We start from the raw sequence: 115343 nt of genomic DNA, 5'->3' as shown, positions 1-115343 counted from the left end.
TCTCCCTCGGCCATACGGCCAAGCAGAATCGCGGTTACGGGACGCAGGTCCTCGGGCACCGTAACCTTAAGGTTGTCGCGCGGACTCTGGACGCAGCGGACGCGTCCACCCATGCGCTCAACCAGCGATGAATCGTCGGTACCGATAAAGCCCTCGGCGATGGCTGCGGCGTGAGCGCGCTTCATGGCGTCGACGCTAAAGATCTGCGGCGTCTGCGCGGCCCAATAGAGCTCACGCGGCGGCGTCTCGACGATATTATCGCCGTCGACGATCTTGAGCGTGTCGATCGCGGGCTGACCGCACACGACACCGTCGAGGGCGCGGTCGCCCACAAGCACGTCGATCGCATGATCGATGGCCTCGGTCGTGATGAGCGGACGGGCGCCGTCGTGGATGGCGACGTACTCAAAGCCCGCCGGCACCGCGTGCACGCCGGCGCGGGTGGAATCCTGACGAGTATCGCCGGCATCGGCAAAACTGATGGGCGTGTCATAGTCAAACGGATCGATGGCCAGGCGGCGCATCTCGGCACGGCGCTCGGCAGGACACACCACCACGATGTGGCCGACCTTGTCGCTCCGATCGAACGCGCGGATAGACCAGCTCATGAGCGGACGGCCCGCCACGTTAACGAGCTGCTTGCCGCCGGGATTTCCAAAGCGCTGGCCGCTGCCGCCGGCAACGACCACGGCGCATACGGGCGCCATTATGCGTTCCCCTGTTTGGTGCCCTTCATGCGGTACAGCGAGTCCGCAAGAATGGCAGGGTTGTTGACGCCAAAGTCGCCCAGGCGCTCCGGATCCTCGCTGATGTCGTCCATGAGCTCCTGCAACGAGCCGTACTCGTCGACGATCTTCTCGGCCACGCCGTCGCGCACGACGGACACGCGCGAAAGCGTGCGCAGGCCCAGCGGCGTCATGACGGAGTCCTCGTCCAGGTCGTCGTAACCCAGAACCGCCGCCACATGCTGTGGGTCGGACAGGTCCTTAGGTGTCATACGGCTCAGGTTGGCGCGAATCTTCTCGGCATTAGCCTCGGAAGAATCACTTGCGTAGTCGCGGATCATCAGGTCGTATTCGGTATCCATGCTGGAGCCCGCGAGCTGCTCGAGCTGCATCTGCACGAGCTTGCCCTGGTTGCCCAACTTGACGATGCAATCCTTAAGCTCGGTCTTTGCCTGCTGCATGATCTCGAAGCTCGAGAAAATACCGGTAATGTCGGCGAGCGTAACGTAGTCGTCGAGCTCGAGGGCCGTCAGGCGCAGCAGGGAGCGGTCGAGCGACTGACGGGTAGTCTGGAGCGTGGCGACGAGCTGGTTGACCGAGCTCATGATGGTGGTGACGGGCTGGATCTCGTAGCTCTTGCCGTGAACGTACACGTTGACGACGGCACGACGGGCCGAGACCGAGATCACGATGGCATCGGTGAGCACCGACATGCGAGCGGCAGTGCGGTGACGCATGCCCGTCTCGCTCGTGGCAAGCGAGGGATCGGGATTGAGGTGGAAGTTGGCGCGCAGGATCTGGGTGAGGTCGCCGTCGATGACGATGGCACCGTCCATCTTGGAGAGCTCGAACAGGCGGTTCGAGGTGAACGAAATGTTGAGCGGGAAGCCGTCGTTACCGGCAGCGAGCACGTTTTCGGTGTCGCCAACGCAGATAAGGGCGCCCAGGTGACCGGCGATGATCATGTCGAGGGCAGTGCGGATCGGCTGACCAGGTGCCGTCAGGCGGATGGCCTGTTCCATACGCTTTTGCAGCTCGTTCTTATCCAAGGCATCGCTCCCATCGTATACGCTCCATAAACGCTAAATAGTTTCTCACGGTTTGCCCCCGCGGCGCTCGCGAAATCCGATGCTTACAGAATGAGCGAACACCGCTAAGATAGCTAATTTGGGACGGGCTCTTTTGACTACCCAATCAACCATGTGCCAAGGTTAGTCTTTTTGTTGCTCCCCCAAGAGGTACACGCGGGCCTGCCCGCAGAGAGGGAGCCAGACTATGGGACTCGCAGAGCTCGTGTTGCTCGCTGTTGGCCTTTCGATGGACGCCTTTGCCGTATCCATCTGCAAGGGCCTTGGCATGAAGAAGATCAACCTTAAGGTCGCCGTGGTACTCGGCCTGTTCTTTGGCGGCTTCCAGGCCGGCATGCCCGTGATCGGATGGGCGCTTGGCAGCCAGTTTATGGGCATCATCGGCCCCATCGACCACTGGATCGCCTTTATCCTTTTGGCCTTTATCGGCGGCAAAATGCTGTGGGAGGCCTTTACCGAGGACGAGGATGAAGGCGACGGCAAGGATGCCGAAAAGATTGACCTGGGCGAGTACCTGATCCTCGCCATCGCCACCTCAATCGACGCCCTAGCCGTGGGCATCTCATTTGCCGCGCTCTCGGTCGACATCATGCCCGCCGTGTCGCTCATCGGCATCACAACCTTTATCTTCTCCGTCGCCGGCGTAGCGATCGGCCACACCTTTGGCGCGCGCTACGAAAAGCCTGCCACCATCGTGGGTGGCGTCGTGCTCATCCTCATCGGGCTTAAGATCTTGCTTGAGCATCTAGGGATTCTCGCGATATAAAAAACGCCTCTCATAAGCTCAACGTCAATGTAGAGGTCTCATGCAGAGTTTTGCATAATGCCTTTTCGTGCAGACTTTTGCATGTCATACTGATATGCAAAAGTCTGCACGTTAGGAGATCGCCATGGATACCCTTCCCATCACCACACCGCGTCAAGCTGGCATCTATGTGCGCCAGGCACGCGAGGCTCAGGGTCTCACCCGTGCCGCCCTCGCCAAAACGGCCAGTGTTTCAGAGCGCCTGCTCGCGTCGCTCGAGCTAGGAGACGCCACCGGCATTCGACTCGACAAGTTGCTGTCCGTCTTTAACGCACTCGGCATAGGTCTCTTTGCGCAAAGCGATAACGACTCCATCGCATCGCCCTCCGAACATCCGACGACGAAAGCGGACCTCCCTATCGCGAACTCGAATGCCCTGCCAAAGCCAAGCGTAGGCAGACGACCCGCTCGACAGGGAACGCCATCTTCCTATGGTGCCTTGCTGGCCCAAATCGCAGCCGAGCAAGGCCTTTCCGACACTTCAGACCTCTCCTTTGACTGTAAGGTTGTGAAATAAATGGCAGAGATGGAGCTTGCGACCCTCATTTGTGGCGAAATCGCAGGCACTCTCCGGCAAGACGAGCATGGACTCTGCAGCTTTGTATACGCCCCAACCTATCGCGGAGCACCACTATCGCTTACAATGCCGCTTTCCAATCGCACGTATGGCCATAACATCGTCCGCCCGTTCCTATTTGGCCTTTTGCCCGACAGCCAAGAGCAGCGTCGCGCTATTGCCGCCGAGCATGACGTTGCATCCAACAACCCCGTCGCCCTCTTGTGCCATATCGGTCTTGACTGCGCAGGGGCCGTTCAGTTTTGTCGAACCGATCAATTAGGCGCCGCCCGCGGCAGGGTCTCGGCATACCGCCCGCTTACCAATTCTCAAATCGCTCACAAGCTCAAAGCAATTCGCGATGACGAAAGAGAGACATGGATGGGCTCCAACGAAAGCTGGTCCCTGGGCGGCAACCAAGGCAAATTTGCACTAGCTTGGCATGATGGCCAATGGTGCGAATGTCTAGGGTCATCCCCCACTACCCATATCTTCAAAAATGGTGTCGTTGGGTTCAAACATCAGGCCTTAAACGAATTCGTCTGCATGAAAACGGCTCGGCGTGTTGGCATTCCAACTGCCAACGTCTCCTATTGCACATTTGAAGACGAAGCCGCGCTCGTCGTTGAACGGTACGACAGAATGGTCAATAGCAGCGGAAATATCGAAAGGCTGCATCAGGAGGACTTTTGCCAGGCGCTCGGTGTATTGCCAAGCCAGAAATACACCGCCGACGGAGGACCAACCACACGAGACATCCAAGAACGACTGATTAACACAGTCCCCCACCACATGAATCTTGTGCTTTTTACCTATATGTTGTTCTATAACGCCATTATCGGAGCGCCTGACGCACACGCTAAAAACTACTCGCTCATCCTAGGTAAAGGCACAAACGCAGCGCTCGCACCCATGTACGATGTCGCATCGGGCTTGGCGTACGAGCGTATGCGCCGCCGGGCGCGCCTTGCCATGAGCGTTGGCGGCGAAAATCGAGTGGGGCGCATCGGTCCAGGCGCTATCCGCCGATACCACGGTATGGGCGACCCCGCGCTGGAGGCGGCGCTCACCGATGCCGGGCTATCCGAGAAGTTTTGCTTTGCGACCATGATGGACCTCGCCTACGAGGTGCCCATTTGCATGGAAGAGATCATGGACGAATACGCCGACCTGCCCGGCATGGCGGACCTGCGCGAGCACATGCTCGGCCCCGTCCGCGAAAACTGCCAGCGCACCCTCGACCTCATCAAGGCGGATATGGGCTAGGCGCCAATCAATCCACATTTCTTAAAAGAAGAGGGGGGCACCCGTCGCAAAAGTTCGGATGCCCCCTCTCGTAATGTCATTTGCAATCCGCTAGCACGTGGCTCGGACTGCTGCTAGCGCGACCCTTACGCGGCAAGGCGCTTGAGGACGTCGATGAGCAGCTCGTAGAAGCGCTCGGCAGAAGCGAGCTCCATGCTCTCGTCCGGGGTGTGGACATCGGAGAGCGTCGGGCCCACGGCGATGGCGTCCAGGCCGTGCAGGGCCTCGGCAAACAGGCCGCACTCAAGGCCGGCGTGAATGGACTCGATGCGCAACTCGGAGCCAAAGAGCTCGCGATAGCTCTCGACAAAGACGTCGCGGACCGGCGAATGCTCGGCATAGCTCCAACCGGGATACTCGAACTCAAACTTGGCGTCGAAGCCCAGGACATCGGCAAGCGTCTGCAAACGATCCTTGAACTCGTTCTGCAGCGAGGTGATCGAGGAGCGCGGGGACAGCATAATCTTGACCTCGTCGTCAGAGGTGGCAACCACACCGATGTTGGAGGAAACCTCGACGGAGCCGTCGGTGGCGACGTTGCGGCGAATCACGCCGTTAGGGGCAAGACGCAGGGCGCGGATGAGGGCAAGCGCGGACTTCTGGTCCATGGCCTCGACCTCGACGTCGTCGGCAATCTCGACGGTGCAGGTAAAGCCGGGGTCGAAGACCTCGAGCTCGGCAGTGACGTCGGCGATGATGTCCTTTGCGATCTGGGCCGCGGCCTCGGCGGCAGCGTGGTCGGCATAGACCAGAACAGCCTTGCACTCACGGTTGATGGCGTTGTCCTTGGTGCCGCCGTTAAAGCTCACGATGGCGGGCTCGCCGGCAACCATCAGGCGGTCGATGATGCGGGCCATGATGAGGTTGCCGTTGCCGCGCTCCAGGTGGATATCGCTGCCGGAGTGGCCGCCCAGCAGGCCGGAGATGTCGAGCGTGAGGGTGCTACCGGTCTTGTGCTCGCGCGCGATGGGGCAGGTGTAGGTAACGACGACGCCGCCGGCGCAGCTGACGGTGGCAACGCCCTCTTCCTCGGAGTCAAGGTTAATCATGGTGCGGGCGCTAATCTGGGACTTGTCGAGCGTCTCGGCGCCGACCAGGCCAGTCTCCTCGTCGGTGGTGAATACGCACTCGAGGGCCGGATGGGCAATCGAATCGTCGTTGAGCACGGTAAGCATAAGCGCGACGGCGATACCGTTGTCGGCGCCCAGGGTGGTGCCGTTAGCGGTGAGGACGCCGTCCTTGACGACCAGGTCGATACCATCGGTCGTAAAGTCGTGCTCAACGGAGCCCAACTTGTCGCACACCATATCGATGTGGCCCTGCAGCATCACGGTCGGAGCATTCTCGGCGCCGGCAGAAGCGGGCTTGCGAATGATGACGTTGTAGACCTCGTCCTGGTACACATCGAGGCCGCGCTCCTTAGCAAACGCAACCAGGAAATCGCTGATGCCCTTCTCGTTGCCAGACCCACGGGGGATCGCGCTGACCTCCTCAAAGAAATGGAACAGCTGGGCGGGCTCGTAGCCGGTGATCTTGTAATCCATGGTGCCTCCTTGGCGCAACTGGTTAGACAGTAAGACATGCGACTTGTATATTCCCAGACTTTGCGTGCATAAACCAGTCGAAAACGCCGAGCGCCCTTGCATCATCGGCTAACGGCGGGGAAACGCCACTTTATTAAGATAAAGCAGGTCAGATGTATCATGCCGAGGATCCTTTGCCCTCTCCGACCAATTTCAGAGCTTGGTAAACGTCAATGCATACGCCATTGGTATGTTTAATGAGATTTACTTTGAACGAAGGGGCCTTTTCAACAGAAAAAGGGCGCTCCTTTGGAACGCCCTCGTGGACACAAGGTTTTGTTACGCCCTACAGCGCGCCAGAGCCGGCTTGCATCATGCCGCCGGGGCCCGAGGTCACGCCGCCGCTCACGGGCGCGGCGTTGCCAGTGTGCGGTGCCGCCGGGGCGGTATCGCCACCGAGCGTACCTGCCGGACGCGGTGCCGGGATCTCGCCCGTGCCGTGGCTAAAGACAAACTTGCCATCGGCCACGTCGCACAGGACGGTATCGCCCTCACCCCACTCGCCGGCCAGAAGCTCCTCGGACAGCGGGTCCTCGATGAGCTTTTGAATGGCACGGCGCAGCGGACGCGCGCCGTTGGTAAGGTCGGTACCCTCCGCCACGATCTTGTCATAGGCCGCATCGGTGAGCTTGATGTTCATGCCGTTGGCGATCAGGCGCTGACGCAGGTCGTCCACCAGCAGGTGCGCGATCTTGGTGAGATTTTCGCCCGAGAGCTTCTGGAACACCACGATGTCGTCGATGCGGTTGAGCAGCTCGGGGCGGAACAGGCGCTTGAGCTCGCCCATCGCGCGGCCGCGGATCTCACTCGACGTGAGACCCTGCTCGCCGGTGGTGCCAAAGCCCACGCTCGCATCCTGCGCAATCTCGCGGGCGCCCACGTTGGACGTCATGATGATCACGGTATTGCGGAAGTCGACCGTCTTGCCCTGGCTATCAGTCAGGCGGCCCTCCTCCAGCACCTGCAGCAGGATGTTAAAGATGTCGGGGTGCGCCTTCTCGATCTCGTCGAACAGCACGACCGAATACGGGTGACGACGAACGGCCTTGGTAAGCTGACCTCCCTCGTCGTGACCCACGTAACCCGGAGGGCTACCGATAAGCTTGGAGACCTCGAACTCGCTGCCGAACTCCGACATGTCGAAGCTGATGAGCGCGTCCTTGCTGCCAAAGAGGTACTCGGCGAGCGTCTTGGCGAGCTCGGTCTTGCCTGTGCCGGTGGGACCCAGGAAGATAAAGCTGCCGCCGGGGCGACGCGGGTCCTTGAGCGGCGAACGGCTGCGGCGCACGGCCTTGGCGACGGCCTCGACGGCCTCGTCCTGGCCGATAATGCGGGTCTTGAGCACGCTTTCGGTCTGCAGCAGGCGACGGCTCTCGCTCTCGGTGAGCGAGGAAACCGGCACGCCAGAGGTCACGGACACGATGTCGGCAATCTGACTCACGTCGATGGTGAGCGGGCTGGCGTCGAGCTCGGCGGTCCAGGCGGCCTTGGCTTCGGCGAGTTCAATCTCGGCGGCCTTCTGCTGCTCGGTGATCTCGGCGGCCTTGTTCATGTCGTCGCTCTCGGTAGCCTCCTGTGCGGCAGCCTTGAGTTCCTCGATGCGATGCTCGGCCTCGCGCACCGGCTCGGGTGCGCGATTCGCGGCGATGCGAGCGCGGGCACCGGCCTCGTCAATGAGGTCGATGGCCTTATCGGGCAGGAAGCGATCCTGAATGTAGCGGTTGGAGAGGTTCGCAGCGGCCTCGATGGCACCCTGCGTGTAACGCACGTGGTGGTGCTCCTCGTAGCGCGGCTTGAGCGCAGTCAGGATCTTGACCGTGTCCTCGACGCTCGGCTCCTCGACATCGATGGTCTGGAAGCGACGCTCGAAGGCTGGGTCCTTGGTGAGGTACTTGCGGAATTCCTCGGCCGTGGTGGCGCCGATAATCTGGAAGGCACCACGCGCGAGCACGGGCTTGAGCATGGAGCTTGCATCGATGGATCCCTCGGCAGAACCGGCACCGATGATGGTGTGCATCTCGTCGATAAACAGAATGACGTCGTCGGCCTCGGTCGCCTCCTGGATCACGTTCTTGAGGCGCTCCTCAAACTCACCGCGATACTTGGCGCCCGCGACAAGACCCGGCAGGTCAAGCGTCCAGATGTTCTGGTTCATAAGGTTCTCGGGCACATTGCCGGCAGCGATCTGCCGTGCCAGGCCCTCGACGATGGCCGTCTTGCCCACGCCGGGGTCGCCCAGGATAAGCGGGTTGTTCTTGGTGCGGCGCGAAAGAATTTCCATCATACGCTGGACTTCCTTTTCGCGACCAATTACAGGGTCGAGCTCGCCGTCGCGCGCCTTCTGCGTGAGGTTGGTCGCGAACTGCTTAAGCGTATCGGTGCCACTCCCCTTTTGCTGAGAGGCATCCGAGCCGCTAAAGAACGGCAGGCCCGCACCGGGACGACCAGCACCGGCGCCGGCGAGCGGACGCTTCTTGTCCTGGTCCTTGGCGGTGAGTTTCTCGATAGCCTTTTTGATGGAGGCGGACGACACACCCAAGCGCATGAGGATGTCCATGGCCATGCCGTTGCCCTCTTCGACGATGCCGATCAGCAAGTGCTCGGTCGACACGTAGGTCTGGTTGTTCTCACGCGCCACGCGGAATGAACGCTCCATCACGCTAATGACGAGCGGCGTAAAGGCGAGCTTAGCGGCCTCGGTCTCCTCACTGGGCTCGGGAACCGTGGTCTGGACCTCTTTGAGAGTATCCATGATGTCATCGTAGGAGATGTCGAGCGAACGCAGTGCCTCGGCGGCAATGCCCTCGTCCTCCTTGGCAAGCGCGAGCAGCAGGTGCTCGGTACCCACCTTATTTGAATGAAGATCGAGCGCCTCTTGCTTGGCCATGGACATGACCTTGCGCGCGCGATCGGTAAAACGGTCTAACATGCTAGTTCCTCTTAGACGAGCTAGTTTTTTCAAACGCAAAGCGCCGCCCCGCGGCAGCGCTTTGGTCTCTTTACCCATATGGAGTATATGTTAACCGTTGGGACCTTTCCTGCCCGTAGCCGCGCGACAACGTCTACAAAAAAGGAATCGCCAGGTGCGTCTGCATCGGCCCAACGAGCGTGGATTTTCGGACACCCATTCCATGAACGTGGATAATCTCCCGTTTTGAGCCCGTAAACAGGCCAAAAACGGGAGATTATCCACGTTCATGTTATGCGGATCAGTTTCATTTGCACCAATTAGCTGGTGTGGCGCCAGCGAGAGTCGGTGAGGGTTCTCGCCACGCCCAGGCCAACGGGCAGAAACGCCACAATGAGCACTGCACGCACAAACCAGCCGAGCATATTGACCGTGTCGAAGGTGCACATGTAATACATCGAGCGATACAGATACAAGCCCGGCACCATAATGACAATCGATGGCACCGTGAGGGCGATACGTGGGTAGGTGAGCTTGATTTCGGCTAAGCTCGCGAGCAGGCCCGATACCAGCGCACCGATAAACGCTGCCGCCTCGGGAGGCATACCTACGCTCAGGCCCAGAAAGGGAAACAGCGTCGGCGCATCGACGAGCGTAAGGCGCAAGGTATTGGACACGGCGCCGATCAGCCCAGCTGCCGCGGCCATCTTTACCGGGCTGTTGAACATCACCGAGAAGCCGAATACGCCAACGAAGCTCATCACCACGCGCAGGAGCGTAAGGGCAAGCGGCGAAAGGCCGAGCGGGGCAAAATCATCCGGTGCCAGCCCCACACACTCGGCAACCATCCAGCCCACAAGGGTCGCCATCACAATAATCGACACGGCATACGAAAGACGCTCAATGCCGCTTCGCATATCGAGCTTAGCGATGTCGAGGCCTGCCGTAATGAGGGGAAAGCCGGGAATCACAAAGAGCATGGCGCCGATATAGCCTTCTTGGTGCGACATTGCCCCCGGTACGACCTGGCCAAGGCCGAGCAATGCCAGCAGATACGAAACGCAAGCGAGCGCAACGCCCGTCGTCAGCGCGCTAAACTGGCCAAGACCCTGCTTGAGAATATGGGAGCGAGCGAAGTTGCCGACACCAGCGCCTACGAATGCACAGGCCATCTCGATAGGACCGCCGCCGAGCAAAAAGACGAAGGCGCCGCAAGCACAGGCTGCCGCAAGGCCCTGTTGCCAGGGAGAGTAATCGGGTTTTGAACTCTCAACGGTCTTGAGCATCTCGTGGTATTCGTGCACGGTAAACCGGCGCCCATACGTCTCGATTTCCTTTAGGAAGCTCTCCATCATCCAAATGCGATGGGTATTGACTCCCGTTGTGGGCAGGCTGACAACCTCGTTAAAGCAGTGGCCATCTTCGATGCAGGTGCACTCAAACGACAGAAGACTTAAGTCAACGTGGACGGTGACACCGAGTACGGCGGCGACGCGATTCATGGTATCGCGTACACGCCAGGCACCCGTTCCACTCGCGAGCATAAGCATACCGGTGCGGCAGATGATGGATGACTTATCGGTGAGCGGCGCATCGACGGCAAGCTCATCGCCTGCCGTCACGATCTGGTGCCAGTCAGTTTTCATATGGAGTGCGCCGGCACGAACACCGTGGTGCATGGGGGCTCTCGAAAGCAGCGAGTCAAGGCGCGAAGACTGTGGGGACTCCGTTGATTCGTCCTCAACCTCATCAGTCTCTTCATCGACCAGATCAAATGAGTCAAGCGATGCCGGCTCGCGACGATCGATTAGCTCCTCATCCTCATCGTCAAAGTAATTGAACTGATCGAGCATGTCCTCTTCGATTGCACGCTCGCTCGCGTCGTCCATATAGACGCTCCCTTCCTACCGACTAACCCCCATCCTAGGCAGCAACGGCTAAAGGAAACATAAAAGAGACGGCTGCCATGCGAGCCATGTGCTCAATAGCCGTTGGGTAGTCGTTTAAGAACGTCCCCAATGACTATTGACGGCCAAGGCAACGCCGATGTATTGGCGACGTCAGCGAGCGGGTCGCATTTGAGACAAGGTGACGTGAAACGAAAGGGCGCTGACCTTCTGGTCGCGCCCTTGAAGTTGAACGTCAGATTGTCCAAATGCGGCCCGCGCAGCGTCGAGCCGTTACGCGGTTCGTAGAACCGCGTAACTAGTTAGTACATCTTCGCGCCGGCAGGGATGGAAGCGTCGAGCTGAATCAGGTTGAGGCGCTCCTCGCCCTCCTCCTCGTGGATAGCGCTGATGAGCATGCCGCAGCTGGGAATGCCCATCATCTTGCGCGGAGGCAGGTTGGTGATGGCGAGCAAGGTCTTGCCGACCAGGTCCTCGGGCTCATAATAACCGTGAATGCCGGAGAGGATGGTACGGTCGGTGCCGGTGCCGTCGTCGAGCGTAAAGTTCAGCAGCTTCTTGGACTTCTTGACGGCCTCGCACGCCTTGACCTTCACAGCGCGGAAATCGCTCTTGGAGAAGGTATCAAAGTCGACGAACTCCTCAAACAGCGGCTCGACGGCGATCTTGGAGTAATCAACCGTGGGCTTGAGCGGCTTGACGAAGGGGCTCGCGGTGTTGCCGGCCTCGGCAGCCTTGGCGGCAGCGGCACCGGACTGGAAACCCTTCTCGGGCTTCATGTGCGGGAACAGCAGCACGTCGCGGATGGAAGCCTGGTTGGTGAGCAGCATGACCACGCGATCGATACCGATGCCGATGCCGCCCGCAGGAGGCATACCGTACTCGAGGGCGCGCACGTAATCCTCGTCGTACTCCATGGCCTCGTCGTCGCCGCCAGCCTTCTCGGCCATCTGGGCGGCAAAGCGCTCGGCCTGGTCGACCGGGTCGTTGAGCTCGGAGAACGCGTTGGCGTACTCGTGACCGGCGATAACCAGCTCAAAGCGGTGCGTCAGGCGCGGGTCGTCCTCAAAGCGCTTGGCAAGCGGGCTGACCTCGATGGGGTAATCGCACACGAACGTGGGGTTGACGATGGTGTCCTCGCCCAGCTCATCGTAGATCTCGGCGATAATCTTGCCGGCGGTCCACTCGGGCTTAATCTCCAGGCCCTTCTCGCGCGCGGCAGCAGCAAGCTCCTCGACCGGCGTATCGATGGTGACCTGTTTGCCGAGCACGTCGGAGACGATGTCGGTCATGGGACGGCTGGCCCACTCACCAGAAAGGTCGATGGTCTGGCCCTGGTACTCGATGACCTCGGGGTTGCCGATGGCCTTGTTAGCCGCCTTAATGACACCCTGGGCGAGCGCCTTCATGCCCTCGAGGTCGGAGAAGGCACGATAGGCCTCCATCGTGGTGAACTCGGGGTTGTGGGTAAGGTCCATGCCCTCGTTACGGAAGATACGGCCGATCTCGAACACGCGCTCAAAACCGCCGACGATGCAGCGCTTGAGGTGCAGCTCGGTAGCAATGCGCAGGTAGCACTCCTGATCGAGCGCGTTGAAGTGCGTGATGAACGGCTTGGCAGTAGCGCCGCCCTGGATGGTCTGCAGGATGGGGGTCTCGACCTCCATGTAGCCGTCGGACTCCATAAAGCGACGGAAGGTGGAGAGAATCTGCGAACGCTTACGGAACGTCTCGCGAACGTCGTCGTTGGCGATCAGGTCAACATAGCGCTGGCGATAGCGGGTCTCCTTGTCGGAAAGACCGTGGAACTTCTCGGGCAGCGGACGAACGGCCTTGGCAAGCAGGGTCGCGCTCTTAGGGGCAACGGAAAGCTGGCCGCGCTGGGTGCGCACAACCACGCCGGTCACGCCCAGGATGTCGCCCAGGTCGAGGGACTTGAGCGTATTCCAGGCAGCCTCGTCCATGTCGTTGATGCGGCAGAACAGCTGAATCTCGGCAGTCGCATCGCGTACGACGATGAACATGATCTTGCCCTGACCGCGCTTGGCGACCACACGGCCGCCGATCTTCACGACGTCCTCGGTGTCCTCGCCATCGGCAAGCTCGGCGTACTTAGCCTCGATATCGGCAACGTAGTCCTCAAGCTCAGAGTGCTCGGGATAGGGGTTCTGGCCCGCCTCGAACAGGGCGGCGCGCTTGGCCAGGCGGGTGGCGCGCTCGTCGTTGAGCGTCGATGCCTGATCTGCGGCGTTCTGGTTCTCTGCCATAAGTTAGCTCCTCAAACTAAAACGCTCCCCAGGATTCGGTCCCAGGGAGCGAAAACATACCTTTACGCGGGACCGTGGTCTAGCGTGCAATCTTGGCGATGGTGTAGACGCGAGTCTTGCCGGAAGGCGTAACGACCTCGACGGAGTCGCCCTCGCCGTGACCGATGATGGCGTGGCCGACCGGAGACTCGTTGGAAATCTTGTGCTCGAGCGAGTTGGTCTCGGTGGTACCGACGAGCGTGACTTCCATGACCTCACCGTTGGGATCAATCAGAGAAACGGTGGAACCGATGGAGACGGTCAGATCACCTGTGGTGGCAGCAACCTGAGCGTTGGCAAGGATGGCCTGGATCTCGGCAATACGAGCGGCGTTCTGGGCCTGCTTGTCCTTAGCGGCGTCGTACTCGGAGTTCTCCGAAAGGTCGCCGAACGCGCGGGCTTCCTTGATGTCCTCGACGATCTCCTTGGCGTAATCGCCCTCACGCCAAGCGAGCTCCTCGACGAGCTTCTGGCGGCCCTCAGCGGTCAGTACGATCTGGCTTGCGTCCATACGGATATCTCCCCAACTCTGATCAAACAATCAACTGTCAACAAAACGAAAAAGACCGGCTAGCCTGCGGGCAAGCCGGTCAGGTGCTCACCCCAAAGGGATGGGACTACTCTGCGTCCGCGTCGCTGTCCTCTGCCTGCTTCTTCTTGGCAGCAGCGAGCTTGGCCTCGAGCTCAGCGATCTCCTTGTCCTCCTCGGACTGCTCGACCACGACCTCCTCGGCCTGCTTGGTCTCGGCCTTATCGTCGCCCTCCATACCCTCGCGGATATTCTTGACGGTAGAGCCGAGGGACTTGCCGAGCTTCGGCAGGTTCTTGGGCCCGAAGATAATCAGGACAACGACGAGAATAATGATGAGCTCAGGAGCCCTCAGTCCAAACATGTAGACCTCCACAATACAGCGAGACAAGCTCGAATGAGTATACCGCGGGTATCGCGGTATCACAACAATAGCTAAAAAAAGGGACCGCAAGAAGCGGTCCCTCCTCATGCTCTGGTCGGGTTGACTGGATTTGAACCAGCGACCCCTGCGTCCCGAACGCAGTGCTCTACCAAACTGAGCCACAACCCGTTAGCTCGACTATAGTAACAAAGATTTTCGCCGCGTGCTAGAGAAATTTTTATTTCTTTGGCGCGTCGATTTGAACCGTGTTGGGAATAAGCTCAGTCGCGCAGGCCCACCAGCCATTTTGCTGGGCAGCGTCAGCAAGCCTTTCGGCCGTGGCGGCGGTGTCGCAAATGGCAAACGAGCAGGCGCCCGATCCGCACACATCTACAGCAACGGTGCCGTCCTGTTTACGCAGCCAATCGAGAACCGTTTGTATCTGCGGCTCCATCTGTGCGGAAATGACACCCAGGTTGTTATGGATGAGCGCATATGCCGTCTCGGCATCACCAGCACGCAAGGCAGAAGCTATCGCGCCGGGCTTGTCTGCAGGCACCGGGGCCTCGTCAAAGCGCCGATACGCTTCAACCGTTGAAACGCTCGCCTCGCGCGGTTTGACCAATACGACGGGTGTCGCCGGAAGCGCAGGATACTCAGTGGCCAGTACGTCTCCCCCGCCCACGTAGAATGCGGGACTCGCGTGCAGAAAGAACGGCACGTCGGCGCCAATGCCGCGGGCGATGTCATCGAGCGCGGGGTCAGTGCGATCGATGCCCCAGAGCTCCGCCAAGGCGACAATGACCGCGGCCGCATCCGTCGAGGGGCCGCCCAGGCCGGCGCATAGCGGAATGCGCTTTTCGATCGTAACGCATACGTTGGCGTCGCGACCATAATGCTCGGCCATAGCAACCGCAGCCCGATACGCCGTATTCTTTTGCATGGGAAAATCTGATGCCGGAACCGTCTGGACGGTCAGCGCCGACGCAGGCGCGACCGTCACGGTATCGGCAAGACCGACGGCTGCCATCAGGGAATCAACCTTATGGTAGCCGCGGGCGTCGCGCTCGGTATGAACCCCCAGATAGAGGTTGATCTTTGCCGGCGCGGAAAGGGTCAGGGACCAATCGGTCACCGCTAGTGCTCCTCGAGCTGATTGCCGAGCGGGGTAAAAATGTGCTCGCCGCTCTCGGGGTCGAACAGCTCGACCTGCCCGGTGAGGACATCGATATACTGGTAGGACTGGCGCGACTTGCGGCCGCGGCGCTCGTCAACCTCGACGATAAAGACAGCGGGGTGGACGCTCTTGATGGTGCCCATGCGCTCGACGACGCGGGTGCGGCCCATGTTGGCCTTCACCTTGACGCGATCGCCCACCATATCGGTCAGCTTCTCGTGGATGTCGTCGACGTGATTGACTTCCATCTCTTCCATGAACAGGGCCTCCAGAAGGTGCAATTCAAAAAGGGGATAATACCCCTAAGATAGACAAAACTCTAATACTATAGCACCCTGTTGCGACCACGCGCAAGTAGCTAATTTGGCTACTTACAGATTGTCGGTATCGAGGACGATGGTGAATGGGCCGTCGTTGACCAAGTCGACTTTCATATCGGCGCCAAAGATGCCGTGCGCCACGTGTTCGACATCTTGGCGAACGAGCGTCAGGAAGTACTCGTAGAGCTCGTTGGCGACATCGGGGGCGCCGGCATCCGTAAACGATGGGCGGCGGCCGTGACGGCAATCGGCGAACAGCGTGAACTGCGACACCACGAGAACCTCGCCGTCGACATCGGCAAGTGCCAGGTTGGTCTTGCCGTTCTCGTCCTCGTTAATGCGCAAGCCCCGGAGCTTGCCCCACAGCTTATCGGCCTCGGCGCGCGTATCGCCGTGGCCCACGCCCAGCAGCACCAGGTAGCCACGTCCAATACGGCCCACGCACTCGCCGTCGACTGTCACGCCGGCATTGAGCACGCGCTGCACTACCGCACGCACGACTACTCCTCGCCCGTCAGTTTGGCGGATAGGTGCTCGAGCGCATGGAATCGATGACTGATGGCGTTCTTCTCGTCCGCCGTCAGCTCGGCCATGGTCTTGCCCGGCGTGTCGACCGGCAGGAACAGCGGGTCGTAGCCAAAGCCGTGATCGCCGCGGCCCTCGTGCGCGATAACGCCCTCGCAGGCGCCCTCGCCATAGGTGACCAAACCGTCCGTGTCGATGAGCGCGACGACGCTCATAAAGCGCGCAGTGCGGTCCTCGTCGGCCACGCCCTCCAGATTCACGAGCAGCTTGGCGTTGTTGGCGGCATCGTCGCCGTGAACGCCCGCGTAGCGCGCGCTATACACACCCGGCTCGCCGTCCAGCGCGTCGACGACCAGGCCCGAATCATCGGCAATGGCCATGAGCCCCGTCTCTTCGACGGCAGCCTGCGCCTTGATGATGGCGTTCTCCAAAAACGTCGTGCCGTTTTCCTCGGGATCCTCAAAATCACCTAGCTGGCCGAGCGCCACAAAGCGCACCTCGGGCATGACCTTGCCCAAAATGGCCTCGATCTCGGTGAGCTTATGGGCGTTGCCCGTTGCCACGACAATGGTCGCCGCCGGGTCGAGGGTGTCGATGTCGATCTTCTCAAGTGCCATGAGTGGTCTCCTTGTCTCTATAGCAATGCCGCGCCGAGGGCGACGAGGGCCCCTGCCTCTCCCCTCTCAATCAACGGCAGTCTTATACTTCGACGTTTTCCCAGATAAAACCTACCAAAATAAACCTGTCCCTTTTTGGCAGGTTAGGCGAGGGCTTGGCACTGGAGCTCGATGAGCTCGGCGATACCCTTGTCGCCCAGGTCGAGTAGGGCGTTGAGGCGCTTGCGGTCGAAGGGCGCCTGCTCGCCAGTACCCTGGAGCTCGATCATCTCACCGGTGTCGGTGGCGACGAGGTTCATGTCGACCTCGGCGTGGCTGTCCTCGGAATAATCGAGGTCAAGCAGTGTATTGCCGTCGACAACGCCCATGGAGATGGCAGCCACCTGGCCGGTAAGCGGGATGCGCTCGATCTTGCCCGCCTCGACCCACATGGCAAGGGCGTCGTGCAGCGCCACCCAGGCGCCGGTGATGCTCGCTGTACGCGTGCCGCCATCGGCCTGAATCACATCGCAGTCGACGGTGACGGTGTACTCGCCGAGCGCCTTCATGTTGACGACGGTACGCAGGCTGCGGCCAATGAGGCGCTCGATCTCCATGGAGCGACCCTTGCGGTTGGCATGCTCGCGCTTGCAGCGCTTGCCGGTCGACGTCGGCAGCATGGCGTATTCCGCGGTCACCCAGCCGGCCTTAGCTCCCTTTCGCCAGCCCGGCACGCCCTCCTCGATAGTGGCGGCGCACAGCACGCGCGTGTCGCCGAACTCGGCCAAACACGAGCCGTGGGCGTGCTTCATGACGCCACGGGTGAGCTTAACGGGGCGCAACTCGTTGGCAGCGCGACCGTTGGCGCGGTTGACCTGCATGTACTCCATAGAAATATCCTTTCGGCAAAAGATGTGGCGAAGGCTTTGGCGGCTGCCTTACATCTATTTCAGCTCATCGATATCGATATGTTCGATGCTCTTGAGCGGCTGACCAAAGATAAAGCTGCCCGCCACCGCAAACTCGGCAATGTTATCGGCCGTCGTGGCAAAACGATGCTGCGGCTCGGCGGCGTCGCCCGCCAGCTGCTCGCGGCGCGTGAGGATATCGGTCAGCTCGCGCGTGGTCTCCTCGGCGGAACTCACGACGCGCACCCCAGGCCCCAGCGCATGCCGGATAGGTCCCACCAACAGCGGAAAATGCGTACAGCCGAGTACCACGGTATCGATACCGTGGTCGCGCAGCGGCTCAACCGTGGCACCCACCAGCGCACGCACGGCAGGCGTATCGAAGATGTCCTCGTTCTCAAGCCACTGTTCCTGCAGATGTGCACCCGAGGCGAGTTCGTGTTCGACAACCTCGACAAAGCTCGAGGCAGGACAGCCGTACACATCGACGCCGGCATCCAGATCCTGAATGGCGCGCGTGTAGGCGCCCGAGCGAATAGTGAGGTTGGTGGCGAGCACGCCCACCCGGCGCGTGCGGGTGCTGTTGATTGCCGCACGGGCACCCGGCGCGATCACGCCGATCACAGGAACGTCGAGCACCTGCTGGGCCAGACGCAAGGCCGCAGCAGTCGCCGTATTGCAGGCGATGACCATAATCTTGACGTCGTGCTTCGACAGCCAACGGCCCGCCTGCAACGCAAACGAGCGCACCTCATCCTCGGTGCGCGTGCCGTAGGGGCAGCGTTTGGTGTCGCCGAAGTAGTAGACGGACTCATGCGGCAGCGCCGTCGCAATCGCGCGTGCAACCGTCAGACCGCCCAAACCAGAATCGAACACGCCAATCGGGCGCGTGTCGCCTGCCGGATTCTCGATATCGGACATTACCTCACCAGTCTCTCTCGAAAAGACATGTCCAAGTGCAGCGACGCCGCGCTACGAACGCGCCGCGACCAGCAGCTCTGCCGTCGCCGCCCAACCGTCGACAATTTTGCCGCGCGTAACGAAAGCGTTCTCGCAAGCAGCCAAGAACTCGGGCGCGCCGGCGCTGGTCAAACCGTTCTCGACCAGGCAGAACGTGCCCACGTGGTCAGCCATGTAGAAGTCAGACTCGGAATCGCCGAGTGCCAGCGTCTCCTCGCGCTCGATACCCAGGTGCTCGCAGAAACGTGCGATGGCAACGCCCTTGTTGAGGCCGGAGGGATTGATGTTAAACGCGCGGCCATCCTCGACGCGTTCGAGCTCGAGCGTCGTCGGCTTGGACAGATGCGTCAGGTGACCGTTACAGGCCCAGACCAGGCCGCAGCCGGCCTCGTCCAGGATGGCCTGGACCTCGTCGTCGGGCACATCGCCGCGCATGCCGACGGTGACCTCGCGGTACTTGTAGCCAGTCGACATGTCATTGTGGTACTCGATCTTATGCGGCCAGCGGGCGAGAATCTTCTCGCACACGCCGGTCTGCTCGATCACCTGATGCGGCGTGAGGCCGCAGGCGGGGTCGTAGGGCATATCGCCGGTCAGATACTCCCAATCGTTGGCCTTGAGATCATACATGACCAGGCCGCCCATCTCACCGATGTAGGAGTTGAGGCCGAGCACGCGCGCATCCTCGTGGATCATGGTGCGGTTGCGGCCCGAGGTGGGGACCACCTGGATGCCGGCGCGGGCAAGTGCCACGACAGCCTCGACGAGCTTGGTCGAGGGATTGCCGTCGTTGTCGCGCAGCACGCACGAGCCGGGCGCGAGCATCGTGGCGTCCAGATCGGTAAAGACATACTTGACCTTGGCAAGGCGCTCGCGCATCTCGCCCGAAAGCTCGGCAACGGTCGGCAGGATGTTGTGGGACATGGTCACTCCATTTATTACGTAGAAAAGACTTAATCTTGGTACCGCGTTTTCCCTAAGGTGAACACGCTTGAGAGGCACCGCATCATCGGGCGTCGATGATTCGCAAACGCCATCCCAAAGGCAGCGGCGCTTAGGCGTCGTACGCCGCAAGGATGCGCTTGAGAACCGAGCCATCACGCTCGCAGGGCTCGGGTCCGTTCTTGCGCAGCATGCACTCCTCCTCGCCCTTGCCGGTCACGATAACCACAGCGGGGCGGTCGGTCTCGCGCACGGCCGTCTCGATAGCGGCGGCGCGGTCGCACACGATCTGCCAGCTATCGTTTCCCTGCGCCTGGACATTGCGCGCGATCTCGGCGCAGATGTCCTCGACGTCCTCGGGGCCCGGGTCATCCTCGGTAATCACGATGCGATCGGCGTACTTGCCGGCAGCGATACCCATCGTAGTACGGCGATCGACACCCTTGCCTCCCGTTGCACCAAAGACAACCGCCAGCTCGCGCTCGGGATAGTTCTCGCGCAGGTCGCGCAAAAGCGTCTCGAGGCTCATGCCGTTGTGCGCATAGTCAACGACGCCCAAAATCTTGCCCGATACAGACGGATAGAGCTCCATGCGACCGGGAACAAAGACGCCCTCAAAGCCATGGACGATGCCCTCTTCGGAAATGCCGAGGGCCTCGGCACAGGCAATGGCGGCAAGCGCATTGGACACGTTGAACTTGACGGGCGTGGGGATCACGATGTCACGCGTAAAGCGCGGCGTGCGGACCGTGGCGATCACGCCGCAATCGCCGTTGCGAATGGCCAACGCACGCACGTCGGCGCGTCCATCGGTCAGCGAGAACGTCACCGTGCGCTCGCAGCGGGACGCCGCCTCGAGCACGCGGTCGACGTGGTCCATATCGAGGTTGACCACGGCAAAGCGGCTCTGCGAAAAAATCTTGAGCTTGCTGGCAAAGTAATCCTCGAGCGTGGGGTGCTCGATCGGCGAGATATGGTCCTCACCGATATTGGTAAAGGCGCCCACTTCAAAGTCAATCTTGCCCGTGCGCTCGTATTTGAGGCCCTGGCTCGACGCCTCCATGACCAGCCACGGAGCGCCCGCCTCGGCGGCATGTGCGATACGCGACTGCAAAAGGAAGGACTCGGGGGTCGTTAGCTTAGAAGGACCGACCTCGATACCGTCATCGAACTCGATACCCGTGTTGAGGGCTGGTCGATGACGGCCCGTGAGCTTAGCCTCGTTGGCAAGAATGCCACGCAGATAAAAGCTGCAGGTCGACTTGCCCTTGGTGCCCGTAAAAGCGCAGACCTTCACCTTGCCCGAGGGATGACCGTAATAGGCGTCCGCCACCACAGCGAGCGTACGGCGGATATCGTTGACGATCACAGCGGGAATATCGACGTCGTAATCGACCTCGGACACGTACGCCACGGCGCCTTCGGCAATCGCCGAGACCAGATACTCGGGCTTGAACGCACGGCCCTTGCAGACAAACAATGTACCCGGACGCACCTGGCGCGAGTCGTCGGTCGCAAACTCGATGTGCTGGTCGCATAGAGTATCCGGCTTGGAAACAACAAGGGCCTCGGCCTCGAGCAGCTCCACATAGCGCATCAAAGCCAGCTTCTCCTTCGTCGTACCCGACATATAACGACCTTTCTCGCTAAACCTAACCTTAAAAGCAAAAACCGTCCCAGATGAATCCGGTCGCGCCCCTGTATTATCAACCATCCTAATATGCCACCTGACCTTGCGAGTGTCTCAGCACCCTAAAAACTTGCAAGGACCAGCACACGGTTAATTCGAAATAACAAAACCCCCGCCCTACAAATGCGCGTGATGCGGGAATGACCAGTGAGTCTGTCATGCTCTACAAGGACACGTCGCTGCTTTCGAGCGTCGGCGTCATGGAACTCATGCTGTTCTCCAAAACCTCACGACCACCACGGGCAACATCACACCCTACATTTGCGCCGCACCCTACTATCTGGTTGTGACGATTCCGCTCATCCACGTCGTCACCAAGGTAGAGCACCGCCTTGCCAAGCGCGGCAAGCGCTAGCCCCTCTCGCGCTCTCACACACAGCAATCGTCGTAGCCGCGGCCCGCCGCTTCACCCAACGTGCGGGCCGTGGTTTTTCGGTCCCCTCGGCGCTTATGCCCCATCACGAAGCAAAAGATTGGCATGATAGTAAGGATTGATTGATATCGACTGCTGCAAACCTTGCGGCAGCGCACCTAAGCCGTCAGCAGAAAGGATCTTGCATGTGCGGTTTTGTCGGTTTTACCGGTACAGATGAACAGAGTGAGCTGGTTCTCACGGCCATGATGAATCGCATCATCCATCGCGGGCCGGATATGGGTGGCCAGCACATCGTCGATGACGTCGCCCTCGGCTTCCGCCGTCTTTCGATTCTCGACCTTTCCGAGGCTGGCGCTCAGCCCATGTCGAGCGATGACGGCAAGGTCACCATCGTCTTCAACGGCGAGATCTACAACTTCCAGGAGCTTCGCGCCGAGCTCGAGGCTGCCGGCTACGTCTTCCACTGCAACGCCGACACCGAGGTCCTGGTGCACGGCTACGAGGAGTGGGGCGAGGACCTGGTCAACCGCCTGCGCGGCATGTATGCGTTCGTGATTCACGACCAGAACAGGAACAAGCTCTTCGGCGCCCGTGACATCTTTGGCATCAAGCCGTTCTATTACTACCGGGCCTCCGACGGCTCGCTGCTGTTTGGCTCCGAGATCAAGAGCTTCCTGGACCACCCCAAGTTTGAGAAGGCCGTCAACCGCGACGCGCTGCGTCCCTACCTCACGCTGCAGTTCCCTGCCACGGAGGAGACGTTCTTTAAGGGCGTGTTCAAGCTTGCCCCCGCGCATTGCTTTACGTACGACCTTACGACCAACACTATGGATATCAAGCGCTACTGGAGCTGCGACTTTACCGATGACAACTCCAAGAGCTTCGAGGAGTACGTGGACGAGTGCGACAAGGTCGTGCACGAGAGCGTTGCCGCGCACCGCATCGCCGATGTTAAAGTTGGCTCGTTCCTCTCCGGCGGCGTCGACTCCAGCTACATTGCCGCCTGCCTCATGCCCGACACCACGTATTCCGTCGGCTTTGACTACAAGAACTTCAACGAGACCAACTACGCCGCCGAGCTTTCCGACAAGCTTGGCATTAAGAACGTGCGCAAGATGATCACCGCCGACGAGTTCTTCGACGCGCTACCCGATATCCAGTACCACATGGACGAGCCGCAATCGAACCTCTCCAGCGTGCCGCTGTACTATCTGGCACAGATGGCCGCCGAGGAAGTTACCGTCGTCCTTTCGGGCGAGGGCGCCGACGAGCTGTTTGCCGGCTACGAGTGGTACGAGGACACCCCCGAGATGCGATCCTTCAAGAAGCGCGTGCCGCTCGGCGTGCGCCGTGCCCTGGGCTCGCTCGTTCAGCATCTCCCCTACTTTAAGGGTCACAACTTCCTGACCAAGTGCGCCGAGGTCCCCGAGCGCTGGTACGTGGGCCAGGCAAAGGTGTTCGACCCGTCCGAGGTTGACGAGGTTCTCAAGCCAGCTTACGACACCGGCAAGAACGCCTCCGAAATGTGCGCAGAGTACTACAAGCAGGTCCCCGACTGCTGCGAGCTCTCTAAGAAGCAATATCTGGATATGAACATGTGGCTTCCGGGCGACATCCTGCTCAAGGCAGACAAGATGTGCATGGCGCACTCCCTGGAGCTCCGCGTTCCGTTCCTGGACAAAAAGGTCATGGAGTTCGCCGAGCATATTCCCGCCAACTACCGTGTCAACGAAGAGGGCTGCAAGCTTGTCCTGCGCCACGCCGCCAATCGCACGCTGCCCGATGAGTGGGCAACACGCAAGAAGGTTGGCTTCCCGGTGCCAGTTAAGTTCTGGCTGCGCGAGCAGAAATACTACGACTACGTCAAGGAGTACTTCACCGCACCGTGGTCTGCCGATTTCTTTGACACCGATGCGCTCATGAAGCTGCTCGACGATCACTTTGAGGGCCGCGCGCTCAACCAGCGCAAGATCTATACCACGCTGACGTTCCTCATTTGGTACAAGCGCTTCTTTATCGACGAGAACAAGGGCACCGAAGGCCCCTTGTCTGTTGGCAGGACGGCGGCGCGGAACCATTTACAGACCAGGGAATAGGTGATACTCTGGACGCAGACACAAGGCTCCCAGCCGTCATCAAGAGCAAGACAGTTGCCGCCGTCATAATTGCAGCAGTCATGCACCAGCCGCCGGACGGCTCGGTACTGCTGGTAGGTCAGTCGGGGAATGCCGTTCACCGCTCCACCTCCCGGCGTTTCTGCTGGGTCTGCTCCTGCTGGTGTATGGCAGCATCGGCGTTCCGCTTCACCTGTTGAAGCCGCCGCAAATCGTCTTGGATAGGCTTGTACTGCTCATACTCGGCTGTGTACTCCTGGTGAAGCCTCGCCTGTTCCTGTTCCCACGCATGAACGGGGATTTTACCAGCAGGGGAACGGTGCTTGTCCAGCTTCCGGCGGGCCATGTGGAACGTCCTCAACTCGTTCTCATGCTCCCTCTCGAATTTTTCCCGCTTGCCCTTCCACTTGATACCCTGCAACTCGTCATAGACGGGCTTGGTGTCTCGGTAGAGGTCAACAAGGCGAAGCAGTTCCTTCAATTCGTTCAGACGGTCACGCTTCGCTTTCATGGATGTGTTGATGGCCTCCGTTCGTTCACTCTGGGCGGCGATATGGGTCTCTAAATCTTCCAGCGTAGCGATGCCCCTCTCGGTCAGAAAATTGATGGCCTCGGCAAAACCTTTAAGATTTCCAATCCTGGCGTTGCGGCTCCATGCTCCGGCGTTCCGGCCCTCATAGTAGTCGGTCAGCAGGGCGGCAAGGGTCGGGGCCTGGGGCTTGCTCAATTCTTCTTTTATGGCCTTAATCCAATCCGTCAGGCCGGCGATTTTCTTCCGAATATCCCGCAGAATGTTGTTGGCCTTTTTTATCCAGCGGTTCAGATCGCCCTTGTCGGTGGGGATGCCCTTGGCCTCCATCTGGCGGACGGCCACGCCCTCATGGACGGTGGGCAGCAGGTCAAGGCCCTGACGCTCATAGGAGCGGTGGTCGATGCGGCAGGTCAGCCCCTTTTCCTCAAACTTGGCGTTCACCATAGCGGCCCACGCCTCCCGCCAATGTTCCAGTGTTTCCGGGCTTCCCCAGTCGGTAGTGGGAACAGCGTCAAAGAGGGGCTTGCCGTCCTCTCCCATAATGCGGTTCCCGTCCTCGTCCAGACGGTAGCGGCGGCGCTGCTTGCACCCCCATTTGCCGTCTGGCTCAATGGGCCGGATGGGGCAGAGAACATGAAAGTGCGGGTTAGGAATACCGCCGTCCTCCTTGTCCGGCTGGTGGATGGCAAAGTCGGCAATCATGCCCCGGCCCACAAGCTGCTCCGAAACAAATTGCCTTGCAAGAGCGATGTTTTCCTCCAATGAAAACTCGTTCTGCAAGGCAATGTCAAAGCTATATGCAAGCTGGGCTTTCTTGCCGCGCTCGGCCTTCTCCACGGCGTTCCAGAGGGTGGCGCGGTCTTGGTACTGGTTGGGGGCCTGGGGCGGCAGGAGAATGTCTGTGCAGACCACGCCGCCCTTGTGGGTGTAGTCGCTGACCTCGCCATAGTATTCGCTATACAATTTCTCCCCGGCTCGGTAGGCGGCGGACGTGACAACAGACTGTCCCGCGCTCCGTTTGACCTGGGTAACGTGGAGATGGAACAGGGCCAATTATCCGCTTTCCTGCTGGTCAGTGGCTTGGCTCACCAGGGCGGCAACTTCCGGCAGGGAAAAGACCTTTTCCATCAAAAGAAAAAAGGCCCTTTCGCTCATGCCGCGCACCTCCGGGGCGATACTCTCCACCGCTCCGCCACGGGTGATAAGTCGGTGGTTTCGCTTCTTCCTTTCGCCTTGGGTGTAGTAGCGGATGCGGTTCTCATACCGCTGGCCTCTGTGCTGGTACTGCTCCAACTTAGCGGTGGCCTCAGCATACTCTTTCTCTAATTCTTCGCGTGACTTGTCCATCGTGTTTGACCTCCTTCTTGGCAAAACAAAAGACCGTCTACCTGCTGTGTCGGGTAAACGGTCAAGGGTAACGGTATTCGGTTTTAGCCTCGCTGGAAAGGTGCAGACGCAGAGCGGATGTACCTTTCCAGCGAGGGCGCAGGGATAGCCGCAAAGCGGCGCAAGGGGCGCAGCCCCTTGTACGGAGCGGAGCGACGCAAACGGCCCGGACTTTCGGAAGTCCGGGCCGTAGCCTCGCAGAGCGCACGATACATGGTCGCAGACCATGTATAGAAGTGCGCCCTTTGTTCCAAAGGGATTTTATAAGTCCATCATTGATGGGAGAATTTTGTTGAACATATGGCGCACCTTATCAATCCGGGTGTTTGGGCGGCGTGGCTGAAAAACTGGTTCGCCGCTGGCGATTTGATACCCCTTCAATTCTGTTAAACAAACGCTTCTCCCGTTTGTATAAAAGGTGAGGTCATTGCGGTACTCTTGCACACAGCGGGCAGGGATTTCGCCAGTAAAAATCACCTCGCTGTTTTTAACCTGGGTCGTTTCAATACTCGCGCAATATTTTGGTGCGTCATGATAAGCTCTGGAGAGATATTCCTGCGGCGCATAGAGTGTAAAAGAAAGATATGGTTCCAATAGCTGCGTCCCCGCCTTTTTCAACACCTGCTCCAATACAATAGGTGCCAATGACCGAAAGTCTGCGGGAGTGCTGACCGGACTATAATAAAGCCCATACTCAAAACAGATTTTACAGTCCGTTACCTTCCATCCATACACGCCTTGTTCCAGACCGTAGCGGATACCATCCAATACAGCGTTTTGAAAACTCTGATTCAAGTATCCAACGGAAACTTTGCTCTCATACTGCACTCCGGTGCCAAGGGGGAGAGGGGTGACGGACAGCCCGATGGACGCCCAGAATGGATTGGGCGGCACTTCGATATGAATGGTGTGACTTACCGCTTTCAATGGCCTCTCCATATAGATGACGGTAGGTTCTTTTGCAGTTGTGTTGAGCTGATATTTTTCCACCAGAAGATCAGAGATAATTTCCAATTGTACCCGGCCCAAAAAGGAGAGAATGATCTCATGGGTCACAGCGTCTACTTCATAGCGCAGAAGCGGGTCGGTATCCGCAATTTCTGTCAAGGCGTTTAACAAGCGTTCCCTCTGTTCTGGTTTCTCTGGTGCAATTGCTGTCCGCAGCAAAGGGAGAGGATTGTCGCTCCACGTTTCACGGGGCAGCAGCAGTTTGTTTCCCAGCACATCATTCAGCCGCAAACTGTCGCAGGGTACAATGACGATCTCGCCCGCATGGGCAATCTCTGTTCGGACAATCTCACCCTTTGAGGGGATACGCATTTCCGTAATTTTCAGTTTTTCTTTCCCTGCCAAGGCTACGGAATCCCGCAAATGAAGCGTACCGCTATACAACCGCAGATAGGCAAGGCGTTGGCTCTGGTTTGCGTACTCAACTTTGAACACAGTTCCGCACAATTCAGAGCTGTTCTGCCCGGTGGGTGATTGGAATGTATCTGTGACCGCTTCAATGAGTTGTCGGATTCCCAAGTTTACCTTGGCACTGCCATGATAGACCGGAAACAGAGAGACGCTTTGGATTCTCCTGTTTTCCTCCCGCAGAAGTTCTTCTTTGTCCATTGGTTCTCCGGCAATATATTTCTCCAACAATTCATCACAGTCCGCAATCACGGTATCCCAATTCTCCAGCCCCATGTTTTCCATGATGGATATATCCGGGGAAAGCTGCACGTTCTGCTTAATAATCATATTTGCGGAGAGCTTATCTCGGATAGACTGATACACACCTGGCAGGTCAATCCCGTCCTGGTCGATTTTGTTAATAAAGATAACAGTTGGGATTTTCATTACTTGCAGAGCATGAAACAGAATACGGGTCTGCGCCTGAACGCCGTCTTTTGCAGAAACAACCAAAATCGCTCCGTCAAGAATGGCAAGGGAGCGATAGACCTCCGCTAAGAAATCCATATGCCCAGGAGTATCCACAATGTTGACCTTACAATCGTGCCACTGAAAGGAAGTGACCGCCGTTTGAATGGTGATTCCACGCTGCCGCTCTAAAAACATGGTGTCCGTTCTCGTTGTTCCCTGATCCACACTGCCGGGCGCCTCGATTGCTCCGCTGGTATATAACAGGCTCTCCGTCAAGGTCGTCTTACCTGCGTCTACATGAGCAAGAATGCCAATATTGATGATTTTCATATGATTGTCCTCCATACAAGGCCCAGAAGGGCGCAAAAATCCCCAGCGACAAATACTTTTACCGCTGGGGATGATAGGTAGGACACACATGAAAACTGCGGCCAAGGCTGGCCGTTGTCTATCACGATATGAAATGAAAAGGCAAAAGTATTCTTAAATTGGGTACAAAAACCAAGCCCTCTCCTTGAGGACGTTTGTCTTTGTTCCCATTATCAAATTTTATTTAAGAATACCTTGCCGCATATTGATAAACTCCTTTGCTTGGATTTTTATAGTATAGCATATCAAATTCCCAAAAGCAACCCTGTTAAGATAAATTTTTTCTGTCACTGCACCTCCATATCTCTCTCGTGTATACGCCGAAGTCTCCGCTTAGATTTCGTTATGAATTAGCGGTGAACCCCGCAGGGTTTCCGCTATACTCAATTCCCGCGGGCGATTGGCGCAACGGTTAGCGCAGGTGCTTTACACGCACAAGGCTGGGGGTTCGAATCCCTCATCGCCCACCACTTGATTGAAAAGGCTCCCAGCGATGGGGGCCTTTCTTTTTTGCACACGGCCTATCCCAGCCATGGTAAATCGATAGCAAAACGGGTTCCAGTTCGCCCAATCGTGCGCCAAACGGCACGTGACAGTCTGGAACCCGCTTCAAACTGCTATGCCTGATGGCGCTAAGCTAAAACACCCGCCAGGATCTCGATCAGACCATCCACGTCGGCTTCCTCGCACACGAGCGGCGGCAGGAAGCGCAGTGTATGTGCACCTGTAGCGTTAATCACCGCACCAGCCACCAATGCGCGAGCCACAACGTCGTGCGCATCACCCGCAGCATCGTCCAAATCACAGCCGAGCATTAGGCCGCGACCACGCACCTCGGTAACATGCGGCAGCTTGGCGAGCCTTGCCTCCATATAGGCACCCACCTTGGCGGCATGGTCTGCGTAGTCACCGCGCACAAGCGCGGAGAGCGTCGCGGCACACGCCGCGATGGCCAAGCAGCTGCCGCCGAAGGTCGAACCATGGTCGCCGGGCTTAAAGATGTCAGCGATTTCCTTCTTTGCCACCACGGCACCCATGGGCACGCCGTCGGCGATGCCCTTGGCAAGACTCATGATATCGGGCTCCACACCATAAGTCTGGAAGGCGAACGGCTTGCCGGAGCGGAAAATACCACACTGGACCTCATCGGCGATAAGCACGGCACCCACCTCGTGTGCCAAGTCGCGCGCCGCAGCCATAAACTCCTCGGTCATGGGATGCACACCGCTTTCGCCCTGGATCGGCTCGAGCATCACAGCGCAAATCTCGCTTCCTAACTGCTTAAAAATTGCACGCAGTTCATCTACATCGTTGGGTGTGCATGCCACAAAGCCACCCGGCAGCGGGCGGAAACTATCCTGCAGCCAATCCTGCATGGTCGCGGCAATGGTCTCGAGCGTACGACCATGAAATCCGCCGCGCATACACACGATGGTGTTGCCACCGTTGCCGGCACGTTTGGCGTACAGACGCGCGAGCTTCATAGAGCCCTCGTTGGCCTCGGCACCGGAATTGGCAAAGAACGTCTCCCACACCTGTTCGCCCGCAGTCGGAGCGCCAAGCGCCGCCGCCGTGGTCTCGTCGCCAGCGGCAATCGCGTCGGCAAGCACGCGCGCACCGTCCGCATCGTCGTTGGCGAGCTTAGACAGCAACGCCGCGACCTGGCCGCGCTGCTCAATGTAGAAGTAGTTGGAGACATGCAGGAGCTTTTTGGCCTGGGCCTCGAGCGCCGAGAGCACCGCCGGATTGCCGTGGCCTAGGCTGCATACGCCAATACCTGCAAGAAAATCGAGATATTCGCGACCATCGTCGCCGGTGAGCTTCATGCCGTGACCCTCGACAAACTCGACCGGCGAGCGGCCAAAGGTTTGCATCACGTAGTGGGATTCGAGCGATTGTTGAGCTGCAAGTGACATGAGATGCCTTTCGTTAAGCGCCAGGTGGCGCGGACTGTGGGTGTAACGGTGTGACGATTTCTAACCAGCTAGACCGTCTGGAGCTTCTCGACCTCGTCGAGGTTTTCGGCCAGGCGCGCCGCAAAGGTCGAAAGCGGGTGCGGGTGCGTATCAAATTCGTAGGCCGTCTCGGTAGAGTGGATCACGGTGCCGACGCCGGCATCGGTCAGCAGCTCCAGGAGCAGCGAATGCGGCGTGGTACCGTTAATGATGTGAGCGCGAAATACGCCGCCGGTAAGTGCATCGACGGCCGCGCGCAGTTTGGGAATCATGCCCTTATCGACCTCGCCACCGTAGAGCATCTCATTAACCTCGTCGAGCGTTAGGTTGGAGATGAGCGAGTCTTTATCGCTAAAGTCCTTGTACAGGCCGTCGACGTCGGTCAAAAAGATTGCCTTGTGCGCGTGGAGCGCCGCCGCAACGGCACCGGCGGCGGTGTCGGCGTTGATATTGAAGAAGCCACCGTCCTCCCCCGCCGCGACGGTAGCGATGACGGGAATATACTCGCTATCGAGCAAGTTCTCGATGTAGTCGGTGTTGACGTGCGTCACTTTGCCCACGCGTCCGAGCTCGGGGTCGAGCGGCTCGGCGATGAGCGTGCCGGCGTCGCTGCCCGATACGCCCACGGCCAAGTTACCGTGGTGGTTGATTGCCGCCACCAGCTCTTGGTTAACCTTGCCGCCCAGCACCTCGCGCACGATATCCATGGTTGCCGGCGTGGTCACGCGCTGACCGTTCTTAAACTCGACGGGCATATCGTAATGGCTCAGCGCCTCGTTGATGGCTTTACCGCCGCCATGCACGATGACGGGGCGCATGCCGATAATCTTGAGCAAAACGATGTCGCTCATCACGTCGCAACGCAGTTGCTCGTCTACCATGGCGGCCCCGCCATACTTGATAACGACCGTCTTGCCGGTCAGGTTTTTAATCCACGGCAGCGCTTCGAACAGCAGCTGCGCAGTTGCTTCGTTGGATTCGCTCGAACGATAATCGCGTGCGAATTTCATAATCTGCCTCGTCTTTCGTATCGTTATCGCGCTGTGCTCCGCTGCCTGCAATCGCGGCGAGATGCGCAGCGTGCCTGGAGTCTAGGAGCGGTAGTCACCATTGATTGAGATGTACTCGTGCGTGAGGTCACAGGTCCACACGGTCGTTGCCGCGTCGCCTGCGCCCAGGTCGGCCGAAATCACGATCTCGGGCGCCTCAAAACGTCGCAGGGCCTCGTCCTCGTCAAAAGGAACAGTCAGGCCATCGCGGCAGACGGGCATGCCCATCATGTCGATGGAAACGTCTTCCTGATTAAACGTTACGCCGCACTTGCCGAGCGCCATGGCAACGCGACCCCAATTGCAGTCGTGGCCAGCGATGCAGGTCTTGACGAGCGGCGAGTTGGCGACGGCACGGGCGGCGATATCGGCTTCCTCGTCGTTGGCGGCGCCGGTGACGTTAACCGTCACGAGCTTTGACGCACCCTCGCCATCGGCCGCGATGTTACGCGCCAGGCTCTCGCACACCTCGTGCACGGCAAAGGCCAATTCGTCAAAGGCGTCAGTGCCCTCGACGATGCCCTCGGCATCCGCGGCGGCAGCGCCAGAAGCCAGCATGATACAGGTGTCGTTGGTCGAGGTATCGGAATCGACCGTCACTTTATTAAAGGTCTGTTTAACGGTCGAGAGCAGTAGGGTGTGGAGCGCCGCCGACTCGACGGGGGCATCGGTAGTAATGACCGCGATCATGGTGGCCATATTGGGCATGATCATGCCCGATCCCTTGCACATGCCGCCCACCGTATAAGCGTTGCCCACATGGCCCACAGCCTCACTGCGGTAGCGAACGGCATACTCCTTGGAATGCGTATCGGTCGTCATGATGGCACGGGCTGCATCGGCGCCGCCATGGGCAGAGAGTGCCTCGTAGGCGGACGGAATTGCCGTCTCAAACGTGTCGATCGGCAGAATCTGTCCGATCACGCCCGTGGAGGCAACTAAAATCTGTTGGGGTTCACAGCCAATGACCTGCGAGGCGATATTGCACGTCTCGCGCGCACAGGCAAGGCCGGTCTCGCCCGTGGCGGCGTTCGCGTTGCCAGAGTTGATTGAAACACCGGCGATGATGCCATAGCCCTTGTCCGTACCGCCCAGGTTGGCACGGCTCACCTGCACGGGCGCCGCACAAAAGCGGTTGGTCGTAAACACGCCGGCCCCGGGACAGGGTTTATCGGGCACAACGAGCGCGTAATCCAGGCGCTCTGGATTCTTGCGGAATCCGGCATGGATGCCCGCCGCCTTAAAGCCGGCTGCCGCCGTTACGCCGCCCTCTACGGCACGAATCTTGATATCGAACTGCTCAGCATTCATCGTCTTTACGACTCCTTATGTCAAACAAAAAATGGGCATCGGTTGGTGCGCCATGCCAGCCACAATCATGAGACCAGCTTAAAAGTGGCGCCAAACTCGATACCCGACTACCAAATCGTTAACAATCGAATGTGCTACACCGGGCACGCCACTGTAGGCAAGCCTCGTCGCTCGTCAAAGCCAAAGACGATATTGGCGCACTGGACTGCTTGGCCCGCAGCGCCCTTGCACAGATTGTCGATGGCGCCCGTCGCCACCAGCACGCCCGCGCGCTTGTTGAGCGCGAGGCCAATCTGGGCAGCGTTGGTGCCGACGACCGAAGCCGTCTTGGGCTGCTGGCCGGCATCGAGCACGCGCACAAAGGTGCGACCGGCGTAGAACTGCTTGTAATGGTCGACGACATCCTCAAGAGCCAGCGTGTCGAGAGCCTGCGGCGCGAGCGGCAGCGTCACCGTGGAGAGCAGACCGCGCTTGAGCGGTGCCAGGTGCGGGGTAAAGACGACGCGATCGGTCAGGCCAAGGATTTGCTCAATCTCGGGCGTGTGGCGATGCTTGCCCACGCCGTAGGCCTCCAAGTTCTCGTCGGCGCTGCAAAAATGGGTGCGGGCGTTGCAGGACTTACCGGCGCCCGTCACGCCGCTAATGGCATCGACAATCACGGGACCGTTCTCGGCCACCCAGCCCGCGCGCACGGCGGGCGCGGCGGCAAGGCTCGTTGCGGTGGGATAGCAACCGGCGCAGGCGACCAGCACGGGTTTGCCGTCGGCATGGTCGGATGCGGCGGTCTCCAAGTCCTGGCAGAACAGCTCGGGCAGACCGAAGGCACGGGTCTTGAGCAGCTCGGGGCTCGTATGCTCGGCGGCATACCAAGCCTCAAAAACGGACGCGTCGTTCAGACGGTAGTCGGCCGAAAGATCAAAGCAGGAGACGCCCGATGCAAGCAGCGCGGGCACCTGTGCCATGGCAGCCGTGTGCGGCACGGCCAAAAAGACCGCGTCGCAGTTCTTGAGCTCGGGGGCATCATGCGTCGTAAAGACAAGATCGCTTACGCCGGTGAAGCTCGGGTACACCGCAGACAACGGCTGGCCGGCATCGGCGTTGGACGTAATGGCAGCAAGTTCAAACTCGGGATGACCGAGGACGAGGCGAATGAGCTCGGCTCCGGCATATCCAGCCGCGCCGACGATTCCAACCTTCAAAGACATATCAGACTCCTTGTCTGCGATTTATGCACCGATGCGCATTTCGCAGCGGTCGTTATGAAGTGGGTTGAAACTTTAGCACCAAAAGATGCATGACTACGTAAATGGCTTGCATATTCATGCATTGAAACATTCCCGACACATTCGCTTGAAGGAATTGACAAATGGAGCGGGCCCCGTATTGACCGGCGCTCCTAACGGCGCCGGGCAATACGGGGCCCGCCCATGCGAAAACCAAGTTGTTAGGATGAGCCAGCTGGCTAGAGCTCGACCGGCACCCATTCGTCGTGATTGCAGATAAAAGCCTCGGGATCCTCGACGCTAAAGAAGACGAGCGTGGGGTCGTTAGGCCCCTCATAGTGCTCGCCCAGGTGCTCTAGATGCTTCCACCCGGCTTCGCGCATTTCGCCTAAAGCCCGGTCATCCAAGCCGGCACGCCCGCGCAAGATGAGCCAGCCATGGCCCGGCCACCAACTCGTGGCCTCAAAGCGCTGGTTTTGCAGCAGCTCTTGCCACACATCTTTGGTGCGCGCTGTTACAAACCACAGCTTGCCATCCTGGATCTGAGCAAACGAAAATGGACGTACATGTGGCTGCCCGTCCACGCTCGTCGCCAAGTACCACGCCGGCACCGACGTCAGATACTCCAAAACCGTATTCAATCCGTCCATGCGTCCTCCTGCCACTAGCCAATTTGGAACGGGTAGTTAATTTGAGACGCGCTAGAGCTCCAGATGCTCTTCGCTGCCGTCGATATCGCAGAAGCGGGCGGCAATGTTGCGGACCGAAAAGAAAGCAAGGCGGCCGTCGTTGGCACTCTCGTGTTCCTCGCCGATGCCCACCATGTGCTTAAAACCCGCTTGACGCACCTTGTCGCTCGCAACTGCGTCGTCCTCAAGTGCGGCTTCGCCGGTCAATACGATCCAACATTCCCCCGGCTTCCAGCCCGAGAGCTCAAACTTGGGATTCGCGCTCAACTCCGCCCACACGTCCTTGTCGCGCGACGTGCAAAACCACAGCTTACCGTCATCGACCATGGCAAACGAAAACGGCCTCACGCGGGGCTGATGCCCGTCGCTCGCATCGGTCGTGGCAAGATACCACGCCGGAATGCGCCTGAGATACGAACAGGCGCGCTCGAGCTGAGCCATGCGGTCGTTGTCGGTCATAGGGACCCCTTTCTTGCGCTCGAATCGCGCCTAAACAAGTTGAAGGTTGATGACGATGACACACGCGAGCAGCAGCGCCGTCACCACCGCAGCCAGCGCATCCCCGCGGCGAAATGCAAGCGCATGCAGGCGCGTGCGGCCCTGCTCGCCGTGATAGCAGCGTGTATCCATGGCAGCAGACAGCGTCTCGGCATGGCGGAACACACCCGTGAACAGCGGGATCGCCACACTGCCGAGCATACGCACGCCGCCGAGCGGGCCTCCCGTCACGCGCGCACCGCGGCTCGCCTGCGCATCGGCCGTCTGCTTCATCTCGGTGGCAAACTGCGGCATAAAGCGCAGCGCGATACCCATAATCATGCCGAGCTCGTGTGCAGGAAGTCCCACACGCGCAAACGGTGCGAGCAGACGCTCAAAGCCCACGGTGAGGTCGAGCGTGGGCGTGGTGAGCGTAATGGCGCTCATGCCGGCCATCATCAAGCTCAGGCGGCACGCCATAAAGGCGGCGGAATGCAGCGAGCCCTCGCTTATCTGCAAAAAGCCAAGCTGCCACAGAATGCGCCCGCTCTGGTCGGAAAACAGGTTGAGCACTGCGACCACCACGACAATCGCCAGCAATGGTGCCATCGATGATAGGACCCGGCGCAACGGCACCCGGGACACGGTATAGATCAGGACAACGAAGATTGCGACCGGGGCCAGTCCGCGGAAGCTGCTGACCGTGAGCGTCGTGATCAGAAACACAAAGCCCAAGAGCAACTTAGTTCGCGGGTCCAGGCGGTGGATCGCACTATCGCCGGGATAGTAGCTGCCAAACGAAAACGCCTCCATTAGCAGCCCTCCTCTCGCGCAACCGTCTTGGATTTAGCAATGTCCGCGACGTTAGAAGGACCGCCCGAGCGACCGATTAGCAGGTCCACCAACTCGTCTGCCAGCGACTCAACCGTATAGAGGCCGTCAAAGCGCAGCGGCACGCCCGCTTCCGCGAGCGCCAACGCCATGCGCTGGGCGGCGGGAACGCCCAAGCCGATCGACTTGAGCTCATCCGCATGCGCAAAAACCTGAGCGGGCGTGCCCTCGGCAAACACCGCGCCCTCGTTCATCACGACAATACGGTCGCAGCAATTGGCCAGGTCATCCATACTATGCGAAACCATGACAACGGTCAGGCCATCGCGGTGAAGTCGACCGATAAGCTCAAGGAAATCCCTGCGCGCAGCCGGATCGAGCCCCGCCATGGGTTCATCGAGTACCAGGATCTCGGGCTCCATGGCAAGCACGCCGGCAAACGCCACGCGCCGCTGTTGGCCACCCGAAAGCTCAAAGGGGCTCTTGTCGCCCACCGTAGCCAGGTCGAGGCCCACGCGCTCGAGCGATGACTCAACGCGGCGGGCAACCTCGGCCTGCGACAAGCCAAGGTTATGCGGACCAAATGCCACGTCCTGTGCCACGGTCTCGGCAAACAGCTGACGCTCGGGATATTGAAACACCACGCCGACCTTTGCCTTAACCGCGGCAGCATCTTTCTTGTTTGCCAGGTCGAGCCCCAACGCGTAAACGGAACCCTCCTGGGGACGAATCAGGCCGTTGAGATGCTGAACCAGCGTCGACTTACCCGAACCGGTATGGCCCGCAAGGCCCAGGAACTCGCCGCGACGCACCGTTAGCGACACATTGCGCAACGCCCAGGGGCTGCTAGGGTCGTTGCCCCAGAGGGCCTGTTTGTTCGATGCGCCCTCGATGGCTGAGCGCTTGTGCCAACGGCGACGATCTCGGGCGCTCAGCGAATAGCTGTACGAAACATGGGATAGCTCGATGACGGGCTCCGACGCGTTGTCCTCGTTGTCTGCCGGAACAGCGCCGTCAGCGATTTCCAACTGGGATGCGAAAGGCCGCCCGGTGATGCCTGTCCAACTCCGCTCGGCATAAGCCTGCGCTATATCGGCGACCATATCCGCCTCACGCACCTGTGCGCAAATGGGCACGCCCTTCGCGCGAAGCGCCCTGCCAAGACAGCACGATGCCGGCATATCCAGGTTCAGCCGCGCGAGTTCGTCCGCCCGCGTCAAGATTTCCTCGGGCGTACCGAACATGGCAACACGGCCCGCCTGGAAGACAGCAACGCGATCGGCCTCGGCTGCCTCTTCCATAAAGTGCGTAATCATCACGATGGTCATGCCGCGTTCGTGCAGCGCGTGACAGGCCTTCATAAGGCCCTTGCGCCCGCGCGGATCGAGCATCGAGGACGCCTCGTCCAAAATGAGCACGCGCGGTTCCATGGCGAGCACGCCGGCAAGCGCCACGCGCTGCTTTTGTCCGCCCGAAAGTGCATGGGTCTCGTGGCGCTCGAAGCCCACCAAACCCACGCCCTTCAGTGCCTCGCGTACGCGCTGCGCGATCTGGGCCGATTCCACCCCAAGGTTTTCGGGACCAAAGGCAACATCGTCCTCGACAAGCGTCGCCACCAGCTGATCATCCGGGTTCTGGAATACCATGCCCGCGGTCGAGCGAATGTCGTAGACCAGCTCGGGATCGGACGCGACCATGCCGTTGACGCGCACCGTTCCCGTATCGGGCTGCAGCAGCGCGTTCAAATGCTTGGCGAACGTCGACTTGCCCGACCCGTTGCCGCCGAGGATGCAAAAAAACTCGCCATCCTCGATGTTCAGATCGATGCCGTCGAGTGCCGGTGTGGCACCGTCATAGCTAAAGGAAACGCCCCGACACTCAATCATGCGCGGCCTTTGACCTGGTCCTTCTTGGGCGTGATGAGATTAGAGACCGCCTTGTACACCGCAAGTGTCAGCACCGAGTTGAGCACGGTCTTGATGAGGTTGAACGGCAGCACGGCAGGAATCATGAGCGGGGCGATCACATCGACCGAGCCATACCAGAACCAAACGCCGATGGTCAGATTCGCAACCATGGACAGCGCCGTAGCGGCAATAACGCCCAGCACCAGGCCAATCACGGCACCCTTATAGGTATGCATCTTTTGGTAGACGATAGCCGCAGGCAGAATATAGCCCAGCGTGGCAACCAGGTTCATAAGCGCGCCGACCCAGTCACCCGTAGTGAGCGCATGGATAACGATCGCCATGGCGGCAACGGCAGTGCCGGCACCAGGGCCATACGCAAATCCGCACACCATCGCCGGCACCAGCGACGGGTCATAGGTCAAAAACGGCGCCGAAGGAAGGATGGGCAGCTGCACATACATAAACAGGGCGCCCAAGGCGCACATCAACGCCATGGTAACGAGCTGTTTGGTGCTCCACCTATTCGTGTTCTCAAAATGGATATGCTGCGACTGTTCAGACATAAGATCACCTGCCTCTTTCATCCGGACTCTAACCGTTGGTACTGGGATCTCACCAGTTCAGCCGGCATGCGAACCAACGCACACACGGGTCGCGGACTCATCGGCTCGGTCGCAGGCACTTTACCTGCGCCACGGCGCCCCTTTGACACCGCCCGATTTACCGCCAGTGGGGAATTTCACCCCGCCCTGAAACAGCAATTGCAAGTGTAGCACGAGCAATCGTTCGCGCAAGTATGCCAAGGGTAATTTGTGGCGGGGACCAGTTGCCGCAACAACCACGTCCTCCATCCACCCCAAAGCAGCGCGCCTTTCGCGCAAAGCGCGAAACAGCGACCGGGATACGTACCCCCATCAACCACGTCCCCCGCCCACGCCGACCTCAAGGCCGTAAACGCAGGGGATCCGGGGGCGTGACGGGGCTTCTCTCCGGAACATTCCGCAGGACGCAAAGAGGCTCCGCAGCGCGAAGCGCGAAGCGGAGCCTCTTTGCATGTCCGAGGACGTTCCGGAGAGAAGCCCCGTCACGCCCCCGGATCCCCGGTGGGAGTTCTAGACCTTGTCGGCCTTAGTACATACCGCCGCCCTGCTGACCAGCGGTAGCAGCAGCGATAGCGTCCTCAAGCTGAGTGTTTTTGGGCACATCGGAGACGGTGGCCTCGGTGATGAGGATCAGGCTGGCGACAGAAGCAGCGTTCTGCAGGGTGACGCGGCTGACCTTGACGGGGTCGAGGACGCCCATCTCAATCATGTCGCCCCACTCACCATTGGCAGAGTTGAGACCCTGGCCAGCAGGCAGCTCGGCAACCTTGTCGACCACGACAGCGCCCTCAAAGCCAGCGTTCTTGGCGATGGTGGCGACCGGAGCGGTCAGAGCCTTCTTGACGATGTCGACGCCGATCTTCTCCTCGGGGTCGTCGATCTCGACAGCATCGAGCGCAGGAGCAGCGTCCATGAAGGCGACGCCACCGCCGGCGACGATGCCCTCCTCGACAGCAGCGCGGGTAGCCTGCAGGGCATCCTCAACGCGGTGCTTGATCTCCTTGAGCTCGGACTCGGTAGCAGCGCCGACCTTGATGACGGCAACGCCACCGGAGAGCTTGGCCAGGCGCTCCTGGAGCTTCTCACGGTCGAAGTCAGAGGTGGTGTTCTCCATCTCGCCCTTAATCTGAGCGATACGGGCGTCAATGGCCTCCTTGGAGCCAGCGCCGCCGACGACAACGGTGTTGTCCTTGGAAATGGTGACGGACTTAGCGGTACCGAGCATATCGGCGGTGATGTCAGCGACCTTCACGCCCAGCTCGTCCAGAGCAGCCTGACCACCGGTGAGGACGGCGATGTCCTCGAGGATGCGCTTGCGGCGATCGCCGTAGCCCGGGGCCTTGACGGCGCAGACGTTGAGAGCGCCACGGATCTTGTTGAGGACGAGGGTCGGCAGAGCCTCGCCGTCGATGTCCTCAGCGATGATGAGCAGGCCACGGCCGGCGCGCTGGACAGCCTCGAGAACAGGCATGATGTCCTGGACGCTGGAGATCTTCTGGTCGGTGATGAGGATGTACGGATCCTTCATCACGGCCTCCATGCGGTCGTTGTCCGTGACGAAGTAAGCGGAGACGTAGCCCTTGTCGAACTGCATGCCCTCGACGGTGTCGATGGTGATGTCGAACGTCTGGGAATCCTCGACGGTGATGACGCCGTCCTTGCCCACGACCTCCATGGCCTCGGCGATCTTCTCGCCAACCTCGGGGTCACCAGCGGAGATGGTGCCGACAGAAGCGATCTGCTCCTTGGTCTCGACCGGCTTGGCCTGCTTCTTCATCTCGGCGACGGCGGCGTTGACGGCCTTGTCGATGCCGCGACGGATGGCCAGCGGGTTGGCGCCAGCGGCGACGTTGCGCAGGCCGTCGTTGACGATGGCCTGAGCGAGCAGGGTTGCGGTGGTGGTGCCGTCACCCACGGTGTCGTTGGTCTTGGTGGCGACCTCCTTCACCAGCTGAGCGCCCATGTTCTCGATGTTGTCCTCGAGCTCGATCTCCTTGGCGACGGAAACGCCGTCGTTGGTGATGGTCGGGGCACCGAACGTGCGCTGCAGCGCAACGTAGCGGCCCTTGGGGCCCATGGTGACGGTAACGGCGTCGGCCAGGGTGTTGACGCCCTTGGCGAGCTTAGCGCGGGCATCGGTGTTGAACGTAATGTTCTTTGCCATGGTAGGTAATCCTCCAAAAGAAATGTGACTCGCGTCGCCGCTTCCGAGTCCTATGCGGCGGGCGCGCTCAAAGACGAATCAGAGATTCTGACGAGACTAGGCCTCGACGACAGCGTAGATGTCGTCGGCGCGCATGAGCAGATACTTCTCGCCGTCGACCTTGACCTCGTTGCCACCGAACTTACCGTAGATGACAACGTCGCCAACCTTGACGTCCATGGGGATGCGCTCACCCTTGTCGTTGACCTTGCCGGCGCCCACGGCAACGATGGTGCCGCGCTGCGGCTTCTCCTGAGCGTTGCTGGCGATATACAGACCAGAAGCGGTCTTCTGCTCGGCCTCGTCGGGCTTGACCAGGACGCGATCTGCAAGCGGCTTCAAAGACGACATGCTTGTTTCCTCCTTTTTGGGCCGCGTGGTTATGCCACGCGGGTTAACCCTTTTGTTTGCGTACGCGTTGAATGGTACCCACGAATGGCGGGTTATACAACACGGAGTCAAAAAATCTTATTTTTTGGCACTTAGATTTTCTGAATGCCGGGGGATAACTTAGCGGTGGCTCCCGGGGCGGACCGGAGGGCATGAAGTTTGCTGCTCTACAGTCCTGCGCAAGACGGAAAGCACATTAAGTGCTTTCCTTTGCGTGCGGAACTCGCGACAAACTTCATGCCCTCCGGTCCGCCCTGGGAGCCAGGTTGACTAACTAGGGCCCGGCATTCAGAAAAGTCAGTGCAGCAAAATGGCGATGCGGATGGAATGCACAAGATAGGGGGCACGTTGTTGGGACGCGCTCTTTTAAGTTGCGGTGGAATAGTTCCTGTTTTTGGGCTTGAAGGCCGATTTTAGGGACTATTTCACCGCAACTGAGGGGTGGGATGTGGGGTTAGCGCTCGTAAATCAAGTTGCCTGCCAGGTAGGTGGCTTGGACTTTGGTGGCTTGAAGTTCTTGGGGATCAACGGTGAGCGGGTTTTGGTCCAGGACTACCAGATCGGCATACTTGCCGGGCTCTAGGCTGCCGAGGTTTTGCTCGTCGCCCGCTGCGTACGCGCTGCCCAGGGTGTAGTTGCGCAGAGCCGTTGCCGCATCGATGCGCTCGCTCGGCAGCCAGCCGCCCTCGGGCCAGTGGCTTTTGGGGTCCTGGCGCGTGATAGCCGTGTAGAGCACGTTCATGCTGGTAACGGGTGTGATAGGGCTGTCGGTACCGAAGGCTTGGCGAATGCCGCGCTGCTTATAGGTTGCGAACGGCCACATGATGCGGCTGCGCTCCAGGCCCAGATCGCGCTCCGGTCCACCCGGGTCGAGTGTAATGTGGCAGGGCTGGCTCGAAGCAACCACGTTGAGCTTGCGCAAGCGGTCGATGTCCTCGGGCAAGAGGTTCTCCAGATGCTCGAGCGTGTTATGACCGTGCTGGGGCAGGCCGTACAGGTCGGCCGCTTCCTCAAAGATATCGAGCGCGGCATGGATGGCACCGTCGCCGATGACGTGAATACGCACAGTGTGGCCACGCTCCGCGGCCGCCAGAACCAGCTTACGCATGCGCTCGGCGGGAACCGTCAGACGGCCCTGGTCGCCCGGGAAGCGCGGATTGGTATAGGGCTCGGTAAGATATGCCGTGTGTTCGCTCGACACGCCGTCGAAGAACTGCTTAAAGCCCGGTGCCGAGAGCAGCACATTGTTCGAGTAACGTGCCTGCAGCTCTTCCAAGCGCGACTGGTCATCCAGCAGCGTGGGGAACAGATGGGCTCGGATGCCCAACTTGCCGGCTGCCTGCAGTTTGTCGTAGACGTCGTCGCGGATAAAATCGCAGCCCGGCATGGGCATGAGCGACATATCGCATATCGAGGTGATGCCCTGCTCGGCCATGCGCCTCATTTGATCGGCGTAAGCGCTTGCGATGCGATCTTCGCCCAGCCACTCAAGACAGCGCGGCAACAGCTGCATGGCAGCCGCTTCGTGAGCAATGCCCGTGAGCTCGCCGTTTGCGTCCTTGTCGTAGCTGCCGCCCGCCGGCGGCTCGCTGTCGCGCGTGACGCCGAGCGCCTCGAGTGCGCGGCTGTTGAGCCACAGCGTGTGGCCGTCGCCCGAGTACATAACGCAGGGACGATCGGGGAATGCCGCATCGAGCGACGCCTTGGTAGGATGCTCGGGCGGGTCCCAACGGTAGTCGCGCCAGCCCTGCGTCACAACCCAAGCGTCGTCGGGCAGGTCCTGGGAAAACTCGAGCGCGTGCCGTACCAGCGCCGCCTCGGACGTGCCCATATCCATGAGCATGTACGGCGAGGAACCGACCGAGGTATGGAAGAAGTGCAGATGAGCGTCATGGAAACCGGGGCAGACAAACTGCTCGCCGTAGTCTAGAACCGGCGTGGCGGCGGGAGCGGCGGCGGTCACGTCATCGGGCTTGCCGACTGCGACGATACGGTCACCTGCGATGGCAATCGCCAGCTCACGAGCAGTATCGATACCGTCTTGCGCGGTAAAGACGTTCTTGGAGCGGATAATCCGATCGATATGTTGCATGGGCATCCCCATCTCTGGCAGGAAATTCAACACCCCCGAGTGTACTCCCCCGTCTCGGTTACAAAATGCCAAGCGGCAAACGGCAGCTTTGCCAGCCCTAGCGGCAGGTGGCATACTGGAGAGAGCCTGTACGATTTTGCGATCAACCCAGCAAGGAGCAAATCGACCATGACGAAGACCAAGGCACAGCAAATTATGGCGGCGACCGAGGCTCGCGCGGCAGACGATGTCACCGCGGCCATCCGAGATATCGCCGCCGAGTTTGAGCCCTATATCATCAAGCAGCGCCGGCACTTCCATAAGCACCCGGAGCTGAGCCTCGCCGAAGAGCGCACGACCTCTGACATCGCCAACCAGCTCGACGCCATGAATATCCCCTATGAGCGCCCCCTTAAGACGGGCCTGGTGGCGACCCTTCGCGGCACCGCGCCCGACGCCTATCGCGAGGACGGCACGCCGCGGCGCCGCATCCTGCTGCGCGCGGATATCGACGCCCTGCCCGTCACCGAGCAGACCGACGAGGAGTTCGCCAGCGTCAACGAGGGCTGCATGCACGCCTGCGGCCACGACTGCCATATCGCCATGATGCTCGGCACGCTGCAGATCCTGCGCCATATGACCGACGACATCCACGGCGAGGTCCGCATCGTCTTCCAGCCCAGTGAGGAAAACGGCCAGGGCGCGAAACTCATGATCGGCACGGGCGTGCTCGACGGCGTCGATGGCGCCTACGCCGCGCACATCTGGAGCGAGGTCGACGCCGGCACCGTAAGCTGCGAGCCCGGCCCGCGCATGGCCAATACCGACTGGTTCCGCATCGATGTCCGCGGCACCTCGTGCCACGGTGCCATGCCCCAGCGCGGCCACGACGCCGTTATGGTTGCCGCCGAGATCGTCAACGCCCTGCAGACCATCGTCTCGCGCGAGATCAGCCCCTACGAGCCGGCTGTCATCACCGTCGGCGAGCTGCACGGCGGCACCGCGCGCAACGTTATCGCCGGCACGGCCTACCTCGCCGGCACGGTGCGCACCTACGGCGATTCGACCCACGAGGAAATGCCGGAGCTTATGCGCCGCATCGTTGAACATACTGCGGCCGCCTTGGGCGCCGAGGCAGAGCTCACCGACTATACCATCGCCAACTACAAGGTCGAAAACGACGCAGCTTCGAGCGAGCGCTGCCGTCAGGCTGTGATCAAGTGCTTGGGCCCCACCGGTCAAGGCCATTACCGTGGCACGCTTTCGGGCGAGGATTTTTCGGAGTACCTGCGCCGCGTACCGGGTGTGCTCGCCTTTGTAGGTACGCGCAACCCCAAGATTGGCGCCACGTACGCCCAACATTCCTGCTTCTACAAGATCGACGAGACCGTGCTGGCCAAGGGCTCCATGGTGGCCGCCCAGTATGCTATCGACTTTTTGGCCGAGCCCACGCAAGAGGAGCTCGACGGCCCCACGATTACCGCGGTCGCCGAAACCAACCCCGATCTGGCCGCCAAGTTGCGCTCTGCCAAGGCGACGGCCGCTGAGGCGCGCGACGCCATGCACGATGCTCGCACCGCCCGCCATGCTGCAATCAAGGGCATCCACGATGCGCGGGCTGCCGCTCGCCACGAGGAAAAGCGCGACGAGTAGCCGTCACGCCCATCCATAACAGCCTGGCTAAAGCAAAGCGGGGGCGGACGTTATCTCAACGTTCGCCCCCGCTTATGTGTCGACCGTTTTTCTAGCGCGTCCTCCGTCACGCCAGGTAAGAGCGAAGGATGGTGAGCCAGCGTGGGGGTTCGAGGTGGATGATATCGTCGGGAACTCCGGCGGGCGCATAGCCGCCAAAGAGCAGACCGGCATCTGCCGGATTGATGAGGCGCACAATCCATACGACGACGACCAGCACGCACAACACGGTGACCGCAATGTCGATACCACGCTTTAGCTTGCTCGATGCCACCTCCTCGCGCACGAACGCGAGCACAAACGCAATCGGCACCACCCAAAACAGCGGATGGTAGGCAAAGGCCGCCGCATAATCGAGGCGCAGCGCCGCCAGCCACGCCCTCGTCATGCCGCATCCCGGACAAGGAATGCCCGTCATCAATCGAAAAATGCAGCCAATGTCGAGCAGGTAGAGCGCGAGCCAGGCGACAAAGAGCGCGCCGGTGCAAAAAAGGGCGCGGCGAAGGAGCTCTGCCGTGCCCCTATGTCCCTGGGAGCTGTTCACGCCGCCCTTATTGTTAGGCACGAGCGCCAAGGCGAGTGTTGTAAGCCGTTGCCATGGCATTGGTATTATTGATGATGATGTTCATAGCGAAGATGGGACCAAGGCCGCACAGGAGCGCGCCGAAGATCTGCCACAGAAGAACGGTGGTGCCGTTTTCCTGGAACACCAGGCCGTAGCGAGGAGCGTTGGCCTGCAGGCGGTTGCCAATCTTGTAATACCAGTAGTACGCGTAGAAGCCGCAGGTCACAAACGATAGAAGGATGAATTCCGCCAGACCCGGCGTGTAATCGCCGTCATCCTGACACAACGTGTTGACGTCGCGTGCCAAGCAATACAGGAAGTAGAACGAATAGATACCGCAGGTCACAAGAGAGAGCAGCAGCCAGCCGATCAGGCTGCGGTCAGCCTTAATGGGGCCATAGCCCATCGGAGCGGATGCGGACTGTTGGGCGTATTGACCGGTGTACTGCTGCTGAGGCTGGGGCGCGGGCTGAATAGCCTGGGCCGGAGCGGGCTGGGGCTGCGGAGCCGCAGCGGCAGAAGCGGCACCAACGGCGGATCCGCAAACAGGGCAGAATTTGGCATCATCCGAAATGGGAGAACCACAAGTGGGACAGAACATGAGCCACTCCTTTTCCTAAGGCGTCGCACGCCTTCAAACCTTACACGTCTACGTTCTCAACAATAGCCGCGACGTTGTTGCGCAACATTGACCAATTTCCGAGAAATTTTGCTGCAACCGTTTTCCCAGGCATTTTCTTGCTTTCGCAGTAGAAAAAGGCACCCCGGGCTCAGTTGCCCAGGGCGCCTCGACCGACTATTCGGTTTGATTGTTTTCGACAGCAGGATTATCGCCCGGCTCATCCGCCGGCGTGGCAACGGCATCCCAATCGGGCTCCGCAGGCGTCGCCTCGGACGCCGGTGCGGGGACAGGAGCAGGTGCCGGGGCAGGGGCAGGCGCGGGTGCCGGGGCAGGTGCAGGCGCGGGCGCCGGGGCAGGCGCAGCACCAGTGGCTGCCGTGGGATTGAATCCCGCAGGAGCAGGCTTCTTCTCACCCGGGAGCACAAAAGTCAAAACGTCGTCCTTGTCCTCATCGGCCCATTCGCTTGCATAACGTGCAGCCCAATAGCCAACGGCACGGTGCTTGAGCATCTTGCCAAAGACCGTAAGGAACACCGTGACGAATGCAATCAGCACCAGGAACAATACGAGCGTGACACCACCGGCGGTAACAATCGCCTCGATACCCGTGGGGCGATAGTAATAGCCGTACGCGCCAATTCCGGCGATGGCACCAAAGACAGCTGTCAAGATCCACGTAATGGCGTTGGAAACCAGGCCCGTCAAAAACTCCGGAAAGAACGAAGCGCAGAACAGCTTGGTCTTGTTGTGCTTAAACGCCGCCCAGACCTTGTCGAGCGAAAACGCGCTCTCGACGCGACCGGTCACCGCAAAGTGCATCACGGCGATGTCGGCGAACATCTTAAAGAAGACACCCAGAATCGCCGAGGCAATTAGCGCCAGGACAAGCAGGCCAAGCGAGCCAAACAGCGCAGCTTCGAGCGCATAAGAGCCGTAATACGAATACGAGCCTGCGGCGCCAATTACCACGCCCTCCACCAGCGAAAGCACTACACCGATAACGGGAATGGCAGCGATAACCTCGAGCACGACCGAAATAACGCTCGAAAAGACTCCGAGACCAAACGACGTGGAACGCATCAGCGGACGGTCCATGCCGTCATCGACCTTGAGCGACAGATCGCGACCCCACTCGATACCAAAGCCGGAACCGCACACGCTCGCAATGCAAGCTGCCAAAAAGCCGATGGCAGCCGCAATGCCGCCAATAACGGGAATAAACAACACGAGCACCGACACAACGCAAATCAGCGCCGGCAAAAACGCGATTTGGCATACACGCTGAAGCACGCCCGGAGTCTTAGTCATATCTTGGAACGCCTGAGCCACACAGCCCTTTGGCGCATTCGCCACGGGCGGTTGCGGAACAAACTGCTGGGGCTGAGGCTGTCCCTGGGGAGCGGGGCCAGCGGCACCGGCATTAGGAGCACCACACACGCCGCAGAACTTGTCGTTATCGCCCATGGGGGCGCCACACTGCGAGCAGAACATAGAATCATCCCTTCGTATCTTGAACAAATCACTTGGATCGCAAACGATGTCTTTAGCATCATTATTGCCCAATGTGGGGTCAAATACTCAAAGATGACCGATTTGCAAGATACACGGCGCCAGCAGGCGGTTCGTTGAATACGTTTGTGCTAGTTTGTTCCGCGGAAACCCTTGCCGACAATCTCGGAACTGTCGACAATCGTGATAAAGGCACCCGGATCGACCTCGCGCGCATAACGGCGCAGCTGCACGGCCTCGCGACGGCTCAGCACGCTCATGATCACCGTCACGCACTTGCCCGAGAAGGCACCGTAGCCGCGACTGATGGTCGCTGTGCGGTTGAGATGTTTGACGATAAACTCCTCGACTTTAAGGGGCTCGGAACAAATGATCGTGCAGACCTTACGAAGATGAATGCTCTCGATGGCCTTGTCGACCACAAGCGTCTTGGCAAACAGGCCGAGCACGCAATACAGACCGATACGCGGACCATACAAAAAGGCCGCGATGGTCACGATGCCGATATCGACCAGCAACAGCGCGCGACCAATCTCGAGTGTGGTACGGCGTTTGAGGATCATAGCGAGGATGTCCGTGCCGCCCGTCGAGGCGCCGATATCAAAGACGATGGCGCTGCCGAGCGCCGGCAGAATCACGGCAAAGCACAGGTCGAGCCACATATCGCCCGTCATCGAGACACTGGTCGGGATAAAGAGCTCGAAAAGCGAAACATAGGCGGACAGCGCAAACGAGGCGAAGACGCTCCACAGGATTGCCTTGCGTTCCAAAAAGATAAAGCCCAAGACGACGAGAACCGCGTTGATAATCCACATAAAGACACCGACGGGCAGGGTCGGGAACAGCGTGGACAGAATGACCGACACGCCCGAGGTGCCGCCAAAAGCAAAGTGATTAGGGGTTTTAAACGCAACGATGGCAAAGGCCGTAAGAATCAGACCCAGATTGAGCTCGGCGAAAAAGCGCGGGAAGCCTGGCTCCTGGCTGCGCTTTTGACCGGCACGCTCGCCGCGCTCGATATCGGTGCGATCGACCACGCGCTCCATCGGCACCACGGGAGGACGATGTAGCTCCTCGGCAGCTCGCGATGCCGCCTCTGCCGCGGCGGCCTCAATCGCCCATGCCTTGCTTTCTGTTTCGTGCTCGTCGGCCATTACGGCAACCCCTCGTTAACAATTTGGAAACAATGCGCCCATTAGGGTAACGCGGAACGCGACGATTGCAACCCCTAGTTAGACGAGCGGTATGCCTACATCGGGGGGGCATACAAATAACGGCCGGCCACGCTTTTGCTTGCGCGGTCGGCCGTTTAACGTTTTCGCAGATAAAATCTGCCAAAACAAACCTGTCCCTTTTTGGAAGGTTATTCGTGCTGGCTGGTGCGGTGCTCGTACTCCTCGGGGGTGATGACGTCCTCGATACGCAGGTTGACACCCGCCACCTCAAGGCCGGTCATCGCGGCAAGGCGCTCGGTGACACGTGCCTTGACATCGTCGAAGATCGCGGGCGCATAGGCGCCGTACTCGATGATGACGGAGATGTTGACGACCACGCGATTGTCATCGGTGACCTCGACCGTCACGCCCTTGGTCAGGTTCTCGGCACCAAACTGCTCCTGTACAAAGTGCATGAGGTTGCCCTTCATGCCCAGGACGTGCGGCACCTCACGGGTGGCCATGGCGACGATCTTCTCGATCACACCGTTAGAATAGGTCAGCGAGTCCTCGGACTCGTCTGTTTCCTCATCATCCTCGTCCGCATCGTCGGCGGACTCGGCCTCGACGAGTGCCTCGTCCTCGAGCGTTACGTCCTCGGCCTCGGCGGCGACGGTCTCGTCTGCCTCGAGCTCGGTATCGGCCACATCGACCTTCGTGTTAAAAGCCATGGTTCCTCCTTATGCCCACCGCACACGCGGCGGTCGAATACATGCTAGCGGCCGCTAAACAGACGGCCGAAGAAGTTGACGATCCCGTTCTCGCCGTCGCGGATCTGGCCAATCACGGCGCCGATCAGCACAAAGAAAGCGATGACGAGCGTATCCCACAGGCCGAGCGTGAGCACCAGCACGGCGAGCACAAAACCAGCGACAGCTCCGAGCGTGGTGTTGGGATGACGGACGGCATAGCTCCAGATGGCTGCCCCCGTACCCTTGATGAGACCCATGGCCTCATCAAAATCGTCGGCAACCGCGTCATGCGACTCGGTGCCCTCTACCTTGGAATCGACGACCTCGCCTGCCGGCGCAGCACTCTGATCGATGGTCAGGCGCGGGGTGCGAACGGTCTTGTCTTGATTGGTATCACTCACCGGAAACCTCCACGGTCTGGACGGTAGTCTTGGACGGCAAAAAACGAACGCGTGCGGTCGTGCCCGGCGTGCCGAGCATGGTGTCGCAGGCCTCCTCGATACGCTGCTGCATCGCGGTTGCAAGGGAGGCCACGTCCCGGTCGTCGAGCGCGATGGCGTCGACCTTAAAACGAACGCGCGATTCATCGGAGCCCTGCACGCGCGCCTCGACATGCTCGATCATCACACGGTCGTCGCGCTCCGCCGCACTGCGAGCACACGAGGAGAGGGCCGCGAGCGTGACCTCGATATTACGCTCCCCCGCCGGATGCACGCAGGACGGCTCGCGACGGGCAAACATCAGACGGAAGAAACCCACGAGCACGCCGAGCGCCACGACACCGCCGCACGCCGTAACAACGATGCGAGGCAGCGGATCGCGCATCAACAGCATAAAGCGATAGGTATATGGTCCCCAAAACTGGCAGACCAACGTACCCAGCGCCACGACGGCGGCGGCAAGATACACGATCGCCAGGGCTCGTTTGAGCACGCGCATGCGGCGCTCCCTTCAAATCTCGATCCACAGAATGCAAAACGATTCGCATCATTATAAAAGAGCCGGGTCCGGTGCCTCATGCACGCGGATCCGGCTCATCTATTCCACGAGGCTTGCATGCTCGCTTCATTATGCCCAGATATGCACGGCTCAATCCGTGCGGGCGCTACTCCTCCTCGAGGGCAGCGATGACCTCGTCGGTCATGTCCATGGTGCTGTAGACGTCCTGGACGTCGTCGAGCTCCTCAAGACGGTCGATGAGGCGCTGAACCTTCTTGGCGTCGGCGCCGGAAACCTCGGTCGGGGTGGTTGGGACCATGGTGGTCTCGGAGCCCTTGACCTGGATGCCCTGCTCCTCGAGTGCCTTGGAGACAGCCATGACGTCGTTAGCAGCGGTCCAGACGATCCACTCCTCGCCGGCGTCCTCGTAGTCCTCGCCACCGGCCTCGGCGATCGCCATCATAAACTCATCCTCGTCACCGGCAGCACCGTTGGCGATCATGGTCTCCTTCTTGGCGTTCTCGTCCAGGACCTCCTTGGCAACGACGATCTGGCCCTTGCGCTCAAACTGGAAGGCGACGGAACCGGAGGTGCCCAGGTTGCCACCAGCGTGGGAGAAGGCGGAACGGACGTCGGCAGCAGTGCGGTTGCGGTTGTCGGTCAGGCAGTCGACGTAGACGGCGACACCGGCGGGACCGTAGCCCTCGTACACGATGTTCTCGTAGACGGCGGCATCGGCACCCGAACCAAAAGCCTTATCGATAGCGGACTTGATCTTGTCCTTAGGCATGGACTGAGCCTTGGCCTTGGCAACAGCAGCGGCGAGGCTGGCGTTGTTCTCGGGCAGCGGGTCACCGCCGAGACGGGCAGCAACGGTAATGTTGCGGCTGAGCTTGGAGAAGAGGGCGGAACGCTTGGCGTCCTGCGCGCCCTTACGATGCTTGGTTGTGGCCCACTTAGAGTGTCCGGACATACGTGTCTCCTATCGGTTTCGACCTAAAGCCCAGCGCAGATGCTCGGGCAATATAAACAAACGTCGTTATGATATACCTACTGGCCTGCGAGATAAACCCCAAAATGAAGGCGTCGTGATGATGCAGCCCCTTGGCACAAAGCAGCCTGACCCCAATGTGTCAATCTTTGGTTAGGCCCAGAGGAGGTCGCTGCGGGTGATCGTGGCACCGATGGCAAAAGGCATGCAGGCGATGACCGGGTACAGGTAGCGCATGTAGGTCGATCCGTTGCATGGACCGATCAGGCACACGGCGAGCACGCCTAGCAGCGGTATCCAGATGGCCAGTGCGCGCCACGAATGGCGGCGCAACAGGTAGACCACCACGACGATCATGATCCAAACGTAGGTGGCCGAGCTCATGGTGAGCGAGATAAACGGAATGCGCTGCACCGCCACGCGGTACAGGTTAATCAGGTGGTCGCACCAGCGCACGGCTTTGCTGTCGACCGGATGGAAGTCAAAGTACTTGAGGTTATCGGGCTTCGCCATGATCTCGGCACTGCGCGCCGTGCTGTAGACCCACGCATCGCGAGCGCTCGGATAGAAGTACCCGTAGTAGTTATTGACGAGCGCCGAGATATAGCACTCGGGGTCCTTTTTGAACATCTGGGCCCACACCTCAAAATAGGCCTTGATGTCCTCCTGCGAGGCGTACTCATTAAAGCAGTTTTTGACGGCGTCCGACTTATCCGGGTTGTAACGGCGGCCCAGATTCTCGTACTTGAGCACACGGTCGATCACGGTACGCTCTTCGTCGGTCACCAAGCCGTCGCAAGGAGCCTCCACGATGGTGCCGTCCTCCTTAACCGTGGGGTTGACGCCCGAGTTGAGGCCGTCGTGCTTTTGGACAAAACGAGCCGTCTGCTGGAACGGAATCGAGAGGATTTCGCGCTTGGAACCAGGCGTGATGTCATGTGCCGGCATAAAGACCTTGGTGAAGTACATATTAGAGGCAAGGCAGAGTGCAAGCACCGCAAGAACTCCCACCCAGCGGAAGCGCGGCGTGGCGTACAAGGGCGCGATGCCAGACTGTTTGGTCACGCGACGGGCCACATGCGCGTCCCAAGCGCAAAACGCCGCCGCAATCACGCAGGCCGCCAGGGGAAACACCAAACCGCCGTTGCGCAGAAACGTGGAACCCATGGCGCCCAGAGCGAGCAGCAGCCAGTCATGGCGCGCAAAGAGCACGGGCCTCTGTTCGCCCGCACGCTCGGCATTGGCATCGCGACGGGGCAGGCCGCAGGCCACGAGCTTCACGGTCTGCACCAACAGCACCAAAAACGCGTCGGCAAACAGCACATCTTTGGTAAGCAGGGCCGCGTAGTTGGAGAACATGGGCATAAACACAAAGAACAGCAAGATCACGCCGCGGACCGGCAGACTCACGCCCAGCTTGCGCAGCGACGAGATGGAATAGGCCATGCAGGCGGCCGTAATGACGAACTGAGCGCAGGTGTAGATGGCAAGACCTGCGTTGGCACTGTTGAACAGTGAAAGCCCCAGCTGGACGCACGAACCGATGATAGCCGTGTGCACCACGGGGTGATGTCCGTTGAGCAACACATTGGGATTGAGCAGACGCAGGTAGTCACTCGTGCCGTTGGGGTAGTTGAACCACTGGCGAATCTGCGCACCCGTATCTCCCATAAAAAGGCCGGGCAGCGAAGCGATGAGCGTGGGCGCCCAGGCGACCATAAGCACCAGGAAGGGCCCGACAAAGGGATGGACCGAAAGCACGGCGTGAGCCACACGCCATACGCGGCCAAAGTGCGCTTCGGAAAACGGAATGCGCCGAGAGCTCAGCCAATCTAGACACTCAAAAGCCAGGTAGAAGGCAACGACCGCCAAGAGCATCCAGCCCGCACCGCCTATCCAGGCGCAGATGATCCGAGCCTTGTCGCCGAGTACGATCTCGGCAGAATCGGTGAGGTCGTAGCTGCGGCCAAACACCATGCAGACGGCAAAGAACAGCGACGGAAGGATCACCGAAGGACGCCAAGCATCGCCGCGGCCAAAGAATACGTAGCGAAACGGCAGAGTGAGCAGGCAGGCAAGCGCAAGCAGCATGACCGCGTCGGTATGGCCGGCAAACGAGAGGAGCACCTCGTAGCACACGTACAGCATGCCCGAGGCTTTGGGGTCAATCGCCAAGACTGCGTTGCTCGAGACCGGCGCGGGATCGATGGAAAACGCCGTGGTCGCCAACAGCGCGAGCAGAAATGCGATGAGCGTCTGCTTGGCGGGGTAGCGCTTAAACCAGACGATGCGGGCAGCGTCGCGCGCAGCCGTTGTGGAGAGGTCGGAATCCTTCACAGTCCAAAGAGCCTTTCTAGAAACCCGCCAAAAAGGGACAGGTTTATTTTGGCAGGTTTTATCTGGGAAAACGTTACAGTTCTGCCATCGTTGCCCAGCAGACCACCACAAAGGCGCCTGTCCCCTTTGTGGTGGTCTTGGTTAGGCGTCCAGGTAGACGCGCTGGGGACGGTTGCGGTGTCGGGCGAAGATGATGAGCGCCAGACCCGCGATTACGAGCGGCAGGCTCAGCAGCTGACCCATGGTGATGACGCCGCCCAGCAGATAGCCCAGCTGGGCATCGGGGACGCGCACAAACTCGACGAGGAAACGGACGATGCCGTAGCCCATCACAAACACGCCCATAAACGTACCCTGGGGCAGCAGCGGTTTTTTGCGACTGAGCACCTGCAGGATGCAAAAGAGCACGATGCCTTCAAGAAACGCCTCGTAGAGCTGGGAGGGATGGCGTGGCACATCGCCCGCGGTGCCGCCAAAGACCACACCCCAGGGCAGATCGGTCGGCTTACCCCACAGCTCACCGTTTACGAAGTTGGCGCAGCGTCCCAGGCACAGGGCCAGCGGGGCGCCGATCACGGCAAGGTCGGCGACGGTCCAGGCGTCGAGCTTATACATGCGGCACACGATGATGCCGCCCAAGATGCCGCCCACCAGGCCGCCGTGGAAGCTCATGCCGCCCTCGTTGGTGGCAAAGATCTCGAGCGGGTGGGTCCAATAGTAGCCATCGCCGTAAAAGACGACGTAAAACAGGCGCGCGCCGATGATGAGGCCAAAGACCGCGCCGACCACGACGCTCGTCAGGTCATCGATCGTAATGTCGAAGCCCCAACGACGCTGCGTGCGGTACATAACGACCGCCGTGAGCAGGGCGCCGACCACGTAGGCCAGGCCGTACCAGTAGATAGTGATGGGGCCCGCCGAGATCGCGACGGGATCAAGCATATGGTAGAGGTCGTTGAGCATATCGATCCCCTGCTCCCTACGTCCAAATATGCGGCCGCGGGCCTTACGCTCGCAGCCGCATATTTGGACGTAACGTCTATGCGGAGCGTACCGTCCGCAGCTTTCGCGTCTTAGAACGGCGCGTACTCGTCGTACAGGTCCTCGGCCTCGCCGGAAGCATTGACCTGCTCAACGCGGGTAACGCCGGGCACATGCTCCTTCAGGATGCGCTCGATACCCATGGAAAGGGTTAGCGAGCTCATGGGGCAGCCGGCGCAGGCGCCCTGCAGCTCCAGCTTGACAACACCCTCGTCGTCGACCCCCACATACTCCATATCGCCGCCATCGGCCTGCAGGTTGGGGCGAATCTCTTCAAGAACCTTCTTAAGCAGCTCTTCGTTAACAGCCACAGGGGCTCCTTTCTCACAATTACGCGGGCGCGCCCGCGAACAGAAGCTATGTTACTACAGCCATGTACCCGCTCACGAGCCGTCCATGCGCGCAGACGCGACTTTCACGAGTAGTCAATTTGGGACGGGGCTTTTTTAGCTGCTTTTGCCGACGCCCGGCGCTAGCACACGCTGCCGCTACTGCTGAGTTTGTTCCCCGGTGCCAATGTGGACATCGACGATAACCTGGCGGTAGCTGATGCCGCAGGAGTCGAGAATGCGACGGCTGATGCGGCCGTCGTCGGTATCGGCGTACTTATTGTCCAGGTAGACGACCTCGCCCACGCCCACCTGCGCCAGGATCTTGGCGCAGTCGTGGCACGGGAACAGCGTGACGTAGACCGTGGATCCCTCAAGGTCTTTAAGCGAGCCGCGGTAGTTGAGCACGGCGTTGGCCTCGGCATGGACTACGTAGTTATGCTTGTCCTGTAGCGGGTCGTCGCTCGTACCCCACGGGAAAAAGTCGTCGTTGAGCGCCGAGGGCGTACCGTTGTAGCCCACCGAAAGGATACGGTGGTTGGTGCTGGCGATGCACGCACCCACCTGCGTGTTGGGGTCCTTGCTGCGGCGCTGCGCGGCGATGGCCACGCTCATAAAGAACTCGTCCCAGCTAATGACGTCCAGGCGCTTGCCTGACGAAGTTTGATGAAGATCGTCCGACATGGCAGACACCTCCGTAATCGCAATAGTTTGACCCATTGTAGCAGGTGAAAGGTGGAGGCGTTTGTCCCACCGGCGCCCTCACTTTTACACGCGGCGGGGCTTTTGGTTGATGCGGTAGAGCTCGGCGAGGCCCCGCAGCGTCAGCGCGTCGTCGACCGTCAGGCTGTGGCCGACCAACGCCGCGAGTGCCTCAGCGTCGTCGCCGGTAATGACGATGGGCACGTCGCCCTCCCCCGCGGCCTTGGTCGCGCGCATCTCGGCAAGCACCATGTCGAGCATGCCGTCGATGCGGGCCACCTCGCCCAGAACCACGCCCGAGCGCATCGCCTCGCGCGTGTTACGGCCGATTACATGCGTGGGTGCCGAGGGCTCGACCTGCGGCAGGCGTGCCGCAGCAGCCGAGAGCGAGCGGGCGCCGAGCGCCAGACCCGGCGCGATGACGCCGCCGACAAAGGTACCGCGCGCATCGATGACCTCAATATTGGTCGTAGTGCCCAGGTCAATCACGATGCACGGCGATCCGTAGACGGCGCGGGCAGCCACGGCGTCGGCGATGCGGTCGGGGCCGATCTCTGCTGGATCGTCGTAGTGCACGGGCATGCCGGTCTTGAGGCCCGGCCCCACCGTGAGCACACGCCCCGTGCATGTACGGGAAAGCGCCGTCTTCCACGGGCGCTCGAGCGCCGGCACCACGCAGCTCAGCACGGCAGCCGTGGGCACAAGCGCGCCCGGCATGCCCGCATCGGCTGCCAGTGCACCCATGACCTGCGCGAGCCTCATGCGCGCCTCGTCGGCTGTGATGCTCGACGGCGTGGTGATCTCGCACGTCGCGAGCGGGCATTCCTGTGCCGCGGCTGAATCCTCGGCAAACAGGCCAAAGCGAATGAACGTGTTGCCCACGTCGACCGTCAATATATATGCGCACCCATTAAGCATCGTCGGCGCTCCTTTCGTCTGCCCAGCAGTATATCGCCTACCTAAACCAGTCATCCCAAAATGACTAGCTTGCGGCTATACTGGTGCGCGGTCGCGCGCGAGCTCACGCGGCGGCCCTTGGTAACCCGACTTCCCGCGCCGTATCCGTAGCGGCGCTCCCGGGGGAAGCGGATATACGCAAAGGAGTTCTATATGAGCAATCCCTCGAACCGCGCCTCGATGCGCGGGCAACTCACGCTGCGCGGCGTCGTCATCGGTGTCCTTGGCTGCGTGATCATCACGGCAAGCTCGGCCTACACCGCCCTCAAGATGGGCGCACTCCCCTGGCCGATCGTCTTCGCTGCCGTCATCTCGCTGTTCTTCCTTAAGCTCATGGGCAACGCCAGCCTCAACGAGGCAAACGTCACCCACACCATCATGTCCGCAGGCGCCATGGTCGCCGGCGGCCTGGCGTTTACCATCCCGGGTGCCTGGATGCTGGGCTATGCCGACCAGATCAGCTGGCTCGACATGTTTATCGTGGCACTCGCCGGCACTATCCTGGGTCTGCTGGCCACCGCGCTCATCCACCGTCACTTTATCGTGGACGCCGCGCTGGAGTTCCCCACCGGCAACGCCGCAGCTCAGACCCTGCGCGCCACCGAGGCCGGCGGCAAGACCGGCAAGCAGCTCTTTGGTTCCATGGCCATCGCCGGCATCTACAGCGTGCTTCGTGACGCCCTGGGCGTGGTGCCCAGCATGCTGTGCACGCTCAACATCCCCGGCGTGACCTTTGGCATCTACAACTCGCCCATGCTGCTCTCCGTCGGCTTTTTGGTGGGCTTCGCCCCGGTCGCCTTCTGGTTTGCCGGTGCCCTGCTAGGCAACTTTGGCATCATTGTGGGCGGCACCGCTGCCGGTCTGTTCGACGTTGTAACCGCGCAGGGCATCGTCAAGTCCCTGGGTATGGGTCTCATGATGGGCTTTGGCGTCGCCGTCGTCCTCAAGGACATCCTGCCGCAGATCGCCGGCATCGTCCGCGGTCTTGCCGCCGACAGCTCCACCGACACCGACGAGCAGTCGCTCATCTCGGGCTCCCTTAAGCTCGACGCCGGCATCATCGGCCTAGGCGCTGCCGCCATCGCCGTGGTCATCGCCATCGTGCTTGACCTTGGCCCCGTTCCGGCCGTCATCGTCACGCTGTTCACCTTTGTCACCACCATCATGAGCGCACAGAGCTGCGGCCAGACGGGCATCGACCCCATGGAAATCTTTGGCCTCATCGTTATGCTCATCGTGGCTGCCTTCGCACAGATCGCTCAGGTCAAGCTGTTCTTTATCGCCGGCATCGTAGCCGTGGCGTGCGGCCTTGCGGGCGACGTCATGAACGACTTTAAGGCCGGTGCCGTGCTGGGCACCAACCCGCGCGCACAGTGGATCGGCCAGGCCATCGGCGGCATCGTGGGCGCCTTGGTCGCCGCAGCCGTCATGGTCGCGCTCGTCACCGCCTATGGCCCGGACGCCTTTGGCCCCGACAAGAGCTTTGTTGCCGCGCAGGCAAGTGTGGTCGCCACCATGGTCTCGGGCATCCCGAGCGTGCCGTGGTTCGCCGGCGGCTTTATCGCCGGCATCGTCATGTACTGGCTCGGCATTCCGGCCATGATGATCGGCCTGGGCGTGTATCTGCCGTTCTACATGTCACTCACGGCATTCCTGGGCTCCTGCGTCAAGCTCGCCTACGACAAGTGGTCCGCCCACCGCGACGCCACCGCTGGTCTTTCTGACGAGGAGAGGGCTGCCAAGGACGCCGCCTTCCAGGAACAGGGCCTGGTTGTCGCCAGCGGCCTGCTCGGCGGCGAGTCCATCGTCGGCGTTATCCTGGCGTTTGTCTCCGTGGGCTTAAGCCTGCTGGGCTAAGCTGAGCAGCTGCTCGACGGCAACCATATTGCCTACGACTTGCCCGGTCGGTAGCTTTTGCGGCTACCGACCGGGCTTTTTGATACCAACGCAAAGAAAGGCCGGCGCGCTGCGTATGACAGCGCGCCGGCCTTATCGTTTGGCTATCGAGACGGTCCCGCTATGAACCGAAGTTCGTTGCAGAAACTACGCTCGAAACGCTACATCTGCTTGCGACGACGATCGCCGAGCGTCACACCCGCAGCCACGAGTGTAATACCGCCGATAACGAAGACCTCGCCCGCAAGCGCGGAGTCATCACCGGTCTGGGCGAGCGCGGCAGGCGCAGCCTGTTTCTTGGCAACGGAGACCTTTGCAGCAGCCTGCGCAACCTGAGGCTTGGCCTGCGGCTCAGCCTTGGGATGATACTTGTCGTACTCGGCCTGAGCGGCAGCCAGGGCATCCTTGGCATCGCCAAGCTCGGCAAGCGCGGCGGCATAGGCGTCGTTGGCATCGGACAGCTTGGCATCGGCATCGCTCAGAGCAGCCTTGAGACCAGCGGCGGCATCGACGGCGGCCTTATAGCGAGCGTAGGCAGCGTTCAGCTTGACCAGCTTCTCGTTACCCGTCGTGCCCGCGGCAAGGGATGCCTTGTGGTCGACAGCCTCAAGATCGGCCTTGAGCGCCTCGTCGTTGGCAAGCTCGGCCTTGGCCTTGACGATATCGAGGTTCGCATCGACGACGGCTTCGTTGGCGGCCTCGAGCTGCTTCTGGGCATCGGCGACACCGGTGACGGCAGCGTCATAGGCGGCCTTGGCGTCGTCGACCGCCTTCTGAGCGCCGGCGAAGCGCTCGAAGGCCTTGTTCGCGGTAGCCAGCTCGCCCTCGGCGGCCTTGGCCTTCGCCTGTGCGTCGGACAGGGTCTGCGTCTTGGCGGCAACTGCCTGCTTGGCGCCCGAAAGAGCGGTCGCGGCGTGCACATCTGCGGCCTGAGCCTTGTCAACGCCAGCCTGGGCAGTGTCGTCGGCCTTCTTGGCATCGTTAAGCGTGCCCTGCTTGTTCGCAAGATCCGTCTTGGCGGCATCGCGCTTGGCGGTAAGATCCTTGACCGAAGCAGTGGCATTGTCATACGCCTCATTGGCCTGCTCGGACTTTGTCTTGGCGGCGTCGCGGGCGCTGCGAGCCTTCGCCTTGTGAGCAGCGGCCTCGGCTGCCTTCGTCTTGCTGTCAGCAAGCGTGGCGTTTGCCTTATCGAGAGCTGCCTGGGCAGTGGCGGCCTTGCTCTTGGCGGCATCGAGGTTCTGCTTGAGGGACTCGATGTCGATTCCGCCGAGTGCGTCCTTCGCGGCGTCGTATGCCGTCTTCGCGGCGGCGGTGTCGGACTTAGCCTTCTCGTACTCACCCTTGGCGGTGTTCATGTTCACATCTGCTGCGGTGAAAGCGTCCTGGGCGGCATCCTGCCCGTTTACAGCTGCGAAGTAAGCTTTCCTAGTAGTTCCAAAGTTCTTCTGCGCCTCGGCGAGCTTGCCCTGAAGCTCCTTGAGCTGCTCCTTCTGCTCCTGCGTGCCGCCTGCGTTGTAAGCGGAATCGATGTAGTCGTTGAGGAGTTTCTTGAACTCGGAGACAGTGAAATCGGCCTGAGTGTCATCAGCGCTGTAATCGAATATGGTTACCTCGGAATCGGTGTTCTTACCGCTACCGGTCGCGATACCGATAGCCTTCGTGCCGGCATCGATGATGTTGAGATAGTGCCCGCACTCTTTGTAGATGCTGTAGTAGTGCTGGTAGATATAGTATGAATCATATCGATGGCTTCCAAGTGCGTCACCATACTGTTCGACGTACTTATCGAATGCCTTTTTCTCCTGGGTGTAGAGACCGGTATATGGCCAGCCAAGCGTATCCTCGGTCTCGCCGCCGGTATATGCGCCGCCTCCGCCAGCAAGATTTTCGCCGTTGTCGAAGTAACAGTTCGAGTGTCCCCAGATGTTCGATGAATATGATGTATTAAGAGCGGCTGCCGCAGTCATGCGGAGGCTGACGCTGAGCGCCGACTGACCGTTCGCCTTGCGGAGGTTGTTCTGGGTGTCGAGATATGTCAGGGCGTTGCGCATCTGCTCCAAGGAAAGCGGGTTGGTGTCGCGAGACATGTCCTGATCGACGTACTGGTCATACCATTCGGCCTTGTCAGCGGCACCGGTCAGCATCGATACGGCTTCCTGGGCGTTCTTTTTCTGCGTGGCTGTGAACTGGCTGCCGTCGCTAATATAGTTCATGAAGCCGAGTATACCTTGGCTGATGACTTCCTGGTCAACGGTCATGTTGGACTTGAGCTCAGCAATCTGCTGCTCAAGAGCCTCAACCTGGACATTAGCAGCGTCATAAGCCTTTTCCGCGGCGTTCGAAGCAGCGCAGGCTGCCTCCCACTCGCTGCGCTTCTGCTTGCGAACTTCGACAAGCTTATCGTACTCCGCCTTCTTGTCGGCCTCGGTCTGCTGGGCCTGCTCGTATGCCGTCTTCGCGGCGTCACGCTTACTGGCCGCGTCCTTGTACTCCTTGTTTGCCGCATCGTATGCAGACTGGGCAGATGCCACAGCAGCGTTGGCGGCGTTGGCCTTCTCCTGCGCGGCAGCGACGGCAGCCTGGGCGGCCTGCAGATTTGTCTGTGCGGTGGCGTCGGCATCCGTCGCGGCATTGAGCTCCGCCTGCGCGGTCTTGAGCTCACCAGCAGCAGCTTTCTTGGCGGCCTCAAGCGCACTCAGGTCAACACCCGTACCCGAGACGGCAGCATCGAGCGCGGCCTGCGCCTGGTTGAACTTCTGCTGGGCGTTATCGCGCGCGGTGGTTGCGGCTGCGAGAGCAGCGGCAGTCTCCTGCTTCTTGGCCTGGGCAGTCGTCAAAGCCGCCTCGGTATTCTGCTTTTCCTGCTGGGCGCTGGCCTCGGCAGCCTTGGCCTGGTCCAGATTGGCCTGTGCAGTAGTAACGGCCTTATTGGCGTCATCGAGCTTTGCCTGCGCGTCCTCGACGGCCTTCTTGGCGGCCTCGTACTCGTCCATACCCATGGCCTCGAGCTTGGCCTGGGCATCATCGAGGGCCTTCTTGGCCTCATCCTGCTTTGCCTTGGCGTCCTTGAGCGCCTGGGTCTTATCCTCGACACTCTTGTTGGCCTGTTCGAGCCGATCGTTCAGGTCGCCCAGCTTCTTCTGCTGCTGCTCGGTCTTTTCGACGGCGGCTTTGAGCTCGTCAATCTTCTCCTGGAGCGCGGCGACTTCTGCTGCGTTCTGCTCGGCGGCGTTATCGGTCACGGCCTGCGAGGCCTGATTCTTTTGCTGCTGCGCCTGCTTTTGAGACTGGCCCGCCGCGTCGGCCTTCTTCTGGGCGGCATCGTAGGCGGCCTGAGCGTCCTTGAACTGCTTTGCCGACTCCTCGGCCAGCTGGGCAGCCGTCTTTACGACCGCTTGGTTACCGGCGGCAACGGTGTTCTCTACAGAACTACCCCCCCCCTGAACAGAATCGCCGTTATCTGCCGTCGGTGCGGCGATTGCCGCCAGCGGCGACATGAGCGGCTGAGCGATGAGGCCCGCCGTCAAAACGGTTGCGACGGCGCGGTTGGCAACGCCCTTGACGTTGACGGCCTTAGCCCGAGGCTCAAAGTGTTGTGGACTGTAGTTTGCCATGGCTTTCTCCCTTTGACACGGATGTATCCATACGATTCAAACTGTAGGTGCCGATTTTTGAATTCTGTTGCGCAACATTGGTCACCAGCGGATTTTTTTGAAATTCGCGCTCTCGTGCTTCACAATTTCGTCACATATGTAGGAGCTGGTGCATCATATTCTTGCGGGATCGAATTGAGCCTGTGATTTGCATTTGCTCCCGCGTCATCCGCCCTATCGGATCCCGCATCCAACAGACACCCCGCCCGCCACGGTGTAGAGTTAGGACAACGGGCGCGTTGCGCGGCCCGTGCCAGAACGAGGTGGACATGGAACTCGACAAACAACAGATCAAGCGACTACGCGAACGCCATCACCGGCGCCACGGCATCCGCCCCGCCCATAGCGAGGCCATGGAGAACGCCACCCGCTTCCTAAAGCAAGCGTTCAATATTCGCGAGGGTCGCGCGCCCTACCACGTGATTCGCAAGCGCTTTGTAAACGGGGCACGCCTGACCGGCTCTCACCTGTGCATCCTCATCATCGCCATGCTCATCGCAAGCATCGGCCTCGATATCGACTCGGACATCGCCATCGTGGGCGCCATGCTCATCTGCCCGCTTATGGGATCGGTCCTTGCCATGGCATACGGCATCGCCACGCTCGACCGCGAGATTACCGTCGAAGCCGTCGCCGGCCTTGCGCTGCAAATGGCCTTTTGCCTGGTCACATCCACGTTGTACTTTAAGCTCTCGCCCCTTGGCGCCACCACAGCCGCCATTATCGACAACTCGACGCCCACCGTGTGGGACCTCGCCGTCGCGCTCGCCGGCGGCTTTGCGGGCGGCCTAGGCAACTCACGCGACCAGGAGCCCGCAACGCTCATCGCCGGCGTGGCCGTGGCGACCGCGCTCATGCCGCCCCTGTGCGCGGCGGGCTATGGCATCGCCATCGCAAGCGGGTCGCTGTTTCTCTCGGCGCTTTACGAGTTTGGCATCAACGTCGTCTTTATCGCGCTGGCGGCCGAAGCCGTACTACTTCTTTTGCGCGTGCCGCTCAAGCGTGACCTCAACGGCGACGGCATTGTGACCGCCGAGGAAAATGCCGAGGTCGACGAGCTGTCGCGCAAAGTGCGCCGCCGCATCATCGTGGACACGATCATCTTTGCCATCCCCTGCATCGTTATGACCGCGGGGTCCATTGGCTCGGCGCAGGCCGGCGTGCAGGACGGCTACGGCATCACTGAGACCACGCGCGAGCTTGCCGCGGTGCTGCCGGGCTTTAAGGATTACACCGTTGCCGTCGAGACCTCGGCAACTGAGGGCAACGAAGAAGGCATTGTCGAGCGTGAGATTGTCGCCCACGTGACGACAAGCGAGGCGCTCGGGGCGCACGACCGCCACGTCGCCCGCAAGCTCATCGACCTCAATGTACCCGAACTCGATCGCGTGGAGTTTGATGTGAGGTAACGCAGGGCGCAGGCCGAGACGAGGCGCAGACGCGGCACGAATACGAGCAAAAAGCGGGGGCGTAGTTCATGACCGCGCCCCCGCTCGCTGCTTTATTGCCGTAAATCAACTTTCCACATCGACATCGCCGGACTCCACCATAAACGCCGGATAAGTGCTCACCAGATTAAAGCGGGTCACCTTGGTATCTCTAAATAGGTAGAGCCAACCCTGATCGCGTCGACGCGAAATATACGCCACGTGGACCGTACCGAATTCTTCACCGTTTTCCTTCTTTAATAACAGGATGTTGGGGTCATCCGTACGCTTAAACTGCCCGTCTGTGCAGATTCCGTCTTGGTCGACCAGCTGCCATCGACAGTTGTCCTCCTCAAGAAAAGCCAGGGTTTCCCGACTCGTTTTGTCATCCCGATAGTAACCATCAATGGCAAAGCCTTCGGAAACGCATTCCTGCATATAGGACGTTTCTCGGCTTATAGCAAACAGCCCTGTAGCGCCCAGGAGCACAGCCAGGCAGACCACTGCAAGGGTTATCGAGACAAAACGGCGGCTCATGTTAGCCAGCCCGATACTTGTTTAACGGAGCACGAAACATACTTGGTACCTCCGATATCAGCGCAAACGTCACCTACGGCCCGCCGGCAATCATATGTTTCCAACATCAAACCATATGGTTACAACTCGTTGGAGATAGGTTCCATGAACGGACGATAATTTGCGGCGAACGGCTACATATGTTCATTATCTCAGGGTTCTGGAGGCAATTTTTGGTGCCACCGAGACGTTGTTTTCGGAAGTATGCGGCAAATTCCGGAGCCCTCGAGCACACCCCGGTTTTTCACCAATAAAACCGCAGGCACAGAGCTTGGACATATCCAGCGTGCTCGGCCTATTCAAATTTTGCCGCATACTTCCGAAATCTAAGTTCGCAGGGGGTGATAGTTGGACCGTTTACGCAACAGATGTCCAGTAAAAACGGGTGGTAACCGGTACGGCTGCCACCCGTTTGTCCCATATCTAGCCCATAGCAGGCCAGTTACTTCTTAATGCCGCGTCCCAGGCGCTCGGCGACCGATGCCACGGCCTCCTCGCTGGCCGGCCCGCAGCTCACACAGCCGTCATGAGCACGCATCTGGCCGGTGACCTCGTCCATCGCGAGCGGCGCCACCTTCTCGAGCTTAAAGCCCTTACCGGCGCGCATGTTCTCCTTCGCCACGCTGATCATGAGCTTAATACGGTTGAGCTGGTTGACCTCGGACGCACCGGGGTCGTAGTCCACCGCGACAATGTTGCTCTCGGGATGCTGACGGCGCAGCTCCTTGATTACGGCCTTGCCCACCACATGATTGGGCAGGCACGCGAAGGGCTGCGTGCAGATGATGTTGGGCGCACCGTGGTCGATCAGGTCGAGCATCTCGGCTGTGAGCAGCCACCCCTCACCCATGTTATTGCACACCGATAGCACCGTGCGGGCCTTGTCGGCCATGGTGCCGATACGCTCGGGCGCCTCAAAGCGCTGGGACTTCTCGAGCAGCTCCTCAACCGGCGTACGCATCCAGTCCACGAGCTTGATGAGCGCCTGCATGCCCGCACGTGTCGTAGCGGAGCTGCCCAGCTCGTCCTTTTGCAGCTCGGCGTTGCTCATGGAGTACAGGAAGAAGTCGAGCAGGCCCGGCACCACGGCCTCGCAGCCCTCGCGCTCGATGACATCGACCACGTGGTTGTTGGCCGTGGGGTGGAACTTGACCAGGATCTCGCCGACCACGCCCACACGCGGCTTGGTGCCCTCGCCCACAAGTGGCATGGTGTCGAACGCGCGAATGGCCTCACGGCACAGCTTGGTGTAGTTATGCCTGTTGAACTTGGGCGCCAGCTTGCGAGCGCGCGCCATGTACTCCTCATAGAGCGCGTTGGCGGCACCGGGCGTGGCCTCGTACGGGCGGCAGCGGTAGAGCATCTGCATCATCACGTCGCCAAAGAGCACCGCGTAGACTGCCTGCTTAAGCAGCGCCGGCGTCAGCTTGAAGCCGGGGTTGTCCTCGCCAAGCGCCACGGCCGAAAGCGAGATCACCGGGATCTCGGGGTGGCCGCTCTCGCGCAGGGCCTTGCGGATGAGCGCGATGTAGTTGGTGGCACGGCAGCCGCCGCCGGTCTGGCTGATGACCACGGCGGTCTTGGACAGGTCGTACCGACCGCTCTCGATGGCCTCCATAATCTGGCCCGTCACCAGAATCGACGGGTAGCAAATGTCATTGTTCACATAGCGCAGGCCAGCCTCGACGGCATCGTGGTCGGTCGAGGGCAGCAGCTCCAAGTTGTAGCCGGCACCGCGGAACACCTCTTTGACCAGGTCAAAGTGGATCGGCGCCATCTGCGGGCACAGGATGGTATAGCCCTCGTCGCGCATCTGCTCGGTAAAGGGCACCTTGGGCCATGCGGTCGAAGCACTCTCGCGCTGAGCCTCGAACGTGTACTTGCGGCTCGCGAACGCGGGGGCATCCGTGGAGGGCGCCACCGGCGCAGCGTCGCCCTGCTCAAAGACCTTGCCCGCAGCCGTGGCCTCGGCCAAGCGCTCGGCCTCCTGGTCCTTGAGTGCCGCCATGAGCGAGCGGATGCGAATGCGCGCGGCGCCCAGGTTGGACACCTCGTCGATCTTGAGCACGGTGTAGATCTTGCCACTGGCCTCCAGGATCTCCTGCACCTGATCGGTGGTCAGGGCATCGAGGCCGCAGCCGAAGGAATTGAGCTGGATCAGGTCCAGGTCGTTGCGCATCGTCACAAAACGGGCGACGGCGTACAGGCGACTGTGGTACATCCACTGGTCGACGACGCGAATCGGACGCTCGGGCTTTACCAGATGCGCGAGCGAATCCTCGGTAAAGACCGCAAAGCCAAAGCTCGAGATAAGCTCGGGCAGGGCGTGGTTGATCTCGGGGTCGTTATGGTAGGGACGACCGGCGAGCACGATGCCGTGACCGCCGTGGTCCTCGACCCACTTAAGAGCCTCCTCGCCCATGGTCTGGATGTCCTCGTGGAAACGCGCATCGGCCTCAAAGGCGGCGTTGACGGCGGCATCGACCTCGGAGCGCGTGATCTTGGGACCGCGCACGCGTCCGCGACCGGCCTCAGCATCGGCCACACGGTCGACGGCGAGCACCTGGTACAGACGGCGCTTGAGCTCGGTCTTGTCATGATAGGGCACAAACGGGTACAGGAACTCGATGTTCTGCTCGCGGATCTCGTCGATGTTGAGTGCCAACGCCGTGGGGTAGCTCATGACGATGGGGCAGTTGTAACAGTTGCCGGCGGTCGGATCCTCCTTGCGCTCCCAGCGCACGCACGGCATCCAAATGAAGTCGACATCGCGGTCGATGAGGTTCATCACATGGCCGTGGCTCATCTTGGCCGGATAGCACACGCTCTCGGACGGCATGGACTCGATGCCCGCCTGGTAGGTCTTTTTGCTCGACTGGTCAGACAGCTGCACGCTAAAGCCCAAGCGCGTAAAGAACGCGTGCCAGAAGGGGTAGTTCTCGTACATGTTGAGCGCGCGCGGGATGCCGACGGTGCCGCGCGGGGCCTCGTCGGGGCTCAGCACCTCGCGGTTAAAGAGCAGATCGTTCTTCTTTTTGAAGAGGTTGGGCGCCTCGGTCTTTTGCTTTTTGTGGCCGGCACCCTTCTCGCAGCGGTTACCGGTAATGAAGCGCCTGCCGCCGCCAAAGTCGTTGACGGTGAGCTGGCAGTTGTTAGAGCAACGACCGCAGCGGACGTGTTTTTGCGTCACGGTGAGGTGTGCGATGTCCTCGGCAGAAAGAATGGTCGAGGTGCCGTCGGCACCAGCGCGATCGCGGGCGAGCAAGGCCGCACCGTAGGCGCCCATGCAGCCGGCGATGTCGGGACGCACGGCGTGAACGCCGGTGAGCTGCTCGAACGCGCGCAACGTGGCGTCGGACATAAAGGTGCCGCCCTGAACGATCACCTGGCTGCCGATCTCCTTGGGATCGCGCAGCTTAATGACCTTGAACAGGGCATTCTTGATGACGGAATAAGACAGGCCGGCCGCGATGTCGCCCACCGTGGCGCCTTCCTTCTGCGCCTGCTTGACGCGCGAGTTCATAAAGACCGTGCAGCGGCTGCCCAGGTCGACGGGGGCCTTGGCATGGATGGCGGCATCGGCGAACGCGCGTACGTCCATGTTCATAGAGACGGCGAAGCTCTCGATAAAGCTGCCGCAACCCGACGAGCAGGCCTCGTTGAGCATGATGTGCTCAATCACGCCGTCCTTGACGCGCAGGCACTTCATGTCCTGGCCGCCGATGTCCAGGATAAACTCGACGCCGGGCAGGAACGCCTTGGCGCCGCGCAGGTGGGCGACGGTCTCGATCTCGCCGGAATCGGCCTTGAGGGCCTCGATGAGCAGCGCCTCGCCGTAGCCCGTGGTGGTCACGTGGCCAATGGTGCAGCCCGCGGGGATGTGGTTGTAGAAATCGGCCATGATGACCTTGGCCGTGCCCAGGATGTCACCGTTGTTGTTGCCGTACCAAGTGTGCAGCAGTTGACCGTCCTCGCCCACGAGCGCGGCCTTCATGGTGGTGGAGCCGGCGTCGATGCCGATGAACACGCGGCCGGTGTAGCCGTCGAGCTTGCCCTTGGGGACGACTTCCTGGTCGTGGCGACCCTTGAACTCGGCAAAGTCCTCGTCGGTGGCAAAGAGCGGATTCAGACGCTCGACCTCGGCGCCCTGCGTGTCGCCCAAGCTGTCGATGGCCTCGATGAGCTGCGGGAACGTGCTGAGCTTGTTGGACTCGTGCGCCATGGCGGCGCCGCTCGCCACAAACAAGTGAGCGTTTTGGGGCACGATGCGGTGTTCCTCGTCCAGGTTGAGCGTGAGGTAGAAGCGGTGGCGCAGCTCGGAGAGATACTGCAGCGGGCCGCCCAGGAAGGCGACGTTGCCACGGATGGGACGGCCGCACGCCAGGCCCGAGATGGTCTGGGTCACAACGGCCTGGAAGATGGAAGCGGCCACGTCCTCGGGGCGGGCGCCCTCGTTGAGCAGCGGCTGGACGTCGGTCTTGGCAAAGACGCCGCAGCGGCTGGCGATGGGATAGATGGTGGTGGCGTTGGCCGCGAGCTCGTTGAGGCCGCTCGCGTCGGTGTGCAGCAGGGTTGCCATCTGGTCGATGAACGCGCCCGTACCGCCGGCGCAGGTGCCGTTCATGCGCTGCTCGATGCCGTTATCAAAGTAGATGATCTTGGCGTCCTCGCCGCCCAGCTCGATGGCGACATCGGTGGCCGGGATGAGGGTCTCGACGGCACGCTTGCTGGCGATGACCTCCTGGACAAACTCCAGGTCGAGCCACTGGGACAGCAGCAGGCCGCCCGAGCCGGTAATGGCGCAGGTCATCTGGGCCGTCGGCAGCACGGTCGCAGCGCCTTCGAACAGGTCGCGGGCGCAGGCACGGACGTCGGTGTGGTGGCGCTGGTACTTGGCGTAGACGATCTGGTTGTCGTCGTTGAGCACGGCGAGCTTAACAGTGGTGGAGCCCACGTCGATGCCCAGGTGTAGGTTGCCGCGGGCGTTCTCGGGATTGAAGATCGCGCCTTCGGGGGCGTGGGCGGCGGCTATGGGCTCAGCGGCGGTGGCGGGCTCGCTAGTAACGGACGTCTCCCCTGCCGCGTTCTTGGCATCGGCAACTGCCTCGGCAACTTTCTCGGCTGCCGCGGTCGCGGCCTTCTGCGCGGCGTCCACCACGGCGGGCGCGGCCTCGCGTGCGGCAGCAACCATACGATCCTTGATGCCCTCGACGAGTTTGCTCATCTGTCTCTCCTCTTAGTTGTTGGACTCGACGGTTGCGGCGGTGTCGGCCGCGTCCTCGAGCTGCAAGTTCAATAGCTTCATGCCGTATTCCGGCACGTTGATATCGATGGGTTGGCCATACAGGTCACCAGGACGAACAAAAGCGAGCACCGTCATAATGCGCGCCATGGCCTCGGGCGATTCGGAAAGGTCACGCTCAAACCAGCGCTGAATCATGCCGACCTCGGCACTCACGACGTAGGTGACGTAGTAGTCAAAGAACGTGCCCAGCGCCAGGCCCAAAATGCCCGTCTGCGCACGCGGCACCACAGCCTCACGCGCAGTGTCGATAATCCTTTTAATGAAGGCCTGGTCGCCGCCCGGCCCCAGCAGCGCACCGATTAAGTCGCGGTTGGCCGCAAGATAACGCAGCAGCTCAACCGAACCGGGCGCCGGCTCGAGCTCATCGATATTGTGATAGAGATCAGGCAGCTGAGCTGCGGTAATGAACTCAATGCGCTCACGGATCTCGGCCAGCAAGCCGTCCTCGATTTGATTGATAAAGTCGGGGATATCGCGGTAGTGCGAATAGAACGTGCGACGCGTAAGGCCAGCGCGCTCGGTGAGCGACGCGACATTAATGCGCGAAAGGTCGCCGCTTTCGGCAAGCTCGCTGGCAAGCGCCTGGCGAAGGGCACGCTGCGAGCGAAGGGACCGGCGATCGCATTTCTCGAGCTGGGACAAGCGTCCTCCTTGTTACTCAGCCTGTGCGCTATTGCACAGTGCGAGTATTATTGCACACCGTGTGTATCAACACGTAAAGGCAATATTTGGAATGTGACGAGGGGGCAGTCTCTTTGTCACATTATTCGATGACGGTGCGGGAGTTTTGCTTGCGCATGGTGGCGAGCATGTGTTTGGGGACGGCGTGGACCATGCAACTGCCGATAGTTGCGCTCGCGGCGGCCTTAGCTGCATCGCTAGCGTTTTTGGTCGCGTAGCTGTGGCGGAAGCGTTTGAGCATGGCGATATCGTTGCCGCCGTCGCCGTAGACCGCGACCTCGTCCTCGGCAATACCGTAGTAGCCCGCCAGCCATGCCACGCTCTCGCCCTTGTTGCACGCCACGTCCGTAATTTCGAACATCACCGGATCGAACGGCGCGTTGACCACGCGGTCCGAGCGCTCGGCCAGATACGCCTTAAGGTCGCACTCCAGCTCGGGCGAGGTCACGCGACAGTTGATCTTGCACACATCGTGGCGCAGGATGTCACCGATCGACTGGTCGAAGTACTGTTCCTCGTGGTACCCGCCACGCGCACGCATGCCGCGCATCACGATGCGCTTGATAGGGCTGTCTTTTTTAAAGCCCGCCTGGTGCATCTCGAACGATCCGCTCGAAAACATGCCGTCGGGCGTGGAGCAGTCAAAACAGATATCCGGAAACTCCTTGAGCAGCTCCTCGGTGATCTGCGGATCGATGGTCCAGGTCTTGAGCACCTCGCCATGACTGTCGCGCACGATGGAGCCGTTAGAGCAGCAGGCATCGAGCGCCAGCCCCGTAAAGCCATGCTCGCCGATCGGCAGCGTCGAGCGTCCGGTCGCGGGAACCACATGCAGGCCGGCCTCGGTCAGCTCGCGAATGGCACGGCGGATGGTCCCATCCGCCTCGTGCAGGGCGTTCAGCAGCGTTCCGTCTAAGTCACTCGCGAACATCTTGATCATGGGCGTGCCTCTCCTTCGTCTGCACGATATTGTAGACGAAGGAGAGGCATGCCCAAACAATGCCGTCCCGGCGCGGCGGGCCACTGCCTCCGCAAATTCACGGTGCCCCAGCACGTTAAGACAATCGCCGCAAGCGATTTTTCAGCCGATAAAACAGAGCCGTCGTCAACGTCAGCACCGCCAGCATGCCTGCGAATACAATCGCCGGTGTCCATCGATCATATGCAACCCCGTACGTCAATTGGCCGATAGGTGTTGCGCAGGAAAGGACCATGTAAACGACCGAAAGCACTTTTCCGCAGAGCTCAGCCGGCGCTACCCGCTGAACAAACGCGATGATTTCAACCGACGCAATGCTTGCCCACACCATGATCCATGCCGAACCAACCGCAAACACGGTGAACACGCATACATCTGCGCCGAACAGTAGCGTAACGATAATCGGTACGACTCCAAAACAGATCCTCGCAACATATCGACATATGCCATTGAGAGAAAAGCGATGCGGCCAAATGCTGACCAAGCCACTGCCAGTAAGACCACCCAAGCCCAGAGCAACCTCAACTATCCCAACGCAGGACGATTGCATGCCGAGATGCTTTGTAACAATAATGGGAGCGCCAATCGTTAGCCCAACCAACGCAAGGTTCAAAACGGCCGCAAGCAAAATCACAGCGACCAATGATGCATTTTGCAACAGATACCGAATCGACTCCCAAAAATCGTTTCGGTATGTCGTACGAGTCGCGCCGTCTCCCATCGTTTCAGATGAGGCATTTTGTTTGATTGCGACCCCAAACAAGAGAGCTGAAATCGCAAACGCCACCGACGCGGTTGCGCAAAGAGCATCGATGCCAAAGCACCCATAGACTGCCGTCCCGACCACAGGACCCGAGATATTGCTCACCATGGTCACCTGCGAAACCAATGCAGTGGCCCGCTCAACCTTCTTTTCACCCGCCATGTGCACCGTCTCAATTTGGAGCATTGGCTTTAGCAGCGATTGAACACCATATTGAACACAAAGTATCGCTACTACGACGACCGCAAGAGGCAACGAGCGCTTCATGGGGATAGACAGCAGCGATGCAGTCATCAGAGCAATGCCAAGGGCCACGAGGACCTCGCGATGTCTTCCCCTATCCGCCAAGATTCCGCCAACCGGAGTTGCGAGTACGCCGGGTATGAATGCCGTCGCCACGACGACGCCATATAACGTTGACGATCCACTGCAATCGAACAAGTAAAGTGGATACGCAAAGCACAGCGCCGACAGCATCGAATACGTGCACAGCTGCGCAACCAGAAGTTCCGCGAGCCTGATTGACCGCACTGTTTTTGATTTCAACGAGACGCCGACGTCTCTCAGCCCAGCCATAAGCCCACCCCCTATACATACCACTAGTATGTATTTAATGACTTGAAAAGGGCAGCCGTGGCTACCCTCACAAATCAATTACATACCGTTGGTATCTATATTACCACCCAGCGCGGTCCCATACGTCCCAAATCCGTGCCGTTGTCTGGAGCACTTCCTCGCCCAAATCGAGTCCCACCGCAGCGGCCATCTGCGCCAGACATTGTGCACGAGCGAGCATTCGCTCCTTGGGCTCGAGCGGACGGAACAGTGGCAGCAACCAGAGATTCGCCAGCAACGATACGGCCTCCGCCGCTTCGCGCGGGCATTCGCACGCAATGGAGCCGTCGGCGATGCCCTCCTCGATCACTGGCAAGAGACAGCCATCGGCTGACTCGTCAAACGAGCCCTGGTACTGCATCGCCAGTAGACGCGAGCTTTTTACCGGATCCGCCGCAGGATGCATGCGTGCCCATAGCTCAATTTGCGGAACAACGGACTCGGGCGCGTACAGCCGCCTGAGCTTTTGGGCTCCGGTCATATTACCGACGCCAAGCATCGAGCGGCGGTGCTCAACAATCGGAGTCATCGCCCGATCAAACGCGGCGTTGAAAATCTCTTCTTTGCTCTTGAAGTGATGATAGACAGCGCCCTTGGTCATGCCGTCGAGACGGTCAACGATATCTTGAATACTCGTCCCCTCATAACCCTGTGCGCAGAATAGCTCCAGTGCCGCGTCGAGAATCTTCGCGACCGTCTCCTCGGGATATTTATTGCGACCCATAATCCGCCCATCCGCAACGCAAGTCTTGTGCCTCATTGCAGCATTTTAACGTTGCGGATGGCAGGCGGTCGATCCTACACCGCGGCGGGGCCGTGTTCGCCGGTACGGATGCGGATAACTTCCTCGACCGGCTCAATCCAGATCTTGCCGTCTCCAACGGCGCCGGTACGGGCGGCGTTGCAGATGATGTCGACAATGCCGTCGACATGTTCATCGGCGCAGATGAGGGTGAACTGCACCTTAGGGATCGTGTTGACAAGCAACTCGTTGCCGCGCACGTATTCCTTCCAGCCATGCTGCGCGCCGCAGCCCTGCACCTGGTTGATAGTCATGCCGCGAACATCAGCAGCAAACACCGCGTCTTTAAGAACCTCAAGCTTTTCCTGGCGCACGATAGCCGTGATCTTTTTCATAATGAATTCCTCTCAAAAATCAACGTATCCCTTTACATGAGACGCGGGTTTCCCAGGTGCCGCAAACCAACCTCAGAAATCAAAAAGTTCAACTGACTGGTCTTAGCAGGTTTCCCAAGTGCCGCAGATTGCCGTGAAAGAGGAGCGAAGCGTACTTAAGTACGTGAGCGACGATTGAACGGCAAGGTGCGGTGCTTGGGGAAGCTGCTAATCGAGTCCGGAGAACGAAGGATAAGCGCTCTCGCCGTGCTGACTCGCATCCAAGCCCAGCGCCTCATCGGCCTCGTCCACGCGCAGGCTGCCGCGGAACAGCGCCTTGACCACCGCGGCAATCACCAAGTCGAGCACCAGCACAATAGCGACCGTCACCACAATGCCCAGGATTTGCGAGATGAGCAGCGACATGTCACCCGTGTAGAACAGGCCGCCCTTACCGGTCCACGAAAGCTCCGGCACGCAGAACAGGCCCGTGAGCACGCCGCCCAAGATGCCGCCGATACCATGGCAGCCAAACGCGTCGAGCGCATCGTCGTAGCCGAACTTGGTCTTGAGATGGCTGATGGCCAGGTAACAGACGGGAGAGACGATCAGGCCCATGACCAGCGCCGCCCACGGCTCGACAAAGCCCGCGCCCGGCGTGACCACCACAAGGCCCGCAACCAGACCGGTGCTGGCGCCCACCAGCGTGGGACGACCGGTGTGCACGCGCTCGACGGCAAGCCACGAGACCATGCCCGCCGCGCTGGCCGTCACGGTGTTGAGGATGGCGAGTGCCGCCACGGCGTCGGCCTTAAACTCGCTGCCGCCGTTAAAGCCAAACCAACCAAACCAAAGTAGACCGGCGCCCAGCGCCACAAACGGCACGTTATGCGGACGGTAGCTCACCATGCCAAAGCCGCGACGACGGCCGAGCATTAAGCAGAGAATCAGGCCCGTGAGACCAGACGAAATGTGTACCACGTCGCCGCCGGCAAAGTCGAGCGCGCCGATGATGTCGCCGATAAAGGAACCATCGCCGCCCCAAACCATGTGGGCGAGCGGCGCATAGACCACGAGCAGCCAAATGCCCAGGAAGGCCGTCATGGCACCAAACTTAACGCGGCCTGCCAGACTGCCCGTAACGATAGCGGCGGTGATCATGGCAAACGCCATCTGGAAGGCGATGTTGATGATCTGAGGGTAGACGGCACCGCCCGCGGCATTGCCCTCGGCCGCCTGCAGCACCTGGTTGAGCACCGGTAGGCACAGCAACTGGTCAAGGCCTCCAATAAACGGACTCGAGCCGTCGCCGCCGTAGGCCAGCGACCAGCCGGCAACAATCCACAGCACACCAACCAGGCCAATGGCGCCAAAGCACATAAGCATGGTGTTGATGACATTTTTGCGCCTAGACAGACCGCCATAGAAAAACGCCAGGCCCGGTGTCATTAAAAACACGAGCATGGTGCAGATGAGCATAAACGTTGTCGATCCCGTATCGTACATTCGTCCCCCTTGGTCGCATGAACGTTGTCGGCGCCCATAATGCGGCCGAGGGGCAACTGGTGTAGACCAGATACGGCGTTGTTAAACGCTGCGTTGTCGAATGGAAACGGTGCCGCAATCTTGGAAACGGCGCGGCAACGGGCGCGAAACGAACGGGAAATACGCGAGCAAGGAAGCCGTGAGCGCGCCCGCCCCGCCTAGCGCCGGAACAGCTCGCGAGCTCGGTCGCGGAGATCGGTGGCCCGGATGACGCCCTCGTAGCGATTGATGCGCAAGCGCGGAAAGGCATTGAAGAAGCGCAGGTCGCGACGACTGAGCGACACACTCGGCACCGGACGGCTCATGCGCTTGCCGGCAAGGCGACGACTGAGCGACGGACGCGGCATGCTCGGCGCGGCATCGGCAACGCGGCGGGCAGCAAGCGCCAGGCCGCGAGCACCATCCGAGATAAACGTCGGCATCGAAGCCTTCTCGCGCAGGGCATCGAGCGCCGCGTCGCCCAGCTCGGCCAGCCAAGCGTTAACGGCGCGACCGCGGATATGCGTCTGCGCCACCGAGTCGATCGCCGAATCGGGAATACGTTCGAGCATAGAGTCGGAGGCGTCGGCAAGCGACTCATTGATGCGGTCGGCAAGGTCGGCACGCACACGCTCAAGCTGATCGGACAGGCGGCGCCAGCTGGCCAACGAGCACACCGCATCGACCATCATCGCGACCGCGACGATAAAGGCGGACAGCCGCACAATCAGCACCGGCAGATGGCCAAGCAGCCCCAGCAATGCCGGCTCCACTAAACGGCAAATACACAACGCACCCAAGCCAAATGCGCAGGCCCAGTACAGGCAGATGCGTCCGTGCAGGTTAAACGGCAGATGCGAGTAATCCCAAAACCGGGCACCCGTCGTTTTTTCCAACAGCACGCCCACGCTATATTCGATCACGCTGCATACGAGCGCGGCAGCGACAAACTGGCTCGAGGCGTCTGGGATTCCACGCAGCAGCAACCAGCACGCGATGCCGCCCGCACCGTAGATGGGACAACACGGCCCTAGCAAAAAGCCGCTGTTGGCAAAGCGTCCGTGGTTGAGCATGGCGCAGACTGTCGACTCCCATACCCAGCCGCAAAAACCGTAGAAGGCAAACGAGAGTACCAGCGCCGAGAGCGGACAGGCGGCAAGCGTCGCGCCGTCAAATGCCATGTCGATCGCGGTTCCCACCGTCTACCCACTCCTCTTTTCGTTCGATTCTTTGCTCGAGCCGTCACTCGACCCCTCGTTCAAATCGTTCGCGCCGCCTTTGCGCGGCAGACGGCCGGCAATCGTCTCGCGCAGCGCGCACCATTTATCCGCCAGGCACACAATCCATGCCTCACGACACGTCGGCGGCACCGGTACCAGCGGAAACATATGCCGTACGATAATATTCCGCTCGCGCGGCGTCAGCTCAAAATCTTCCTCCGCACGCGCCAAGGCAAAAAACGGGTGGCGAAAGCCATGCAGCCGATGGCTTGGGTCGGGATCGTGCCAGTCATAGAGAAAGTAATCGTGCAGCAGGGCCCCGCGCAGCAGCGATAAGCGGTCGACGGAGATACCGACGCGGCCCAGGCGCTCGGCAAAGGACAGACTTGCCCGCGCCACCGAGGTCACATGTGCATAAACCGTCACATCGCCATGTTGGATAAACTCATGCATCAGGTCCAAGCGGCCCGCCTGGGCAAGCTGACGGGCGGCATCGTCGACCTCGCGCGCGATTTTCTCGGCACGAACGGTATCGGACATGCGGCCTCCTTCCGGCGGCGCTCGGCGGCAAGCCGCAGCCTGCACGCAATGAATAAAATCATCATGGAACTTATCAGTATGGCATCGGACAAAACGTTTTGCCCCACCAGTTGGCGAATTACCGCGCCGCCGTCACATATCAAACGCCAAAATGTGCGAGACTGTCTTGTGCAATTGTGCCGGCCGAGGGAGTGCCGGCGCACGATTCGCATGGAGTAACCCACAACGATGCTGCTTACGCAAACGACAACGCCCGAGGACGTCAAGGCTCTCGATCGCGCCGAGCTTCCGCTGCTCTGCGGCGAGATCCGCCACGCCATCCTCGAAAGCTCCGCCGCCGTCGGCGGGCACGTTGCCCCCAACCTGGGCGTCGTTGAGCTTACGGTTGCGCTTCATCGCGTGTTTAACTCCCCCACCGACAAAATTGTCTTTGACGTATCGCACCAGACCTATGCCCACAAGGCGCTGACTGGGCGCGCGTACACTTATATCGACCCGGCACGCTACGGCGAGGCCTCTGGCTTTGCCAATCCCGACGAGTCCGAACACGACCTGTTCGCCATGGGCCACACCTCTACATCGGTGAGCCTGGGCTGCGGCTTGGCGCACGCTCGTGACCTGGCGGGCGATGCGTACAACGTCATCACCATCATTGGCGACGGTTCGCTTTCGGGCGGTCTGGCGTTTGAGGGCTTCAACAATGCCGCCGAGCTCGACAGCAACTTGATCATCGTCGTCAATGACAACGACCAGTCCATTGCCGAGAACCACGGTGGCCTGTATCGCAATCTGGCCGAGCTGCGCGCCAGCAACGGCACCTGCAGGCGCAACGTTTTCCGCGCGATGGGGCTCGACTACCGCTATTTAGACGCCGGCAACGATGTGTTGGCCCTCGTCGACGCGCTGCAGGAGCTGCGCGATATCGATCACCCCATCGTGCTGCACGTCTCGACCGCCAAGGGCAAGGGCTTTGAGCCAGCCCAGAGCGACCCCGAGCGCTGGCATCATGTAGGTCCGTTTGACATGGCGACTGGGCGCAAGCTCTGCCCGGGCCATCCGAGCGAGCCTGCGCCGCGCACCTATGCCGACATTACGGGCGAGGCCCTGAGCGCTGCCATAGAGCGCGATCCGCAGGTTGTGGGCATCACGGCCGCAACGCCCTACATCATGGGCTTTACGCCCGAGCTTCGCGCCGCGGCAGGCAAGCAGTTTGTTGACGTGGGCATTGCCGAGGAGCACGCCGTGACCTTTGCCACCGCGCTTGCGCGCTCGGGCGCCAAGCCAGTCTTTGGTGTGTACGGCACGTTTTTGCAGCGCGCCTACGACGAGCTGTGGCACGACCTGTGCCTCAACGACGCCCCCGCAACCATCCTGGTATTTGGCGCGTCGATCTTTGGCACCACATCCGAGACGCATCTCTCGTTCTTTGATATTTCCATGCTGGGCGGTCTTCCCAACATGCGCTACCTGGCGCCGGCCTGCATGGAGGAATATCTATCCATGCTGAGCTGGTCGCTCGACCATCGCGAGCATCCTGTGGCGATTCGCGTGCCCGGCATTGGCCTGGTAAGCCGCCCCGACTTGGCGCCTGCCGAGGACGCCGATTACGGTGTCGCGCGCTACAACGTGGTGCGCCAGGGCCGCGACGTGGCCGTGCTCGCGCTTGGCGACTTCTTTGAGCTGGGCGAGCACGTGGCAAATCGCTTGGCTGCCGAGTACGGCATCGAGGCCACGCTCGTCAACCCTCGCTTTGCAACCAAGCTTGACCGCGAGTTCCTCGACAGCCTTGCCGCCGAGCATCGCGTTGTCGTCACCCTCGAGGACGGCATCTTGGACGGTGGCTGGGGCGAGCGTGTCGCGTGCTACTTGGCCTGCACGCCCGTGCGCACGCGCACTTTTGGCATCGCCAAGGGCTTCCCCGACCGCTACGACCCCAACGAGTTGCTCGCTCAGAACGGCATGACGGTCGAGAACATGGCCGCCGAGGCCGTAAGGCTACTCAACGAGTAAAAAACCTCCGCAAGGGAAGCACCCCTGCGGAAGTTTTTATTTTTGAGCTCAACTATCTCAATCTGTAACATCTAGGGCCCGAATTCCCGTCTAACTGTTACAGATCTATACAAGACGTCTTAGTCCCTGACCTTTGTCTCAATCTGTAACAGATAGAGACCTTCTGGCCGTCTACCTGTTACAGATCGAGACATTCGAATCCCCCTGAAGAGAAAATCTCAATCTGTAACAGTTACTCGGCAAAAATGGCTGCAGATGTTACAGATCGAGACAAAACAGCAAGGCATGCCGCTGCATCGGCCAGAACCACCACAAAGGTGCCTGTCCCTTTTTGGTAGGTAGAATAACCCATAAGGTAAGTATGTTTCTGAGTTATTTCGTGTTGACCCATTTGAGTGGGATAGGGTATAACTCTACTCAACCGCTAGGGATTTTATTGAGAAAGGTGTTCTACCATGAGCAAGAACCTCTCCCAGCAGGTCGTTCTCGACCGCCGCGGCTTCGTCGCCGCCACCTTCGCAACCGTCGCCGGCCTTGGTCTTGCCGGCTGCTCCGACACCAGCACCGAGGCCGACAAGGGTTCCGCCGGTTCCTCCAAGAGCTCCGAGGATACCGAGGTTTCCGCCACGCTCGACGCCAAGGCATTCGACAAGCTCGTCAACGACGGCCCCAAGGCCGATGACGACGCCATCGCCGCCAGCACCTGGGCTACGGCCGTCAAGGATGCCGGCGTCTTTACGATTGGTGGCGTCCAGACCTCCACGCTCTTCTCCCTCCTCAACGAGAAGGACGGTCAGACCCGCGGCTTCGACGCCGGTATCGCACAGCTCCTGTCCAACTACATTCTGGGCGAGAACAAGGTCGAGATCACCCAGGTGACCTCGGACACGCGCGAGTCCGTCCTGCAGAACGGCCAGGTCGACGCTGTCTTTGCCACCTACACCATCACTGACGAGCGCAAGAAGCTCGTCTCCTTTGCCGGTCCCTACTACTACACCCAGCAGGCTATCCTGGTGCTCGCCGACAACGACGACATCAAGAGCGTCGACGACCTGGCCGACAAGAACGTCGCCGTCCAGTCCGGCTCCAACGGCCCCGCCATCTTGGAGGAGTTCGCTCCCAAGGCCAGCCAGCAGGAGTTCAAGACCGACGAGGAGGCCCGCCAGGCACTCCAGCAGGGCCGCGTTGACGCCTACGTCATCGATAACAACATGCAGCAGAGCGCCCTGGTCCGCGAACCCGGTAAGTACAAGATCGCCGGCAAGTCCTTCGGCAGCAAAGAGCCCTACGGCATCGGCCTGCCGCTCGATTCCGACGGCGTCGCCTTTGTCAACGACTTCCTTAAGAAGATCGAGGACGACGGCACCTGGACCGAGCTGTGGCAGATCTGCATCGGCGACCGTACGGGCGACACCAATGTTCCCGAGCTGCCCGAGATCGGCGCCTAGGCAGCGAACCTAGTAACGGCCGCTACGAAACCATATGGAAACGCGCGATGCGCTTTATTGCGCTAAACTGTTTCCTCACTGAGTTGTCGGGGCTTCCGTACACACGGGAGCCCCTTTCCTTACCGGCGGGAGGTCCGCATGAGTCTCTCCGAGCTCTGGTCGCTCTATGGCCAGAACTATATCGACGCGTTGCTAGCAACCTGGGGTATGACGCTCGAGTCGTTTGCCATCGCCATGGTACTGGCTGTCGCTGTCACCGTGATGCGCGTGTCGCCGCTCAAGCCGCTGCGCGTCTTTGGCGACCTGTATGTCCAGGTCTTCCGTAACATCCCCGGCATCGCGCTACTCATCATCGTCGTCTATGCGCTGCCGTCGCTCAAGGTCGTCCTGCCCTACCGCACCTGCGTCATCGTCGCCACAGTGCTCTTGGGTTCTGCCTTTGGCTCCGAGAACTTTATGAGCGGCATCAACACCGTCGGTGTCGGTCAGGTGGAAGCCGCCCGCTCGCTGGGCATGAGCTTCAGCCGTATCCTCGCCAAGATCGTGATTCCGCAGGCGCTGCGCTCGAGCGTGCTGCCCATGACCAACCTCTTTATCGCCGTCATGCTCACCACCGCGCTCGGCAGTCAGGTGCCGCTTAAACCGCAGGAGCTCACCGGCGTGGTGAGCTACATCAACACGCGCTCGCTCGGCGGCGTCGCCGCGTTCTTTATCTCGGCGCTCGGCTACCTGGGCACGGCCTTTGTGGTGAGCCACATTGGCAACTATATCGATAAGAAGGTGAGGATCCTCCGATGAGCAAGCACTCCACCTCCGCGCTCACCATGCGCGATGCGCTCTACGAGGCTCCCGGCCCCAAGATGCGCGCCAAGATTCGCGTCGGCACCGCCATCTCACTTGTTGCCGTGGCCGCGCTCATCGCTCTGGTACTGCAGCGCTTTTATGTGACCGGCCAGCTTTCGGTCCATTACTGGTACTTCTTTACGCACCTCACCACCTGGAAGTTCCTGCTTGCCGGTTTTGAGGGCACGGTAAAGGTCGCGCTCACCGCCGGCGCCATCGCGCTGGTACTGGGCTTAGCCCTCATGCTCGGCCGTACCAGCGACATCAAGCCGCTGCAGCTGGTCTGCCGCGTGCTCACCGATTTCTTCCGTGGCGTGCCGAGCCTTCTGTTCATATACTTCTTCTTTTTGGTGCTGCCTCAGTACAAGATTTCACTGCCGTCGTTTTGGATGCTCACGCTTCCCGTCGCGCTCGCTGCAGCCGGCGTACTTGCCGAGATCTTCCGCGCCGGCGTCAACGCCGTGCCGCGTGGTCAGGTCGAGGCAGCCCAAGCGCTCGGTCTCTCCAAGGCCAAAATCACCTTTAAAATCGTATTGCCCCAGGCGATTCGGTTTATCATTCCGTCGTTGATTTCGCAGCTCGTGGTCGTAGTCAAAGACACCACCGTCGCCTACGTGGTGAGCTACCCCGACCTCATGCAAAATGCCCGCGTGCTCATCACCAACTACGACGCGCTCGTATCAGTCTATCTGGTGATCGCGGTCATCTACATCCTCATCAACGTCGCGATCAACAAGGCCGCTGTCTACGTTTCGCACAAGACCGGCGCGACCATCATCCGCTAACGCTTTACCATTTCGAGTCATAAGGAGCCGAGCACCATGGCACAGAGCACCTCATCCACCGGCAATCAGCCGTTGATCGAGCTCAGGCACGTCGATAAGCACTACGGCGATCTGCACGTCCTCAACGACATCAATCTCTCGGTCGACCGCGGCGAAGTCGTCGTTGTGATTGGCCCCTCGGGCTCGGGCAAGTCGACCATGTGCCGCACCATCAACCGCTTGGAGACCGTCGACTCGGGCGAGATTCTCATCGAGGGCGAGCCCCTGCCGCAGGAAGGCAAGGATCTTGCCCGCATGCGCGCCGAGCTGGGCATGGTGTTTCAGCAGTTCAACCTATTCGCACATATGACGGTGCTGCAGAACGTCATGCTGGGACCGGTCGACGTGCTGGGCGTCTCCAAGGACGAGGCCCGCGAGCGCGCCATGGACCTGCTGAGCCGCGTAGGCGTTGCCGAGCAGGCCGATAAGGTGCCCGCACAGCTCTCGGGCGGCCAGCAGCAGCGCGTGGCCATCGCCCGTTCTCTTGCCATGCAGCCCAAGGCCATGCTCTTCGATGAGCCCACGAGTGCCCTTGACCCCGAGATGATTAACGAGGTGCTCGAGGTCATGGTGCGCTTGGCGCAGCAGGGCATGACGATGATCGTCATTACGCACGAGATGAACTTTGCCCGCCGCGTGGCCGACCGTGTCGTGTTTATGGCCGATGGCCAGATCGTGGAAACCGGCACGCCCGACGGGTTCTTCGACCACCCCCAGACCAAGCGCGCCCAGGACTTCCTCAACTCCATTAAGGGCCACTAGCCAGCCACCCCGTGGGACAAATCCATTGAAAGTGTTGTCCTACGTCTCTCATGCGCCCTGTCACCTTTAGATTCGAAAGCAACACCTATGATCGGAACTCGCACTTCATCGTCATACACCCCGCACGTCGACGTCGATCCCGCCGACCGCCCGCTCATCCTCGTCGCGCCGCGTTGGGAAGAGGCAAAGCCGTTTTTAAGCGAGACGCTCTCCCCCAACGAGGAAATCGCAAGTGTCTTTGTCGATGCCATCCTTGCCGCCGGCGGCCTGCCGCTGCAGATGTCCATCACCGAGGACATTGAGGTCATCCGTCATTACGTCGACATCGCCGACGGCATCGCCATTCCCGGCGGCCCCGATGTCAATCCCAAACGTTGGGGCGATGATCGACCCTACGACCCCACCCTCTGCTGCGAAATCCGCGATAGTTTTGAGTTTAAGCTGGTCGACGAGGTACTCCGCGCCAAAAAGCCGCTCTTTACCACCTGCCGCGGCACGCAGCTGCTCAACGTCGCCACCGGCGGCACCCTGTGCATGGACGTGCCGAGCCTGGGCGCGCGCGAGGGCCGCACGCAGTGGCGCCATACCCACGTGCTCAACGACCCTGTGCATCCTGTCGAGGTCGTGCCGGGCTCGCTGCTGGAGCGCGCGGTTGGCGGGCACAGGCTGATCCAGACCAACTCCGCACACCACTGCTGCGTCGATCGTCTGGGTAAAAGCACGCGCTTGGTCGCCAAGGCAACCGACGGCGTGCCCGAGTGCATCGAAGTCGAAGGCCAGCCGTTCTGCCTGGGCGTGCAATGGCACCCTGAGTACACGTGGAAGACGCTCGAGACCGACTTTGACCTGTGGAAGTCGTTTGTCGAGGCAGCGGCCAAGGTTAAGCGGGCTCGCTAGCTCGCGAATCACACAGGCTTAAACCTTCCATGCCAGGGGGGGGCGGACACCAGCCACGGTGCCCGCCCCCCTGTATTTGATACGCTCGGTATGTTTATCCCTCACAAACAATCAAAGAAATCTCGACCACAATCGGTCGACCGTAAAGCAGATGGCAAAAACGCTTGCTACGTTTATGAGGCAGTCAATTAAAATCGAAACGCATTGACCGTCCCCCAACGGGGTCACGCCGCAAATCCACATGAGCATCGAGGCTGGAAGCGGAAGCATGGAATTGGCCCCGATCTGTATGTAGATCGCTACAACGTTGACAAGCAACAGCATGCCAATCGGACCGAAGCCGGACCCAAAATAGGAAACAACGATTACGCAAGAAACCACGTATGCAAGGCAGGCGGCGGCAGCAAGAACAAGTCGATAGCAAAATACATGCAGGTTGAAATACTGCTGAGCATCCAAAACGATCGCGCAGTTAAGACAGTACAAAACGACACTCGTCAGGATAAACGCGCCCAAAAGGGCGAAAGAAGACAGCATCGCTCGCGCAACGATAGCGCACACACGCTTCCCTCCCCGGGCCTCCGACAGCCCCCACGGTTCCTCGACAAAGCCCGAACTGACAAAGCGCGGCACAATACAAGCAGCAATGAACGGAAAGAACAATGCATGAGCCAACGGGGCTACGTTGAACAGCAGACCGCGAAAAACCTCTGCATTACCAAATAGAAGGACATCCTCCGCCGATAGCGGAAGCGTCGGGTCTGGGAAAAAGCCCAAGAAACTGTTCTCACGGAGGCTACAGAACCACATCGGGAAAGAATTAAGCTGCAATATCACCATGTGCGCATAAATTACCAGGATTAAGGCGTACGCCCATTTGCTCACATGCTTCAATTCTGACTGGAGAAGTCTTTTAATCTGACGAGCCATTGAGCACACCCCCAGCGCGAAAGCTCAAGAGAGCGTAAATCAATACCGATAGACAGCTGGCTGCCACGCCATATCCCAGAAGCGTCAGCTGCCCCATATCGCTATACCCAAGGGCACATCCGACTCCAAGGTACAGCCCCGGAAGGAAGAAGATCCATCGCAAGGATGGTATAGGTGCCTGAAGGAAGGCTCCGTAGAGCGTCAAGCTCATGACAAATCCGACTATCACCACGGCCCCGCTCAATACAGCGCTGCCCGTTATCCGATAGATGGTCACCGTCTCCAGCGCAACCGATATCACCAATACGGCGTTGACTATCATTGCAGGCAAAAATACAGTTAGTATGTTGTGCGAGTAGTTATGCCCTCCACGTATTATGGCTATTGCAAAAAGAAGAAGGCAAAGCGCACTATACGCTGCGCCAATTATTAAAGCAGACGAAAATGCATGGGCTAGAGCCCCATAAAAGCGGTTGAGACCTCTTGCCGAAGAAATTCGGTGCCCCTCTTTATAGCCATGCTCCTGTAAAAGCACCAAACAAACGATGAGTGGAACGAACAGGGATGTACCGGCAAAAGCGCTGCGCACAAGGGACTCATCGGGTGCAGAAGGATCGATTACATTCCAGATGAAACCAATATCCTCCCCAAAAACGCTATTGCCACAGGCGAGCAACGTTGTTCCGTTTTTTAGAAAGATGCCGAAGAGAAGGCCGAACGCCAGCATAAGCGCAAGACCAAACTTCGCCGGAAATATCCTGTGCAAACGCATCATATCTGCCTTTATGGGATGGATCGCCCGCTTCATAGCGAGACCACCTTCACCAAGCGCCTGTAATACTCTTTTAGGGACGACGCCTCATCCCTTATGACGTCCATCGATTCCTTTTTTATCAGTTCGCCGTCATGAATAAACAGGCAGCTTGTTGCAACCGATGCCAACTCATCCAAATCATGGCTAGAGATGAGCATGGTCTTACCCTGCTCTCGATTCAATCGACCGATAAGGGCCCATATACTCTCGATGCCCAACGGATCCAATCCATTTGCCGGCTCATCGAAAATTAGTACGTCGGTGTCGCCCAACAAAGCCGTAGCTATATCCAGTCGCCGTTTCATTCCCAGAGAAAAACTGCTCACGCTCTTTTTCTCATCGGCATCCAGTCCAACTAGGCTCAAAACGCGAGGAATCTCACAATTCTCATCAAGCCCCCATTCCGCACATCGAATCCGAAGATTTTCAGCCGCGCTGAGGGATTGGTATGCTCCGCTGGAATCTGGCACATAGCCGACACGCGTCCGCATCAGGCTCAGCTCTTTTTTCGACTTGCCTCCAAAGAGTTCCACGCTCCCCGACGATGGCTCGCAGAGGCCCAGCACTATTTTAATAAGCGTGCTTTTGCCCGCCCCGTTTGCACCAACAAGGGCGCAAAGCTCAGATTGATTCACCTCAAAGGAAACGTCATGCAACACACGCCGTTTTCCATAGCGCTTTGACACCTTTGATAGCTTTATCGCTGATGCGTTCATTGGCCTCCCGTTCCGCTTGATAGCAAAACCGCTCATATCGTTCCTTCTTCCCTTTATCGTTTTTCATTGTTGTTATTGTTTTTCGATAACTACTATTTATCAAGATAATCTAAAAGAAAGAACCCGTGTTAGACACGGGTCCCTTCACGCTGATATTTCGTTTTAGTTGTTCGCCTTAAGCTACTCGTCGCTCAAATCGACAGCGAAGACTGATGTCGGAAGCGATGCCTCATTGCCTCCGCCATCCCGCATCTGCCTAACGGCATTTTTCGCGCGCTCGACAATAAGCTCCTCAAGCTCCCTCTCGCTCACGCGCTGAATAATATCTCCCGGTTGACAATCAAGCTCATCACAGATTTCGAGAAGCGTCTTAAGGCGAATAGCTTTTATTTTTCCGTTTCTTAGCTTTGAAATATTAGCCGGAGTATGCCCCGTCGCCCGAATCAGATCAGCGCTGGTCTTTCCGGTCTTAAGCAGCTGCGTCTCAAGCTCGATGATGAGATAGCTCATGTTTCCTCCTACACAAGCTCGTCAGACTGCTCTTGGAGCAGCGAGGCATAACTCCAGATCGCCGAGATAAACAGACAGACAACTGCGCCGATAACCGACCCCGCATCAAAGGTAGCGCCTTGGCAAATCTCAATAACGAAGGAATGAGGCACGATGTAAAGCTCCAGTCCGCCAATGGTGAGATTGACCGATTCATAGGCACCAACAAACGAAACCACGGCGTTAACAGCAAAGGCAAGCGCGAGAACACGGATAAGCCGCACATGCGCCTTGGTAAAGGGCGAGACGCCCCGAGAGATGTTATGGCTGATTCCGCACAAAACGACAAGCGAAACGCCCACGACGAGTGCCAGGCACAGCCCGCTTGGGATAACGATGCTCCCGCCATCGAGAAGCGTCACGACACCGAAAGAATCGACAGAAACAACGTTTGCAACCGCATACCAGATCACGTAAACAACCAACGCGGCAAAAGCGATGAGCATCCCTGCAAAAACGGTTGCCATGCAAAAACCAAGCTTCCTGATATTTTCGCCCGCCTTGGCCATACGCTGAACGCTGTTGGACATACACTCACCCTCATCGACTCTATCGTTATTCGAACAGTTTATCGAACAACGATATGGATTGCATGCGGAAAGCCCCGCCAGTGCGCATAGCCCATTCACTAATCAGAAGGGGTGAGAGTGGATTTTGGACACGTATCGAACGAGAGTGGATAATCTCCCACTTTGAGGCCGCCACCGGGCCTAAAACGGGAGATTATCCACGCTCATAGTCATCAAGGCTCACAGCCTCTTACTCGGCCGCCTCGCGCAAGGCCGACATCGTTGCCGCATATTGCTGCTGCAGCGCATGCATTCCCTCGCGAGCGCCGTCAACGGCATCGGCGCCGCGCAGCGCTTCGGTCACCACAACCGCCGGCTCGTACAGATTATCGAATCCCAGGTTCTGGCTCACGCCCTTGAGCGTGTGCGCTGCCATAAACGCACCTTCGGCGTCTCCTGCCGCCATGGCGGCCTCCAGCTTGCCCATGCTCTCGTCATCCAAAAACTTGAGGGCAAAGCGGGCAAGCATTTCCCCGCCCATCAGCCGAGCGCACGCGTCGTCATAATTAGCGCCGATCTTCTCATACGCCTCACGCATGGAAATCATGGATTAAAAACTCCTTTGGTCAAACTAAATCGTGGGAAACGCGACGACGTCGGCGGGGCGTGCCAACGTCTCGGCAATTTGGTCTTGCACCTCGAGCAGGCAATCGAGCAGCAGCGGGTTAAAGGTGCCGCACTTACCGTCCAGGATCATCTGGATCGCCTCCTCGTGCGGGATAGCGTCCTTGTACACGCGCACGCTCGTCAGTGCATCGTACACGTCAGCCACCGAAACCACCTGCGCGGCGATGGGAATTTCGTCGCCCTTAAGGCCATCGGGATAACCCTTGCCGTCCCAGCGCTCGTGATGCCAACGCGCAATCTGGTACGCATATTCCATAAGCGCATTGCCGGCGTGATGGCTGCCCAGCTCGAGCAGCATGTTGGCGCCAATCGTGGTATGCGTCTTCATAATCTCGAATTCCTCGGGCGTGAGGCGCCCGGGCTTGTTGAGGATCGCATCGTCAATCGACATCTTGCCGATATCGTGCAGCGCCGAAGCCAGGGCGATCGTGGAGCGTTCCTCATTGTCGAGGGAGATCGTGCCGCTACGCTGGACCAGATAGCCAAGCAGCAGCTCGGTCAGCTTTTCGATGTTCGTAACGTGCCTACCGCTCTCGCCGTTGCGAAGCTCCATGACGCCGGCCATGATGTCGATGAGCATGCGACTGTTCTTGACGCGCTCGTTGTACTGTTGGGACAGCAGGTTCGTCAGGCGGCGCTGTTTGGCGTACAGGCGGATGGTGTTGCTTACGCGGCGGCGCACGACACGGGAGTCAAACGGGCGGTTGATATAGTCTGAGGCGCCCAGCTCGTACGCGCGCAGAACCGCATCATCGGAATCTTCGCTCGAAATCATGATGACAGGCAGATTATCGATACCCGATCGGCGCGACAGATCGGCCAGCACCTCAAAGCCGCTTATGCCCGGCATCACAATGTCCAGCAGCACGAGCGACAACTCATCGCCATAGCGGTCGACCATGTCGAGCGCCACACGACCGTTATCGGCCTCGAGGATGCAATGCTCGTCCTTGAGCATCTCGCTGAGAATGGCTCGGTTCATCTCGGAGTCATCGGCGATAAGCACCAAAGGCTTTTCGCTTTGGAAGGCCTCGATGGAATCGGCATCGGTCACGACCGTACCGGCTTTTGCCTTAGCGCGGCTCAGTAACTGAGCAGCGCGGCCAACGCCCTCATCGACCGTCTCGCCATGAATGCGAACGCCACCAACACATGCCGTCAAGCTCACGTACTCATGGCCCGGAATAATCGTGGAATGAACGGCATCGGACACCTGATGCAGGCGACGGGTGAAGTCATCGGAGGGAATATTGGGCATGACAACCACAAACTTGTCGCAGCCATAGCGCACAAGCTCGTCAGTCGAACGGATTCCGCTGCGTATGGCTGTCGCCACAGCACCGAGCGCAAGGTCGCCGGCATGACGGCCACACGTATCGTTGAAGGCCCTAAAATCATCAACGTCGATCATCGCAACGCCGGCATTCATGCGGGCGCTGCGAAGCTTTTCCTCGTAATATCGGCGATTGCGCACGCTCGTCAGCACGTCGGTGTAGACAAGGTCCTCTTCCGCGGCCTCTTGCTCATCAATCGGACGCACCATCAGCAAGACGTGAGGCTCGCCCTCGACCTTCAGAGGGCGTAGACGGGCGCGGTACTCAGTGCCATCATTGAGCAGTTGCTCCGACACCTCATCGGAGTCTGCCAAAGCCTCAAGACTCGACTGACGCAGACAAGGGCAGCGATCGCCGGCGAGCAAGCAGTTAGGCTCACTCTTAATCTGATCGGCCGACAGTAAACGCACCACGGGGTAGGTCTTCGCGACGCGGGCGACCTCGACGGCAGCCTCCTCGTCGGTTAGATTGACCTCGTGAGTATTGAGCATATGGGGCCCTTTCGATAGTTTCGCATGGAGCGGTGGGTTCCAAATGTTACAAGGGTAACACCTTGTCGATGCAGGTAAGTACGTGAATGCTGCCACATTCTTATGAGTTGGCAGACGGCGCGATTGAAGCCGCAGACGCGAGGTTTTGAGCACGTTTGTTAATACGGCCGAAACGTTTGCGGATGAAGCCTGCTTTGGCTATTGCGGATGCTAGAGCCCCAGGATGCCACGGACAGCCCGGGCAGCCGCTGCCGGGCGATCGCGCAGACCGTTATGCGCGCCCGGGATCGTCACGAGAGGGCAATCGAGATATTCGGCAGCCGCTCGCGTGCCAGCCTCGCGGGGCGTGCCAATCGAGAGCTCGCCTAGGAGCACGGCGGCCACCGTTTTCGACGCGCGAACGCTATCCCAATCGGGAACGCAGGTCATAGTAATCCCGTATTCGTTTGCCATGAAACTGCGGCCGTTGCGCAGGGCATGCTTGGCTTCTGCCTCGGTCGTTCCAGGAGCCTCGGGGTCCAAGTCGCCGAGGGCTCCCAAGAAAAGCCGGAGCGCCCTTGAAACCTTTCCAGCCGCAATCATATCGAGCAAAACCGGAGCTGCGCCCATGCCGACGCCTTCGGCCGACACAGCCGGCTCATGCAGAATCGCACGGGCGACGAGATGGGGTTCAGTGCGAAGAAGCTCCAGCGCCACCAACGTACCGGCGCTGTGCGCAAGCACATTTGTCGGAGCGCCAACGTGTTCGATCACGGCCTGCAGGTCGGCGGCCTGAGCGGCAAGATCATAGCTGCCGTCTGCCGCTTCGCTGCTGCCACCACAGCCGCGGCGGTCGTAGGCAATTACGCGGTAGTTGCGGCTGAGCTCACAAGCGATGCCGTCGAAAAATGTGCCGTCAACACAAGCGCCGTGCACGCACACCAAGGCAGGAGTATCAGGCGACACATCCGGGCCGGCATATTCGCGACAGGCAATCGTGGTGCCCGCATTCTCGACCGTAAAATCCATGTTGTGCCCCCATCATCAATGCCCATCCAATTGCACGTCAGTACGGCTGAATGGTCCCGCATTGCCTTACGACTTGTTAACAGATTAACTGTACCCGACCCGAGGCTTTTCATGGCACGGCATCATGAGCGACGTGAAAAAACGAAACTTGTAAAGCAAGAGCCCGCACCTCGCTTTGGAGCCGATGCTATGCTTAGGCGCAATAGTCTTGAGGAGCATATGCCTATGTCTACATTTTTGAATGCCAGCCCCATCTTTGGACCCGTTCGCAGCCGTCGCCTTGGTCTCTCGCTCGGCGTCAACATGATGCCGGCCAGCGGCAAAATCTGCACGTTCGACTGCATTTACTGCGAAAACGGCCTCAACGCCGAGCGCCCCTGCCACGAGCCGTATAACACGGCTGCCGTGGTGCTCGATGCACTCGAGGCAAAGCTGCGCGAGATGGCAGCCGAGGGCGAGCTCCCCGATGTGATCACCTTCGCAGGCAACGGCGAGCCCACCGCCGCACCGGAGTTTCCGCAGGCCATTGCCGGCGCCGTCGCGCTGCGCGACGAGCTTGCCCCAAACTCCAAGATCGCCGTGCTCTCCAACGGCACGCGCGCCGACCGCCCCGAGGTGCACGACGCGCTCATGATGGTCGACGACAACATTCTTAAGCTCGATACCGTCGACCCGGCGTTTATCCAGCTGCTCGACCAGCCCGTTGGCCCCTATGACGTCGAGCACCAGATCGAGACGTTCGCAAGCTTTGACGGTCACGTCATTATCCAGACGATGTTTTTGAGCGGTGAGTACCGGAGCAAGTCTCTCGATAACACCGGCGAGGAGTACGTTGCCCCCTGGCTCGCGGCGCTCGAGCGCATTCGTCCGCAGGAAACGACCATCTACACGGTGGCACGCGAGACGCCGGTCGCCGGCCTTGCCAAAGCAGCGCCCGAGGTGCTCGACGCCATCGCCGCGCGCGTCCAAGCCCTCGGCATCCCCTGCCAGGTGAGCTACTAGCAAAACCACGCAGCAGCTAGTGTCAGCCATCCCGCTCCATCAGTTGCGGTGATATAGTTCCTATTTGTGCTGTTAAACCGCTTAAATCGGAACTATATCACCGCAACTTTTATGGACACGTGGGTGGGCTATACTAGCTGCGGATGAAAGGAAGTTAGCCATGTATGACAAAGGACCCGTGCCCGGCCGCAACGACGCTTGCTGGTGCGGCAGCGGCAAGAAATATAAGAAATGCCATAGCGCCTTCGACGAGCGCCTCGAGCGCCTGTGGGAGGAGGGCTGGGAGGTTCTGCCCCGTACGCTCTACAAGACTCCCGCCGATATCGAGGGCATCAAGCGCTCGGCAGCCATCAACGTGGGCGTGCTCGATTATGTGGGCGAGCATATCGCCGCAGGCATGACCACCAACCAGATCGACCAGATGATCTACGACTACACCGTCGAGCACGGTGGCACGCCGGCCGACCTCAACTACGAGGGCTACCCCAAGAGCGTGTGCACCTCGATCAATGATGTGGTCTGCCACGGCATTCCCTGCGATACGGACGTGCTGCACGAGGGCGACATCATCAACGTGGACTGTTCCACGATCCTAGACGGCTACTTTAGCGACTCGAGCCGTATGTTCTGCATCGGCGAAGTCTCGGCCGAGCGCCAGCGCCTGGTCGACGTCACCCGCGCCAGCGTGGAGGCGGGTCTGGCAGCCGTCAAGCCATGGCTGCCGCTCTCCGTCATGGCCGAGGCCGTGCAAAAGACGGTCGAGGACGCCGGTTTTAGCGTGGTGCGCGAGTACGGCGGACACGGCATCGGTAAGGAGTTCCACGAGGACCCGTTTGTGGGCTTTACCACCGAGGCACCCGATGTGGACACCATCATGGCTCCGGGCATGGTCTTTACCATCGAGCCTATGGTCAATGCCGGAGCGCCCGACATCAAGATTAGCAAGGGCGATGGTTGGTGCGTGCGCACCAAGGACGGCAGCGATTCGGCCCAGTGCGAGGTACAGCTCGTGGTGACCGAGGACGGCTACGAACTGCTCAGCTGGTAGCCGTAGATGCGCCGGATGCTGACGGGCACGCTCGTCTTGCATCCGGCGTTTTATTTGAACGTTTTGCCCGATAAAACCTGCCAAAATAAACCTGTCCCTTTTTGGTAGGCTGAGCGGAGAGGACTGCTTGTGAACATCCTGGTTTTGCTGCCCGTCAACGACCGCCATCGCGCAATTCTTGAGTCGAGCGCTCCGGGCGAGGACTTTATCTACACGAGCTCCGACGCTATCACGCGCGAACAAGTCGTCAACGCCGACGTGATCTTGGGCAACATAGACCCTGCCCTGCTTACCGCATGCGAGCACCTCCAGCTGCTGCAACTACAGACCGCGGGCTATGACGATTACTTGGCCGCCGGCACCGTGCCAGCCGACGCCAAACTGTCTTGCTCGGTGGGCGCCTACGGCCAGGCCGTGAGCGAGCACATGTTTGCCATGGTCCTTTCCATGATGAAGCGTCTGCCTGGCTATCACGACTTGCAGCGCGAGCATCGCTGGGAGGATTTGGGGCCGGTCACTTCGCTCAAAAATGCCAATGTGCTCGTGCTGGGCGCGGGCGATATCGGCGGCCACTTCGCCACGCTCTGCCGCAGCATGGGTGCACACGTCCGCGGCATCAAGCGCCATCCGCTCGTCTACCCCATCGTGTTTGAGGACATGGACGGCATGGACGCCCTACCCGAGCGCCTGGCCGAGGCCGACATCGTCGCATCCTTTATGCCTAGCACACCCGAGACCCGCTGCCTGGCGAACGCCGAGTTCTTTGCCGCGATGAAGCCGGGCACCTTCTTTGCCAACGGCGGCCGCGGCGACCTTGTGGTTGCCGACGACCTGGTTGCCGCCCTGGAGTCGGGACATCTCGCCGGCGCCGCGGTCGACGTCACCGACCCCGAGCCGCTGCCTGAGACAAGCCCGTTGTGGGATGCCCCCAACATGCTCATCACGCCGCACGTCTCGGGCTGGTTCCACTTGGAGGCTACGCTCAACAATGTGGTCGACATCGCCGCGGAGAATCTGCGTCACCTGCAGGCCGGCGAGACCCTGCGCTGCTGGATCGAGCACTAATTGTTCCGGCGTTTTGCCAAACGCCGGAACCCCTCGACGCTGCGAGCCCCATGGGTTCCGCCGTTCTAACGAACGGCGGACCGGTCGACGCTGCGAGCCCGCCGTTTGGCCAATCTGCCGTTCAATTTCAAAGGCGCGACCAGAAGGTCAGCGCCTTTTCATTTCACGGCACCTTGGCTCAAACGGCAGGCTCTCGCTGACTTTTGCTCAACCTGTGGGGTCTTCAAATTGTTAGAGCGTTGCTAAGTAATTCTTTGCGTCTTCTGCGCTCATTGCTGCGACGGGTGCGTGTGAACGGAGTTTGGCATCGTTGGTGACCAGTAGATCTGCTTGAGCGCGTATCGCTGCCGCAATGATTAAATCGTCTTCGTAATCGCTATGGAGCTCACGCTGCCTGCTCGCCATCCATATATCGCTCAGGTCACAGGGCACTGGCGTGGCAAGCTGCGACAGCACGCTAAGACAATCCCATGCAAGCGAAGTCGCTACCGTAGCGGCATACTGGGAAAGCGAACCATGCTCGCGCCGATACCATGCCTTATGTTCGCTTGAAATCAAATAGAACAGGTCTTTGGACGATGTCGCCGCGTACAGCAAATCAACCTGCGCCGTGCATGCATCGCGTAAAAACTCAATCGCCACCGAACGACCACGTCGTGAGGGAATGAAGTAATCGAGCCACACGTTGGTGTCAACCAAGATGCGCTTTGGAGTCTCACTCATAGAGCCAGCTCATCTCCTCGCCATAGCGATCCGCATAGGCATTCCGTTTGAGCTCTTCGTCGTCCGATGGCTGAGCCTTGACCATATCGATTCCCGACTCACAGCAAGCGGCAGCGAACAGCTTCGACCCCTGATCCATGAGCTCGAGCTTACGTTTGGCGGCCTTTTCGCGCTCGCGCTGTTCCGCCCGGGCACGACTGGGCAGCAGGATATCCTCGAGCGCACCGGGGCGATCGGCCAGCGACGCTGCAAGCTGCCAGAGCGCTCGCACCGCTTGGCTCGGCGTCATACCGGCCTTGGAGAGAGCGGCGTCCCCACTCCTTTTAAGATCGGCATCGAGACGTACGTTGATCTGAGCGGCTGTTGTGGTCATAACCCCTCCTTAATACTTCAAAACTATCATAAAACTCTATGGTAGATACGTAAAGCATGTATAGCATTTATAAGCATTAGCCGTACTCTGTACACAAAAAGCCGCCGAGGCACACTGCACCTCGGCGGCTACGCATCACCAATCCAGTTCGGTTTCACCCTTTGCATTCGCCCAGATAAAACCTGCCAAAATTAACATCCCTTTTTGGCAGGTTTTAGAGCTCCACACTTTCGGCGCCGTTGATGGTTAGGTTGCGCTCGTAGAAGGCGGTGAGGGCGCGGATAGCGTACATCACGTCGCGCACGCCGCCGGTCTCGTAGCTCGAGTGCATGGCAAGCTGCGGCAGGCCCACGTCCACGGCATGCATGCTCGCCTGCATATTGGACAGATTGCCCAGGGTAGAACCGCCGGCCATATCGCTCTTGTTGGCAAAGGCCTGCGTGGGCACGTCGGCGTCATCGCAAATGGCCTGGAACACCGCGCGGCTAAAGGCGTCGGTGCAGTAGTGCTGGTTGGCGGCCTCCTTGATGACGATGCCGCCGTTGAGTACCACCTGATTGCGGGCATCGCACTTCTCGGCATGGTTGGGGTGCACGGCATGTGCATTGTCGCAGCTTACAAGCATCGAGGCGGCAAGTGCGCGGTGGTACGACTCGTCGTCAAAGCCCAACGATCCGTTGATGCGGCGCAGCGCGTCGGCCAAGAACGTCGACATGGCGCCCTGCTTGGTCTCGGAGCCAACCTCCTCATTATCAAAGCAGCAGAAGACCGAAACGTCGTGCGCGTTCTCGGCACCCAAAAATGCCTGCAGTGAGGTGTAGGCGCAGGCCAGGTCGTCGAGCTTGGGCGTCGAGATGAACTCGTCGGCCCAGCCCCAAATGCGCGCATCCTGACGATTGACCAGGAACAGATCGCGGCCCAGGATCTGCTCGGGCTCAACGTCCAGTTCGTCAGCGATCAGGGCGTCAAAATCTCCCTGCTTAAGGTCACCGGCGCTGATGAGCGGGCACAGGTCGACGGCTCGGTTGGGAGCAAAGCCCTCGTTCACGCCGCGGTTCATGTGGATGGCAAGGCTCGGAATGATAGCGACCTCGCGCTCGGTGGCAAGCAGGCGGCTCTCAATACGGTCGCCCTCGCGTACCAACACGCGGCCCGCGAGCGCCAACGGGCGGTCGAACCAGGTGTAGTCGATCATGCCGCCGTAGGCCTCGGTGTTCAGGCGCAGTGTCTCGCCCGCGCCGTCGAGCTCGGGCACAGCCTTAACCTTAAACGTCGGCGAGTCGCTGTGCGACGCCATAAGCTGAAAATGATAGTCACCGGCAACGCCATCCTCGCCCCACGTCGCGGCCAGGTCCTCGCCCACCTTAAAGGCAACAACGCTCGAGGTATTGCGCTGCGTGTAATAACGCCCGCCCGGCTCGATGTCCCATGCCGCGTTCTCGGGCAGGTAGGTAAAGCCCGCCTCGTCGAGCTCGGCCATAATGGTCGCCGCCGTATGGAACATGCTGGGGCATGCCTCAATAAAGTCGATAAGGTCGTTGGCAGCCTCGATATCGTCAGCCGTCACATGCGCGCGCTCGGGCGTTTCCTGATCCGTCATGCTCTCCCCTTTCGCTGGGTTGATGGTCCCCTCCAGCATACCCCGCCACGCCAGCGACGCACTCTTCATTCCGTGCTTAATTCCGCGCCGCTCACCAAGTTGAGCCATCATGCCCGCGCTCCTTTTGCGACAATTGCGCTAACAGGACGAGAGGAGCCGTCATGAAGCCACGTAACATTGCTATCGCCTGCGGTGTCGCGGGAGCCGCCGTCGGCCTTGCCGCTGCCACCGGTATCGTTTATCGCAAGCAAATCAAGTCCGTCGCGTCGCTCAAACGCTTGACCGACTATGCGGATGGCTATGACCTGTACGCAATCGACATCGCTAACGACTACGACCTCGAACGCATCATCGCCGTCGATGTGCGCGACGATCAGGCCTACATCGATGCTGTGGTGGCGCAGGTGTTGCCCGGTGTGCCGGCACATGTCCAGGCGCCCCAGTTTGCCTGCAGCGCTTTTGTCGCCGTAGATGCCGAAGGCCGTGTTCGCACCGGTCGCAATTACGACTTTAAGGACGACACCTCGGCGCTGCTGGTGCGCAATCACCCACGCGGCGGCTATGCCTCCATCGGGTTTGCCGCCCTTAACAACCTAGGCGCCAACACTCCACTTGGCTCCGTCGCCGGACGCGCCGCGGCCTTGATGGGCCCGTTTGCCCAACTCGACGGCGTCAACGAATGTGGCGTGTCCATTGCCGTGCTCACCCTGGATTCCAAACCCTGTGACCAGGACACGCAGCGCCCCGTCATCAATACCTCGCTCGCCATCCGCCTGGTACTCGACCGCGCCGCCACCACGCAGGAGGCCGTCGACCTGCTTTCTGCCTACGACATGCACGCCATGGCCGGACGCGACTACCACTTCTTTATCAACGACGCCACCGGTGACGCGCGGGTGGCGGAGTGGGATCCGCGCGATCCGGACCGCGCTTTCAAAGCAACTCCTGTACGCCAGGTTACGAACTTCTACGCCTGCTATGGCGACGAAGTGCTTCCCAACCAAAAGAACGGTGAGCTGGGCCATGGCAAGGAACGCGCCATCGCTATCGCCGATGTCCTCGACGCCCATACCGGCGCCCAAGATGAGGCAGTCGCTTGGAAGGCCCTGCGCGCTGCGGCGCAAGAGCCCAATCCGGAAGACATCACCAGCAACACGCAGTGGTCGGTCGTCTTTGACAATACCGAACCCGCCGCCGCCATCACGCTGCGCCGCCACTGGGGCGACGTCGACGCCTTCGCGCTGTAAGGAGCTGGCACCGTCGTCCTTACGCTCGCCTAACGTTGCTTGCATTTCTATACATTTGAGCTAACACGTTTTACCTCCGCATCAACAGTGTGCGGGGGTAAACTTATGCGCATGTTACAACTTGCCCGGAAGGATTCATCATGCTCAGGATCGGTCTTCTTACCAGTGGCGGCGACTGCCAGGCGCTCAACGCCACCATGCGCGGCATCGTCAAAACGCTCATGACCAATAGCGAAGAGCCTATCGAGATCTATGGTTTTGAAGACGGCTACCAGGGCCTTATCTACAGCAGGTTCCGTGTCATGACGCCCGCCGATTTTAGCGGCATCCTCACCCGCGGCGGCACCATCCTGGGCACGAGCCGCACACCGTTCAAGCGTCTGGACATTCCCGAGGCCGATGGCGTCGAGAAGGTGCCCGCGATGGTCCACACCTATCACAAGCTGCAGCTCGACTGCCTGTTTATGCTGGGCGGCAACGGCTCCACCAAGACTGCCAACCGCCTGCGCGAAGAGGGCCTCAACGTTATCGCCCTGCCCAAGACCATCGATAACGACACCTGGGGCACCGAGCTGACGTTTGGTTTTACAAGCGCCATCGACGTCGCCACCAAGTGCATCGACGACATCCACACCACCGCTTCGAGCCATGGGCGCGTGTTCGTTATCGAGATCATGGGCCACAAGGTTGGCTGGATCCCGCTGTACGCCGGCGTCGCGGGCGGCGCGGACGTCATCCTGATTCCCGAGATCCCCTACGACATGGATAACGTCATCAAGACCATCGAGCATCGCATGGAGACCGGCAGCCGCTTTACGATCGTAGCCGTCGCCGAGGGCGCCATCTCTAAGGAGGACGCGGCGCTGCCCAAGAAGGAGTACAAGAAGAAGCTCGCCGCACGCACGAGCCCGTCGATTGTCTACGACATCGCCAAGGAAATCGAGACCAAGACCGGCCGCGAGACCCGCGTCGCCATCCCCGGCCACACGCAGCGCGGCGGTCAGCCCGACGCCCAGGACCGCATCTTTGCGACCCAGTGCGGCGTCGAGGCAGCGCTTGGCTGCCTACGCGGCGAGTTTGGCTACATGATTGCCCTGCGTGACGGCAAGATGTGCCACATGCCGCTCGAAGAGGTCGCCGGCAAGCTCAAGTTTGTCGACCCCCAGAGCGATCTGGTACGCGAGGCCAAGGCGTTGGGCATCAGCTTCGGCGACGAATAGCCTCGGCCGAAATCCATCCCATCGGGCCCTCCGACCCCGCCCGACGTATTTCGATTTGGCTCCTCCCTTGACTCCGTCAAAGGTCGCCAATCGAAATCGTCGGGCGGGGTCGGAGGGCCCTTCGTTTACATACTCCCCGAGGCTATTCGTCTTCTTGCTGCGGGTGCCTGGTCTGAAATTAAGTTGCGGTGAAATAGTTCCCGCTTAGCCCGCAAATGGCTGAATCTAGAAACTATTCCACCGCAACTTACTGAGCGGGGGCTCTTGGCTGCTACTTGCACTGACATTTGTCCTAAAATGGCTGGTCGCTAGGGGTTGCTACCGGTAGTTGCGGTAGGGTTGGGGCAGATTCTAACTAGAAATGGTGGTCGCTACCGGCTGTTCTCGGCATACTCGGCTCATTCGATTCGACCATCAAACGAAAGGAACCACCATGGATCTTGCGATGGCACAACGCCTCGTCGATCGCCGTAAAGCTGCCGGGCTTTCTCAGGAGGCGCTTGCCGCCCAGTTGGGTGTGAGTCGTCAGGCTGTCAGTAAATGGGAGCGCAGCGAATCCTCGCCCGATACCGATAACCTTATTGCGCTCGCCGCGCTGTATGGCGTGTCGTTGGACGAGCTGCTATATGGGGAGGCGGCCAACGATGCCGACGACCTGAAGGACGGTAGCGCCGACACCGAGACGGCGGATGTGGCTGACGAGGCTGAGGGTTCTGCCGAGCACGCCGGTTGCGGCGACAAACCACTTTTCGATATTTCCCTCGCGCGCGGCATCCACGTTATTGATCCCAACAAGGGCGAAGAGGTTCATGTTGGCTGGAGTGGCATCCATGTGGCTAACAAGCGCAAGGGTGAAGAGGTCCATGTGGGGCCAGGCGGATTGCATATCGATACGCTTGAGGACGATGGACATAGCGTGCATACCAATGACGACGGCACCGTCACCATCGACGGCGAGACGTTTTCCAGCTGGAAGGAAGCACACGACAAGCTCGACCATCATGGCAAGCATTTCCACACCAAGGTCGGACGTGCATGGAACAAATTCCCCTTCCCCGCGCTTGTCGCCCTCGCCTATTTGGTGCTCGGCATTGTCTACGGCACATGGGGCATGGGGCTTTTCCTCGTCTTTTTGATTCCCGTCTACTACGCGATTGGCGACTTTATCGACCAACGCCACCTGTCTAAGCTGATCGAGGTCATCTACCCGGCAGCCGCCATCGCTTGGTTCCTCTACATGTGGCTCTGTTTGGGACAGCCCCATCCTGCATGGATCATCCTCATCACGATTCCCATCGTAAAGGCGCTCATGCGCTGGTGTCGCAAACAATGGAAGTGCCGCAAACAGGCCTAAACCGCCCCAACCAGCCAGCGCCACTCATCCAACACCGCCCGCCCCTTTCAAGTTGCGGTGATATAGGGGCTGTCTTGAGGCTCCAAAGCGCCAAACAGTCCCTATATCACCGCAACTTACAAACAACTGGGTCAGTTCCGGCACGGAGATTAGCATTGAGCTGACCGCGCGCCAAGAAAAGGGCCTATTTACTACGTTTAACTCGAGAGGGCCGACCATACCCGCCTTTTCCGAAAATTGGCAAGCCCTCTACCTGCGGTTTTAATTTCATAATCTTTGTCATGGTCGAGGGTGTGGTAGCAAACGTAGTAGATAGGCCCGTTTTGTGGCATACGACCCATTCAAGCCCAATCTCGGAGGCTGGAGAAAGCCCTTCATCCACGCCTGTAAGCGAAAACCAAATAGAATGAAAGGCAAATGGAAAGCCCGTTTGACGGGGCAAACGCTGGGCCACCTAATGGTTGTCCGGCGTTCGCCCAGATAAAACCTGCCAAAATAAACCTGTCCCTTTTTGGCAGGTTACTCGGCGCTCTTGAGGGCGCCGACCATGTCGATCTTGTTGAGCGTTCGGTTGGTGGCGAGGTTGACGATGATCGTAAAGCCGAAGGAAAGCACCACGGCAAGCACGTAGCTCAGCGGCTCGACTTCGACGTCAAAGTACAGCGACGGCATCTGCAGGATGTACGTAAAGCTCTCGGCAAGCAGGCCACCCAGCGGCACGCCCAGCGCGGCACCAATCGCCGTCAAAATCAGCGTCTCCTTGTTAACGTAGTGGTGTACCTCGCCACGACGGAAGCCCAGCACCTTGATAGTCGCCAGCTCGCGTTCGCGCTCCGAGATGTTGGTGTTAGACAACGTAAATACCACCACAAACGACAGGCACGCCGCCATAAAGGTCACAAGCACCACGACCGAATTGATAATCGTAAAGTTTGCCTCATAGTTTTCCCAATGCTCGGCGGTACTCGACAGCGTAATCCAACCATCGCTCTTAAGACGGTTGGTAAACGCAATCTGATCGGCCGACGAACCCTTAAGCAGCGCAAGGATGCCGTTGAGGCGCGCGCTTCGACCGAACGCGCGCTCATAGGTGCCCTGCGTCATGTAAAGCGTGTTGCCCAGATAGTTGAGCGAGATGTCGCTGACTTTGACCTTGGCAACATTGAGCGACGAATCCTGGACGTGAGCCGTATCGCCCGGCTGAATCCCCAGCACCAGCTGTGAACTTTTGCTCAGATACACGTCTCCGTCACGCAAAGGCAGCGGTTCTTTGGACTCGTCCTCAAGGCGAACGTAATCGCCCAAGTCACCCGTGCGATCGTCGGGAATCACGATGAGCTGCACGGTCTCGCTCTTGCCGCCAAACGTAAAGGTGACGTTGTCGGTCATAATTGGCAGGGTCGAGGTCACGGTCACGTTGAAATCATTGGTCGCGCTGCGCTCATCCAATGCCGCGCACGTCTGCGAAAAATCGTCGGGATTGGCGACCGCCAGCAGGTCGTAGCGCGTGATATGCCCGTACTGTTTGGGCGAAAGCGCCACCGACGTGTCGCGAATGCCCATACCGCAGATCACGAGCGCCGTGCAGCCGGCGATACCGAAGATGGTCATAAAGGCGCGCTTTTTGTAGCGGAACAGGTTACGCGCCGCCACCTTGTTTAAGAAGCCCATGCGGTGCCAGATAAAGCCGATGCGCTCAAGCAAGATGCGAGAGCCGGCGCGTGGGGCCTTGGGACGCATGAGCGAGGCTGGGGTCTCGGCCATCTCGTGGCGGCAGGCGATAATCGTAGCGCCCACCACGCCCGCGGCAAACAGCGCCACCGAGACGATCGAGGACACGATGTCGTACGAAAGCAGCATCTGGGGCAGCGAGTACATGTCGTCGAACACCGTAAACAGGAACAGCGGCAGGCCCACAAATCCGATGATGTTGCCGAGCACGCCGCCGATCAGACACGCCCACAGCGAGTAGTCCACGTATTTGGACAGAATACGTCCGCGTGAATAGCCGAGCGCCTTGTACAGGCCGATGAGCGTGCGCTCCTCCTCGACCATGCGTGTGGCGGTGGTGAGGCTGATGAGCACGGCGACGACAAAGAAGATAAACGGGAAAACCGTGGCGATGGCCTCGATCGAAGAGCTATCGCTCTCCACGCTCGAGTAACTTGCGATGTTATCGCGGTCCTGGATGTACCAGGTGCATTCGCCCAGGTCAGAGAGCTCGGCGCGGGCATCGGCAAACTGCTGGTCGGCGGCGGCACGGCGCTGGTCCAGGTCGGCTTGCGCCTGCGCACGCTCGTCGCTGCCCTCGGCCATGCGATTGATGTTGTCCTGCTCGATCCCAAAGAGCATGGCGGCCTGACGCTCGGCCGTATCCAAGCTTGTCGGCGTGTCAACCGTCAACTCCTGGACGCGCGCCTTCTCACGCTCCTCGCGGATCTTCTCGATATTGCCCTTGACCTCATTAATCTTTGCCGAGTAGGCATCCGAATAGGAGTTGAGGCTCTTGGCTCCCTCGACGATCACGTGGACCGCGGAGTAGGAAGAAGATGTCGTGGCATCCTCACTCACATAGAACTTATAGTCCGCAGCCGAAGCAGCACGAAAGGCGTTAACCGTCGAGTCGGAGCTCACGTCGGTGGGATCGAGGACCTCAGCCGTAATGGTGTAGTCCCCATCGGCAAACTGGTCCTTGGCGCTTTGGTTCGACGAGCTTGCGTCATTGGCGGCAAAACTCACGGTATCGCCGAACTTTTTGCCCGAAGCCTTCAGGAACTTCGAAGTTACAGCCACCTCATCCGATGCCTCGGGCAGCGTACCGCTCACCAACACCGGTTGATCGATGTTCTCCTTGGAGAGACTCTGCACGACCACGCGTTCGCGCGTTGTGCCCACGGCGGTGTAGGCGGTCTCGGTGTAGATGCCCTCGGCCGTCTCGACGCCATCGACCTCTTGGATCGCAGCAAGATCGTCATCGGTCAGACCATAGGTCGACTGCACGTTGATGTCATAAACATTTTGCTGGTCAAAATAGGCGTCGACCGAATCACACAGGTCCTCGCAGCCCGCCTTAAGGCCGCACATCACGCTCACGCCAAGCGCGGTGATGACCACGATTGACAAGAAGCGCTTAAGACTGCCTCGGATTGTGCGGTAGATGCCACGGCGAAAAACCGTCGGCACCATATCGTTTGAGCTTTGGGCAGTGCGGTAGGTCGTAAAATCCTGCTCGCGCTCCGTGTTCTGCGCGTCGCGGCGTAGGCTGTTTTGGCGGTCCTGGTCCATGGGCGCTACCACTCGATCGTCTCGATAGGCACGGGATTTTGCTGGACCGTCTCGCTCTCCACGCGACCACTCTTAAAGCGGATCAGGCGATCGGCCATGGGCGCGAGCGCGGAGTTGTGCGTGATGATAATGACCGTAATGCCCTGCTTGCGACAGGTGTCCTGTAGCAGCTGCAAGATCTGCTTGCCGGTTTTATAGTCGAGCGCGCCTGTGGGCTCGTCGCACAAAAGCAGCTTGGGGTTCTTGGCCAGCGCGCGGGCGATGGACACGCGCTGCTGCTCGCCGCCCGAAAGCTGCGCGGGGAAGTTGGCGAGACGCTCACCCAGGCCAACCTGGCGAAGCGTCTGTTCGGCATCGAGCGAATCGGGGCAGATCTGAGCTGCGAGCTCGACGTTTTCGAGCGCCGTCAGGTTGGGGACCAGATTGTAGAACTGGAAGACAAAGCCGACGTCGGCGCGGCGGTATTCCACGAGCTGCGCCTCGTTGGCGGAGCTCACGTCGCGTCCGTCCACCGTCACGGTGCCGGAGGTTACCGTATCCATACCGCCCAGGATGTTGAGCGCCGTGGTCTTGCCGGCACCCGAAGCACCCAAAATGATGGCGAGCTCGCCGCGCTCGACCGTAAAGCTCGCGCCGTCGAGCGCGTGAATGCGGGCGTCGCCCTCGCCGTACGCCTTGATGACGTCTTTGAATTCGATATAAGCCATCGATTAATTCCCATCTGGTCGGACAACTCTTTAGTATTACCCATTTCGCACCGACCAAAAAGGGACAGGTTTATTTTGACAGGTTTTATATGGGGAAACGGCAGCTATAGATGAGGCGCCGGGGAGGCCGAGAAATCATCGACGGGGTCAGGCCGACCGCCAAACACAACGCACGCATCTCAATCTGTCAGCCAAATCATTCGAACAGCTGTTCGTTTCTATGATATGATTCAACTATCTAAGCAGGCCAATACGCAGAAAGGCGGCCAACATGGCGTTCGACTTTAAGAAGGAATGCAAGGAGCTCTACAAACCTGCAAGCAAGCCGAGTATCGTAACTGTCCCGCCTATGAGCTACGTTGCCGTTCGCGGAAAGGGCGACCCAAATACCGAAGGTGGCGAGTATCAAAACGCCCTGCCGCTACTTTACGGCATCGCCTATACCGTCAAGATGTCAAAGAAAGGCTCAAGGAGTATCGAGGGCTATTTCGACTTTGTGGTACCGCCGCTCGAGGGTTTCTGGTGGCAAGAGTCCCCGAGCGGCGACATCGATTATGTACACAAGGACAATTTTAACTTTATCTCGTGCATCCGCCTGCCCGATTTCGTCACCCGAGATGACTTTGACTGGGCAGCCGCGGAAGCCACGACCAAAAAGAAACTGGACTTTTCCGCCGTCGAACTGCTTATAGTTGACGAGGGTCTCTGCGTTCAATGCATGCACACCGGGCCCTACGACAACGAACCGGCGACCGTAGACGCTATGCATGAATACACGACCGAGCTGGGCTATGTTCCCGACTTCTCAGACACCCGTTTACATCACGAAATCTATCTCTCCGATCCACGCAAATGCGCACCGGAGAAACTTAAGACCGTGGTTCGTCATCCTATCAAGCGCGTTGAATAGCGTGGGGCGTCATTTCACGCGCTAGGTTTTAAGCCAGCCAACCAGCCGTCTCCTAGGCCGTCCGGTAATAATCTTGACGCGGCCCGTCGCATCTTATAAGTTTCTTTTGCTAAAGCTGGAAAGCCTCTCAACGATGCGCAACTCCAGCTCTTTTTCTATCATGAGAGCAAGCGTCGGAAAGTAAAATGTCAGAAAGCAGCGCATCAAGCAGGATTAAACGACTGGCCAACACCTATAGCGGCCTCGTGCTCATAGGTACTGTCGGAATCCCTATCGGCATCATCGTTGGCGTCATCTGTGCCCTCTTTGGACGCGTGCTTCTGGCGATTGGCGTCTTCCGCGACGAGTACATCACCCTGCTTCTTCCCTTCCTCGCCCTCATGGGCCTTGCCATCGTGTTTGCCTACCGTACTTGGGGCAAGGGCACCGACCGCGGCATGAGCCTGGTATTTGACGTAGGCCACGGGCGCGAAGACGTCATCTCCCCGCGTCTCGTGCCGCTCGTTATGCTGAGCACGTGGGGGACGCACCTCTTTGGCGGCAGCGCGGGACGCGAGGGCGTAGCCGTGCAGATCGGTGCAACCGTTTCGCACTGGATCGGCCGGCGTCTACCTTTCCGAAACCCCGGCAACACGTTTTTGCTTATCGGCATGGCTGCCGGCTTTGCCGGACTCTTTCGAACGCCACTCGCCGCCACGGTCTTTGCTATCGAAGTACTGGTCGCAGGACGCATGGAATACCGCGCGCTGTTTCCCGCGCTTACGGCCTCACTCGCCGCAAGTGTGACCTCGGGCGCCCTGGGACTCGAGAAGTTCGAGGTCGCCGTTACCGCCTCATACGCGCTTGACCTCCCCGGTCTTGGGCGGCTTGCGGTGTTGGGCATCGCGTTTGGCATGGTTGGCGGCGCCTTTGCCTGGTGCCTTGCCCACGCCAAGACCCTTGCGGCGCGGCTACTCCCCAACCCCTATGTGCGCATCGCCGTTATGGGCATTGCGCTATCGGCGATTCTGTTCGCACTATGGCAGGGTCGATACTGCGGTCTTGGCACCAACCTGATATCGGCGGCGCTCGACGGTGACGGCAAGGTCGCCATCATGCCTTGGGACTGGGCGCTCAAATTCGCACTCACCATTACCACGCTTGCCGCAGGATATCAGGGTGGCGAGGTGACGCCGTTGTTTTCCATCGGAGCCAGCCTGGGTGTCGTACTCGCCGGGATTCTCGGCATGCCCATCGAGCTTTGCGCCGCGCTGGGCTACGCAGCCGTCTTTGGCAGCGCCACCCATACGCTGCTCGCGCCGATCCTCATTGGCTGCGAGGTCTTCGGTTTCAGTAATCTACCGATGTTCTTTATTGTCTGCGTCGTGGCTTACCTGTTCAACATGGATAAGTCGATCTACGCCCTGCAAGAGCGAGCGTAGAAAGATATCCAAGCAGGTGGTCTCAACCGGAAACTGCGTCCCGTTCTGAAGCCTCAAACTGGAATGCAGTTTCCGCTAGGCGCCCCAAGAGGAAAGTGCGTCCCACTCCGCAGCGTCACGCCGGGACATACCCTCAGCCCACAGCCTCCTCCGTCGACGTTTCCCCAGATAAAACCTGCCAAAATAAACCTGTCCCTATTTGGCAGGTTTTAGAAGCGGACGGTGAAGGTGATCTGATGGTCGTGGCCAGATACGGTAGCGGAGCCGCCATGGGCCTCGGCGATGGCGCGCACGACGGATAGGCCCACACCCGAGCCGCCTGTCTTGGAGCTGCGCGACACGTCCGCACGATAGAAGCGGTCGAACAATCGGTCCAGGTCGCCTTCGGGCAGCTCGTCTACAGCGTTCGATACGACAAGCTCTGCCGAGCCTTTGCCCGCACCGCGCGAGACGGCACGCAGACTCAGCTCGATCACGCTGCCCTCGCTCGCATAGCGCGTGGCGTTGTCCAACAGCAACTCAACCACCTGCGCCACCGCCGCGGCATCGGCATGAGCGCGCACGCCGGTCGCAACCGACATCGACAGACGCTTGCCGCGCGAGACCGCCACCGATTCAAACGGCGCGGCTGCCTTGTCAACTGCCTCCGAGAGATCGGTCGACGTCATGGCAAAACCCGCCGAGCCCTCGTCCATGCGCGCCAAAAAAACCAGACGCTCCGTAAGCGCCGTCAGTCGCGCCACCTGCTCGTGAATGCTCTGCGTCCACTCACTCTCGCCGCTTTCAATCTCTTGTACCTCGTTCGCGGCATCAATCACAGCCAGCGGCGTCTTGATCTCGTGGCTTGCATCGGTAATGAACCGCTTTTGTTTGCTGTAGCTCTCGACCATCGGTCGAATCACGGCGCCCGAGGCGACCGTTACAATTGCCAGCACCGCCAGCCAGCCAATGCAGCTGATTGCCACACTCGCGCTCAAAAACGAATGGAAACTTGCAAGCTCGCGCGAACAGTCCACGAACACATAGGTGGTCTTTTCGCCTTGAGCTGTGGTCGTATAGCGGTAGTTACCAGAAAACCCAGAGGTCAGGCCCTTGGCATCCAGCCCCATGGCAATACGGGCGGCACGCTTGGCGCCCACCGCGGCAATGCGGGCGGTATTGACATCGACCACCCGCCCTTCGACAAGCGTCACCGTAAAGTAGCGCGTGTCGAAGGGGGACTCCGCCGTCATGCCTTCAAAATGTCCCACGCGAGCGCCCGCTCGATCGCCGTCCGCAACCATGCCGGTGCTCGCGTCCCCGCCATTGCCGGGATCGGTCCTGGACTCGTCTTCCCAATCGAGGCCGCCCCTGCCTGCCAGGATATAGTCCAGGCGAGCATCGGCCATCTTGCAAACATGCGAATAATTCACGCCATTGATGCCGGCAATGATGAGCATGAGCACCACGGTCACAGCGCCCATGGCGACGAGGATGAACTTGCGACGCAGGCGGCGGCCCAATGCGTCAGCAGCATTTGCCCGCCCCGCACCACTCGAGGCGGCACGAGACGGCTCCGCCATGCGCTTCCACCACGCGCGCACGCTCACGCCTGCTCGCCCTCCTCAATCACCTCAAGCGAATATCCCTGGTTGCGCGACGCGCGGATGGCCACGTCGGCACCCAGCGCCGTCAGCTTTTTGCGCAGGTACGAGATATAGACCCACACCACGTTGGCGCCTTCGGGCGCGTCCTCGCCCCAAACCTCGAGCATCAGGCGTTCGGTGGGCATGCGCGTGCCGGCGTTGCGCATAAAGAGTTCCATAAGCTGAAACTCGCGATTGGCTAGGTGTTCCTCGCCCAAGGGGCCCACGAGCGTGCACGCCGCCGTGTCAAGACGCACGTTGCCCACGCTGAGCGTCGTAGCGTCAATCGCCGTGGCGGCACGCGTCATGGCACGAATGCGTGCGAGCAGTTCCTTGGCGGCAAACGGCTTGGTCAGGTAATCGTTGGCGCCGGCGTCCAGGCCCTCGACCTTATCGGACACCTCGCTTTTTGCCGTAAGCATGATGATGGGCAGGCGTTTGCCGGCCTCACGCGTGCGCTTGAGCACCTCGATGCCGTCCATGCCGGGCATCATGATGTCCAGGATTGCGGCGTCATAGTCGTTGGCGAGCAGATACTCGAGCGCCGTCAGACCATCGAGCGCGGTGTCGACCTCGTAGTCGCTATGTTGAAGAATCGCGGTGAGGGCGCGGGAGAGGCCGGGTTCGTCCTCGGCAAGCATCAGCTTCATAGTTGTTCCTTTGGCGCACGGCTATACAGGTTTTGATACTGCCGATAATAGCGCACCGCCAGCTGCCTTAGCGCAGCCTCAGCTGCTCAACCTGCGTGTTTTCAAATGCGCAGGATATGGCTTAGCCAAACTTAAGGCGCAGATGTCGAGCGCTTGGACGCATGTTAGCCGCGAAGGGACAGCGACTCGTCCTTTCGCGGCGTCCTAGTTATGCAAATTGTTCGGGCACTATTCCTCGTACGCGCCCTCAAGCCGAAGCAGCCACTCCTTGCGGTCGAGGCCACCGGCATATCCGTTGAGCGACCCGTCAGCGGCAACCACGCGATGACACGGCACGATAATCGAAATGGGATTACGCGCGACCGCAGCCCCCACAGCACGTGGGGACACAACGGGCGCCTCATTTCCCGGCACACGATGTCGAGCCGCAACACGCTGGGCGATCTCGCCATACGTAGCGACCTCGCCACGCGGAATTGAAAGTAGCTCAAACCAAACCTCACGCTGAAACGCCGTGCCAATCAAATGCAACGGCGGCGTAAACCGAGGCTCCTGCCCCGCAAAATAGGCGTTGAGCCAAGCCCAAGAACGCTCTAGCACCGAAGAAGCCGCGCCATTGGCCGGATTTACCGTCTGCATGCCCCCGGCACCCGAAACTGCATCGGTGCCCTCAACGTATTCGGCGCTTTCTTTAAGAAGCGTGGAACCAAAGTGCTCCTGCCCCTCAAACCAAAGCCCCGTCAGACCGCGGCCATCAGCGGCAAGCAAGATTTCGCCCAAAGGCGAAGCAAACGTCGTCGTGACCACCAGCGGCTCCCTTCAAAACTCCGCAACATAATACCGCGAATTGTACAGACAACCCCGCAGATACGTCTGGACGGGCTCGCAATTACTTAAGCGAGACTGTTCTCTCTAATCAAGCGAAAAAGACGCAGGGCATCGACACCAGAGCGGTACCCCCGCCAGCTGAGCTCTAATACTTTTCCCGAGAAGTGAACGAGTAAAAACGAAGTCCCGGAGCATCCACACCTTTAGACCGCAAAACCGCAGGATTCGCGCTGCAAATCCGCAGGAAATAGCGGTCAAAATATGCCAATGCTTCGGGGGTCCAAATAAGGTCGTTCACTTCACGGGAAAAGTATTAGACCTCAATTCACACCAAGCCCAAAGTCACCCCAGGCAGCAGGCGCGAAGCGCCGAGGCCGCCGCCGGGACTAGGGCCCGCAACAACCACGTGCCCCCACATCAGCCCAGCGGCCCCAACCAGCAACGGCCCCATCGCAGGCCGCTCGCAGCCGAGTCACCGCAGGCAGGGGCCGGGCTTAGTTTTCAGAACACTCCGCAGACCAGTGTGGCGCCTTGTCCGCGGCTCCGAAGGAGCAGGACAAGGCGCCACACATGGTCGAGGACGTTCTGAAAACTAAGCCCGGCCCCCGCCGGACAGGTCGCACTACTCGCAGAGCAGCTTAGCAATCTGGACGGCGTTGGTTGCCGCGCCCTTGCGGATTTGGTCGCCGCAGCACCAGAAGGTGATGCCGCGCGCGGCCTCGGGGTTCGAGATGTCGCGACGCACGCGACCGACCCAAATCAGGTCCTGGTCGGACGTATCCATCGGCATGGGGAAGCGATCGTGCGCGTCCTCGGCGCTCATGTCGTCGACCAGCTTCACGCCCGGAGCGGCGGCCAGCGCGGCACGGGCCTCTTCCACCGTAATATCGCGCTCGAACTCGAGCGTAATGCTCTCGGAGTGCGAGCGCAGCACGGGCACGCGCACACAGGTGCAGTTCACGCGCAGCTCGGGCAGATGCATGATCTTGCGGCCCTCGTTTTGCAGCTTCATCTCCTCGGAGGTAAAGCCCTCCTCCTTGACACCGCCAATCTGCGGAATCAGGTTGCTCGCCAGCTGGGCGGCAAAGGCGCGCGGCTCGGGAATCTCCTCGCCGCGGCCCAGGGCGGCCAACTGAGCCTCGAGCTCGGCCATACCGGGAGCGCCGGCACCCGAAGCCGCCTGATACGTCGAGACGATCATGCGCTTCACGCCGGCGAGCTGATGCAGCGGCCACGTAGGAACCAGGCCGATGATGGTCGCGCAGTTGGGATTGGCGATAAGGCCGTGATGCCACTTGATGTCGTCGGCATTGATCTCAGGCACAACCAGCGGCACCTCGGGATCCATGCGGAAGGCGTGGCTGTTGTCGACCACGACGGCGCCGCGCTTGACGGCCTCGGGCAGTAGCTCCTTCGCAATATCGTCGCCGGCGGCGCCGAGCACGATGTCGCAGCCCTCAAAGGCCTCGGGGCAAGCCTCCTCAATCACAACCTGCTCGCCGCGGAACTCGACGGTCTTGCCCGCAGAGCGCGCGCTCGCTAGCAGCTTGAGCTTGCCGACCGGAAACTCCTGCTCGTTGAGGCACTCGAGCATCTGGGTGCCCACGGCTCCCGTCGCGCCCAAAATAGCAACCGTGTACTGTTTCATGCTTCCCCCTTTAAAGGCTGTGGCTTTTGCCCGCACGCCGAGCAGGCCGATTATTGTTGCCAGTGTATACAAGAACAGGGCGGGCACGAAACCCGCCCCGTCGAAACGAAACCGAAACGAAACGCCCCGCCGTAGTTTTTGAGGCAAGTCCCAAAAATCTACTGGGATAGCAGCTACTTGTGGAGCGCGGCCGGGGCGGGATCGACCGGCACGGGAGCCTCCAGGTCGGAGACCTTCACAATGCCGTTCTCGTCGGAGAAGGCGCGGTAAATGGTCCGAATCGCCAGGTCGAAGTCCTTCTCCTCGACACCGATAATGATGTTGATCTCGTCACAGCTCTGCGAAATCATGCGCACGCTCACGCCGGCCTGGCCGAGCATGCCAAACAGGTGGCCCGAGATACCTGCGCGGCCGCGCAGGTTACGACCGACGGTCGCGATGAGCGCCAAGCCCTCGACAACCTCGATCTCGAGCGGTTCGACCTCCTGCTGGATGTCACCCACGAGTGAGTACAGCGAGTCGTGCACATCCTGCTCCTGTACCACGGCGCCAAAGCGGTCGACGCCGGTGGGCATATGCTCGACGGAAACGTCATAGCGTTCGAACACCGAAAGTGCACGGCGCATAAAGCCGACACGGGGCTTGGTGCGGTCGCGGGCAACGTTGATGGCGACAAAGCCGCGCTTGCCGGTCACGCCGGTAATGATAGGCTCCGCCTCACCCTCGTCGGCCGTCTCGCTAATGATGGTGCCGGGGTCCTGCGGCGCATTGGTGTTCTTGATGACCAGCGGAATACCCGCCTCGCGCACGGGGAACACGGCCTCCTCGTGCAGGACGCTTGCGCCCATGTACGAAAGCTCGCGTAGCTCCTCGTAGGTAACGCGCGCAATGGGCTGAGCCTCGGGTACGATGCGCGGGTCGGCAGAATAGAAACCCGAGACGTCAGTCCAGTTCTCGTACAGGTCGGCACCAAGGCACTTGGCCAGAATCGAGCCGGAAATATCGCCGCCGCCACGGTCGAGCAGCTTGATCTGCCCCTCACGCGTCGCGCCGTAGAAACCGGGCATGACAAAGCCGCCCTGCTGGCCGTACTCCTGCACCAGCTCGGCGGTGCGGTTCATGCTGAGCGTACCGTCATGATGGAACGCCACGACCGTCGCGGCATCCAGGAACGGCAGGCCCAGGTACTCGGCCATCAGACGGGCGGTAAAGTACTCGCCGCGGCTCACGAGTTCCTCGGTGGAGTAGCCACCGGAACGGGCGCGCTCGGCAAAGGCCGCGAACTCCTCGCGGATGGGATAGGTGAGCTCCAGCTCGTCAGCGATATCAAAATAGCGCTGCCCAATGTCCTCGAGCAGCTCCTCGCACGACACGTGGTACTTAACGTGTGCGTTAACCAAGTAGAGCAGGTCGGTCACCTTGGTATCGCCCTTAAAGCGGCGACCGCAGGCAGAAACCACCACAAAACGGCGGGCCGGGTCGGCATCGACAATGGCCTTGATCTTCTTAAAGTGTTCGGCGTCGGCGACCGACGAGCCGCCAAACTTGGCAATCTTAATCATGGGCTTGAGGTTACCTTTCTAAAAGCCTCTGCAAACCTGTTTTGCGCGCTCTGATACCATGGTTTCACCGATTGGGACCAAGGCATCCGAGGAGCAGTGTTATATGGGAACTTATCATAGTACACGAGGACGCACTTTATCGTGCTCAAGTAAGGTGGCAATCCGCACCGGCATCGCTCCCGACGGGGGTTTGTTCGTCTCGGACGAGCTTGGCACCCAGCAGCTCGATATCAACGCGCTTGCCGATAAATCGTACTTCGAAATCGCTCAAGATGTGTTGGGAATGTTACTGAATGATTACACGGCCGAAGAAATTTCTGCCTGCGTGAATGAGGCATACCGCGACACATTTGCAAGCGAAGAGGTCACGCCGCTCGTCAAACTCGACACCGCACCGGGCGTCGACGCCCCTCAGACCTATGTGATGGAGCTCTTTGGCGGCCCCACGAGCGCCTTCAAGGACGTCGCCCTGCAGATGCTCCCCCGCCTCATGGCCCGCACTTCCGCCAAGGACGGCGGCGCCGAGCGCATCATGATCGTCACCGCCACGTCAGGCGACACCGGCAAGGCAGCACTCGCCGGTTTTGCCGACGCCCCGGGCACGGGCATCACCGTCTTTTATCCCGAAGGCAAGGTCAGCCGCGTCCAGAACCTGCAGATGTCCACTCAGGAGGGCGATAACGTCGCCGTCTGCGGTATCCGCGGCAACTTCGACGACGCCCAGAGTGCCGTCAAGCGCATCTTTGCCGATAAGGAGCTTGCCGAGCGCCTGGAGGCCGCTGGCACGGTGCTCTCGAGCGCCAACTCCATCAATGTGGGCCGTCTGGTGCCGCAGGTTGTCTACTACTTTGCCGCCTATGCGCAGCTGCTGCGCGCCGGCGCCATCGAGGCCGGCGACGCCGTGGAGTTCTGCGTGCCGACTGGCAACTTCGGCGATATCTTGGCCGGCTACTACGCCAAGCGCATGGGCCTGCCCGTCGCCAAGCTCGTCGTGGCGAGCGACAAGAACAACGTGCTGGCTGACTTCCTGACCACCGGCGTTTACGACCGTAACCGCCCGTTCTTCACGACCATTTCACCGTCGATGGACATCCTTATTAGCTCCAACCTGGAGCGCATGCTCTACTTCCTGTCCGACGGCGACTGCGAGCTTGTTGCCGGCCTTATGGAGCAGCTGGCACAGACAGGTCGCTACGAAGTTCCCGCCGACCTGCTGGCCAAGATCCAGAGCGTGTTTGGCTGCGGCTGGGCCAGCGAGGACGAAGTCCGCGCTGCCATCAAGAGCTGCTGGGATGCAAACGGCTACGTGATCGACCCGCACACCGCCTGCGGCTATCACGTCTTTGAAAAAGTCACCTCCGCCGAGGGCGCCAAGGCCCGCGTGCTGCTTTCGACCGCCAGCCCCTACAAGTTCCCGCGCGCCTGCTGCGATGCCCTGGGCCTCGACGTGCCCGAGGACGACTTTGAGGCTATGCGTGTGCTCGAGCAGACCACCAACACGGTCGCGCCGACCCAGCTCGCCGAACTCGAGGCCAAGCCCGTCCGCTTCGAAGACGTCTGCGACGTCGATGAGATGGCAAGCTACGTCGAGTCTGCAGCAAAACGAATGAGCACCAACTAAACCCCTTATTAAGCGCCGGCGAAAGCCGGCGCACCTTCTTTTATCAGATACCCACCGGGATGATGACGAACGTGCACAGCGTGCCTGGCTGTTTAGTTCGTCGCGAGTTCCGCACGCAAAGGAAAGCACTTAATGTGCTTTCCGTCTTGCGCAGGACTGTCCGAGCAGCGAACTAAACAGCCAGGCACGCCAGGAGGACTCACATGATCAAGATCACCGTCCCAGCAACGAGCGCCAACTTGGGCATTGGCTACGACACCCTCGGCATGGCCGTCAGCCTCTACTCGCACTTCACCTTCGAGCGCGCCGACAAGCTCACCATCACCGGCTGCCCCGAGGAGTTCCAAAACGAGAACAACCTGGTTTACGTGAGCTTTGTCGATGCACTGGCCGCATGGGGCGAGCCGGCTTTTCCCGTTGCCATCGACATTCAAACCGATGTGCCCGTCGCTCGCGGCCTAGGTTCCAGCTCCACCTGCGTCGTCGCTGGCATCATGGCAGCCGCCGCGCTGACGGGCCACACCGTCGACCGTGCCGAGCTCGTCCGCATTGCCACCGAGGTCGAGGGCCATCCCGATAACGTCGCCCCCGCTATCCTGGGCGGTGCCGTCTGCTCCTTTACGCCGACCGATTCGCTCCCCCAGTGCCTGCGCTACGAGGTGAGTGATCGCTTGCGTTTTATTACCGTGATTCCGCCCTACGAGGTACATACGAGCGAGGCGCGCAAGGTCGTGCCGCAGGAAGTTCCGCTCTCCACCGCCGTATGGCAGATGGGCCGTATCGCCGGTATGACGCGCGGTCTTGAGTCCGGCAACCTCGACCTGATTGCCGCTGCCAATGACGACCGCATCCAAGAGCCGTATCGCCGTCGCCTCATCCCCGACTACAACGCTGTGCGCGACACCTGCCTTAACGGCGGCGCCAAGACCATCTGGATCAGTGGCTCCGGCTCGACCCTCATGGCCGTAACCGACGATACCATCGTGGCGAAGTTCCTGCAGGTCAAGCTGCGTGAGCAGTTCCCCAAGTGTGAGACGCATATTCTGACGTGCGACACGGAAGGCGCCCAGATCGAATACCTGTAGTCGCCGTACCTTATACCCGCCGGGGAGGCCAGGGGCTTTGCCCCCAAATCGTCCTCGGACATGGCAGGACCCCCGCTGCGCACTTCGTGCGGCGGGGGTCCTGCCGTC

Annotated in this window: 96 protein-coding genes, 2 tRNA genes, 1 pseudogene and 1 riboswitch (1 of these 100 running past the window's edge); of the genes and pseudogenes, 24 read left to right on the top strand and 75 right to left on the bottom strand. The window is 59.9% G+C overall.

All coding sequences use genetic code 11. The annotated features are described in order from the left end of the window. On the bottom strand, window positions 1-707 hold the 5' portion of the coding sequence (ispD, locus tag DXD24_RS02355) for a 2-C-methyl-D-erythritol 4-phosphate cytidylyltransferase (RefSeq protein ID WP_117646055.1). It extends 22 nt beyond the left edge of the window; the window shows 707 of its 729 coding nt (coding positions 1-707); the start codon lies at window positions 705-707; its stop codon lies beyond the left edge, outside the window. Beyond that, complete coding sequence (gene disA, locus DXD24_RS02350) at window positions 707-1747, bottom strand: DNA integrity scanning diadenylate cyclase DisA (protein WP_369831362.1); 1041 nt, start codon at window positions 1745-1747, stop codon at window positions 707-709. The genes ispD and disA overlap by 1 nt, the downstream gene beginning before the upstream one ends. A 253-nt stretch (window positions 1748-2000) precedes the next feature. On the opposite strand from disA, the gene DXD24_RS02345 reads away from it, so the two are divergent. The 3 genes from DXD24_RS02345 to DXD24_RS02335 all read left to right on the top strand — a co-directional run bounded on the left by DXD24_RS02345 (window position 2001) and on the right by DXD24_RS02335 (window position 4440). Then, window positions 2001-2579, top strand: coding sequence for a manganese efflux pump MntP family protein (locus tag DXD24_RS02345; RefSeq protein ID WP_117646054.1), 579 nt, complete (start codon window positions 2001-2003; stop codon window positions 2577-2579). 124 nt (window positions 2580-2703) lie between these two features. Then, on the top strand, window positions 2704-3135 hold the full coding sequence (locus tag DXD24_RS02340; protein ID WP_117646053.1) for a helix-turn-helix domain-containing protein: 432 nt from the start codon (window positions 2704-2706) through the stop codon (window positions 3133-3135). Then, a complete protein-coding gene (locus DXD24_RS02335; RefSeq protein ID WP_117639517.1) occupies window positions 3136-4440 on the top strand; it encodes a type II toxin-antitoxin system HipA family toxin in 1305 nt (434 codons plus the stop codon). 125 nt (window positions 4441-4565) lie between these two features. On the opposite strand, the gene DXD24_RS02330 is transcribed toward DXD24_RS02335, so the two are convergent. The 15 genes from DXD24_RS02330 to DXD24_RS02260 all read right to left on the bottom strand — a co-directional run bounded on the left by DXD24_RS02330 (window position 4566) and on the right by DXD24_RS02260 (window position 21134). Further along, complete coding sequence (locus DXD24_RS02330) at window positions 4566-6023, bottom strand: aminoacyl-histidine dipeptidase (RefSeq protein WP_117646052.1); 1458 nt, start codon at window positions 6021-6023, stop codon at window positions 4566-4568. Between the two features lie 325 nt (window positions 6024-6348). Continuing rightward, on the bottom strand, window positions 6349-8991 hold the full coding sequence (locus DXD24_RS02325; RefSeq protein WP_117583115.1) for an ATP-dependent Clp protease ATP-binding subunit: 2643 nt from the start codon (window positions 8989-8991) through the stop codon (window positions 6349-6351). 299 nt (window positions 8992-9290) lie between these two features. Then, entirely contained in the window at window positions 9291-10859 is a 1569-nt protein-coding gene (locus DXD24_RS02320; RefSeq protein WP_199407963.1) for a threonine/serine exporter ThrE family protein, read from the bottom strand. A gap of 320 nt (window positions 10860-11179) precedes the next feature. Then, window positions 11180-13144 carry a lysine--tRNA ligase gene (gene lysS / locus DXD24_RS02315; protein ID WP_117635963.1) on the bottom strand — a complete coding sequence of 655 codons (1965 nt, stop codon included), beginning with the start codon at window positions 13142-13144 and terminating at the stop codon, window positions 11180-11182. A 79-nt stretch (window positions 13145-13223) separates the two neighbouring features. Beyond that, on the bottom strand, window positions 13224-13694 hold the full coding sequence (greA, locus tag DXD24_RS02310; protein ID WP_006234960.1) for a transcription elongation factor GreA: 471 nt from the start codon (window positions 13692-13694) through the stop codon (window positions 13224-13226). A gap of 106 nt (window positions 13695-13800) precedes the next feature. Next, window positions 13801-14076, bottom strand: coding sequence for a twin-arginine translocase TatA/TatE family subunit (gene tatA / locus DXD24_RS02305; RefSeq protein ID WP_022094895.1), 276 nt, complete (start codon window positions 14074-14076; stop codon window positions 13801-13803). 112 nt (window positions 14077-14188) lie between these two features. Further along, window positions 14189-14265 (bottom strand) — tRNA-Pro (locus DXD24_RS02300). A gap of 49 nt (window positions 14266-14314) precedes the next feature. After that, window positions 14315-15211, bottom strand: a complete 897-nt coding sequence (gene ispE / locus DXD24_RS02295) for a 4-(cytidine 5'-diphospho)-2-C-methyl-D-erythritol kinase (protein WP_222847408.1) — start codon at window positions 15209-15211, stop codon at window positions 14315-14317. A gap of 2 nt (window positions 15212-15213) precedes the next feature. Beyond that, window positions 15214-15510 (bottom strand): Veg family protein, encoded by a 297-nt coding sequence (locus DXD24_RS02290; RefSeq protein ID WP_006234957.1) that lies wholly within the window; start codon window positions 15508-15510, stop codon window positions 15214-15216. Between the two features lie 114 nt (window positions 15511-15624). Beyond that, complete coding sequence (gene dtd / locus DXD24_RS02285) at window positions 15625-16071, bottom strand: D-aminoacyl-tRNA deacylase (RefSeq protein ID WP_055286755.1); 447 nt, start codon at window positions 16069-16071, stop codon at window positions 15625-15627. Between the two features lie 2 nt (window positions 16072-16073). Continuing rightward, window positions 16074-16715, bottom strand: a complete 642-nt coding sequence (gene rdgB / locus DXD24_RS02280; protein WP_022094898.1) for an RdgB/HAM1 family non-canonical purine NTP pyrophosphatase — start codon at window positions 16713-16715, stop codon at window positions 16074-16076. A gap of 143 nt (window positions 16716-16858) precedes the next feature. Continuing rightward, window positions 16859-17584 (bottom strand): ribonuclease PH, encoded by a 726-nt coding sequence (gene rph, locus DXD24_RS02275; RefSeq protein WP_117646051.1) that lies wholly within the window; start codon window positions 17582-17584, stop codon window positions 16859-16861. 54 nt (window positions 17585-17638) lie between these two features. Continuing rightward, entirely contained in the window at window positions 17639-18523 is an 885-nt protein-coding gene (murI, locus tag DXD24_RS02270; RefSeq protein WP_035137557.1) for a glutamate racemase, read from the bottom strand. A gap of 51 nt (window positions 18524-18574) precedes the next feature. Next, on the bottom strand, window positions 18575-19486 hold the full coding sequence (locus DXD24_RS02265) for an HAD family hydrolase (protein ID WP_117646050.1): 912 nt from the start codon (window positions 19484-19486) through the stop codon (window positions 18575-18577). 130 nt (window positions 19487-19616) lie between these two features. After that, window positions 19617-21134: a Mur ligase family protein gene (locus DXD24_RS02260; protein WP_117646049.1), complete on the bottom strand. Its 1518-nt coding sequence runs from the start codon at window positions 21132-21134 to the stop codon at window positions 19617-19619. A 618-nt stretch (window positions 21135-21752) separates the two neighbouring features. Here DXD24_RS02260 and asnB point away from each other — a divergent pair. Next, complete coding sequence (gene asnB / locus DXD24_RS02250; protein ID WP_233502307.1) at window positions 21753-23666, top strand: asparagine synthase (glutamine-hydrolyzing); 1914 nt, start codon at window positions 21753-21755, stop codon at window positions 23664-23666. Here asnB and DXD24_RS02245 read toward each other — a convergent pair. The 4 genes and pseudogenes from DXD24_RS02245 to tet all read right to left on the bottom strand — a co-directional run. After that, a pseudogene (locus DXD24_RS02245) lies at window positions 23615-23806 on the bottom strand (cysteine-rich VLP domain-containing protein); the annotation flags it as partial. The gene asnB and the pseudogene DXD24_RS02245 sit on opposite strands and share 52 nt — an antisense overlap. Next, entirely contained in the window at window positions 23803-25269 is a 1467-nt protein-coding gene (gene mobQ, locus DXD24_RS02240) for a MobQ family relaxase (RefSeq protein WP_021631986.1), read from the bottom strand. The pseudogene DXD24_RS02245 and the gene mobQ, both read right to left, overlap by 4 nt. Continuing rightward, entirely contained in the window at window positions 25270-25563 is a 294-nt protein-coding gene (locus DXD24_RS10075; RefSeq protein ID WP_021631985.1) for a DUF3847 domain-containing protein, read from the bottom strand. It lies immediately after the preceding gene. 300 nt (window positions 25564-25863) lie between these two features. Beyond that, window positions 25864-27801 (bottom strand): TetM/TetW/TetO/TetS family tetracycline resistance ribosomal protection protein, encoded by a 1938-nt coding sequence (gene tet / locus DXD24_RS02230; RefSeq protein ID WP_117646045.1) that lies wholly within the window; start codon window positions 27799-27801, stop codon window positions 25864-25866. Window positions 27802-28234: 433 nt separating this feature from the next. Between tet and DXD24_RS02225 the strand changes: the two genes are divergently transcribed. Beyond that, window positions 28235-28310: transfer RNA gene (locus DXD24_RS02225), tRNA-Val, on the top strand. A 162-nt stretch (window positions 28311-28472) separates the two neighbouring features. Here the strand turns inward: DXD24_RS02225 and DXD24_RS02220 are convergent. The 12 genes from DXD24_RS02220 to DXD24_RS02165 form a co-directional block, all read right to left on the bottom strand. Further along, window positions 28473-29756: an aminotransferase class III-fold pyridoxal phosphate-dependent enzyme gene (locus DXD24_RS02220; protein ID WP_117646043.1), complete on the bottom strand. Its 1284-nt coding sequence runs from the start codon at window positions 29754-29756 to the stop codon at window positions 28473-28475. A gap of 68 nt (window positions 29757-29824) precedes the next feature. Next, window positions 29825-30805: an acetylglutamate kinase gene (gene argB, locus DXD24_RS02215; RefSeq protein ID WP_117646041.1), complete on the bottom strand. Its 981-nt coding sequence runs from the start codon at window positions 30803-30805 to the stop codon at window positions 29825-29827. Window positions 30806-30886: 81 nt separating this feature from the next. Next, entirely contained in the window at window positions 30887-32155 is a 1269-nt protein-coding gene (gene argJ, locus DXD24_RS02210; protein WP_117646039.1) for a bifunctional glutamate N-acetyltransferase/amino-acid acetyltransferase ArgJ, read from the bottom strand. A gap of 134 nt (window positions 32156-32289) precedes the next feature. Next, complete coding sequence (argC, locus tag DXD24_RS02205) at window positions 32290-33360, bottom strand: N-acetyl-gamma-glutamyl-phosphate reductase (protein WP_055252304.1); 1071 nt, start codon at window positions 33358-33360, stop codon at window positions 32290-32292. A 257-nt stretch (window positions 33361-33617) separates the two neighbouring features. Then, entirely contained in the window at window positions 33618-34028 is a 411-nt protein-coding gene (locus DXD24_RS02200) for a pyridoxamine 5'-phosphate oxidase family protein (RefSeq protein ID WP_055252303.1), read from the bottom strand. A gap of 51 nt (window positions 34029-34079) precedes the next feature. Then, a complete protein-coding gene (locus tag DXD24_RS02195; protein ID WP_117641049.1) occupies window positions 34080-34526 on the bottom strand; it encodes a pyridoxamine 5'-phosphate oxidase family protein in 447 nt (148 codons plus the stop codon). A gap of 30 nt (window positions 34527-34556) precedes the next feature. After that, window positions 34557-35357 (bottom strand): energy-coupling factor transporter transmembrane protein EcfT, encoded by an 801-nt coding sequence (locus tag DXD24_RS02190; protein ID WP_117641050.1) that lies wholly within the window; start codon window positions 35355-35357, stop codon window positions 34557-34559. After that, window positions 35357-37261 carry an energy-coupling factor transporter ATPase gene (locus DXD24_RS02185; RefSeq protein WP_117646037.1) on the bottom strand — a complete coding sequence of 635 codons (1905 nt, stop codon included), beginning with the start codon at window positions 37259-37261 and terminating at the stop codon, window positions 35357-35359. The genes DXD24_RS02190 and DXD24_RS02185 overlap by 1 nt, the downstream gene beginning before the upstream one ends. Beyond that, a complete protein-coding gene (locus tag DXD24_RS02180) occupies window positions 37258-37848 on the bottom strand; it encodes an ECF transporter S component (RefSeq protein ID WP_055252299.1) in 591 nt (196 codons plus the stop codon). The genes DXD24_RS02185 and DXD24_RS02180 overlap by 4 nt, the downstream gene beginning before the upstream one ends. A 5-nt stretch (window positions 37849-37853) precedes the next feature. Then, window positions 37854-38046: riboswitch (FMN riboswitch) on the bottom strand. A gap of 367 nt (window positions 38047-38413) precedes the next feature. Further along, window positions 38414-40051, bottom strand: a complete 1638-nt coding sequence (groL, locus tag DXD24_RS02175; protein WP_006234938.1) for a chaperonin GroEL — start codon at window positions 40049-40051, stop codon at window positions 38414-38416. Between the two features lie 96 nt (window positions 40052-40147). Further along, a complete protein-coding gene (gene groES, locus DXD24_RS02170; RefSeq protein WP_022094351.1) occupies window positions 40148-40441 on the bottom strand; it encodes a co-chaperone GroES in 294 nt (97 codons plus the stop codon). Between the two features lie 493 nt (window positions 40442-40934). Beyond that, complete coding sequence (locus DXD24_RS02165) at window positions 40935-42578, bottom strand: amidohydrolase (RefSeq protein WP_233502306.1); 1644 nt, start codon at window positions 42576-42578, stop codon at window positions 40935-40937. Window positions 42579-42740: 162 nt separating this feature from the next. Between DXD24_RS02165 and DXD24_RS02160 the strand changes: the two genes are divergently transcribed. Continuing rightward, on the top strand, window positions 42741-44204 hold the full coding sequence (locus DXD24_RS02160) for a M20 family metallopeptidase (protein ID WP_117646034.1): 1464 nt from the start codon (window positions 42741-42743) through the stop codon (window positions 44202-44204). 106 nt (window positions 44205-44310) lie between these two features. Here the strand turns inward: DXD24_RS02160 and DXD24_RS02155 are convergent, their stop codons facing one another. From DXD24_RS02155 to DXD24_RS02095, 13 genes are all read right to left on the bottom strand, one after another. Then, entirely contained in the window at window positions 44311-44808 is a 498-nt protein-coding gene (locus tag DXD24_RS02155; RefSeq protein ID WP_158550119.1) for a DUF2752 domain-containing protein, read from the bottom strand. Further along, on the bottom strand, window positions 44801-45409 hold the full coding sequence (locus DXD24_RS02150) for a DUF4234 domain-containing protein (RefSeq protein ID WP_022094456.1): 609 nt from the start codon (window positions 45407-45409) through the stop codon (window positions 44801-44803). Before DXD24_RS02150 ends, DXD24_RS02155 begins: the two co-directional genes overlap by 8 nt. A 195-nt stretch (window positions 45410-45604) precedes the next feature. Continuing rightward, complete coding sequence (locus DXD24_RS02145) at window positions 45605-46921, bottom strand: zinc-ribbon domain-containing protein (protein WP_117646030.1); 1317 nt, start codon at window positions 46919-46921, stop codon at window positions 45605-45607. A 149-nt stretch (window positions 46922-47070) separates the two neighbouring features. After that, window positions 47071-48093 carry a YitT family protein gene (locus DXD24_RS02140; RefSeq protein ID WP_117646028.1) on the bottom strand — a complete coding sequence of 341 codons (1023 nt, stop codon included), beginning with the start codon at window positions 48091-48093 and terminating at the stop codon, window positions 47071-47073. A gap of 209 nt (window positions 48094-48302) precedes the next feature. Beyond that, the gene (locus DXD24_RS02135; RefSeq protein ID WP_117646026.1) at window positions 48303-48824 is read right to left on the bottom strand and encodes an Asp23/Gls24 family envelope stress response protein; all 522 of its coding nucleotides are present in this window, start codon (window positions 48822-48824) and stop codon (window positions 48303-48305) included. Window positions 48825-48868: 44 nt separating this feature from the next. Then, the gene (locus DXD24_RS10225) at window positions 48869-49246 is read right to left on the bottom strand and encodes a DUF2273 domain-containing protein (protein WP_233502305.1); all 378 of its coding nucleotides are present in this window, start codon (window positions 49244-49246) and stop codon (window positions 48869-48871) included. Beyond that, window positions 49239-49784, bottom strand: a complete 546-nt coding sequence (locus tag DXD24_RS02125; protein ID WP_117646024.1) for a hypothetical protein — start codon at window positions 49782-49784, stop codon at window positions 49239-49241. The genes DXD24_RS10225 and DXD24_RS02125 overlap by 8 nt, the downstream gene beginning before the upstream one ends. Window positions 49785-49950: 166 nt before the next feature. Further along, the gene (locus DXD24_RS02120; RefSeq protein ID WP_117646022.1) at window positions 49951-50757 is read right to left on the bottom strand and encodes a YebC/PmpR family DNA-binding transcriptional regulator; all 807 of its coding nucleotides are present in this window, start codon (window positions 50755-50757) and stop codon (window positions 49951-49953) included. A gap of 171 nt (window positions 50758-50928) precedes the next feature. After that, on the bottom strand, window positions 50929-53112 hold the full coding sequence (locus DXD24_RS02115) for a DUF6020 family protein (protein ID WP_233502304.1): 2184 nt from the start codon (window positions 53110-53112) through the stop codon (window positions 50929-50931). A gap of 141 nt (window positions 53113-53253) precedes the next feature. Beyond that, a complete protein-coding gene (lgt, locus tag DXD24_RS02110) occupies window positions 53254-54075 on the bottom strand; it encodes a prolipoprotein diacylglyceryl transferase (RefSeq protein ID WP_117563821.1) in 822 nt (273 codons plus the stop codon). A gap of 110 nt (window positions 54076-54185) precedes the next feature. After that, a complete protein-coding gene (locus DXD24_RS02105) occupies window positions 54186-54464 on the bottom strand; it encodes a NifU family protein (RefSeq protein WP_035137589.1) in 279 nt (92 codons plus the stop codon). Window positions 54465-54641: 177 nt separating this feature from the next. Next, on the bottom strand, window positions 54642-55166 hold the full coding sequence (locus DXD24_RS02100; RefSeq protein ID WP_117563822.1) for a dCMP deaminase family protein: 525 nt from the start codon (window positions 55164-55166) through the stop codon (window positions 54642-54644). 84 nt (window positions 55167-55250) lie between these two features. Then, entirely contained in the window at window positions 55251-56102 is an 852-nt protein-coding gene (locus DXD24_RS02095) for a type III pantothenate kinase (RefSeq protein WP_117563823.1), read from the bottom strand. A gap of 192 nt (window positions 56103-56294) precedes the next feature. Between DXD24_RS02095 and DXD24_RS02090 the strand changes: the two genes are divergently transcribed. Further along, on the top strand, window positions 56295-57998 hold the full coding sequence (locus tag DXD24_RS02090; RefSeq protein ID WP_117563824.1) for an OPT/YSL family transporter: 1704 nt from the start codon (window positions 56295-56297) through the stop codon (window positions 57996-57998). Between the two features lie 200 nt (window positions 57999-58198). On the opposite strand, the gene DXD24_RS02085 is transcribed toward DXD24_RS02090, so the two are convergent. Next, entirely contained in the window at window positions 58199-61654 is a 3456-nt protein-coding gene (locus DXD24_RS02085; protein WP_117563825.1) for a CAP domain-containing protein, read from the bottom strand. A gap of 308 nt (window positions 61655-61962) precedes the next feature. On the opposite strand from DXD24_RS02085, the gene DXD24_RS02080 reads away from it, so the two are divergent. Continuing rightward, a complete protein-coding gene (locus DXD24_RS02080) occupies window positions 61963-63102 on the top strand; it encodes a DUF389 domain-containing protein (RefSeq protein WP_117563826.1) in 1140 nt (379 codons plus the stop codon). Between the two features lie 105 nt (window positions 63103-63207). Here DXD24_RS02080 and DXD24_RS02075 read toward each other — a convergent pair whose 3' ends face one another. From DXD24_RS02075 to DXD24_RS02030, 10 genes are all read right to left on the bottom strand, one after another. After that, entirely contained in the window at window positions 63208-63657 is a 450-nt protein-coding gene (locus DXD24_RS02075; protein WP_117563827.1) for a hypothetical protein, read from the bottom strand. 481 nt (window positions 63658-64138) lie between these two features. After that, entirely contained in the window at window positions 64139-68920 is a 4782-nt protein-coding gene (locus DXD24_RS02070; protein ID WP_117646020.1) for a 2-hydroxyacyl-CoA dehydratase, read from the bottom strand. Window positions 68921-68932: 12 nt separating this feature from the next. Continuing rightward, window positions 68933-69643: a TetR/AcrR family transcriptional regulator gene (locus tag DXD24_RS02065; protein ID WP_117563829.1), complete on the bottom strand. Its 711-nt coding sequence runs from the start codon at window positions 69641-69643 to the stop codon at window positions 68933-68935. A 121-nt stretch (window positions 69644-69764) separates the two neighbouring features. Continuing rightward, window positions 69765-70622: an HAD-IIB family hydrolase gene (locus tag DXD24_RS02060; protein ID WP_117563830.1), complete on the bottom strand. Its 858-nt coding sequence runs from the start codon at window positions 70620-70622 to the stop codon at window positions 69765-69767. A gap of 115 nt (window positions 70623-70737) precedes the next feature. Continuing rightward, window positions 70738-72000, bottom strand: a complete 1263-nt coding sequence (locus tag DXD24_RS02055; RefSeq protein ID WP_117563831.1) for an MFS transporter — start codon at window positions 71998-72000, stop codon at window positions 70738-70740. Between the two features lie 100 nt (window positions 72001-72100). Then, window positions 72101-72763 (bottom strand): TetR/AcrR family transcriptional regulator, encoded by a 663-nt coding sequence (locus tag DXD24_RS02050; RefSeq protein ID WP_158548909.1) that lies wholly within the window; start codon window positions 72761-72763, stop codon window positions 72101-72103. Between the two features lie 74 nt (window positions 72764-72837). Then, window positions 72838-73176: a P-II family nitrogen regulator gene (locus tag DXD24_RS02045; RefSeq protein ID WP_117563833.1), complete on the bottom strand. Its 339-nt coding sequence runs from the start codon at window positions 73174-73176 to the stop codon at window positions 72838-72840. A 207-nt stretch (window positions 73177-73383) separates the two neighbouring features. Beyond that, a complete protein-coding gene (locus DXD24_RS02040; protein WP_117563834.1) occupies window positions 73384-74661 on the bottom strand; it encodes an ammonium transporter in 1278 nt (425 codons plus the stop codon). A 197-nt stretch (window positions 74662-74858) separates the two neighbouring features. Beyond that, window positions 74859-75878, bottom strand: coding sequence for a putative ABC transporter permease (locus DXD24_RS02035; protein ID WP_233502303.1), 1020 nt, complete (start codon window positions 75876-75878; stop codon window positions 74859-74861). 3 nt (window positions 75879-75881) lie between these two features. Then, the gene (locus DXD24_RS02030) at window positions 75882-76439 is read right to left on the bottom strand and encodes an HD domain-containing protein (protein ID WP_117563835.1); all 558 of its coding nucleotides are present in this window, start codon (window positions 76437-76439) and stop codon (window positions 75882-75884) included. Window positions 76440-76667: 228 nt separating this feature from the next. Here DXD24_RS02030 and DXD24_RS02025 point away from each other — a divergent pair, with 228 nt between their 5' ends. From DXD24_RS02025 to DXD24_RS02000, 6 genes are all read left to right on the top strand, one after another. After that, window positions 76668-78449 (top strand): 1-deoxy-D-xylulose-5-phosphate synthase, encoded by a 1782-nt coding sequence (locus DXD24_RS02025; RefSeq protein WP_117563836.1) that lies wholly within the window; start codon window positions 76668-76670, stop codon window positions 78447-78449. 455 nt (window positions 78450-78904) lie between these two features. Further along, window positions 78905-79897: a glutamate ABC transporter substrate-binding protein gene (locus tag DXD24_RS02020; RefSeq protein ID WP_117563837.1), complete on the top strand. Its 993-nt coding sequence runs from the start codon at window positions 78905-78907 to the stop codon at window positions 79895-79897. Between the two features lie 138 nt (window positions 79898-80035). Then, complete coding sequence (locus DXD24_RS02015) at window positions 80036-80695, top strand: amino acid ABC transporter permease (RefSeq protein ID WP_117563838.1); 660 nt, start codon at window positions 80036-80038, stop codon at window positions 80693-80695. Next, window positions 80692-81525, top strand: coding sequence for an amino acid ABC transporter permease (locus DXD24_RS02010; RefSeq protein WP_117629933.1), 834 nt, complete (start codon window positions 80692-80694; stop codon window positions 81523-81525). The genes DXD24_RS02015 and DXD24_RS02010 overlap by 4 nt, the downstream gene beginning before the upstream one ends. A 36-nt stretch (window positions 81526-81561) precedes the next feature. Next, the gene (locus DXD24_RS02005; RefSeq protein ID WP_117563840.1) at window positions 81562-82326 is read left to right on the top strand and encodes an amino acid ABC transporter ATP-binding protein; all 765 of its coding nucleotides are present in this window, start codon (window positions 81562-81564) and stop codon (window positions 82324-82326) included. A gap of 87 nt (window positions 82327-82413) precedes the next feature. Beyond that, window positions 82414-83223 carry a gamma-glutamyl-gamma-aminobutyrate hydrolase family protein gene (locus tag DXD24_RS02000; protein WP_117563841.1) on the top strand — a complete coding sequence of 270 codons (810 nt, stop codon included), beginning with the start codon at window positions 82414-82416 and terminating at the stop codon, window positions 83221-83223. Between the two features lie 111 nt (window positions 83224-83334). Here the strand turns inward: DXD24_RS02000 and DXD24_RS01995 are convergent, their stop codons facing one another. From DXD24_RS01995 to DXD24_RS01960, 8 genes are all read right to left on the bottom strand, one after another. Then, a complete protein-coding gene (locus DXD24_RS01995; RefSeq protein WP_117646018.1) occupies window positions 83335-84153 on the bottom strand; it encodes a hypothetical protein in 819 nt (272 codons plus the stop codon). Continuing rightward, a complete protein-coding gene (locus DXD24_RS01990; protein WP_117646016.1) occupies window positions 84137-84961 on the bottom strand; it encodes a hypothetical protein in 825 nt (274 codons plus the stop codon). The genes DXD24_RS01995 and DXD24_RS01990 overlap by 17 nt, the downstream gene beginning before the upstream one ends. Further along, the gene (locus DXD24_RS01985) at window positions 84958-85719 is read right to left on the bottom strand and encodes an ABC transporter ATP-binding protein (protein WP_117563844.1); all 762 of its coding nucleotides are present in this window, start codon (window positions 85717-85719) and stop codon (window positions 84958-84960) included. The genes DXD24_RS01990 and DXD24_RS01985 overlap by 4 nt, the downstream gene beginning before the upstream one ends. Before the next feature lie 144 nt (window positions 85720-85863). Continuing rightward, window positions 85864-86193, bottom strand: coding sequence for a helix-turn-helix transcriptional regulator (locus tag DXD24_RS01980; protein WP_117563845.1), 330 nt, complete (start codon window positions 86191-86193; stop codon window positions 85864-85866). Window positions 86194-86201: 8 nt separating this feature from the next. Continuing rightward, a complete protein-coding gene (locus DXD24_RS01975) occupies window positions 86202-86741 on the bottom strand; it encodes a hypothetical protein (protein ID WP_147324130.1) in 540 nt (179 codons plus the stop codon). Between the two features lie 250 nt (window positions 86742-86991). After that, window positions 86992-87348, bottom strand: a complete 357-nt coding sequence (locus tag DXD24_RS01970; protein ID WP_199407877.1) for an Hpt domain-containing protein — start codon at window positions 87346-87348, stop codon at window positions 86992-86994. 24 nt (window positions 87349-87372) lie between these two features. Continuing rightward, window positions 87373-89253 (bottom strand): diguanylate cyclase, encoded by a 1881-nt coding sequence (locus DXD24_RS01965; RefSeq protein WP_117646014.1) that lies wholly within the window; start codon window positions 89251-89253, stop codon window positions 87373-87375. 210 nt (window positions 89254-89463) lie between these two features. Beyond that, window positions 89464-90261: an alpha/beta fold hydrolase gene (locus tag DXD24_RS01960; RefSeq protein WP_117563848.1), complete on the bottom strand. Its 798-nt coding sequence runs from the start codon at window positions 90259-90261 to the stop codon at window positions 89464-89466. Window positions 90262-90486: 225 nt separating this feature from the next. Here DXD24_RS01960 and DXD24_RS01955 point away from each other — a divergent pair, with 225 nt between their 5' ends. The 3 genes from DXD24_RS01955 to DXD24_RS01945 all read left to right on the top strand — a co-directional run bounded on the left by DXD24_RS01955 (window position 90487) and on the right by DXD24_RS01945 (window position 93376). Beyond that, window positions 90487-91263 (top strand): radical SAM protein, encoded by a 777-nt coding sequence (locus DXD24_RS01955; protein ID WP_117563849.1) that lies wholly within the window; start codon window positions 90487-90489, stop codon window positions 91261-91263. Between the two features lie 160 nt (window positions 91264-91423). Continuing rightward, window positions 91424-92311, top strand: coding sequence for a type I methionyl aminopeptidase (gene map / locus DXD24_RS01950; RefSeq protein WP_055286839.1), 888 nt, complete (start codon window positions 91424-91426; stop codon window positions 92309-92311). Between the two features lie 129 nt (window positions 92312-92440). Continuing rightward, window positions 92441-93376, top strand: a complete 936-nt coding sequence (locus DXD24_RS01945; RefSeq protein ID WP_117563850.1) for a D-2-hydroxyacid dehydrogenase — start codon at window positions 92441-92443, stop codon at window positions 93374-93376. Between the two features lie 231 nt (window positions 93377-93607). Here the strand turns inward: DXD24_RS01945 and DXD24_RS01940 are convergent, their stop codons facing one another. The 3 genes from DXD24_RS01940 to DXD24_RS01930 all read right to left on the bottom strand — a co-directional run bounded on the left by DXD24_RS01940 (window position 93608) and on the right by DXD24_RS01930 (window position 96072). Beyond that, on the bottom strand, window positions 93608-94099 hold the full coding sequence (locus DXD24_RS01940) for a PIN domain-containing protein (RefSeq protein ID WP_117646012.1): 492 nt from the start codon (window positions 94097-94099) through the stop codon (window positions 93608-93610). Beyond that, window positions 94092-94472, bottom strand: a complete 381-nt coding sequence (locus DXD24_RS01935; RefSeq protein ID WP_117584152.1) for a translation repressor RelB — start codon at window positions 94470-94472, stop codon at window positions 94092-94094. The genes DXD24_RS01940 and DXD24_RS01935 overlap by 8 nt, the downstream gene beginning before the upstream one ends. A 214-nt stretch (window positions 94473-94686) precedes the next feature. Beyond that, on the bottom strand, window positions 94687-96072 hold the full coding sequence (locus tag DXD24_RS01930; protein WP_233502302.1) for a M18 family aminopeptidase: 1386 nt from the start codon (window positions 96070-96072) through the stop codon (window positions 94687-94689). A 161-nt stretch (window positions 96073-96233) separates the two neighbouring features. Here DXD24_RS01930 and DXD24_RS01925 point away from each other — a divergent pair, with 161 nt between their 5' ends. From DXD24_RS01925 to DXD24_RS01915, 3 genes are all read left to right on the top strand, one after another. Then, complete coding sequence (locus DXD24_RS01925; RefSeq protein WP_117646010.1) at window positions 96234-97319, top strand: carcinine hydrolase/isopenicillin-N N-acyltransferase family protein; 1086 nt, start codon at window positions 96234-96236, stop codon at window positions 97317-97319. A 140-nt stretch (window positions 97320-97459) separates the two neighbouring features. After that, complete coding sequence (locus tag DXD24_RS01920) at window positions 97460-98539, top strand: 6-phosphofructokinase (protein WP_117646007.1); 1080 nt, start codon at window positions 97460-97462, stop codon at window positions 98537-98539. A gap of 433 nt (window positions 98540-98972) precedes the next feature. Continuing rightward, window positions 98973-99893 (top strand): helix-turn-helix domain-containing protein, encoded by a 921-nt coding sequence (locus tag DXD24_RS01915; RefSeq protein WP_117646005.1) that lies wholly within the window; start codon window positions 98973-98975, stop codon window positions 99891-99893. A gap of 519 nt (window positions 99894-100412) precedes the next feature. Here DXD24_RS01915 and DXD24_RS01910 read toward each other — a convergent pair. Both DXD24_RS01910 and DXD24_RS01905 read right to left on the bottom strand, forming a co-directional pair. After that, window positions 100413-103178, bottom strand: coding sequence for an FtsX-like permease family protein (locus DXD24_RS01910; RefSeq protein ID WP_233502301.1), 2766 nt, complete (start codon window positions 103176-103178; stop codon window positions 100413-100415). A 5-nt stretch (window positions 103179-103183) separates the two neighbouring features. Further along, window positions 103184-103885 carry an ABC transporter ATP-binding protein gene (locus tag DXD24_RS01905; protein ID WP_117646003.1) on the bottom strand — a complete coding sequence of 234 codons (702 nt, stop codon included), beginning with the start codon at window positions 103883-103885 and terminating at the stop codon, window positions 103184-103186. A gap of 271 nt (window positions 103886-104156) precedes the next feature. Here DXD24_RS01905 and DXD24_RS01900 point away from each other — a divergent pair, with 271 nt between their 5' ends. Then, on the top strand, window positions 104157-104795 hold the full coding sequence (locus tag DXD24_RS01900) for a GyrI-like domain-containing protein (protein ID WP_117646002.1): 639 nt from the start codon (window positions 104157-104159) through the stop codon (window positions 104793-104795). 185 nt (window positions 104796-104980) lie between these two features. Beyond that, on the top strand, window positions 104981-106216 hold the full coding sequence (locus tag DXD24_RS01895) for a chloride channel protein (protein ID WP_117645999.1): 1236 nt from the start codon (window positions 104981-104983) through the stop codon (window positions 106214-106216). Window positions 106217-106425: 209 nt separating this feature from the next. Here DXD24_RS01895 and DXD24_RS01890 read toward each other — a convergent pair whose 3' ends face one another. The 5 genes from DXD24_RS01890 to DXD24_RS01870 all read right to left on the bottom strand — a co-directional run bounded on the left by DXD24_RS01890 (window position 106426) and on the right by DXD24_RS01870 (window position 112529). Beyond that, window positions 106426-107805, bottom strand: coding sequence for a sensor histidine kinase KdpD (locus DXD24_RS01890; RefSeq protein WP_117645998.1), 1380 nt, complete (start codon window positions 107803-107805; stop codon window positions 106426-106428). Then, a complete protein-coding gene (locus DXD24_RS01885; protein ID WP_117645996.1) occupies window positions 107802-108491 on the bottom strand; it encodes a response regulator transcription factor in 690 nt (229 codons plus the stop codon). The genes DXD24_RS01890 and DXD24_RS01885 overlap by 4 nt, the downstream gene beginning before the upstream one ends. 228 nt (window positions 108492-108719) lie before the next feature. Then, window positions 108720-109298 (bottom strand): methylated-DNA--[protein]-cysteine S-methyltransferase, encoded by a 579-nt coding sequence (locus DXD24_RS01880; protein ID WP_233502300.1) that lies wholly within the window; start codon window positions 109296-109298, stop codon window positions 108720-108722. A 643-nt stretch (window positions 109299-109941) separates the two neighbouring features. Further along, window positions 109942-110967 carry an aspartate-semialdehyde dehydrogenase gene (locus DXD24_RS01875; RefSeq protein ID WP_089572346.1) on the bottom strand — a complete coding sequence of 342 codons (1026 nt, stop codon included), beginning with the start codon at window positions 110965-110967 and terminating at the stop codon, window positions 109942-109944. Between the two features lie 173 nt (window positions 110968-111140). Then, the gene (locus DXD24_RS01870; RefSeq protein ID WP_117645991.1) at window positions 111141-112529 is read right to left on the bottom strand and encodes an aspartate kinase; all 1389 of its coding nucleotides are present in this window, start codon (window positions 112527-112529) and stop codon (window positions 111141-111143) included. 103 nt (window positions 112530-112632) lie between these two features. Between DXD24_RS01870 and thrC the strand changes: the two genes are divergently transcribed. Together thrC and thrB are read left to right on the top strand one after the other, a co-directional pair. Beyond that, complete coding sequence (gene thrC / locus DXD24_RS01865; RefSeq protein ID WP_117645989.1) at window positions 112633-114150, top strand: threonine synthase; 1518 nt, start codon at window positions 112633-112635, stop codon at window positions 114148-114150. A 203-nt stretch (window positions 114151-114353) separates the two neighbouring features. Continuing rightward, the gene (gene thrB / locus DXD24_RS01860) at window positions 114354-115235 is read left to right on the top strand and encodes a homoserine kinase (protein WP_117645987.1); all 882 of its coding nucleotides are present in this window, start codon (window positions 114354-114356) and stop codon (window positions 115233-115235) included. Window positions 115236-115343: the final 108 nt, after the last annotated feature.

The sequence above is a fragment of the Collinsella sp. TF12-2AT genome, assembly GCF_003436735.1.
GTDB lineage: Bacteria > Actinomycetota > Coriobacteriia > Coriobacteriales > Coriobacteriaceae > Collinsella.
The sequence above is the reverse complement of the archived record's forward strand: the minus strand, read 5'-3'. Positions and strand labels throughout refer to the sequence as shown.

Bases quoted from the DNA above. Each gene is read 5' to 3' on its own strand.
- disA (WP_369831362.1), bottom strand. From the start codon at position 1,747: ATGGAACAGGCCATCCGCCTGACGGCACCTGGTCAGCCGATCCGCACT.
- DXD24_RS02345 (WP_117646054.1), top strand. From the start codon at position 2,001: ATGGGACTCGCAGAGCTCGTGTTGCTCGCTGTTGGCCTTTCGATGGAC.
- DXD24_RS02340 (WP_117646053.1), top strand. From the start codon at position 2,704: ATGGATACCCTTCCCATCACCACACCGCGTCAAGCTGGCATCTATGTG.
- DXD24_RS02335 (WP_117639517.1), top strand. From the start codon at position 3,136: ATGGCAGAGATGGAGCTTGCGACCCTCATTTGTGGCGAAATCGCAGGC.
- DXD24_RS02330 (WP_117646052.1), bottom strand. From the start codon at position 6,023: ATGGATTACAAGATCACCGGCTACGAGCCCGCCCAGCTGTTCCATTTC.
- DXD24_RS02325 (WP_117583115.1), bottom strand. From the start codon at position 8,991: ATGTTAGACCGTTTTACCGATCGCGCGCGCAAGGTCATGTCCATGGCC.
- DXD24_RS02320 (WP_199407963.1), bottom strand. From the start codon at position 10,859: ATGGACGACGCGAGCGAGCGTGCAATCGAAGAGGACATGCTCGATCAG.
- lysS (WP_117635963.1), bottom strand. From the start codon at position 13,144: ATGGCAGAGAACCAGAACGCCGCAGATCAGGCATCGACGCTCAACGAC.
- greA (WP_006234960.1), bottom strand. From the start codon at position 13,694: ATGGACGCAAGCCAGATCGTACTGACCGCTGAGGGCCGCCAGAAGCTC.
- tatA (WP_022094895.1), bottom strand. From the start codon at position 14,076: ATGTTTGGACTGAGGGCTCCTGAGCTCATCATTATTCTCGTCGTTGTC.
- DXD24_RS02290 (WP_006234957.1), bottom strand. From the start codon at position 15,510: ATGGAAGAGATGGAAGTCAATCACGTCGACGACATCCACGAGAAGCTG.
- rdgB (WP_022094898.1), bottom strand. From the start codon at position 16,715: ATGGCACTTGAGAAGATCGACATCGACACCCTCGACCCGGCGGCGACC.
- rph (WP_117646051.1), bottom strand. From the start codon at position 17,584: ATGGAGTACATGCAGGTCAACCGCGCCAACGGTCGCGCTGCCAACGAG.
- murI (WP_035137557.1), bottom strand. From the start codon at position 18,523: ATGTCCGATATCGAGAATCCGGCAGGCGACACGCGCCCGATTGGCGTG.
- DXD24_RS02265 (WP_117646050.1), bottom strand. From the start codon at position 19,486: ATGTCCCACAACATCCTGCCGACCGTTGCCGAGCTTTCGGGCGAGATG.
- DXD24_RS02260 (WP_117646049.1), bottom strand. From the start codon at position 21,134: ATGTCGGGTACGACGAAGGAGAAGCTGGCTTTGATGCGCTATGTGGAG.
- asnB (WP_233502307.1), top strand. From the start codon at position 21,753: ATGTGCGGTTTTGTCGGTTTTACCGGTACAGATGAACAGAGTGAGCTG.
- DXD24_RS10075 (WP_021631985.1), bottom strand. From the start codon at position 25,563: ATGGACAAGTCACGCGAAGAATTAGAGAAAGAGTATGCTGAGGCCACC.
- tet (WP_117646045.1), bottom strand. From the start codon at position 27,801: ATGAAAATCATCAATATTGGCATTCTTGCTCATGTAGACGCAGGTAAG.
- DXD24_RS02220 (WP_117646043.1), bottom strand. From the start codon at position 29,756: ATGTCACTTGCAGCTCAACAATCGCTCGAATCCCACTACGTGATGCAA.
- argB (WP_117646041.1), bottom strand. From the start codon at position 30,805: ATGAAATTCGCACGCGATTATCGTTCGAGCGAATCCAACGAAGCAACT.
- argJ (WP_117646039.1), bottom strand. From the start codon at position 32,155: ATGAATGCTGAGCAGTTCGATATCAAGATTCGTGCCGTAGAGGGCGGC.
- argC (WP_055252304.1), bottom strand. From the start codon at position 33,360: ATGTCTTTGAAGGTTGGAATCGTCGGCGCGGCTGGATATGCCGGAGCC.
- DXD24_RS02200 (WP_055252303.1), bottom strand. From the start codon at position 34,028: ATGGACGGATTGAATACGGTTTTGGAGTATCTGACGTCGGTGCCGGCG.
- DXD24_RS02195 (WP_117641049.1), bottom strand. From the start codon at position 34,526: ATGACCGACAACGACCGCATGGCTCAGCTCGAGCGCGCCTGTTCGTAT.
- DXD24_RS02190 (WP_117641050.1), bottom strand. From the start codon at position 35,357: ATGGAGGCGTTTTCGTTTGGCAGCTACTATCCCGGCGATAGTGCGATC.
- DXD24_RS02185 (WP_117646037.1), bottom strand. From the start codon at position 37,261: ATGATTGAGTGTCGGGGCGTTTCCTTTAGCTATGACGGTGCCACACCG.
- DXD24_RS02180 (WP_055252299.1), bottom strand. From the start codon at position 37,848: ATGTCTGAACAGTCGCAGCATATCCATTTTGAGAACACGAATAGGTGG.
- groL (WP_006234938.1), bottom strand. From the start codon at position 40,051: ATGGCAAAGAACATTACGTTCAACACCGATGCCCGCGCTAAGCTCGCC.
- groES (WP_022094351.1), bottom strand. From the start codon at position 40,441: ATGTCGTCTTTGAAGCCGCTTGCAGATCGCGTCCTGGTCAAGCCCGAC.
- DXD24_RS02165 (WP_233502306.1), bottom strand. From the start codon at position 42,578: ATGCCCATGCAACATATCGATCGGATTATCCGCTCCAAGAACGTCTTT.
- DXD24_RS02160 (WP_117646034.1), top strand. From the start codon at position 42,741: ATGACGAAGACCAAGGCACAGCAAATTATGGCGGCGACCGAGGCTCGC.
- DXD24_RS02150 (WP_022094456.1), bottom strand. From the start codon at position 45,409: ATGTTCTGTCCCACTTGTGGTTCTCCCATTTCGGATGATGCCAAATTC.
- DXD24_RS02145 (WP_117646030.1), bottom strand. From the start codon at position 46,921: ATGTTCTGCTCGCAGTGTGGCGCCCCCATGGGCGATAACGACAAGTTC.
- DXD24_RS02140 (WP_117646028.1), bottom strand. From the start codon at position 48,093: ATGGCCGACGAGCACGAAACAGAAAGCAAGGCATGGGCGATTGAGGCC.
- DXD24_RS02135 (WP_117646026.1), bottom strand. From the start codon at position 48,824: ATGGCTTTTAACACGAAGGTCGATGTGGCCGATACCGAGCTCGAGGCA.
- DXD24_RS02125 (WP_117646024.1), bottom strand. From the start codon at position 49,784: ATGCGCGTGCTCAAACGAGCCCTGGCGATCGTGTATCTTGCCGCCGCC.
- DXD24_RS02120 (WP_117646022.1), bottom strand. From the start codon at position 50,757: ATGTCCGGACACTCTAAGTGGGCCACAACCAAGCATCGTAAGGGCGCG.
- lgt (WP_117563821.1), bottom strand. From the start codon at position 54,075: ATGCTCAACGACCTCTACCATATGCTTGATCCCGTCGCGATCTCGGCG.
- DXD24_RS02100 (WP_117563822.1), bottom strand. From the start codon at position 55,166: ATGTCGGACGATCTTCATCAAACTTCGTCAGGCAAGCGCCTGGACGTC.
- DXD24_RS02095 (WP_117563823.1), bottom strand. From the start codon at position 56,102: ATGCTTAATGGGTGCGCATATATATTGACGGTCGACGTGGGCAACACG.
- DXD24_RS02090 (WP_117563824.1), top strand. From the start codon at position 56,295: ATGAGCAATCCCTCGAACCGCGCCTCGATGCGCGGGCAACTCACGCTG.
- DXD24_RS02085 (WP_117563825.1), bottom strand. From the start codon at position 61,654: ATGGCAAACTACAGTCCACAACACTTTGAGCCTCGGGCTAAGGCCGTC.
- DXD24_RS02080 (WP_117563826.1), top strand. From the start codon at position 61,963: ATGGAACTCGACAAACAACAGATCAAGCGACTACGCGAACGCCATCAC.
- DXD24_RS02075 (WP_117563827.1), bottom strand. From the start codon at position 63,657: ATGAGCCGCCGTTTTGTCTCGATAACCCTTGCAGTGGTCTGCCTGGCT.
- DXD24_RS02070 (WP_117646020.1), bottom strand. From the start codon at position 68,920: ATGAGCAAACTCGTCGAGGGCATCAAGGATCGTATGGTTGCTGCCGCA.
- DXD24_RS02060 (WP_117563830.1), bottom strand. From the start codon at position 70,622: ATGATCAAGATGTTCGCGAGTGACTTAGACGGAACGCTGCTGAACGCC.
- DXD24_RS02055 (WP_117563831.1), bottom strand. From the start codon at position 72,000: ATGGCTGGGCTGAGAGACGTCGGCGTCTCGTTGAAATCAAAAACAGTG.
- DXD24_RS02050 (WP_158548909.1), bottom strand. From the start codon at position 72,763: ATGGGTCGCAATAAATATCCCGAGGAGACGGTCGCGAAGATTCTCGAC.
- DXD24_RS02045 (WP_117563833.1), bottom strand. From the start codon at position 73,176: ATGAAAAAGATCACGGCTATCGTGCGCCAGGAAAAGCTTGAGGTTCTT.
- DXD24_RS02040 (WP_117563834.1), bottom strand. From the start codon at position 74,661: ATGTACGATACGGGATCGACAACGTTTATGCTCATCTGCACCATGCTC.
- DXD24_RS02030 (WP_117563835.1), bottom strand. From the start codon at position 76,439: ATGTCCGATACCGTTCGTGCCGAGAAAATCGCGCGCGAGGTCGACGAT.
- DXD24_RS02025 (WP_117563836.1), top strand. From the start codon at position 76,668: ATGCTGCTTACGCAAACGACAACGCCCGAGGACGTCAAGGCTCTCGAT.
- DXD24_RS02020 (WP_117563837.1), top strand. From the start codon at position 78,905: ATGAGCAAGAACCTCTCCCAGCAGGTCGTTCTCGACCGCCGCGGCTTC.
- DXD24_RS02015 (WP_117563838.1), top strand. From the start codon at position 80,036: ATGAGTCTCTCCGAGCTCTGGTCGCTCTATGGCCAGAACTATATCGAC.
- DXD24_RS02010 (WP_117629933.1), top strand. From the start codon at position 80,692: ATGAGCAAGCACTCCACCTCCGCGCTCACCATGCGCGATGCGCTCTAC.
- DXD24_RS02005 (WP_117563840.1), top strand. From the start codon at position 81,562: ATGGCACAGAGCACCTCATCCACCGGCAATCAGCCGTTGATCGAGCTC.
- DXD24_RS02000 (WP_117563841.1), top strand. From the start codon at position 82,414: ATGATCGGAACTCGCACTTCATCGTCATACACCCCGCACGTCGACGTC.
- DXD24_RS01995 (WP_117646018.1), bottom strand. From the start codon at position 84,153: ATGGCTCGTCAGATTAAAAGACTTCTCCAGTCAGAATTGAAGCATGTG.
- DXD24_RS01990 (WP_117646016.1), bottom strand. From the start codon at position 84,961: ATGAAGCGGGCGATCCATCCCATAAAGGCAGATATGATGCGTTTGCAC.
- DXD24_RS01985 (WP_117563844.1), bottom strand. From the start codon at position 85,719: ATGAGCGGTTTTGCTATCAAGCGGAACGGGAGGCCAATGAACGCATCA.
- DXD24_RS01980 (WP_117563845.1), bottom strand. From the start codon at position 86,193: ATGAGCTATCTCATCATCGAGCTTGAGACGCAGCTGCTTAAGACCGGA.
- DXD24_RS01975 (WP_147324130.1), bottom strand. From the start codon at position 86,741: ATGGCCAAGGCGGGCGAAAATATCAGGAAGCTTGGTTTTTGCATGGCA.
- DXD24_RS01970 (WP_199407877.1), bottom strand. From the start codon at position 87,348: ATGATTTCCATGCGTGAGGCGTATGAGAAGATCGGCGCTAATTATGAC.
- DXD24_RS01965 (WP_117646014.1), bottom strand. From the start codon at position 89,253: ATGCTCAATACTCACGAGGTCAATCTAACCGACGAGGAGGCTGCCGTC.
- DXD24_RS01960 (WP_117563848.1), bottom strand. From the start codon at position 90,261: ATGGATTTTACGGTCGAGAATGCGGGCACCACGATTGCCTGTCGCGAA.
- DXD24_RS01955 (WP_117563849.1), top strand. From the start codon at position 90,487: ATGTCTACATTTTTGAATGCCAGCCCCATCTTTGGACCCGTTCGCAGC.
- map (WP_055286839.1), top strand. From the start codon at position 91,424: ATGTATGACAAAGGACCCGTGCCCGGCCGCAACGACGCTTGCTGGTGC.
- DXD24_RS01940 (WP_117646012.1), bottom strand. From the start codon at position 94,099: ATGAGTGAGACTCCAAAGCGCATCTTGGTTGACACCAACGTGTGGCTC.
- DXD24_RS01935 (WP_117584152.1), bottom strand. From the start codon at position 94,472: ATGACCACAACAGCCGCTCAGATCAACGTACGTCTCGATGCCGATCTT.
- DXD24_RS01930 (WP_233502302.1), bottom strand. From the start codon at position 96,072: ATGACGGATCAGGAAACGCCCGAGCGCGCGCATGTGACGGCTGACGAT.
- DXD24_RS01925 (WP_117646010.1), top strand. From the start codon at position 96,234: ATGAAGCCACGTAACATTGCTATCGCCTGCGGTGTCGCGGGAGCCGCC.
- DXD24_RS01920 (WP_117646007.1), top strand. From the start codon at position 97,460: ATGCTCAGGATCGGTCTTCTTACCAGTGGCGGCGACTGCCAGGCGCTC.
- DXD24_RS01915 (WP_117646005.1), top strand. From the start codon at position 98,973: ATGGATCTTGCGATGGCACAACGCCTCGTCGATCGCCGTAAAGCTGCC.
- DXD24_RS01910 (WP_233502301.1), bottom strand. From the start codon at position 103,178: ATGGACCAGGACCGCCAAAACAGCCTACGCCGCGACGCGCAGAACACG.
- DXD24_RS01905 (WP_117646003.1), bottom strand. From the start codon at position 103,885: ATGGCTTATATCGAATTCAAAGACGTCATCAAGGCGTACGGCGAGGGC.
- DXD24_RS01900 (WP_117646002.1), top strand. From the start codon at position 104,157: ATGGCGTTCGACTTTAAGAAGGAATGCAAGGAGCTCTACAAACCTGCA.
- DXD24_RS01895 (WP_117645999.1), top strand. From the start codon at position 104,981: ATGTCAGAAAGCAGCGCATCAAGCAGGATTAAACGACTGGCCAACACC.
- DXD24_RS01885 (WP_117645996.1), bottom strand. From the start codon at position 108,491: ATGAAGCTGATGCTTGCCGAGGACGAACCCGGCCTCTCCCGCGCCCTC.
- DXD24_RS01875 (WP_089572346.1), bottom strand. From the start codon at position 110,967: ATGAAACAGTACACGGTTGCTATTTTGGGCGCGACGGGAGCCGTGGGC.
- DXD24_RS01870 (WP_117645991.1), bottom strand. From the start codon at position 112,529: ATGATTAAGATTGCCAAGTTTGGCGGCTCGTCGGTCGCCGACGCCGAA.
- thrC (WP_117645989.1), top strand. From the start codon at position 112,633: ATGGGAACTTATCATAGTACACGAGGACGCACTTTATCGTGCTCAAGT.
- thrB (WP_117645987.1), top strand. From the start codon at position 114,354: ATGATCAAGATCACCGTCCCAGCAACGAGCGCCAACTTGGGCATTGGC.